Source organism: Bacillus sp. WMMC1349, from assembly GCF_013155385.1.
Classification (GTDB): domain Bacteria; phylum Bacillota; class Bacilli; order Bacillales; family Bacillaceae; genus Bacillus.
Genome location: NZ_JABJUQ010000007.1, coordinates 2,937,844 through 3,053,186 on the forward strand (window position 1 = coordinate 2,937,844; position 115,343 = coordinate 3,053,186).

Here is a 115,343-nt window from a genome sequence, read left to right on the forward strand (position 1 = left end):
CTTTTCTTTCCATATTTTTTTGGCAGGTCATAATAATCCAGGCGGTGGTTTTATCGGAGGATTGATGACTGCATCATCATTCGTCCTCTTGCTGCTTGCTTATGACTTGAAAACAGTTCAGAATATTCTGCCGGTCAATTTTATTTATGTCGCAGGAACGGGACTTCTTATTTCGATTTGTACGTCGGCCGGCTCATTTTTGTTCGGAGCTCAGTTTCTTACCCATACGTTTGGTTATTTTGATCTTCCTTTGCTTGGGAAAACAGAGCTTGCCACAGCCGTATTATTTGATATCGGTGTTTATCTAGTAGTGGTCGGTGTGACCATGACCATTATTCAAACGATTGGAGAGAGAGAATAATGGAAGTTTTAATGGCTTTTATTGTTGGTTTTTTATTCATGGCAGCCACTTACTTAATGCTGTCAAAAAGTCTTTTGCGCGTGATCATCGGAACAGCTGTTCTCAGTCATGGTGTCCACCTCCTGTTATTAACAATGGGTGGCTTAAAAAAAGGAGCCCCTCCCATTTTAAATGAGGAAGCGGCATCTTATGTTGATCCACTTCCACAGGCTCTGATTTTAACAGCGATCGTCATTGCCTTTGGTGTCACCTCTTTTTTACTGGTCATGGCTTTCCGTGCCTATCAAGAGCTGAAAGTGGATGATATGGATCAAATGAGGGGAAATGATCAACATGAATAACCTAATAATCTTACCAATATTGATTCCTTTATTAGCAGCAGTTTTGCTTATATTTATGAATAAATCAATCATGCTTATGCGTGTGTTCAGTGCCATATCTTCCTTTACAGCTGTAGTTGTGGCTGCCGTACTCGTTCAAACGGTGTTTACAGACGGTATCCAAACCTTGTATCTTGGCGGCTGGAAACCGCCGTTTGGCATTGTTTTAGTTGCCGATCAATTTGCAAGTCTTCTTGCATTAACGACGGCAATCATTGGATTTTTAACCGTCCTTTATTCATTTCGTTCAATCGGAAAACAACGGGAACGCTTCTTCTATTATTCTGCCATTCAGTTTCTGTTAGCAGGTGTAAGCGGGGCGTTTTTAACTGGAGATTTATTCAACTTGTTTGTGTTTTTCGAAGTTCTTTTAATGGCTTCATATGTATTGATCGTGATCGGCGGTACAAAGATGCAACTTCGGGAGTCTTTGAAATATATTGTCTTTAATATTATTTCTTCCGCTTTATTTGTGATCGGTGTAGCTTATTTATATGCTGTAACGGGCACATTAAATATGGCTGATTTGAGTGTACGCATTAGTGAGTCCGGACAGACTGGGCTGATCACCGTCATTGCCGTCTTATTTTTAATCGTCTTCGGACTAAAAGGCGGTATCTTCCCACTCTATTTTTGGATGCCGGGTTCATATTATGCACCCCCTGCACCAATTGCAACATTGTTTGGTGCTCTCTTAACAAAGGTCGGAATGTACGCAATCGCTCGTGTCTTTACATTAGTTTTTACGCAAGATGCTGCCTTTACCCATCAATTAATGATCTGGTTGGCGGCGCTTACTATCATATTTGGTGTTATCGGTTCTATCGCCTACTGGGATGTTCAGAAAATCATTATCTATAACATCGTAACTGCGGTCGGGGTTATTCTGTTCGGGATTGCTGCAAACACACCTGCTTCTATTGAAGGGTCTATCTATTATTTGATTCATGATATGATTATAAAAGGTGTTTTGTTTATGTTAGGCGGAGCGCTGTTTGCACTGACCGGAACAAGCAACATAAAGAAAATGGGTGGTCTCATTAAAAGCCATCCCGTGCTTGGCTGGATGTTTTTCCTATCTGCCATTTCTTTAGCTGGAGTTCCTCCTTTCAGCGGATTTATTGGTAAGCTAAAAATTGCTGAAGGTGGTTTTAGAAGCGGAGAATTCGTGATTACCATGCTCATGCTGTTATCAAGTCTGCTCGTATTATATTCCGTTGCGAAAATTTTTATTTACGGTTTTTGGGGAGATGTACAGAAAGATACTCAGGTAAAAGGATCAATAAAGAGTTACATCTTTCCTGCTGCAATATTGCTCGCTCTGTCACTTGCTATCGGAATTTTCACAGAGCTTGCCGCTCCATACTTTCATCAAGCAGCTGACACATTGGTCCACCCGAAAACATATATTGAAGCCGTTTTGAAGGAGTAGATCGCATGGCATTACAAATATTATTCAATTTTATTCTTGCACTATGCTGGATGTTTCTCATTAATGATTACAGTGCTGTCGGCTTTTTGTCAGGTTACGCGATCGGATTGTTCTCACTATTTTTATTAAGACGTTTCTTTAAACAGCGCTTTTATCTCATTAATATTTGGGCGATTATCGTCCTGCTGTTTATTTTTATTAAAGAGCTGTTATTAGCAAACCTTGCCGTTTTGAAGACGATCTTGTCTCCAACATTGAAAAATAAGCCGGGAATTTTCGCTTTCGAAACAGAGCTTACAGCTGACTGGGAAATTACGACTTTGGCGAACTTGATTACTTTAACACCGGGTACATTGGTTGTCGATATTTCTGAGGACCGTTCCACTCTTTATATTCATGCAGTCGATATCGATGATGCCGAACAAGCGATCAATGATATTCGCCATTCATTTGAAAAAGCAATTAAGGAGGTAAGCCGCTAATGTTTGAAATTATTCTTCACATATCACTTGGTATTTTAGCGGTCTCCACTTTTCTTTACGTCATTAGGGTCATTAAAGGTCCAAGTATTCCTGACAGAGTGGTGGCTCTTGATGCGATAGGTATCAATCTAATTGGAATTACGGCACTGGTCTCTATTTTGTTAAATACCTCCGCTTTTTTAGAGGTCATCTTACTGATCGGGATTCTAGCATTTATCGGGACTGTCGCATTTTCAAAATTCCTTGAGAAAGGAGAGATTATTGAAAATGATCGCAGCCGCTAAATTACTCATCGCCTTTTTTATTCTTTTGGGGGCGCTCATTTCTTTAGCCGCTTCATTTGGTACATTGCGGCTCCCAGATGTCTATTCAAGAATTCATGCCGCTTCAAAAGGAGCGACATTGGGGATTATTAGCGTTTTACTTGGTGTTTTCTTTTACTTCTGGTTCCTTCACGGGATCATTACAGCCAAGGTGCTACTCGGTATCGTCTTTGTGTTTCTAACCTCTCCTGTCGGTGCTCATTTAATCGCTCGGGCTGCCTACAATACAGGGGTAAAAATGGAAGAAAAAAGTGTTCAAGATGACTATGAAGGCTATAAAAAGTTTATGATTAAAAAAAGAAAAAACACTTCTTTATAAAGAAAGCTCGCCGATTTCGGCGAGCTTTTTGATTAAATCTTAAGATATCGATTGATTGACAATCGCCATTGTGCATCGCGAAATACAAATGAGACGGTCCTGTTGATCACGAATTTCAATCTGGAAAACCATCGTTGTCTGTCCGATGTGAAGAGGAGTTGCAACCGCTTGAACCGTTCCTTCTTTCACAGATTTGATATGATTGGCATTAATTTCAAGACCGAAACAAGCCTGCCTTTTCGGATCAATATGTTGGTATGCAGCAAGACTTGCTACCGTTTCCGCTAATGCTACAGATGCACCGCCATGAAGATAACCAAAAGGCTGGCGTGTCCTTTCATCAACAGGCATAACAGCAACACAACGCTGCTTGCTACATTCTGTTATTTCAATTCCCAATGCTTCAAGAAGCGTCTGATTGGTCTCTATCACCTGGCACCCCTCCTTCATCACATTGCATTTTCAGATTTCGCAATTAAGACGGCTTCTGTTCTTGATCCCACATTCAACTTGTTGAACACTGAAGTCAAACTGTATTCTATTGAACGCTTGCTTAAGTGCAATGTGTCGGCAATCTCCTGATTCGTAAAGCCTTTTTCAACTTCTTGAAGGATCAGGCGTTCTCTTTCAGTTAAGATATCCTTCTTGCTCTTCTTACCGTCAGCATCTTGCTTTGTGATGAGGTCTTTTAAGTAATCATAGTCAACAACGATTTTCCCATCCAATATTTGATAAATGTACTCGATAATCGTTTCTTTTGACTCTGTTTTGCTGATTGCTCCATGCATTCCTACACGAATCGCTTCCTCAAAATAATCTTCTACCTCATAACCTGTATAGACGATCATTTTGCATGTTGAGCATTTTTTAAGAATTTTCTCGGCAAGATCCATCCCATTAATTTCACCTAGATTCAAATCCATTAAGATCAGGTCATACGCAGAAAAATCGTACTTCATCAGAAAGTGTTCACTGGCTTCTGGACTGAGGCAATCTACGAGAAAATCTTGATTTGTTTCAAGAATTGCCTTGGTTCCCTCCATGACAGCCGGATGATCATCGATCACAAGTAATCTCCTCATATTTTCCTCCCTTGTATGTTCACCTAAGACCATTTTATAGAAAAAACCTACACTATGCCAAGCAAAATCCTTTTTTTCAGATTATAATTCCATTTCAATATCAGCTTTGAAACCTCTTCCGATTGCTGTTTTAATATCGAGATGACCATCCAGAGCACGGACACGCTCACGAATCCCTGACAATCCCATATTTGTGTTATTTTGATAAAGCTTGTCCTGATCAAAACCGATGCCATCATCCTCATAATGTAAGATGACTTTTTCTTTGATACAAACAAGCATAATTAACACTTCGCTTGCCTTCGCATGTTTGACAGTGTTGCTCAAAAATTCTTGTACAATTCTATACAAATTTAACTGTGTATCAAGATCAAGAACTGTGGAAAATCTTTCTGTATTTAAACGAATCCGCAAAGATGTAGACTCTCGATGCTGGGACGCAAGTTTAGAAAGCGCTTTAACAAGCCCAAGGTCGTACAGTACTTGCGGCCTAAGCTCCTGACACGTTTCCCTTGTTGTCTGAATGACATTTGACATTTGCTTATTAAAACTTGTCAGTTTTTGCTGAATTTGCTTGATACAAACTTGGTCTTTTTGAAGTTCAGCAAGAAATATTTCACTTTTGTGCTTCAATGAAATCATATCCTGAAGCACAGAATCATGTAAATCCCGTGCCAAGTCAGATCTCTGCTTCTCTTCAATTCCAAACATCAATTTATTCAGCCATGCTGGATTTGTCCCCTCTTCTTTCACATTTTCAAGATGTTCCAGCAACTCACCGATTTTCAAAACATTTTCCAAAGAGACACTCGTATAAAACGCCAGCGTCTCAAGCCAAGAAATTTCATCACGAGTCAGCTTAGGCGTATTTAATACCGACAGACAAAGCATTACATATGATGTCCCACCCCGTTCACCAATTTTAATCAAAAACCCGCGATCGACTTCAATGATTTTGCCGATGGAGGAAGTAACTTTTGTGACTTCTTTTTGATATGGGATCCATGGGTCTTCATGGGTGTCGCCTTCTACTAAAACAACGTTTCCGTCTATATCTACTTCTAAAACATATGCCTGGCTGACAATTAATACATCCAAAATTGTTTGCTTAAGTTCCATTAATACTTGATTTAAAGATGTACATGCACGGATCATTTGCGTAAATTTAAAAATACTGTCTTGATAGTTAAACTTCTCTGAAAATCTTTTAAGACGAAAGCGAAAATCAAGGATTTCTTTAAAGTAGAAAACACCAAGCATAATTAAATAAATATAAATTGCAAGTCTTAATGTATAGTAGTCTCCAGCCTGATACTTCATTAATGTGATGGTGGATATCACAATAATCGTTGGGATGATCGCTAATATTCCATAGTACTTTAATCTGCCTATTAAAAATTCTATATTATACATCTTATTTGACATAAACTGGTACACTAAAGAAAATGGTATCAGCAAAAGAGACGGTGTAACTAATGGAGCAGAATAAATATAATCCCCTATTATAAATAGTGGTATAACATAAAAAATGAGAAAAGGTAAAATTGCAAGATAATTAGTTAACAACAACATTTTTAAATAGTATGTTTGCTCAGAATGCTTGTACCTGATCAATCTAAAAATAACAAAAACGACAGTAATGACTATTCCAATCAAAAAAGAAAACAAATTAATTAATGCTGTTAGTGATATATCATATTCAAAAATATGCGTACTTCGATAAAATAACTCTAGCACGATATTTGCAACAGGTAAAATATATAGTACAAATACTTTATTACTAATTATTCTATTCCCGATTTCTTTAAAATACTGGCTTATAAAATGTAAATAACATATTGGAACTGATATAAATGTTAGTATATTTACGTACCTGCTTAATAAATCTCTTCTATATGCCCCGCCGCCACTTAAATATGCGATAGAAATATCTAATAAAAAAACGATTAATAAAAATGAAGATAAAGACCTTTTAGATTTGTTTGCTTTTAAAATAATAAAAATGCATACCAAACATAGAAGATAGAAGATCAATGGGATTAAGTAAACAAATAAGATATCGTAGGCAATAAAATAATCTTTTGTCAAGATATCTATATACTCATTACCTCTTAAAACTATTAATGAATAAGTGCGGTAAAGACCCTCTTTCTCATCAACTCTATTCTCTTTAGATATTTTATTGTCATTGATCCGATAAATAATATCTCCTTTTTTTAAACCCAAATAATCAGCAGGTGAATCTTTCATTACTTCGGTTACTACTAGTTGGTTACTTGAGTTATATTTCAACTCTGTACCAACAAACAAATTATTAAAAAAAAGAAAAGAAACATAAATTGTATAAATAAAGCTAATAAATATTAAAAAACCTGTAATTAACTTTAAGCTTAATTTCATTTATATAGACCTTTCTAATTAATCTTCAGGAAACCAATAAGTTGGACGACCTCCGAACTTTCCCAATTCTTTTATTCCTTCAATTAGACTTAAAATCTCATCCTCATCAACACCTAGAAGACTAGCTTTGCCATCAATAACTTGCTCTAATACTTCAGGGCGCTGAACCAAAAAACTCACAATCTCCTGCATTTTACTCTCCCTCGAGTCTACCTAAAATAAAGTCAGCCAATTCCTTCCGCTCCCCCAACTTCGCCATGTCCTTTTTAAATTTTTGAATGGCAAGCTGGTGCATGACATGCATATATTGGGTAACGCCGGCTGCTTGAAGTTCCGCTTTGTAACATTGTATTTCCTGATTTGATATTTTATCCTCTGTTTCGAATTTTTTTAACAGATTGATTGACGCTTGATTAAACTGCCGTGCTAAGTATAAGTATGCAAGGGTGCGCTTCTTCTTGCTAATATCACTATTTGAATCTGAAAAAAGTGCTTTATAATCATTTTCAATTTGTGATGCAATTCCTAGCTGGAACGCATAGGTTTCGACCGTTGGATTGAATTCACCAGTCGCCAGCATCGTTCCCAGAACACAAGGCAATGCTGTTAATGAACCTGATTTGCGTTTGATCATGTCAAGGCACTCGTCTTCTGTTGATGGCAGGTTCGTAATGTCATCATGTTGTCCTTGCATTGATTGCAATGTATACTCCATTAATTTTTGGAAGAACAAAGGCTCATTTGAGATAGTACTAATGATTTTGATGCTGAGCGTATAAAGAGCTGTCGCAGCATTGAGAGCAACAGAATGATTGGTTTTCATCCAAGGTGCTTCAAGGCTGTCTTCATCCTCTAAATCATCAAATATATCAAAAGAAAGAATCAGCAGTTCGATTCCGACAGCAAGAGTTTCAATAGCCTGAATATCTGTTCCCCCAAAACTTTTGTAATGATAAAAAGCAAGTTCACAAAAATAAAAATGATTCTTTCCCTCTACAAAACAGTGTAAAACTTGGTTTAAATCATGGTTGGCAATATGAATGTTTAAGAGATCATGCATGTTCTGTTTTACTCGATCCCGATCTGGGCAAATCAAATTAGAAATATTTTCTCCCCCCCTCTCTTCATATTTTACTAAATCGAATTCCCAATTAATAGAGCATTTTTTCAATTTAACAGTTATATAATAATCTATCCTTTATTTGGTTTGAACACACAAAAAAAGACTTGTCCTCAAACAAGTCTTCTAAGGTGTCTTTAAGATTGTGTATTTATTGTATTGATCAATGCTTTTGTTAATCTTTCGCAAGGAGTCCTTTGTTTCTCTGATTTCATTTTCAAGGCGCCAGAGCAATTCTTTTAGCTCTTCAATTTGTTCCCTTTCCATCGATATTCACACTCCTTTTGTAAGACCAATCAATTTGTGTATAGTGAACTTGTCGTAGGTATTTGATCTGTTAATACAAGTTTACTGGGAATTGAACTCTTTTTCACCGAAAACTTCCCAGCCCATTTATGCGCGAAACCGCAATTTAACAATAGGCTAAACAGCTCATTTTATATAATAACAAATTAAATTCTAAATACCTAGTAATTTTTCAAACTATATACTTTTATATGGGTAAAACCCTTTCATCACAACAAGTTAAGAAGAAAATTAGTTTATTATATGTTAATGAGTCTAAAGTATTGTTTATGTTCGCCAAAAACATCTAAGACTTTTTTAAAGTAATAACACCGCAAAAACCGCAAATCGCATTGCGTAGTTTTCCACAGACAAATTGTTAATGAAATATATGCGAAATGAGGTGTATAAGTTGTTTTATCATCCATATTTCATGACATGTCCATATCAGCATTTTCCTTATCGGCCCGACTATCCCGCAGTTGATCCGAAAGTATTTCTCGATTCTGCAAAAGAAGCGAACGGTCTTTTATCTGACGGTCAACTCATCCTAAATAAACTGTTAGCTACCCCTGAAATTGCAAGGAAAATCATGGCGGCTGCCCAGAGCGCTCAAAAGGAAACGGTCATTTCATTGTTAAAACAAACCGGTGTTCACAATCATCTTGATACTTCCTTTAATCCTGACGGCATCCGCATCATCCTCAGCAATTCCCAATGCAAGCTTTTTCTCATTTTACGCTGGACCTAAACAAAAAAATCCGGCATCTGCCGGATTTTTTATAAAAGAATTTGACACCAATTAATGGCTTCAAGGTAGCATTGATATGCTTCTTCTTTTGTTATATCTTCTGTCTGGACATTGTCTTCCCATTCATTTCGTTCAATCAGTTTTGCCAGTTTTAAGATTTTGCGATAATCGTTTTCTTCGCCAAGCAATGCTAGACCTACTTCGTCTGATAACGGCAGCTCACTGATCACTTCTTTTAATTCTTTGTGCAAAAGTGTATCAATAAAAGAAAACATTCCTGTCAACATATAGGAAGAAGGCTCACTCCGATTGGTCTTTTTGGCCAGTAATTCGCAAAGTTTCGCACGGATCAGTGATATTTTCACCAATTCATTTTTACTTGAATCTTGTTTTCTTGTTAAATCTTTAAAAGAAAGAATGAAGATCCATCTTTTAATCTCTTTAAATCCAAGTAATACGATCGCTTGACGAATACTCTTGATTTTTTGTATCGGTCGATTTGCAGGAGAATTTATCAGTTTTAACAACTGATAAGAAAGTGACAGATCCCGCTCAATGATATTTGTAATACTTGCGATATCAGGTTGTTCTTCGCTCAGTTCGTGAAGCAAGTCATAATAAGCATGAAAATGATATTTAATTTCATGCCCAGCAATTACAACTGGTTCACTGAAAAAATAACCTTGGAACAGATGAAACCCATCCGCAACAGCCTGCTCATATTCTTGCCTCGTCTCCACCTTTTCAGCAAGAAATTTCAGACCGTAAGCCTTGTAGGACTGGATAATGCTCTGTCTTTCTTGAGGTGATGTTTTAAAGAAATCGACCTTCAAAACATCAATTGACTCCAATAACTGATAAAACAATTCTTGATTTCCACGATGGTTGAGACAGAAATCATCCAATGCAATCGTATAACCTAGGCTTTTTAATTGTTTACACTGATCGATTAATTCTGGTGTGATTGGAACATCTTCAAGAATTTCTACAACGAGACGCTCCGGATCAAAATATGTCGGTAACCCAGCTTTTAAGAGACCTTCTGTAAAATTAACATAATACTTTTTACCTTCGGTTAATCGATCAATTCCTATATTAAAAAAGCTGTTAAACATGACTTCTGTTGTAGCTTTATCACCGTCTATTCCGGAAAAGAAATTTTTCTCACTTTCCCTGTACAACAGCTCATATGCAATAACTTGTTCTTTTTGATTAAATATTGGCTGTCTGGCAACAAAAACCCTCATTCTTCTTCCTCCTGAGGTTCATTTGCTCTTAAGTATATCAAAATAAATGAGCGAATCTTGCCGATTATTTAAAAATTTATCTAATTTTTTTTAAATACAGCTACACTTGATCAATGCCATTTTTTGCTTTACTTTTCACTTCATGAATCTTCTGCATTTTGTTATTCCAACAAGCTTCACTTAAATCGACTGGATATTCTTCCGGTTTGCTGATTCGTTTATATTCTTCCCAGAGCAAACTAAGGTTTTCTTGAACATACTGCTTAATTTCTTTGATAGTTGGATTATCATAAACAAGTTTGCCATTTTCAAAGATCAGTTGATGAAGATCTTTGGCATCAAAATTTGTGACGAACTTGCTAATGAATGTATGAACAGGATGGAACATTTTAAGCCGCTCCTGCTCATTCACATTTTCATGTGCTAAAGCGATATAATCACCTTCTGAATGATGATTCAGCTGATTGATAATTCGGTAAACCTTTTTTTGACCAGGAGTTGTTACTTTTTCCGGATTAGAAGAAATTTTGATCGTATCTGTCATCTGACCGTTTTCTTCAATCGAGACAAGCTTATAAACCGCTCCCAGTGCCGGCTGATCATAAGCCGTTATCAGTTTTGTTCCAATACCCCAAACATCGATCTTCGCTCCTTGGGCTTTCAAGTTCATGATCGTATACTCATCAAGATCACTTGAAGCAACTACTTTTGTTTCTGTAAAGCCTGCTTCATCAAGCATCTCTCTGGCTTTCTTTGATAGGTAAGCAAGATCACCGCTGTCCAGGCGCACTCCTGCGAAATCAATGCGATCACCAAACTCCTTGGCTACTTTTATCGCATTCGGAATACCAGAACGCACTGTATCATATGTATCGACCAAAAACACACAATTTTTATGGGTTTCAGCATATTTTTTAAATGCAGTGTATTCATCACGGTATGCTTGGACTAATGCATGGGCATGAGTACCTGATACAGGGATGTCAAACAGCTTACCGGCACGGACATTACTTGTCGCATCAAAACCGCCGATAATTGCGGCTCTTGCCCCCCACATCGCAGCATCCATTTCATGTGCACGTCTTGTCCCAAATTCGAGTGCTGCTTCATTTCCAATCACGCTTTTCATTCTGGCGGCTTTTGTTGCAATTAACGTTTGGTAATTAACAATGTTGAGCAAAGCCGTTTCAATCAACTGCGCTTCAGCCAACGGTGCTTCGATCCGCATCAGCGGCTCGTTGCCAAACACAATTTCACCCTCCCGCATTGAATACAGTGAGCCAGTGAACCTCATATCTTTTAAGAAAGCAAGAAAATCATCGTGGTAACCAACTTCTTCTTTTAAATATGCTAAATCACTGTCAGTAAATCGGAAATGACGCAAAAATTCAATCGCTTTTTCCAGTCCCGCAAAAACGGCAAAACCGCTGTCAAAAGGAAGTTTTCTAAAAAATAATTCAAAGACGGCTTTGCTTTGATGGATGCCATCTCGCCAATAGGTTTCTGCCATATTGATTTGATAAAGATCTGTGTGTAGTGATAAACTGTCATCTGTAAACCGGTATTCCAACCTTCATTTCTCCTTCCTCAATCTGACACTAAGGCCCCCAAGGTGTTTGTAAAATGGGAAAGAGCCCAGTTGTGTCCATCCAGGTTAAAACTGGCCACTGCATTTTGGTGAATGACAAGATCAAACCCTTTATTATATGCATCCACTGCTGTATGAAGCACGCAAATATCTGTGCATACTCCTATGAGATGCAATTCTTTAATATTTCGTTCACGAAGCTTTATTTCAAGATTTGTCCCTGCAAAAGCAGAATATCTCGTTTTTTCCATGTAATATACATGGCTGTCATTTTCGTGTTTTCTAAAAAGCATTTCAAGTTTTCCATATAAAGCTTTTCCTGAAGTGCCTTTCAGATTATGCGGCGGAAACAAACGTGTTTCCGGATGAAAAGAATCATTCATCTCGTGTGAATCGACTGCAAAAACAACATAATCATGATTCGCAATAAACTGTTCTGTCAGCTGAATCACCGCAGCTTCAATTTTTTGACCCGGCTCTCCACATGTTAGTTTGCCGTCTGAAGCAACAAAATCATTTGTATAATCTATGCAAATTAGAGCTTTTTCCATTGCCGCCCCCCACCTTTTGTATGATAGATCATATTATAACTTATCTTAGCAAACAAGTGAATGGTAGGAGCCACAGCCATGACCTTTACTCTGATTTTTTCAAAATTGATTGTTCAAATATGTCATCTTGAATATATATGGATTCTTTTTCAATCGCCTTGTTAGCTACTAGGACTAACCCTAACGGTGAGTCAGACTGCTGATCTGATACCATTGAAAACGGAATCCCCTGTTTATTCGCAGCTTTGATATAAGGCGAAAATCGCACATATTCGATTTCACCATTTAATAACAATGTCATATTTTTCTGTGAGTTCATTGCTGTCATAACTTCTTCGTAACTTTTAGGACGAAGAACTTGTCCTTTTGTTAGAGCAATCACTACTCTTTCTCTTAGAGAGCCCAAAAATAACCGGCGCTCGTCAGGTTTTGTTTCACGAGCACCATACATTCCCTGTTGTAAATATTGATCTATTGATTGATCGCTCAAATTAAGACCCTCCTATTTTTTTAGTCTTCCTTTACACAGTATGGCTTTCAGTAATCAAGGCTAAACTTGTGTACCATCTGTCACATTTCAGTTACCCATTGAATGATCTTTTTGGTAAGTGCTTCTGCAGCTTGTTTTTGCATCGTTTTTGCTAATGAATCATTTACCCTTTTATAAAGCAATGACTTTTCTTCTTCATAAGAAATCAATATGCTCCATTCTAATTCCGGCACCGCCACAAGTGTATGGAACTGCTGTCTATTTTCATGTAAATAAACATCTGTGATCAGCTTGTCTTCATTTGTTATATTCGCTTTTCTGATTTTCAATTTGAACACCTGCCTTCTCTATCTTTTGGTCCTCATTATACTACAAAAAACAAACAGCCTCTTGTTATAGAGGCTATCAAAGATTGAATGTTTTCATTTGATCGATAACACCAGTATCCATTAAGGTTGTTCTATTTTTCCCATTTTGAATGATACCGAAGTCACCTACATTAAAGGCGCCTGATCCTCGTGAAGAACTGTCAACTGATTTTGGAGAGATGGCAAATACGTCTCCAAAGGACGTGGCACTATCATCAACAACTGCCCGAATCAAAACTGGACCTACAATAGCAGGCATCTTCACACCTCCGCTAATTATTTGTTTTATGATACGTGATAGCGAAGAAAATGTTCTTATTCTTTTGTCAGTTCTTTTTTGGATCTTTGTCTTAGCCGAACAAGCTGGACAATATTCAGTGTGAAAGCCTTTAAAACAGCATAGACTGGAACGGCGAGAATCATCCCTAGAATTCCGCCGAAACTGCCGGCACCGATCAATAAAAGAATGATTGTCAATGGGTGCGTATTCAGACGTTTACCAATAATGAGCGGTGATAATACATTTCCATCTATTTGCTGAACAACGACGACAATGATCAGAGCAATAATCGCTTTAGTCGGTGAATCGAGAAAGGCAATCACAATCGCTGGAGATGCACCGAGAAACGGACCGACATATGGAATAATATTCGTTACCGAAATGATTAAGCCGAGAATTAAGGCATACTTCACACCAGCAATCCAAAAACCGATAAAACACGATGTCCCGACGAACAGGCAAATAATTAGCTGTCCTTGGATATAAGCCGCAAGTGTTTCATATAAATCTTTAAAAATTTTCAGTCCTTCTTTTTTGTATTGATGAGGAAGAATCTTCACAGCCAAATCTGGAAAACGCTGACCATCTTTTAACATATAAAACAGGATGAATGGAACAGTGACCACAGTCAGTGCAATATTGGTGACAAAACCAAATACAGATGAAAGGCTTGCCGTAATATTTTCAGGCAAAGCTGTTAAAAAGTCACCGATTGAACTTTCAATTCGAGAAACTGAAACAAATTCCTGATGCATCATCCAAGTGAACCATTGAGAGTTTGATAAATGTTTAATAAAAATCTGAATTTGCTCAACATAATCTGGAATATTGTTGAATAAATCGCTGACCTGTTTCATAAAAATCGGTCCAATTGCAGATAAGACAAGCCCAATCAACCCAATAAATGCCAAATAAATGACCAAAATTGCTAATGTTCTTGGCAGTTTTTTCTCAAGAAACTGGACGATCGGGTTAAAGATAAAGTACAGGACTCCAGCAATCAATATTGGTAAAAATAGTGTTGATACAAATAAAATAATCGGCTCAAAAAGAAAGGAAACTTTTGTTAAAACATATACAATTAAAAGCACTAATAAAATTTGTATCGTCCAAAAATAGTTTTTTGATTTAAACAAGCTTTTTTTCCTCCATGTTCATTCATTACTCTAAAAATTACTATTCACTCATTAGGATGTCAACTGTTTTCATCGAAGATGTAAAACAACATTTTAAAAATCCAACCTTAGTTTATGTAAAATATTCCTTTCAATTATGTAAATTTTCTAAAAACTTATTGCAATTTGGCATGGGTTTCATTTATAGTAACTTGTGTAAGCGCTTGCAAAAATTTTAAAAAGAGGTGAAAAGTGGATGAAAAAACTGACCCTATTGATTGTGGCTCTGTTGTTTTTGTTTCCGCAAGTATCAAATGCAGGAGGTTTTATAGACGATAGCGGAACACCAGGCTATTGGTTTACAGGCAAAGCTGTTGAACAAATCGATCCTAGAAAACCGCCAATTGTCTTTGTTCATGGCCTATACAACTCAAATAAAATATGGTTTAAAAAGAATGATATGCCAGAACAAGCATGGAAAAGCGGCTATGAAACGGCTTATATTGATCTTCATCATGACAAAGATATGTACACTAACGGGGCACTACTGGCTGAGAAATTGCGCGAGATGTATGAACATTTCGGTCGGAAAATGATTGTCGTCTCCTACAGTAAGGGCGGAATTGACACCCAGGCAGCCCTTACCTACCATGATGCACATCAATATGTCGAGCATGTCATTACACTTGGTACCCCTCATCACGGTTCACAGCTGGCTGATCTTGCATACAGCAATTGGGCCGGTTGGCTTGCTGGAATTTTAGGTCATAAAAATGATGGTGTCTATTCATTGCAAACCGGTTATATGGCTGCATTCCGCAACAAGACAGATGCTCACCCCGATTTGAAAAAAACCCATTATTTCACCTTAGCTGGACATAGAATCGGTCATTTTGGAAGCGTTTTATTTTTTGGCGGGGTTTATTTAAAACTGTTCGGAAACAATGATGGAGCGGTCACGGAAACAAATGCGATGCTTCCTTATGCCGACCATTTGATAACAGGAAACTGGAACCACTTTGGCATCCCAATTGGAAACAAGACTTTCTCAACTTTTCAAGCTCTGTTAACAAAAGAGCCAAAAAATATTAATGTCAACTCATATAAAAAATCATATCTGAAAGAAAAGCGTTCCTATCCTTTTGTTAGGGGCGGAGAAAATACAGGTCATAAAACAGAAGAATTTGCTGTAGAAAAAGGGGTGAAAGAGCTTACGGTTCATTGGCTCAGCGATCATCCCGAACGGCACATCAAATTGACAGATCCCGCTGGTCATGTGACGAAAGATTTTGCTCTGACAGAGACAGTTGATGTTTTTGCTGGTGGTTATGTTCATTCTGCAAAAATAAAAAATCCACTTCCGGGAAAATGGAAAATGTCTTCTGCGGTTAAACAAAAAGAAGCCTATTTGTTCGTTACAACATTTGACTCTCCGCTTGATCTGCAAATTGACAAAACCATGAAAACACAAACCTCCAGTTTGGCAAATGTAAAAGCGACTGTCCGTACAATCCGTTATCAAAATGGAAAACAAATCGAGAAAAAAGAGGTGAAATCCGCTTCAGTTAAAGCTTTACAAAATAAACTTTCATTCAAGAAACCAGGTATGTACTCTGTGACAATTGATCTCTCTGGAAAAACAGCTGACCAAACACCATTTAATCGAACAATGATTCGCTCTATATATGTAGATGACAAAGGGAAAACGTTTGAAAACCCTTTGCACAATTAAACTGTTTTTGTCATGGGTAAACGGACATCATCAACCATTTGATCAAGTTGCTTGATTTTTTGGATGGCAAGTCTTTCATCGATTTTACGGTAGTGATGGTTGCCGCCAGGCTCTTCATCAAGCTCATCCGCCTTTTTAACAATCCGCTGTAGTTTATTTTTCTCTAGATCGCCTTCTGGTAAATATGAATCGGTGTGCAGCAATATGGCCAAAGCGATTTCTTTTGCGGCTTTCGGTTCTTCACCGAGACGGATCAACAATTTATGGGCACGTTCCGCCCCTTTGATGGCATGGATGTCATATTGTTTATACTTGTCATAGTCCCACTCTCCGTCCGTATACCATTCATAATGACCAACATCATGCAATAATGCGGCTTTTGTCGCCATATCAGGGTCAATTCCCGCTTTTATTGCTAAGCGGTATGCATGATAAGCACAGGCTACGGCATGGGCAACACCGGAACGTGTTAAATATTTTTGAGCGACTGGATGGGTGAATACATCCATTAATGTCACTTTTCTCATGTAAACCCCTCCTTGAGATATTTTTAAGATCCTAACACATTTTGCTGTAAATCTCAATTATTCTGACACATTTTAAAAATAGTAAGATTTTCTAGTATATGATATCCAATCTCTTTTTGTTTGGATTCAAAAAGGCACAAAGATTTGACTTTGTGCCTGCCTATTTTTCATAAAAATTCTTTAATATCGTACACTTTACCATTTTCTATTTCAGTCTCAAGAAGATTGAGTAATACACTGGCAACAAAACAAGGATTTCTCAACTTTCCTTCTGTATGATAATGTCTAAATCGAGCAATCTCAGAAAAGTCGTTTTTAGATGACATACGGATCTGCTTTTGCATTTGTGTATCCATAATACCTGGTGAAAACGACATCATCTTTACTGGAAAATGCTCGTCTTCCTGTTCATAACCAAAAGTTCTCGTAAACATATCAAGCCCTGCTTTTGAACTGCAATAAGCACTCCAACCTTTATAAGGTGTTTTGGCTGCACCTGATGAAATGTTAACAACTGTCTTTTGACCTTGGTAAAATTTTAGCCATTTCGTAAACAGTTGACTGAGTAGAATGGGTGTGACTAAATTCAAGCTATAGTGCTGAAGTAGTTCATTCTGTGTGGCTTCACCTGCACGTTTGATCGGTGTAACCATGCCAGCATTGTTGATCAGCGTAATCGATTGAAAATCATCATGTTTGATAGAATGAACAAATGACTGAAACCACTTTTCTGTTATATCTGGTTGCGTTAAATCGAGCTGATGCTGAATCAGCTTGTCATCTTGGATGTCGGATTGGCCACGGGCTAAAGCATGAACGAAATGCCCTTTTTCTAAAAGACCTTTTATAATTGCCACCCCAAGGCCCCTTGAAGCCCCTGTAACAATTGATAAATGCATCCCAAATCCCTCCATTCATGACTTGCTTCTATTCATGACTTGCTTCCGGCTTTTTGTTGACCGGTAACTCTCGGAATTAAAAAGACGAGAACTGTGATGCCGAGAAGAATCAGTACTCCATAAAGGATCGGCAGAAAAATCGTTTGCTGCCCTTTCGTTGGGGTATCTTTTTCTTCCTTCGATGATAATGCCTTCTCTGTCCCTGCAAAACTAAGATTTTTTAGCTTTTCAACAGCTGGATTGCTTCCATTTGTGGACAAGGATATTTCTTTTAGCTTTTCTTTTGAATCGTCTGTTTGCTTAATATCGAATGAGAGATCTTTCAATTCGTCTGGTGCGGAAACATTTTTCTCATCGTCAGGATCTTCCTGAAAGTAGTTCGTGTTGACTTCAACATCCTGTTTTTGATATTCGTTTGGCTTTACATTGACATCATCTGTTTTCTCCGCCTTTGCGGGTGTAGTGATAAGAAAGAAGGAGAGCATGATAACCATGATCCCCTTCTTTCCCCATTTCGCATTATGCCTCATGGTCACTCTCACTTTCTTCAGTTTTTGATTTTGCAAAACTGACAACAAAAGGAACAGCCATAGCAACAATGGCGATCAATACTAATGCTCCGGTTCCAAGTGTAAACAAACCTCCGGTACTATACTGAATGGACATATAAACAGTTGATACTGGATTTTCAAAACTGAAATTAGGCATTGCTAAATCGAGCAGTGGTGCAACATAGAATAATATCATTGCAGCTGTTGTAATACCTCCGGCAATTGATCCTAGCATAAATGTCGAACGAATAACAGCCGAACTTGCGACAAGTAGCATAATCGTAAAGATCGACCACATGATGGCCTGATCATCTGCAAGTGAATAAATATTCAAGCCGAACAAACTGATCATTAATCCGACAATGATATTCAGAATTCCAAATAGTGCACCTCTGACTAGCAATGGCGCTTTTTGATAATAGTGACTGAAATAGCCGATTAACAAGCTTGATATCATAATAATGACTAGAATGACAACAGGCGGTACGTTTTGTGCTTTAGATTCTGGAACATCTCCGCTGATTTTCAGAGGATTTGCCAAATAATCATGTACATAATTGTCATTTCCATTAAATCCATTTTTGAGAATACCATAAACATCTTTGCGAACAAGTCTTGTCGTATTGACGTTTTTACCCCAATTTGAATTCAATGTATCTGCCTTATTCTGAACATCATTGACACTGTCGTGAATATTGTTTGTATACTTGATCACCCCGGATTGATCATCTGATAATGAATCAAGCATTTCTGATAATTGGAATACTTCCTTACCAACAGTGTCTTGTAAACTAAGAACCATTTTACCGTCTGTTGAATCTCCAGGCTCAATAGCGGTTCCAGCTTTTGCTGGCTTATTCGTCAACAGGTCAGAAACATTTTTAGCTTTGTCTGACACTTTTTTAACCTCATCATTGACAGCCTTATGTTTTTCCTGAACTTTCCCACTATACGTTTGAACGAATGTTTTCATCCCTTTTTTATATTTATCAACATCTTGTTCGGAAGTTAACATATTGTTGTGAAGTTCTGACCAATTGCCACTTTCTTCTTCACCGACTTCAAGAACTTTTTTAACTTCACTTTGATGATTAGAAATAAGACTATCTGAAGGATCCGGGTTTAAAGTATTGAATACCGTTGCTTCAAAAAGTGAAAGAAAGTAGTAGTATGATAGTAATTTTTCAGCATTATCCATCTTAATATCAGATTCAAAAACTTTTTCTAATTTTTCTTTTCTTTCTTCAGTGATATTGTCGCTCTTTAATAAGTTCTGTTCTTTCTTTTCAATATAATCTTTCATTTGACTTTTAAATTCTTGTGATTCTCGTGATCCTTTTTCCAGTTTTTCAATCTGGCTGTTTAAATCATCAATTTTTTTACTTAGTTTTTCCAGGCGAACTTTAACCTTTTCATTATGTTCATCCTGTTTCGTGCCAAGTGTTTCTTCCACTTTTTTAAGTTTAGCTGACACATCTTTCAATTGTTTTTTTAAATCAACACCCTCATCAGCTTGCTTTTGATCAGGGTTAGACTCTTGACTTTCAGCTGGATCGGCAGATTGGCTGCCCTCTTGCTGATCGCTTTGTTGAGAAGGTGACTGACTTTGATCTTTGCCATCGTTTTGATCAGTGTTTTCTGGAAGTCCATCTGACAGTGCTTTCAGTTCATTAGAAATCCGTGTTAATTCATCTTGTTGTTCTTTTAGATCAATTTTTGGCTGGTCTTCATCATCGTTTTCATCATGTTTTTGATCTTCATCATGTTTTTTGTCTTCATCATGTTTTTGATCTTCATCATGTTTTTTGTCTTCATCATGTTTTTGGTCTTCTTCATCCTCACGGTTGTCTTTATCATCCTGCTCAGGATCTGAGTCATCTTCAGGATCTTCAGATAGTTTTTCTCGCTCATCAATCAAAAAAGACTGAATGGTATTTAAGTTTTGTGTTCTAGCATCAGTTTGATAATCCTTAATCAGACTACTTTGCAAACCATTAATTGACTCAAGTTGCTGGCCTGGAAGGGTTGTACGAGCCTTCATCAAATTTTCAAAAGCAGTAGATGAATTACCAACTCCTTGTCGCAACTGGTCAAGGGAATTCGTCAATCCCTGTGTTTCAGTATTAAATAGGTTAATACCGGTCTCCTGATTTTGATTAATCGATTTTAGACCTATAACAAGTTGTTTTTCATTTTGTGTCTGGGCTTCTTGAAGCAATTGGGTCTGCTTCTGTTGGTATGTTTTAAACTGATCGACGTTTTTAACAAACTCGCCCAGCTCTTCTTTTGAACTTTTAACACTTGAATTTCGATCTTTTGATGTTTCTTTTGTTTGATTGATTGACTTTTCAAGATTGTTAATCATGTCTTTTTGTGATTTAACCTCACCAGCTAAATCGTTAGAACTTGGTTTATAAAAATTGTACATAGCATTTTGGAATTCTGACTCTTTATTCACAATGCCATTAAATTTTTTTCTGATTCCTTTGATTTCATCTTGAACAACATTCCAATACATGGAAGACATTTTCTTACTCATCGTTTTTTGTGCATCTTGCAGTTCACGTTGTACTTTTTCTTTGTTGACAGCATCAAGCCGATCTTGAACCCTAAACTTCAACTCTGCTTTCTGCGGTCGATCATCATCATAACTTAAAATATTACTGGAAAAATCCGAAGGAATATAGATGATAGCATCATATTTTCTGTCGGCAAGTCCATTCTCGGCAACACTTCGGTCGACGACAGTCCATTCATAATCAGGTCGTTCAGCTAATATTGCTGAGACATCCCGACCTAAAAAGTATTCTTTATCGCTTTTTTTATTCCCTGTATCTTCATTTACGATGGCAATTTGTCCGGTAGCGTTTGAGACTTTTTTCGTCGGATTTTCGCCGATAAAATGAAAAAATAAGACGGGCAGCAATATAATAATGACCATCGCGCTGAGCAGTTTCAGCGCGCTTTTTTGTTGTTCCGTCATTTCACTTTCTTCCTTTCCACAGAACATAAAGGAATTTGGATCTTCCTTTCTTTTCCGTTTTCAACAATGTAGCCAAATCCAGGTAAGATATCCGGCTCGTTCCGTTCATATGAAAGTTGGATTAAGTTTTGATCCGACTTTTTCATCAACAGAATGGCATGTCTCACTAGCTTAAGTTCACTTGTTAAAGAATCATAGCCTTTTGTAAACTCGTTGTGGTTTCCGGCAGGGATAAAACAGAAACCGAGATGTGCGTATGATTTCATAAACATGGCCAACTGATCTTGAATATTTGTGTCAATAGTTTGCTGGAAGCGAGAAATCCCATCAACAACAATGACCAGTGGTGTGAAATGAAGTTCTTCCAGTTCGCCTTGTTTTACAGCCTGTAGATACATGGCTTCTCTTGTCTGGAACGTTTCTTCAGCCTCAGACAGCCACTGCAAAATGTCGTCTTTTGTTTCAAGATAGTCGATCAGCTCTTCTGTCGCATACTGAGATAAGCCTCGATCGATCGAATCAAAGACAGCAATATCGATTTCATGATCAAGCAGATGATTGATCATCATTTTGACGATATTTGTTTTTCCGCGTTGTGTCTGGCCCATAACGAGACAGTGTTTCATTTTCTCAAGGTTAAAGTAAACAGGTTCGACAGACTCTTCATCAAGTCCGAGCGGAATTAGACCTCTTTCAGACTGAAGCGGATAATTTCTCATAAACTGTGTCACTGAAAGCTCTAGCGGCAGCATTGGTACCGGAGCTGGTTTTCTTATACCTTGATAGCGATCGGCAATGGCCTGGATTTCCGCTTTTATCTTTTCAAATAGTTCAATATCATTTTCTGCCTCTACAGGCATAAACATTTGCGCAAAATATTGTTCCTCTTTATTAATAATGACTCGTCCAGGAATCGGTTCAAGACTGAACTTCGGTCTTCCCATGATGGAATAGGCTTCTGATTGATCCAGCAAATAATGTACGACCCTTGTTTTCAAGTTATTTAACAGCGACTGTCTGAGTGCATTCACCCTTGTCGCCGATAGAATCAAGTAAATACCCAATGATTGCCCATCGCGAGAAAGCTGAATGAATTCTGTTTCAAGTTCATACATTTCATCTTTAATAATGTCAAAGTTGTCCACTGTTATGAAAATAAACGGCAGTTTGTCTTCACTAAGCGCATTGTACATTTTAATATGACTAATCTCTTTGGCACGGAATAGATTTTTTCGATGTTCGATTTCTTCTTTAATTCGAATCATAAATTTTTCAATTTTTCTTGTCTGATCCATGAGGAAGTAATCAGCCGTATGCGGAAGCCTTGCCAGCGGCAACAGTGTTCCATTTCCAAAATCAAAGATATAGTTATGAAGTTCTTCTGGTGTGTATTCAGCCGCAAAGCTAAGAAGGAAAGTCGCGATTGTGATCGATTTTCCATAACCGCTAGAGCCAACAATACAGATGCTTCCATCATCCATCATATGATAGCTGATCGGCTCCTGATTTTGTTTTTCAGGTTCATCAATAAAGGCGAAGTTAAAGGTATCTGCTTCATTTGCTGGATAAAGCGATTTAGGTATTTTTTCTTCAAGCGGTGGCAACCATGGGCTTGGTAGTTGATCAATTCCCATTTCCGCTTGAATTTGCTCAATTCGCTCTACAACTGCTGCAATTTCAGGTTCAGCCTCTTTTTTGGCCGCTTGATCAGTATCAACTTCTGATAAAGGAACTAGTCCTGTATCTGTGACAATCGCGATTTCATCCTCTGTTCCGTACGCATCCTCCATATAAGGTGCTCCGCTCCATGCGGATTGGAATAGCTCATAAACCTCATTATTACCGACCTGCAAATAGCCACGGCCAGTTACCGTAATCGTTGCTGCATCACCATTTTTAAGAACTTCTTTACTGTCACTTGCGTCCTGTACCTTTAAGGCAACTTTAAATCTGGAGTTACTCCAAATTTGATCATCGATAATACCGCCCGGTTTTTGGGTTGCTAAAATTAAATGAACCCCTAGGCTTCGACCGATCCTCGCGGCACTGACAAGTTCACGGATAAATTCTGGTTCTTCACTTTTCAATTCGGCAAATTCATCCGATATTAAAAAGAGGTGTGGCATTGCAATTTGTGTTTTGTTCTGTTTATACAGCTTTGTATAATCATTAATGTGATTAACACTATACTGGTCAAACAGGCGCTGCCGTTTTTTCAGTTCACTTTTGATAGATGCTAGTGCACGAGCACTGAAGTTTTTACTACCTTCAATATTCGTAATCGTCCCGAGAAGATGCGGAATATTTCTGAATGGCTGTGCCATTCCGCCGCCCTTATAGTCAATTAATAGGAAAGCGACTTCATGAGGATGGAAGTGCACAGCTAATGACAAAATGAACGTCTGCAAAAATTCACTTTTCCCAGATCCTGTTGTACCTGCCAACAATCCATGGGGACCGTGTGCTTTTTCATGAAGGTTTAAATAAACAAGATCGTCTTTACCTTTGTAACCGATCGGAACCGCCAAAGATTTTGCAGATTCACTTGTCAACCATTTTTGTTCGATTCCAATGTCATCGACTTCTTTTGCATTGAACAGTTCAAGAAATGACACTGTTTCAGGAATCGAATTGGTCATCCCAATTTGGTGATCAAGCGTCCGTAATGTGCGAGAGAATACTTCATTATCTTCTCTTTTATGATCATCCAATTGAAAAGGGATCTGAACGGCTTTCTTCCGTTGGATAAGAATGTCGCCTTCTTGTTCAGTAATATAACGAACAAGCGTATGGATGTTTTCCGACAAGCTTTCTTTCGTTTCTGCAGCAACAATTGTTGATACACCAAGATGTTTTTGCTTGCCTTCCAAATACTCTAAAATGACGTGTTCTGCAATTAACTGCTGATTTGTGATAATAAACACAAAATGCGGTTTGAATAGCATTTTCTCTTTGTTTTCATCTAGATCACGTTCTCTTAAAATCTCATATATGCTTGAGAGAAGCTGGTCTCTCGTCTGTTCATTGTATATAAAGCCTTTTGCATATGTATGAGGCAGTTGAAAGTGCGGCAGCCACTTCATCCATTCCCAATCCTTATATTCCGCTTCATCAAAAATAAAAACAAAGCGCAAATCGTGATAACTATGGAAAAAAGCAAGCTGACCGATAAGTTGATGAATTTCGTTTTTGACAACGAGCTCTTTTCCGACAACCCCCATAGGACCATCGGCAAGGTTGACAGTGATTGGTGCGTTCTTCAGTTCTCTGTAGACTTCCTCCATCTTCTGTGTTTGCTCCAACAAATGGTCTGTATCGCGGTTTGCTAAATCTCCGCCACTCATACTGATATCGTAGGAGGAATGAACCGTACCTGTTCCAAGGCGAATTTTTAAAAAGTCTTCACTTTCAATTGATCGTTCCCAAATACGACCACTAATTTCTTTCGTTAAATATTTCATTCTTTCAAAAGGTGGGAAGTGAAAGGTTAGCACAAATTTTTGTTTTTCTGCTAATTCATGCAGTTCTTTCTTTTTATTTTCCAAGTAAAGGGTATAAACTCGCTCTCTTTTTTCCTCACGTTGTTTACGTTGTTTTTTGTCTCGGAAATACTGGACGGTTGATGTGATCATTGTCATCATAAACATAGCCAGTGAAATAATGATAAAGATTCCCCGCGGTTGAACCAGTGAGACAATTCCCATCACAATCAGCATAACTAGTGGAGGGAGAATCATCAGCCATAACCCTCTGTTATCCTGATCGTTTTCTTGTGACGGAAAGCTGAAAGAAATTTTCTCATCAGGTAAATCATAGATCATCCGCGGTGGTCTCCGATATTGCGGATATTTGTTTTTCGTTTCAGAACTTGGTCTGGTTGTTTTCACTAAAGATGTTTCAAAATCACTCCGACTGCTAATCTCCAAAAGATCATTTTCAATGATATGGAAAGTATAAAGCCCGAACAATATTTCATCTCCAATTTGTAATGCTGATGGAGCTGAGATTTTTTTCCCATTCAAATAGATATCGGCATCATTCGGTATGATGTTCCACTGGTTTTCAAGCTGAATCATTGAACATGTGCCTTGATCATTAAAGAATGAATCGATCTCCGTTAAATAAATATCTGCTTTTTGATCAAAGGCAGAAATGCTAATTTCTTTTCTTTCCCCAAGATAATAGATTGGGGCTTCCTCAGGTTCTTCTGTTAAAAAGAGAGTGAGTTGTTCCATTTGGTTCTGAACAATAACTTTCTCATCTTTTGTTAAAAGAGAGGCCTGTTCCTCTCCTTGAACAACACTGTAAGCATCCGTATCCTTTTGTTGTTCCAAAATCACAGACCCTTTTTCAAACGGAAAATGGCGGATCGTGACCGAATCTTTCAAATGAGGACCGATTGTCAGTTTCCGGCTTGCGCGATGACTCAAATTTATTTTTTGATAGTTTTCACGATAAAAAATCCATAACAGACTCATTTTTCCACCTCCTGTTATTAACAGGTTTTTTCACTTTATTTATCATCTTTTTTCTTTTTGTCTTCCTTCGCTTTTTTATCTTTTTCCTCTTTCTTTTCTTCCTTTTGTTTTTTCTCTCTATCTAGCTTTACCTGCTCGTCCTGTTTTCTCGCCTCTACTTGCTTCGCTTTCTCTGCCGCCGCTTCTTTTGATCTTTGCTTCTTTAGTTCGGCTTCCATTTGTTCCTTTTCTTTTAGCAGCGGTTCAACCTGTTTTTTTCTTTCATCACTTGACAGACTTTCATCAGCTTTTATTTCTTCGGAATATTTATAGTCGGCAAATGCTATATAACCAGGGTTCTCTAACAAGTGTGCTGTATCAAGAGCTTCTTTGTTTTCACCCCGACCGATTTGAATCCAATAAGCAAAATACTTTGGATCGGCCTGAAGCGTCAGCGTATTTAATACTTGCTTCTGTCCCTCTCCGTAATTGGTAATCTTGACTGAGTTATCAACAATGACAAATGAATAGGCAAGTTGATATTGAACAGATTCCGGTATCTCGTCGATATCATATTTTTCAAGTGTATCGATTACTTTGCTGTATTGTTTATTTAAAAAATAACGGTTACTTTCGACAAATGCTGTTTGTTTAGGCTGGATGAAGAACAATGAATAAATGGAAAATAAAACGGCTGGTATTAAACATATAATAAGTGCTAATCCTATGTATCTTTGAAGCTTCCATTTTTTCTTTGGAAGATGGATAAGCGTTTTTTCTTCTGCATCAAGTTCATCCAATGTTTGTTGAATCACATCTTTTAAATCTTCATATGTCTTACTCGAAATAATCGACTTTGCTTTGTCTGAAAGCTTTGTTGTTTCATTGTATTTTAAATAGTCTTCAAACGTAAATTCCCAATCAACAGCAAGCGCAGCTGCCGCTTTTACTTCTGCAAAAAGTCTTTCTTCATCATGTTCGTATGGCGGAATGCTTTCTTTTACTCCATAATGTAAAAATGCAGGCATTAAGCCCTTATCAAAGACAATGTTTTCTGGTGCTATCATTAAATGCAATCTTTTAACTGAATGCTCCTTAACTGCTTTAACAAGCTGATAAGCAAAGAGCCATTTACTTTTTTTATCTTTAAATTTCAGCTGACGAAATGGTTTGAATTCGGAAGGAGGCTGAATTGAAATTCGAACTTCATCATCGGTCATGACGGTTTCTTTTTTAAAGGAAGGATTGACTTCTTTAATGGCATTAGCTTCCAAGCCATTGACAAGATGAATCTTTTCTCTTTGAAAACAGAATGTATAAGTGCCCTCTTCTTTTGTCATGACAGCTTCTAATTGGTTTTCTAGGTACGTTTTCTTTGTATCTGCCATTCATCCAGATCCTTTCATAGTATTTCTAGGCGATCTCCTGTTGTAATACCGCATTCCGCCAAACTGTATTCGCCGGAAAAAACGGAATTTTTATTGATCACCCTTACCCAATAACCTTCTCGCGGAGGATAAGAGATGTTTTGGGCCTGCCATGCGATACCAATTACTTTTTTAACAGAATGATAGTCTGACAGTCTTAAATCAAAAACGTCGCCATCATAGTTTTTTAAATCGATGGTAATGTCAACATACATCAATTCATCACCTCTCAATAGAAAAAGCGCCATCATCCTCTTTTGAATCAGGCGCTTCTCTTTTTCTAGCTAGTCTGTCTATTAACCACGAATTTGGTTAGCGATGTCTTTATCAGTGTTTTCAAGAGTAGTAGCAGTTTGTGAAAGCTGTTTAGAAACGTCGCTAAGAAGGTCAGCCATCTTAATAAAAGAAGGTCTTAATTCTTGATATTGGGTTGCGAACGCACGGCTTGATTCACCTTCCCACATATCTTCAAGCTGTTTAATCATTTGATCAAGTCGTTGCTCAACCTGGCTATGAACAGCTTCACTTTCCTTAGAGTATCTGCCAGCCATTGAACGTAGTTCAGCTGGTGTTACGCGAATAATTCCTGACATATTCCTTATACCTCCTGCGCTATTTGCCCAGAAATATGGGCTAAAATAACTTATTTTATTGGAACGATCTTATTATAAAAACAAGATTGATTCACAGTCAAATAAATATGTTGTTATTTAATAAAATGAGTCTAAAGGTTTATTTTCTAGCTATTCTCGACCTGCTGAAATACGAAAAAACTAGTAAATATATATCATTTTTTAGCGTTTGAATAGATTGAGTCTAAAGAACTGCTTCTATATAGATACACAAAAAACAGCCTGACTTTATGCTGTGAAGTCAGGCTGTTTTTTTTAACTCGCTTTCAGTTTAGCAGATTTTTGTCGGTTATAATGATGTAAGAAGAAATCATCTGTTTCTGCACGAATGACTTTCCATAATAAAATAAGTGCTACTAAGTTCGGGATCATCATCAAAGCGTTCGCCATGTCGGCAAATGCCCAGACGGTGTTAAGGCTTGCGATCGCTCCATAATAAGTAGCAACAACATACACAATGCGGTAAACCGGTACCCATTTCAAACCGACCATGTATTCGAGACATTTTTCTCCATATACATACCAACCAACAATTGTTGAATAACCAAAAAAGATAACGGAAAACGTCACAATGTATTTGCCGGTTATTCCTAATGCAGACGCAAACGCAGCATTTGTCAATGCACCAGCGTCAAGTGATGCATCATGTGTAACACCAGATAATATACCGCCTGACGGATCCCAAAAACCTGTCATAATAAGGACAAGACCTGTCATTGTACAAACGATCAATGTAACGATAAATGTTCCTGTCATTGCAACTAATGCCGACTTAACAGGATGATCAGACTTCGCATTTCCCGCAATCAAAGCTGCCGTACCAAGACCTGCTTCATTTGAAAAAATCCCTTTAGACATACCATTTCTAATCGCCTCTGAAACCATAACGCCTGCAAAACCTCCAGCAGCTGACACTGGATGAAGAGCATGATAAAAAATCAGCTGGAAAGCCGGAATGATTTGATCATAATGAATAAAAATAATCGCAAGAGAACCACCGATATAAAAAATCGCCATGACTGGAACAAAAATGCTTGCAACCGCACTGACACGCTGAAAGCCTCCAAAAATAATCGCAGTCGTCAAGATAGCAAGAACAAGACCTATGATCCATCCTGGAATTGAGAAGGTGTGTGTAACCACTTCAGAAATTGTATTGGATTGAACAGAGTTTCCGATTCCTAAAGCTGCAAATGCCCCAGAAAACGCGAATAAAAGAGCCAGCGGTTTCCACTTTTTTCCCAAACCCTTTTCAACATAATACATTGGTCCACCAGAATATTCACCACGCTCATTTTTGACCCTGTATTTCATTGCCAGTAACGCTTCACTATATTTTGTTGCCATCCCCAATAAACCGACAAGCCACATCCAAAAGATAGCTCCAGGTCCTCCTACTGTAATAGCCGTTGCCACTCCAGCGATATTTCCGTTTCCGATTGTTCCGGCCAAGGTTGTCATTAACGCTTGAAAGTTACTGACATCTCCATCAGCTCCCGCTGTTTCTTTTTCTTTTCCGAAAGCAAGCTTAAACGCATAAATTAACCTTTTAAATTGAAGTCCCCGCAATATCACTGTTAAAAAAACTCCAGTACCGACAAGCAAAATAATCGCCGGAACTCCCCACAAAATGCTATTGATTTTTTGAATGATTTCCAATGGTTCTTTCTCCCTCTTATGTCAGAATAATAAAATTGTTGAATTGGAAGATTATTATTTATGAAAAATAATAAAAAGCCACTAACTTTTTTGTTGATTTTAACAAACAACTATAACCATAATAAAAGTAAGATGGGTATATGTCAAAATATTTTTTCATGCAAACTTAAAGTAGGGGTTTTTTATATGAAGAAACAAAACAATCCATTTAAATATAGCTATGATCGTTTGGAAGATATCGCTGACCATATCAGTGAGGTCCTGAACTGTCCGATTACAATTGAAGATGTTCATCACCGGCTGCTTGCTTACAGCACGCACATTGACTACACAGATCCAGCGAGAACCTCAACAATCATTGGACGGCGCGTCCCGGAAAAAGTAATTAACAAACTCTGGAAAGACGGAACAATCCCGGCTCTTCTCAAAAACGATCAACCTGTCAGAGTTGAGCAAATTGATGAAGTCGGACTGAGCAATCGCGTAGCCATTTCAATCTGGAAAAACAGTGAAGTGATTGGATTTATTTGGGCACTTGAAAGCCAAAAAACATTGGCGGAAGAAGATTTATTACGATTAAAACTAGCAGCTGATGCTGTCAAAAACATGCTTTTGCCATACCAAGTCCGTAAAAGAAAAAATGAGCAGCGCAGTCAGGAGTTTTTTTGGAAGCTACTCACAGGTCATATTTCAGAAGAGCAAGAAATTGCAGATGGCTTTCACCAGCTTGGAATCGGTGTCCCATCATCATATTCTGTCTTTATGATCCGGCTCTTAGATGAAATTGAAGAGAAAACAGAGAAACAGCTCAATTATTTGTTAGAAACAACTCAGCAAGTCCAAATTTTGTTAACAACAATTGATTATAATGAGATGATCATTCTTGCTTCACCAAAAGCAGAACAAAGTGGACAGCCTTTTCATGATTTAAAGCAGTTTGTAGGAAACATACAAAAACAGCTTGCGGAAAGATATAAATTAACGGACTGTATACTCGCAATCGGCGGGATGTATAACTCGATTACTCATGTGCATCAATCCTATCAAGAAGCGCTCTCAGCCCTAAAGGTAAAAGAGCGGTTTGCAGCGGAAACGAAACAGCTTGTTAGCTTTTCAGAACTTGGTATTTATCAATATCTTGATGTGTTAGCGGAGAAAAGAAAAAACACAAACTACTCAAACTATGCCTTAGTAAGGCTTGAATCATATGATCAAGAACATCATTCCAACCTCGTAGAGACGCTTGAACAATTCATTGAATGTGATAGTAATGTCAATATTGCTGCCAAAAAACTGAATGTTCATGTCAATACGCTTAATTATAGACTAAAGCGGATTCACAAAATTGCAGAGATTGATTTAAAGAATATTAATGAAAAGTTTACCATTTACCTCGAAATCAAACTACGTAACATGCGGCTATCCTGAAAGTCGTGTGGATGAATAAAAATTGGGGAATTTGCTCGCTTTCCGCGGGCGATCCGCGAGCCTCCTCGGAGCTCGTTCCTTGCTCCTCTTGGGTCTCGCCTGGCTCGCTGTTTCCGCAGGAGTCTCGCAATTCCCCCTGATTTATCTTGAAAAAGGACTTTTTAGACAGCTCCATGTTTTCTTTTTTTCTATTGCAAACAAAAAAATTTTAAATAAAAGCTCAGCTCCTGTAATACGTTCAATATTTGTTAACCAATATTAAAATGAAGTTGACAAAAGTATTTTCATCTCTTACGATAATGATGTGATGATAAGGAGGAACTGAAATGAAGAAAAACAAGCTTCGCGCAAGTGATATGGCGCTTGTTGGAATGTTTGCTGCTTTGATGAGTGTTGGTGCTAATATCACTTCATTTGCCCCTTTTCTACAAATCGGAGGAATTCCGCTTTCAATGCAGCCATTTTTTTGTCTGCTAGCAGGGCTGTTACTCGGACGTAGACTGGGAGCTTTAGCAATGATCATCTATGCTTTAATCGGCTTTATTGGAGCCCCTGTTTTCGCCAATTTTTCTGGAGGGATTTCAGCGCTTCTGAAAGGTAGCGGCGGTTTTATTATCGCTTTCATTCCCGCAGCATATGTTGCCGGATGGATGACTGACCGAAAGTCAGAACCAAATATGAGTGACTTTTTTACAGCTTCATTGATTGGGACAATCATCATATATTTGATCGGTGTCAACTATATGTACCTTGCCTTCACAAATTGGTTAGATACACCGCTGACTTATCAGGCTACATGGGGAATGATGACTGGCTTTTTCATCAAAGACGTGTTCTTTTCCATTCTCTTGGCCGCCCTTAGTTCAAAGATTTATCAAGCTGTTCGAAAAGGAGCTAACGTTAACAAAAATTCTGCTTATTAGAAGTCGGGCTTGGGTGAAAAAAAAGCGTCCAGTTAGTCGATTTTTGACTATTGAACGCCTTTTTACATTTGACAGCATCTTGAATCATTATAAAATAATCGCTGCTACCCAACCAAACAAAATGAGTGGAATGTTATAAAAGATAAATGTTGGGACACAAGTATCCCATATGTGATGGTGCTGTCCGTCAGCATTAAGACCAGCTGTTGGACCAAGTGTACTATCACTTGCAGGTGAACCAGCATCCCCCAACGCAGCTGCTGTCCCGATCACAGCGATAGTAGCCATTGGACTAAAGCCAAGCTGTAAGGAGAGCGGTACAAAGATCGTTGCAATAATTGGGATGGTCGCAAATGATGAGCCAATCCCCATTGTAATAAACAAACCGATGACCAGCATCAGTAAGGCACCGACAACTTGACTGTTGTTAATCAGGCCTGTTGATGCTTCAACAAGTGATTGAACATCGCCTGTTTTCTTAACCACATTGGCAAAGCCTGCTGCCGTTAGCATCACAAACCCAATAAACGCCATCATATTCATCCCGGCTGTAATCAATTCATCAGCCTCACCTTTTTTCATTGCACCACTGACAAATAAAACGATTAATCCACTAAGAGCACCAAAAATCATCCCATCGACATCTAAAAGCTGTGATAAATAGATCTGTACGCTTAATGAAACAGCTATCGCAAGCATTGCAATCGCAAGGCTTTTTTTCGTATAAGGAGCTGATTTTTGCCCGGCGATTTCTTTCATTTCATATACCCGAGGCTTACGGTATATGAAAACCGCTACTACAAGTCCAGCAATCATTCCCAAAATAGGGATCATCATTGCAAGCGGAATATCTGATAAGGTAACAGAAAGTCCTGCTTCTTTCATGTTATCTTTTAATATTCCTTGGAAAATCTGCCCGAATCCTACCGGAAGTAAAATATATGGTGCTGTTAACCCGAAGGTCATCACACAGGCAATTAAGCGTCGGTCAACTTGAAGCTCATTTAAAATTTTTAATAATGGCGGGATTAAAACAGGAATAAAAGCAATATGAACCGGAATAACATTTTGTGACATACAAGAAATGATTAAAATGATAAGGATGATGAGCACTTTAGAAAGTGTTTTTCTTCGTGTATCCTCTTCTTTTCCAATTAGCTTTACAGCGGCTTCGACCATTGCATCTGGAAGACCCGTTTTTGTCAAAGCAACCGCAAATGCACCGAGGAGGGCGTAACTGACCGCTACTGTTGCATTCCCCCCAAGTCCTTCTGTAAAGACCTTGACAGTTTGAGCAAGTCCGAGTCCTCCTGAAAGTCCACCGGCAAGAGCACCGACAATCAATGCGATGACAACATTGATTCGCAATAAACTTAATATCAGCATAACGATAACCGCAATCACAACAGCATTCATCATAAACCTCCGAATATATACTTTAGTTTGCTAATGTAGTAGATAATTAAAGTGATGAACGTATATTATCACAGTTATTGTGATGGCGTCAATAGACAAAAAACCCCTTTATCGAAATAAAGAGGTCCTGAATATGTCATGATTTTGTAAATCGTTCTACAAATGTTACGAGTGTTCTTACCATTACACCTGTTCCGCCTTTTGGACCAAAACAGGTCGTTTTATCTGTCACGGCTGTACCAGCTATATCAAGATGAACCCAAGGCGTTTGTTCAGCAAATTCGCCGAGAAGTGTGCCTGCCATAATTGCATGTCCATCTCTTGACGGTGAATTATTTAAATCAGCCATTTGACTGTTTCTCACTTTCTGTTTATCTTTTTCAGTAATCGGAAGTTGCCAAATCGGTTCTCCCGTTTCTAGCGCAGCTTCCTGTAATTGTTGATAAAGCGCCTCATCGTTTGTCATCGCTCCTGTTGTCTCAGTCCCTAGGGCAACCACAACCCCGCCTGTCAGTGTAGCGATATCGATCAGAACCGAAGCCCCGTGTTGTTTGGCATATGTTAATCCATCAGCAAGCACTAGCCTGCCTTCAGCATCTGTGTTCAAAATTTCAATCGTTTTACCGCTAAGTGAGACAATGACATCATCAGGCTTCATCGCACTGCCAGAGATCATATTATCTGTAGACGGGATAATCGCCAGCACATTTTGTTCAGGACGGAGCTCACCGATGGCTTCCATTGCCCCTAACACACTAGCGGCTCCCCCCATATCTGATTTCATGCCAACAATGCCTGTTTTCGATTTTATCGAATAACCACCTGTATCAAAAGTGACTCCCTTCCCAACCAAACCAATCACATCATCCCACATATCTTTTCCTTGATATTTTAGAACGATCATTTTCGGTGGCTCTTCAGATCCTTGATTAACTGCCAACAACCCACCCATACCAAGTTCCTCTATTTCATCTTTTTCAAGGATTTCACATTCAAATTCATATTTGGCGGCAAGTTCGGTTGCATATGAAGCAAGATCTGTCGGGGTAAGCATATTGCCAGGCATATTGACAAGTGTTCTGGCTGAATTCGTCGCAGTTCCATAGACTTGCCCAACATGTAAACTCGCTTGAATTTCCTGAAGATCTTCATCTGTCAAAACATAAATGTTTTGTAAAGGTTTTTCTGGTTCATTTGATTTATGTTTATAATCCTGCACTTCATAACAAGACAGCATACACGATTCTGCCAAAGCATGGGCAGCGTCGTGATGATGAACTTGATCAGAGACAAAACTGTCAAGATAAACTGTAAGATCTTGTTTATGATCTTGATGAATCATTTGAAAAACAACAGAAAAACAATGATTAGCATCCTCAAACGAATATTCTGCTTCCCGTCCCAATCCAACGACATAAAGCCGTTTAACACCTTGTAGTGAAGGGGTAAATATTTTAGACACTTTTGCTTTTTTGGATGAAAGATCTCCGTCTTTTAACAGTTGTGAAAGCTGACCGTTCAAAAGCCAGTCAAGTTCTTTCGCTTTTCCATATAACCGGCTTTTTTGAAATAGACCAATGATCAGAGTTTCTTTCATTTCCAGTTCTTTAAAGGCATAAAACATCAATTTGACAGCTCCTAACAAGTAAAATGAGTAAAAGTAAATCAACAATGTTATAATATGAAAAACATTTTCTTACTTAGGTTCCATACAATTATTTTAACAAAGATCAGCGTTATTTTCTGGATTGATTATATTATAGAAAGGATGTTCTACAAAATGGAAATCCTTACAAACTTTCCTCTATTGGCAAGCTTTGCTGCTATCTTTTTTGCTCAATTCGTTAAGGTTCCCATTTATTTTATCGTTTCAAGAAAGTGGGATTGGGGGCTTATCACAAGTACGGGCGGCATGCCAAGTTCACATTCGGCAGCTGTAACAGCACTTTCAACTGGAGTAGCCCTTGATCAAGGGTTCGGCTCTCCTATATTTGCTGTCTCCACTATATTTGCTGTTATTACAATGTTTGATGCATCTGGAATCAGAAGACATGCCGGGGAGCAAGCAACAGTCATCAACCGGCTCGTTAGAGATTTTAACTACTTTGTAAATAACGCAAAGGATTTCCCAAAAATTGAGCAGGAAGAAAAACAAAAAAAATTAAAAGAGTTGTTAGGCCATCAACCGATTGAAGTCTTTTTTGGAGGATTAACAGGAATTGTTCTCACCCTTTTTTTATATCATTTCTTCAGCTAATCTAAAAAACGTTTAAGCCTTTTAGCTTAAACGTTATTTTTTGACTGTTTTATATTTTTGTCTGAAAACCTGCATAGATTCTTCTTCATTTAATTTTAAAAGCTCACTTTCTGTCACAGAGCCATCACCCTTTTTAATAACATAGACATCAAGGGTTTTCTTTCCCCATTCATTATAGACATCTTCAACTGTTTCATAATATAAATCAAGGCGGTTTCCTTTAATAGCTGATCCTGTATCTGCTACAACACCATAACCGTAATTTGGAATGAACAAAATTGTCCCAATTGGAAAAACAGATAAATCAGCTGCAACAGTAGAATATAAATCTCGCTTTACTTTGACTCCTGAATATGTAAGCCCGTACCCAGGGTGATGAGGCTGTTTTCCTGTCGATTCAGCACCGGCGGTATAACCTGTGGCCGTTACTTTTTTTCTTGGATATCTGTTCCAATCAAAAGCTTCTTCTAGTTTTTTCGGTTTGTTCTTAATTTCTTTAGTAGCAGACAATGCTGTCTTTTCCGCTTTTTCTTTCGGTAATGATTTAAATGTAATCCCTAACTGTTCTAAAGACAATCTCTGTTTTTTCATCCAATCTGATAGATCTTTTGCTTCAACCCCGGAAACAGTAAAAAAGGTTGTCATAAACGCCAAAACGAATAAAACCGTCATAAATAACCGTCTGAACAACATCATCTTTTGTTTCATTCTTCCCACTCCTCTCACAATCCTAGTTGTTTCCAACAAGAAGAAGAAATATACAATTGGAAAGCGAGTTTTAAGAAAAGTGAAAAAATTCTGCACAAAAAAAAGCCTTCTTCATTTCAGAAGATGGCTTAGAACATCTGATATCCTCTTTTTCGTAAAGCTTTGATCGTAACTCCAGAAAGCAAAGCGCCTGCCATTCCACTTGCTAAAATGATCATATCAGCTGCCGCTAAAGATGCCACTCGTTCAAATAGATGAGAAAGTGTCGCCACTGGTGCCTCCACATAGCGAATAAGTTTTTCTTTATTTACGATAAAAAGGCAGACAAGAGGATAAATGATCACCATAATCCAAGACATTCTGAGCAACATATTCAACAAAAAACCGATCCCAAAAAACAGGACAAAAAACAAAACAACTGAAATGATGACAAATGGTAAGCTAATCAAACTCCCACCCCCATGTAACCTCTTTTAGTGTACATTGGAGTGTAAACTTGAGTCAATCATTGGAAGTAGAATCTAATGAACTTTCCCAGTTCCCTTACAGTTTTTGCACGTTTCTGTGCCTCCTAGTAAAAGCTGAAAATACCCTTTGCCTAAACAAAATGAACAAGCTGTATCAGAACGATAGTTTAATGCATGATCCATTTGCGACACAACCTTTTCTTAATTTTCTGATAATATTAGCATAAGTGTTGTCAATAATAAAGTAAGATCATATAACAAATTATTTTATGTAAGCGCTTAAAGTCTATCTTTTCTTGTTTTTTCTATTGCTTTCTGCAAGTTTAAAAAAAGGGTGTCATGAAAGTAGTATCTATGAATAAAAAATCGGGGAATTTGCTTGCTTTCCGCAGAAGTCTGGCAATTCCCCCTTGATAAAGGACTTTTTAGACAGTGCCTAAAAATCTAGAAAAACTTAAACTTCCCTTTTTTAAGAACAAGACGTGGTCCCCCGATCAAAAAAAGCGAGCGATTGTCAATCATTTTTTTCATAATGGAAGCAATAGTACCAGTGACTTTTTTGCCATAGGTCAAACCGATGGCATTATACTCGCCAAGTGAAGCAACAGACCCTTTATTTTCAAATGTGAATGACTCTGTCTCTTTGCCACGAATCAATGCAGCAAGATTTTTTGCACAAGTTTCTCCCTGTTGCATAGATATTTGTGCAGTCGGTGGATATGGACGTTCAGTTTTTTTATTGATCATAAGTGAACAGTCCCCAATAACGAAAACATTCTGATATCCTTCCACGCGTAAATCAGGCTCGACCTTAACACGGCCGCGCATGTTTTCAAATCCTGATTGTTCAATGACAGGATTTCCTCTTACCCCAGCAGCCCACACAACTGTGCCCGCTTTAATTTCTTCCATGGCATCATCTTTGCCACAAACAATCCCCTCTTTTGTGCATTCTTTGATAGCGGTACCAATTTTAAATTCAACACCTTTTGCCTCAAGATCATGCACTGCATAATCAACAAGTTCTTGATCAAAACCGGGGAGAATAGATGGTGCTGCTTCTACACAAATTAAACGAACCTTTTGACGGTCTATATCATACTCCTTGCAAAGTTCAGGAACTCGATTTCCCAGTTCTCCTAAAAATTCAATTCCTGTAAAACCTGCACCCCCAACGACAATTGTCAAACGTTCAGGACGTTTTTCGGCTTCTGTTTGATACGTTGCAAATTGATATTCAATATGCTCACGAAGTTGGCGTGCGGAATTAATATTTGTGATTGAAAACGCATACTCTTTTAACCCGGGGATTCCAAAGGTTTCGGGAACTGCACCTAATGCAACAACAAGATAGTCATATGTAAGTTCACCATTTTCCATGATCACTTTCTTTTCTTTTTGCTCAATTAACTTTACTGTATCCTTCACAAAATGAACACGTTGCGGGTGAATCACATCTTTTATCTGGTAGCGGCATCTGTCATGATGTAAAGTCCCTGCACTTGCCTCATGCATCCAAGTTGTTTCATAGTGATAATGATGTTGATTGACAAGAGTAATATCCACTTCATGTATTCCGGTTTTTTTGACAAGTCTTGTGACAGTCATTAATCCACCATAACCTGCACCTAATACGACCACTTTAGGCTTCATCAACGGAATCACATCCACCTTTTCTATATTTTTACTGTTTGAACCGCATAATCAGCTCATTATGAAAAAAGTCTGTGAAGTCGTTATTCTTCCCCAAAAGTCATGAAAGTTTCATAAAAAATTAACATTTTATCTACACTAACATCATAACGATTCAATTTGCCTTTTTCAAGGAATAGGAAAAATCCTGCATACTCGTATTTAATTTATGTGATATGATATAATTAAGAACACTTTTCACTTAGGGGGCATTATGTTGATGCAGGAAGACTCAAAAGTATATGATATAACCATTATCGGAGGTGGCCCAGTCGGCTTGTTTACCGCGTTTTATGGAGGAATGCGGAAAGCGAGCGTCAAAATCATTGAAAGCCTACCACAACTCGGGGGCCAATTGTCCGCTTTATACCCGGAAAAATACATATATGATGTGGCTGGTTTCCCTAAAATCCGCGCTCAGGAACTTGTAGACAACTTAAAGAAACAAATGGAGAAGTTTGATCAGACCATCTGTCTTGAACAAGCTGTTGAAAGCGTTGAAAAACAAGCTGATGGAATTTTTAAATTGACGACAGATCGAGAAATCCATTACTCAAAAACGGTGATTATTACAGCAGGAAACGGAGCATTCCAACCAAGAAGACTTGAGCTTGAATCAGCAGCTCAATTTGAAAATGCCAACCTCCATTACTTTATTGACGATATGAATAAATTCGCTGGTAAACGTGTCGCTGTATTGGGTGGCGGAGACTCTGCCGTAGATTGGGCGTTAATGCTTGAACCGATCGCCAAAGAAGTATCCATTATCCACCGACGCGATAAATTCCGTGCGCATGAACACAGTGTTGAAAATCTTCGCAATTCTAAAGTTAATGTGTTAACACCGTTTGTCCCAGTAGAGTTAGTCGGGGAAGAAAAAATTGACCAACTTGTCATTGAAGAAGTCAAAGGCGAAAGAAAAGAAATTGTTGAAGTCGATGATGTGATTGTCAATTTTGGATTTGTTTCATCCCTCGGTCCTATCAAAAATTGGGGTCTTGAAATTGAGAAAAATTCAATCGTTGTTAAATCTACAATGGAAACAAATATTGAAGGGTTCTATGCAGCAGGTGACATTTGCACATATGAAGGGAAAGTTAAACTCATTGCAAGCGGGTTTGGTGAAGCACCGACCGCTGTTAATAACGCCAAAGCTTATATGGACCCGAAAGCACGTGTTCAACCATTGCATTCCACAAGTATGTTTGAAAATAAATAAAATGAAGGAGCCATTTAAGACGGCTCCTTTTTATTGAAATATATGAAAGTAAGAGAAAGCTGTTCCGAAAAACAACACAATTGTTAATATAGCGACCATACCTGCAACAGTCAAGATGATGCCGTCTTTTATCTGGTCAGCTTTCGACAGCGGTTTTTCACATCCGCATGCCTCACACACCTTAGAACGGTACGAAATCACTGTTTTACAATTTCTGCAGGTTGTTTTTTCTCCCATATCGCACCTCTTTTCTACACCGGGCATTCATTCCCAAAGTGAACTTGTCCAGTATAGAATAACAAATATGCGAATAGAATGTCTTAAGATTCACAAAATATTCTTAAATGCATCACAAAAATCCTTGTTAGGAAGTGACGGTTATGTCTTACTACAACAATCGAAATCAAGAACCTCTGCCAAAAGAAGATACTGAAACATGGGAATGTACAGCAGAGGAATGTAACGGATGGATGAGAAAAAACTTTACAAGCAGTGAATGTCCTTTATGCCCTCTCTGCAATCAAGAAATGAAAAGCGGCAACCGCTTTTTAACATCAATCGCCAACAACACCAGTAATTTGCAGCGGATTTTTAATCGAAAATAAGAGCTTTCCTACCGGCAAAAGCCTTGCTCGATTACGAGTAGGGTGGCTGCTTTTCTTCATAACAAAGATGGAACTCAACTTGATCATTTAACATTGTTTATCTATTTTCCTCTAACTATTCAAGGTAAGCATTTGTAAAAATTTCAAATGTGAAGTATGGAATAGTTATTGAAAATAATCCGATCTCTCCCTTCATTTTTAGCCAATGTGTTTAAAGTTAGGAATGAGTTGACTCATTTAAGTTACAACCTTTTATTTGAGTTCAGTTCATGATTTACTTTACGGATACTTTTGATCATTTGAATAGATGTAAGTGAATTCGACCCATCATTAATTTTGAAAAACCCATAAGCTACTTGCTTATATTCATCTAACATAGCCTTACTCACTTCTAAAAAAGTCTTCAGCATAAAACTCATCACCTAAACAAAATGTCAGATAAATAGGAGATAGAAAATAGACATTTTTAAATATCCAGATGAATTACAAGAAGATTTAAGAGAAAAACCTCTTGAAGAAATTGAAGAGAAATATTTTAAATTTGTTCTAAGCTAGCTGGAACCGTAAGAGCAAATGAAATCAAGAGAGTAAATTTAAATAGCTATAACTTGAAAAATCATTAAAGATTGCAGAAGTCCAAACAGCTAAAGCGATTTACTTTGAATATGATTTAGACATTACTGGGACAGTGCATTTTTTATCTGTGATGTTTATAGAATGCTGATGACTGGGCTTGTGATTGGAACGGGAATTTAGAAGGACCCAGTCTGGAACAGTTCGCAGACATATATGAATTAGATGGTTTTGCTAGCAATGAAGTCGACGATATTTTTAGTGACTAGAGCAGCTATATCATACACTAGAGCGTATGAAAAACGTTCTGACAATGATCATTCAATCGCTTTGTGCATTGCTTTTCATGACCAAGATCTATCATTAGAATAAACTGTCCAAACTTGACTACATAAGTAGGAACATAACGATTTAAATTATAAAACTGGCTCTTATTCTAAAAATAAGTCGTGATATACGAGTTGTTTTGTCTAAAGTTTAATGAGATGAAGTTGAGAAAAGGAAGAAATTATCAGAATTTTTTTAGAATAAATTAGCAATAACCAACTTTATTAAACTTAAGAATGACATAGTTGAGCATACAAGAGAACAATTTTACAGTTGAAGAATGATGAGCTATCTTGCCAATCTAACAAAATCACCATTGTTAAATAGGGAACCCATAAAACGGGTTCCCTAGAACTTCTTGCTGATTCGTAAAGAGATTTTCTGTTCGTTAATTAGTCATGATTATTTTCCACTGCTGATTTAGATTGCCATTATAAGGATTTTGCTGAAGCAATGCTCCATCCTTTTTTGAAGAACCCGCAATTTCAACCGCTTTATTGCTATTTAGGTTCATGATACTCCAATAACCGTTACTTAATTTGATTAACCGGAACTGCTGCGCAGTAGTATTCAGATCCTGCATCAGTTGAATTGCTTCACCATTGTTTTTTGTCCCGTTCCGCACATCCATTACTTTACCGTCCGACGAGCTTACACTTCGTAATTTGTAAATATTCGTGGAATTTCCTACATCAGTAATGACCCATTTCTGCGCAGATGCGTTATTACTAGCCCACTGCTGTAGTTGCAGTCTATTCGTGTTCTTGCCGCCCGGTACATCTATTGTTTTACCAGATGCCCTGTTCACTAGTTTGTACGTTGATCCTGATTTAATCCCGTTCCATACACCGTTCCACGGTTGCAGTTGTGCTCTCTCGTAATACCAATCGAAGATGAATCGTGCCATACCATCACGCGAAGCATCACCGTCATACTTGAGGCCGGCAGTCGGGTCAGCAAAAGAGCTTCTCATACCACTTTCTAACAAGAAACCATTCATATGTACAGCTATGCTGACATTACCTGACGATGAAAAAATTGATTTTGTGTTTTTACCAAAACCTTCACTCGTACCATTAAATAAATCCCAGTACGAAGGATCTCCAGACTTCTTCTTAAACCACGTGGTTTCCGTAATGTTAATCGGGTACTTATCCGCACAAGGTTTGATATTCATATTCCATTGCTGTAGCAGTTTTGAGTAATTGTCATGTGCACCATACCCAGGGTACCAATGGACCGCATATCCAAGATTGTTTAATGGATCTTTAAGTGGATGTGATGCGGAAAGCTGATAATATTGATCCCATCCAAGTCCTGCTGCCCAGATCACATTATCTGCACCCTTGCTGCGAATTGTTGAAATAATTGAGTTTTGGAAATTTCTCAAAGAGTTCCAAAAGTAAACAAAATTGGCATCTGAAGGATTACCTCCCCAGCGACCGTTTGCATGAGATAAAACCGGTTCATTAATCAACTCAAACATAACATTATCTGCACTTTTAATTTCTGGCTGGGAAGCGAGATAACCCCAAATTTGCTTGAATTTATCTAGATTCGCCTGTGTTGTCGCCTGATTATCCTTTAATGTAAAGTCGAGGCCAATCGTTACATAAAGACCTTTCGTTCTGGCATATTTGATATAGGGAATAAGGACATTTTTCGTATAGGCCTTCAGTCCAGCAAAATTGTAAGTACCAGCTGCTACATCTCCCATATCTTCCCGGTCGATGAATAGTCGAACCTGATTCATATACCAACCATGGTTATTTCCATAACGAGGTGAGGTATTAGTAAAGGTATCAGAGATATCTTTTAAATACTCCAATACAGCTTTATGTCGGTTCCCACCATTTTTATTTAAATAGTATTTGCTATTCTGGTAGGTCCAATAGGATCCAGAAGGTTGATGCCACCCGCTTAATTGAACTGGTTGACCGTTAGTGTTGACAAGCTGATTGCCGCTGACATGAAGCTTTGACATTTGCATACCTGACCAAGCTTTTGCCGGTGTATAGGATGGTATCAATAACGCCAATAACGTAATGAAAACAACTCGTTTGATGATTACTCCGATTTTATACATTATTTAACATCTCCTATAATAATGATTAATACAATACCCTTCTCAACCGGTTTTTGTATTTTGATGGTCCACCTCCTCAGAGAATTGAATAGACTGCGCATAACAAAACGATTACGTAGTAACTGTTGTACTTTAGCTACTATAAGTCATTAACATTCAATATTTTTCTAGCATTATCCTCTTATACATAGAAAATTAAGCTCATAAACAAGAGAATAGTCCCAGATTCAAAAATTGTGTAAGTATTTATTACGGTCAAACAATCAAGAACTCCAATCTACTTCCACACTTAATGCCCATTCGTACAGGTAGTCTAATTTGAGTATATTGATGATACAGTCGATTAGGTTGGCGTCTTTTATGTTGTCATTTTTTATGGAATACTGAAATTTTTTTCATTTTTTTGTCTATTTCCCCAAAAACTGTAGTAATATATTTACAAATAGGAAATAAAAAGGGAGAGGTGGAAATGGAGCAATTAATACCCTCATCGAAAGTCGGAGTCAAAATTCACGAATGGTATAAAATGGTGAGACAGTTTAGTGTTCCAGATGCGGAAGTCTTAAAAAGTGAAGTCGAAAAAGAAATTCATGAAATGGAAAAAGATCAGGATCTACTCCTTTATTATCAACTAATGTGTTTTCGTCACCAATTAATGTTAGACTATTTAGAACCTACAGAAGAACGGAAAAACAGGCCTTCTATTGAAGAGTTGTTACACCAAATTGAAGAGCCGCGAGAAAATCTAAATGGGCTTCTTCAATATTACTCGTTCTTTTTTAGAGGAATGTATGAGTTTGAGCAAAAACAATATATCTCCGCGATACAGTTTTATCGCAATGCTGAAAAACAATTATCATATGTTCCTGATGTGATAGAAAAGGCGGAATTTCACTTTAAAATTGCAGAGGTATACTATAATATGAAGCAGAATCATGTCTCGATGTATCACATATTAAGAGCCTTAAAAATTTATAAAAATCATGAACTATATACGGTTCGGAGAATTCAATGCCTGTTCATTATTGCGGGAAATTATGACGACTTTAAGTGTCACGATAAAGCTTTGCCACACCTCAATTCTGCCCTCGAGTTAGCAAAACAGCAAAAAAATCAGCGTCTGATCAGTTCTGCTTATTTCAATTTAGCCGACTGCTATGACTGTATGGCAGATGTAGACACTGCTGTTAAGTATGCAGAAAAAGCTGTTAAAATCAATATTGAGGAAAAATATGATAATTTACCACATTCTTTATACTTTTATACCCACTTACTATTTAAACAAAAAAATGATAGATATGCGGTTGAAATGCTTCAAACAAGTCTAGAAATAGCCAAAAAATATGATGATCCTCTACATACTTCTCTTTTAGAATACTTAAAAGCATTATATCTTTATTCATTAAATAAAAATTTGATTTTAAAGATTTTTAACTACTTAGAAGACAATAACATACTTTCATATCTGGAAGAATTTTCACTTGAAGTTTCTAACCATTACCTAAAGCGAGAGGATCACAAAAACTCTAATGAGTTTCTGTATAAAATGATCTATGCACAAACACAAATAAAAAAAGGTGACTGTTTATATGAGTATTAAAAACTGGAACTTAGCTTTAAACAAACTTACCAAGTCTCTTTCAGAAAACATTCGTAAGGAAACGTCCTGTATTTGGGGCGCTTCCGCTTTCTTCGAATGATTCGTTCTTCTGACAAAATCAAAACGCCTCCTAACGTACGGTTAAATACGTAAAGAAGCGTTTTATAAACGAGTAGATATGCGATTTCCAAATGGTTATATACGCAATCCTATTCGGGATAAATACGTAACCCCTTTGTCTAACTTATCGATTCACTGAACACTAGCACTCCTCAGGTGTACCAGTATTCTTCGCCGTCCGAAATGAAGAGCCACAGCCACATGATGCGATGGCATTCGGGTTGTCGATGGTAAATCATTCGATCAGTTTACGGTAGATGAAAACCGCGCCATATCAACGTTTGTGAATAATTTGCGCGATTGTTATTATTCGAAATGGTTGTTAATGCCGCTCTTCCATAGCGACGAATCTCGTTAACACCATGATACCCAAACTTCCCCGGTCTGGCAAGCGTTGCTATGCGTAAATTAACAAAAAAAAAAACACCCCATCCAACGAAGGACAGGGAACGTACTCATACCTCATTCACCTCGCATGTAATTTCGAATTGTAATTTTCTTGCCTTGTTCCGCACTAACTGCGCTCTCTGTCACGCGTCCAAGTTCTTCGCTATCAATTACGAGAACATTTTCGATAACGATCGGCTGTTGTTGTTGCGTCCGATCTACTCCGTTAATTGTTCCGGACTCTTCAATACCAAGTGATCCGGCACTCATCGCTACGCTTGGATTAAACGTATTAGATTTCGGATTGATGACGGCTGCGTTTGCCATTTCGGTTGCTGCTGACTTAACTGCACCGATATTCCTTTCGATACCAACCGCAAGACCCAACGGTAAGAATTTACCGATTTCATCACGGAACAGGCGAGATGGCGAGTGAATACCGAAGAAAGATTTAATATCGTCCGTCATATCGCTTACGAATCCACCGATTTTTTCACCGATCCAGCCCGCCATCGAATTAATTCCATCCCATAATCCGCGTATTAAATCGGCTCCGGCGTTGAATAATTCGGTTACGTTATCTTTTACGGCTCCGGCGAGTTGGACGACGATGTCGATCCCCGTTTGCAGTAATTGCGGAATGATCTGAATGATTCCGCGTATTAGCGCTTCGAGGATTTGAATGCCTGCCGATAGGATTCTCGGTAAATTACTAATTAAAGCTTGAACTATAGTAACAATTAGCCGGAGCGCCGCACTTATCAACCGCGGTAGATTGCTAATGATTCCAGTAACTAAAGACACAAGCAACTGAACACCGGCGGCTATAATTTTCGGTAGATTTGTGATTAAAGACTGTGCAATTGTAACGACCAAATAAATCGCCATTTGAATTAACTTAGGCAACACGCTAACAATTCCGCTTACTAACGTATTTAAAATTTGAATACCCGCGTTAATAATGGTCGGCAAATTCGCGATCAAAGCGTTAACTAGCGCAGTAATCAACTGTAAAGCCGCCGTTATCAACATCGGCAACACTTGAATAATTCCGGATATCAAAGAGTTTAGTATTTGGATTCCGGCCTGTATGATCATCGGCAAAAGCGTTATGATCGTATTAAGTAACGTTGTCAATAGCGTTGTCGCCGTTTGGATGATCGAAGGTAGTGCCGTAACTAATCCCTGAATTAACGACGTAATAATTAAAATTCCCGCACCAATAATCGTAGGAAGTAACGTTGTAATCGCTTGGATTAACGTATTGATTATTTGCGTCACACTCGCCAAAATATTAGGCAACGCTTGAGTAAATCCGGCAAGTAACCCCGTTATAAGTTGAACGCCCGCTTGAAGAATTATCGGCAGGTTTTTAACTAGTCCATTTACTAAATCGTTTACAATTTCGACTGTCTTTTCGAGAATAACCGGCATATTCTGCTCCATACCTTTCGCAAGAGCCGGCAAGTATTTAGATCCTGCGATGATTATTCCTGGAACCCCTCCGACCATCATACCGATAATATTCGGAATAAATTGTGCCAATCCCGAAAAGTCTCCGTTAAATGCGTCAGTAACTACCTTCTTTAAATCGTCAAATGCCCCACGAATGATCGCTACTCCTTTTACGACCACATTCGCAACCGATGGCGGTAGTAGCTTGTGTAAAGCGATTGATCCTTTCGTGAAATCACCGGTCAAGGTTTCCGCAAGTCCTTTAAACAGCGCTTTCAATTTCTCGACTACTGGCGATACTTTTCCGCTAATTGCGTTACCTAAAGCCGTTATTTTCTCTCGAATGACGTCGCTATGTTTATAAGCGTAAGCAAATGCGACACCAAGCGCGATGACCGCCGCTGCGATTAGAGCGAATTGCCCCATCGTTAGAAGTAGCGCTCCGCTAGTTACTCCGAAGGCTGCGGCTAGAGCGCTTAGACCGGATACAATGGACCCGACTGCTACAACCGCCATTGCAGATAACGCAATAAAGCCCGTTAATCCGGTTACAACTGCGGCCGTTACAGCGACAAACTTCTTTGTTCTATCGCTTAGATTATTGAACCAGTTCGTTAATTCCGCAACTTTATCCGCTGCGGCTGCAACATAAGGAGCGAGTTGATCTCCTATTTTCGTCGCGAAAACATCGAGCGCACTAGCTAATCGTTTAAGGGAGCCGCCGATCCCCTCCTGCATTTGCTTCGCAGTTTTAGCTGCTGAACCTCCGGAATTCTCAAGCTCTTTTGTAAACTTACCGAGAGCGTCAGGCCCCTTCGAAACAACCGCCATCATTCCGGTTACTGATTCCGTCCCAAAGATTGTCGACAACGCTGCCGCCTTTTGCGAGTTAGACATGCCGACCATGCCTTTCTGTAGCTGGCCGATGATGTCCTGTAATGATCGAAAATTACCGTGTTGATCAGTCGTCGTTACGCCGAGTTCCTTTAACGTATTGGCGGCTTGTTTTGGTGGCTTAACTAACCGCAGTAAAGACGCTCTCAAGGTGGTACCGGCCTGACTTCCGTCCAAACCTGCGTCAACCATAATACCCGTTGCGGCAGAAAGTTCCTCTAAAGATATGCCGAGTTGTGCCGCCGGCCCCGCTGCGTATTTTAAAGCGTACTGCATCGATTCCATACCCGCGGCTGACTTATTTGCTGTCATTGCTAAAACATCGGCTACTCTTCCGGCTTCACTCGCTTTCATGTTAAAGGCGTTCAATGCTGACGTAATTGTGTCGCTTGTTAAAGCGAGATCTTCTCCGGAGGCTTCTGCCGCTGCAATTATTCCGGGCATAGCTCCTATTACTTGGTTTGCGTCAAAGCCTTTCGCAGCAAGTTCCGTCATAGCTTCCGCCACCTGAGACGATGTCATCGTAGTTGTAGATCCTAGATCAAGCGCTGCATCTCGCATCTTTTGGAAGTCACTACCGGTAGCACCCGCAATCGCGCCGGCTTTTCTCATAGCCGTATCAAATTCCGCTGATCTAGCAACGGTAGCAGAAAGACCGGCAGCCATTCCGGCAGATGCTGCGCCGAATCCTAACGCGATCGATCGACTCATGCCTACTACTCCCCGTCCAAAAGACGACAGCCGTGATTGTGCCTCCGACAAAGAGCGCGTTAGATCAGTAATCGTGGCGCCTATTCGAACGTTAATACTATGATCCGCCATTATTCACTGAACCTTCTCTCGAACTCGCTGTATAAACGTGCGGCTTCCATTTCTAATCGTTGAGCTTCGGCGTTTTCTCTTCGGTACAGATGATCGAAAGCTTTACCGAATTTTTCGAGAGAAGCAATTAATAAATCGACTTGTTTCTGGTCGCTTTCTGTAAAAGTCATTCGTTTGAGCTTGCGAGCATTACGGTTTGCTAGATTCCTAGCGCGTTTCATTTCGTTTAGGAATGCTTGTCCATAATTTAACTTTTCTAATTTTGGTTTGATTTCGTTGTCAAATTTCTCCGTTACCTTTAACGCGATTAAATTTGCTTGACGTAAGTTGTTCATTTATCCGATTCCCCCCTTTAAAATAAAAAGGCGCCCCAATAATAAGGACGCCCCACCTCATGTTTATTCAATTTCCCCTCTGTCCCAAGCACTGTATATTTCATGATCAATAAACCCATATTTATTAGGGCCCGAATCTCTATTAGTGTAGATTGGGCGGTGAATGGAATACCTCGGATCAAATTCTTTTGCAACTCGGTCACTTGCGCCAACCTCACGCACAAGATCTCTATACTTTTTATTTCCATCAATCTTCAGAAAATCATGATAAGCCTTTGCGGCTTCTAGATATTCTTTTTTCGCTGCCGCAATACGTTCAAGTACCGAATCTTCTTTCGCATCTTTATTAGCATCAATCTCTTTTCGTGCCATCTGTAAAACTTCTAATATTAATGTATTTGCCTTTTCCGACTCGGTATAAAAAATACTGTTTGATCGTTCACTCGCACCGCTTACCTCTAGTCGAAGTTCAGCGACTTTTTTTCGTGCTTCTTTTTCCACCGCCGCGTTTTTGGCGTTTGGCTCGTTGGCGAGAACCTCGACCGCGGTTTTCAGAGTTTCCTCTGCTACTTCTAGCTCTCGGACGACTTTCTCGTTGTACGCTTTAATATTCGCTTCTCTTTTTGCCTGTAATTCCTTTTGCGTATGGATTTCTTTAACCTTATCTTTTAATTCCTTTGAGAATTCAAAAGCCATTTATAAATCTCCCCTTATCTTATTGTTTTTTTCCAATCAAAAAAGCGACTGCAAAACGTCTGCCATCGCCCTTGAATCGTCTTATTCTTTTCCAACTCGTCTAATGCATTATCTAATGTTGATACTTCTTGCCATGACGCGTCATCTCCGCTAAAATTACTCGCAGCCAGTTCATATGATGCAAATCGTTTTAATAGCCGTTTGGTGGTCTGACAAAGCGCTGGATTTAATGGCGAACTAACATCGATTATTTCAAAAATAACCGGCTCCATAAACAGCTGATCAGCAACGATTTTTAATGATACGATTCCCTCAGTCTCCATGGCTGCCGATCTCAAAGCTCTTTGTAGAGCAATATAACCGCAATAAGTATCATCATTACGCCGTTTTCCTATTGCGACAAATGTTCCCGCAGAAAGCTGACCTTTGTAGTTATGAAGTGTATACGAGTAAATAGTCGATCTATCATCGCCAGCCTTCGTAATATATAAGGTGTAGTTCATTCGGACATCTCATTTTCTAACGCTTGGATTCGCGTGTCTATTTTCGTTAGTTCCGCCGCCTCACGGCCTGATCCAGCGTATCCTTTATAGTTCGTTTTCTTTTCTTCATATAAATTCCGAAGTTCCTGCACGGTCATCCCCTCGTAAGGATCAGAAGGACGACCGGCCTCATAATCTCCGTTTGCTATTTCCGTATACAAACTTACAACCGCTCGCTTTGCTTCCTTGTACTCGCTTTCTGTAATCGTACGGAAAGGCTTTAGTGTTCCTTCGTATTTGATCACCGTTTGTTTTGCATCAATTAGCTGCCGTTCTAGCTACGCCCTTTTTTCTTTCCATTCACTCATTCAAATTCCCCCTCAATTCTATTCGTTCTCTCCGCTTTCAATAGTTCGGATTCATACTCATCAACTGGCGTTTTTACTGTTCCCTCGATTACAAAGGCGTCTTTTGCCCCATAATGATAAGCCGAATCTGCTGCCGAGTTAAAAAGTGATCGACGAAACTCAAGATCGGTAAACTCATCGCCACGGCTAACGGTTGACAACACAATCACACAGCCGTCACGATCCATCACCTTATATGTGCCGTTTTCAGTATCCAGTTCGATAAACGCAACACCATCCGTCAATAATTCCGTATAACCGCCGTCTTTTGGTTCGCGAATATATGTCGTTTCTGCGGTGCCGTAATCCCCGTAATGATCGACCATTTTTAAGACGCAGTACATTCCGACTCCCCCTTTTCGTAAACGATCTTCGCTTCTTCTTCGTTATCCCAAGATTCTAGTACCGCTTGTGATAAAGCTAGATCCCTGCTGCGACCGGAAAATCTGCGAGTAATTTCACCTGTTTCGCTGTCTATCGTAAGGACTTCGGTCAGCTTAACGACTATCAAAACATCATACAAAAATAACTCTCCTTTCGGTGCAAAAATCGCATTCTAATAGTAATACAGCCGGATGCCGTTTTTTGCATTTATAAACCTTGTCATATCAACGTTTACAGGCGTCTAAATCGTCATTCTCTTCCTTTGTCTATTACGATACTTGCGATTCCTGCGTCGGCTATTTTCCTTTTCATTCTCAAGCGCACACCCAGTACAGAATAATTGTCGGTTATTCTTGCGACTATATCGATGGCCGCAACGTTTGCATTTCCCCGTCCTGTTGGACTTGTTCCTTAACGGATGATCGCCGGGTAAACATTCGAGATATTCCCGCATTAAAACTGGATCAGCCGGCAGAATGTTTCTCATGAAGTACGGGCAGACATTGCCCTGCGGTGAATCCGTTTTGATTTCAACGGTACACAATCCGCAGCGTTGAAGATCGCAGGCGCCGCCGCTTTTGTAGTTGGCGCAATGAGTGCGGGCAAGGCGGCCGAGCTTACTTCGTGTCGAGCTAATCTTACGTTGATTCACTTTACAACCTCCGTTTGCGCGTAGAATTCAAGAAGGCTAATCTGTAGCACCATAAAGCCTCCAAATAAAAAAAAACACCCTCCGCCCGTTAGCGAGCATCATCGGATGTTATATAAATATATTTATCTGAAAAGTACCTTTATCGCATCTAGCTCTCTAGCTGGACCGCCAAAAACTACGTTAGGATTAACAATCACAATCTTTTTTCTTTTGTCATTAGGATCGGACGGCAACCAAAAAACCGGCTTACCATTCAATTTTACACTCTCCAAGGTCTGTCTTAGTTTATTTGTATCTTTATAATCAAGTAAGGTGGCTAGTTTATCTAAGTGCATTTTATTAAGTCGTTCCGTGTCTGACTCATCTGGATTGAAACAAACAATATTTGTTTTCAAATTCATAAACGGAAGAATCATATAAACAATTGACAACTTTTTTGCAGCCCGACCACTATAATTCTCATATAGCTCCCGAATTGTCTTTCGATACACTTTTATTCGAGGGGACTCTGTAGCTTTCCCCCGGATTTTCCCGCGATGGAATAGAAAAGGAGTCAACTCGATAACACCTTCGTTATTCTCTTTAAGGATATCGACCGCCGTCATCCTCTTAAAAAAATCTCGAAAGTTATTAGCGCTCAATCCAAGAATCTTTTGAAGGTCAGGCTTATCGATCTTTCGCCCGTTGTCATGAGAAAGCTTCTGACTCCCAAAACCAAAAAATGTAGCGATAAACATTAGGCGCGCCAGATCGGATTCTTTGACAGTTGTATAATCGTCCAAGAATAATTTGCACGTTTTATAAAATGCCCACGTAAAACCGCCATTCTCTGCGTCATGCCCTCCTGAGTTCCTTGTTACTCTATAGCCTTCATTCGAGCGTCCTGACGTTTTGGGAATTACTTCAAAGTAATTCGATACGTCGTTCCCTTCCCCGTCGTAAATCCTCCCATCTTCGAGCTTTCCGTTCTCTTTTAAGTCAAAAAATCGCTTTTTTGCTCTTGGTGTTAGTCCTTTCCAAGCTCTCTGTTCATCCAGCAGACTTCCCATCTTCGAACATCCCCCTTAATAATTGAATAGTTTCCATCTTCTGCTCATCTAGTGAAAATGCTTCATTAATTTTTTTAATAGTCCTACCCGTAATACTTCTTTCTCCCCTCTCAATCATAGTAATTAATTGGCGCGAACATCCCAAACAGTCAGCAAATTCGGTTTGCGTCATCCCGTAGGCAAGACGAATCATCCGTAAAGTATTTGGAGTCATTTTCATCTCCCTTTCATTTGTTTTCACTTGGACACATATACAGAAAAAAAATACACCACTTCCAAATTAAGTGGTGCAGAATACTCCCTCATAATACATAGATAACTACGGACAAAAAATATGCGTAATTATCGATAAGATATCGTAATTATTTCCGTTAATTTACGTAGCTTTACGTCCTTCTATAACGTAAGACAGCATACGGAGGTAAAAGTTGATATACTATCGTTATTTTAACGTGATACTTTCGTATGTTTTAAAACCTAGCGCCCACTCCGTCGCTATCGCTCCTCCGTGTCCGCGGATATTATTAAGACCTTTATCGCGATACAATTATTTATACAATATTCATGGTTGCGTTTCTGCGGGACGGAGTGAAACGTAGTTCCCGCTAGTCTTCGATTTCAGAAGACTAAGAAGTGATTGCGGACTCAAAATCGCTGTATTCCTTGCGGCTGTAAGCGCCAACCCCATTTTTTATTGTACGAATAAAGTCGTGTTTTTTGCCGATTTGTACGAATAAGATCGTGTTCATTATCAATTACGTTTTTGTAATTGAGAATTAAGCGATAATAACCCGTCTAATCTTCGTTTCATCCTTCTATTACGTAAGACAGCATTCGAAGGTGAAAACGGAAGTCCCAACACCCTCCCATCAAGAAAGACAGTATATCGATATGAAAGTCACTATATTCGTTAAATCCTTCTACTACGTATAGACAACTGCGCAGGCAAAAGCGGAAGACCCCTATGTTACACGTCCTCACAATACATAGATAACTGTGAACAAGAAACCGGAAGTTGTTCTCATAATGTATAGCCAACTAAGAGGGCATAAGTTGACAACAAAAGGTTTAATTATGATGGCGAGTTTAAAATACCCTGCTTTTTCGGTGCTTTTTTGGCCGTTTACCCTGCTTTTTCAGTGCTTATCAAATCGCCCATAACCCTTAGAATACCAACGGATACAGCCATTTTTGTTTGATCTAGGATATCTATATCAGTTATATTGCTTACCGAAAACCATAACGCAACAAGAGGAAACGAATAGGGAATCAAGCCCTAGCGCCCTCATTCGCTTACGCTCATTCGAGCGCACCACTATTTCTTAAAAGATGAATCGCGATAAAGGTATTAAAGGTAATAATTAATATCTGCGAACAACGAAGCCACGGTTTTGTGGCGAAGTTGGGCGCTATGTTTTAATACACATGAATATATACACAAGCTAAAATACGCAGCGTTATATCATTTATAATAAAATAGACGGACCTGTCAGCCCGTCAATATTCAAATAATGTCCGATAATCTTAGAGACGAATTGAGTTGTTGCCGCAACCGTTCGTCTTGTTTTATTTTCCTCTGCAAACGTTCGCCCACCCGATCGAGTCCTAACGAATCTTTAAGCGAGCCAAGCCGACACAGCTCTCCTTTAATCGTTCTGCGGCGCTGTAATATGTCCTGAAGCCCCTTCGCCAAGTAATAACCGCGAACCACATCGAACTTTCCTTTCTCTATCTCGTGATACTGATCCGACAGTTCTCGATCGACTTCCGACTGTGCCGCTCTCAATCTATCAAAATCGCGTTCTATCTCGGCAGCGAGTGCCTTTAAATGATCGAAATGGATTTCGGCTAGTGATCGGTTATCTTTCTCTTTGCGAAACAAGTTCATTCCGTTTACCTCCTTTGTCATATTAGGTTTCCATTTTCGTCTATTAATTCGTAGCCTAAGGCAGACAACGCTAGCTTAAATCCGTATCGATAAATGATAACTTGGCAGCTCGTCATCCAATCCATACCGTCCATATCTTGATAGATCGATATGATTTCATCGATCTCATCTGCGGAAAGTTCTACTTCACGGCCAAAACGACGTCTTATTTTCATGCCGGTTTCACCTCCTGGCTTCCGAATAGTTTTCGTGCTGTTTTTTCGCTGATCTCCGCACAACCATAAAAGGCTTTTCGTGATACTTCCGGTAATAGCTTCTGAAATTCCTCCGGATTTAGATTGACGAATTGGTCGTCTGAACCTGCGCGATAGACGTTAAACCATCCGACGACTGTTTTTCTGTAATAAACGTTCATTTTGTTACCTCCTTTAATTTTCCGCCAAGGTGCGCCAAAAGCTCGATTGTGTTCATATTCGCGACTGTCTCGATATCCATTACCGAATTAGAAACGTATGGTAAATCGTAAATTAATTCTGCACGTTCACCGATTTCCAGACCGTTAGAGCCGTGATATAGTCGATAAAGAGTAAGCCATTCTTCGTCTATATAGAATACATAATCGTGGCCTACGTTAAGCACCTGTACCTTTTCGCGGACTTCTTCGCCAGTATCCGAATAAACAAAAACGTAATCTACCGTCATACTTTGCGGTTGTTCCTTTGCGTCAATCCAATTTAAATCGGTCATTTAGACACCTCTTTTACTTCTGTAGTAAAACTTCATGAGTTAATAATATTACTCCAGAAGTTAAACGTCAATAGTTTTTTTGATGTTTTATAAAAAAATGTTTTACTACTGGCGTTTAACTTGTATAATACGAGTAAAATCAATTGTATGGAGGACCAGTTAAAAATGAGTTTTAAATTTAATTTGAACGATATACTGGATGAGCTAGGTATTACAAAAAATAAATTAGCGGTTGAAGCTAAAGTGAGGCCTGCTACTATAGGAGATCTTTGCGAAGGAAAAACGAAAAGATTAGAACTTGACACCATTGAAAAAATTCTAGATGTATTAAACCATCTTTCAAAAGCTCGACCGTATACAATAGACAACATTATTCTTTACCAGCCAGACAGCGATAAACAGATGGCTTAACCTAGGTTAATATACCTAATCCAAAAGATTCATTTGCTTCTCTTATAAAAGTGATAAACTTTTCATTGGATGTCATTTTTATGTATTAAAAAGGAGAATGCAATGAAAACACTTGATGTTAAAGCGTTGCGTGAAGGAATCGATAAAACGCTTGACGAATTAAAAGATCAATCTAAAAAAATCGCCAAAATCAAAAAGAGCGTTGACGGTATCGTAGCCTTAGATGACGCTTTAAAGGGAAAGGGCGGTGAGGCGATTCGGAATTTTTATGAGGAATGTCACACCCCTTTTTTGCGGTTCTATGATTTGTTTATCGAAGAGTACACATCAGCACTCAAGAAAATCAAAAAATCGCTAAAATCACTAGAATCTCATGATGATGGATTGATCTCACAACATTTTCTCGAGAAAGACCTTGAAGACGGTTTAACTAAAGCCGACAAAGAAACGAAAAGCATGGTTTCCTCAACGAATGACGTTATCAAAAGAGTCAAACATATTGTCGATTTACCCGAGTTGGACGATAGTGATTTTGATAAGCATCAGAAACAAGCGCTGAAAGAGATCAACGACACACTTGAAAAGCTAAACACATTCGACAGAGAGCAATCAAACGAGTTGAAGACAGCTTCAAACGATCTCGAGACGATGAAAACTTACATGAAAAAACTTGGGAAGATGTATACGTCAGGCCCAAGAATTGAGATTAATACTTATAAAAAAGGATCAATTTTGGAATCTGAGGAAAACATTTCAAACCACACACTTATGGACCAGCTTGATCCAGAAAAAAAGGTGGATAGGGATGCTACTTCGGCTATTGTAACAATGCTGAAAAAATTGGAGGAGACAGATCATTTTACTTTTGATACAGTAATGAGGGACAAGGATGAGATAAGGATTCATCACAAGATTCATGAAAATGATAATCCTTTAATGGGCCCTCTACAGAAAGGACCCGTTGTATATCCCAAAAAATTAGATGACATCCGGGTTATTGATGGTAAGCTATATAATGTTAAAGGGTGGAAAGTAGCCACAGATATTGATGTCCCAGACGAGTTAGTTACAGATCATTCAGACCCAAACTTTATTGGTGGCAGATACTATATATATGAAAATGGCCAGATTGTACGTAAGTATAAATCAAACGGTAAAGAAGTAGTGGAGGTAGTCGATAGTATTCCAAATTCTAGAGGTGCTGCATCAGCCAAAATAAATGACTCATTCTTCGAAGGAACACCATTGGAAATTTTAGAATATCTTAACTTGGGCAATGCAGCTAGAACTCTTACGACGAAAGCAATAAAAAGGACTGGAAAAGCATTAGAAAAAAACGCTGAAAAGATAATAAAAAAAGAAATGAAATCAAGCATTAGTAAAAGTGCTGGTAAAATTGATGATTTTGGACAAAAAGGTTGGAATCTAAGCATAAGTGGAACAAAAATTGCTGGAAGAAAATATTCCCGACACGCTTTAGAAAGAATGGCACCAAAAACTCCTGAGGTTAAAGCGAATTTGACAAGTAGAGCAATAAAAATAGCCATAGAGAAAGGATATAAACCAAAATCAAAAGAATACCTAAATTTCATTAAGGAATATGTCGATCCAAGGAATGTTCCTCCATCTGTTATTGAAAATGCTATAAAGAACGGAAAAAAACTGTCTGGAAAATATAAGGGAACATTTACCCGCGAAACAAAAGATGTCAAAGTAGTTTTAAATGAAAATGGAGATGTTATTACAGTAATGCCAAAAACAATAAAATAGTTTTAAAGGAGTCAATATAATGTTTATAAAGTATGATGAGTATGATTTACTAGAACTTTTTGAGAGCGAGCCAGTCAGTATAGCTGATGATCCACGGGCCGGTGAATTTATTTATACTTATAAAGATAATCAAAACTTCAAATTAATTTTAACGCTGGATGTTTATCAGCTAACTTGTAGCATAGATATAACCTACAATGATTTCACAGTATTTTCAGGAGATTTTCAAAACGTAACTAACATTAAGAAAGTTGAAAATTTTATGATTATAAATATTGGAGAAGAAGAGAGAATAAAAGTAAAATTCACTAAGCAAGTTGGAGTCGAATTACTCTAAGCTTTTGATGTGTTAAAAAATACACATTCTAACAATAACCTAAAAATGAAGCCAATTTTCTTTTGCATTTTTTTAAGGCCCTCTCTGGGGCTTTTTTTCATTATTTCAATAACACCTCAAGCTTCGTCTTCGTCTTCGGCCCATAAATACCGTCCGCAGCTAGTCTATGCATAAGCTGGAACCGTCTAACCGCATCTTTTGTTTTAGGACCATAATAACCATCAATCCAGTTATTCTTCACTCCTTTGTGCTGCACAAGTACTTCTTGAATCTACCGGACAGCTTCCCAAAGTGATTTTTTAAAACACGCATTTAAAAACCGCCTGGCGAACCGGCTCAGCTATTGACATCCCCCCGGCATAAAAAAAAAAGACACTGCCTTTATAGCTGCGCCTTCCGTTCGCGGTTACGTCTTACTAACGTTGCTTTACTAATGCCTGTCATCCGTTCTACCTCGGTATATGAGTACGTAGCAAGTAAGTCGAGAGCATGGTCGATCTGTCGCTTGCTAAACTTACGCGGTCTGCCTTCGCGAAAGTCATCACGTTGCTTTGCGATGACCTTTCCTTCTTGCGTGCGCTCTACGATCATATCCCGTTCAAACTCAGCGAACGCAAAGAATATATTTCGAATTAGTTTCGATGCTGGACGATTATCCATAACACCCATATTTAGAATATGTACACGTACACCTTGATCAATAAGTTCTCGAACTAACTCGCTTCCTTGCGTGGCACTGCGAGCAATACGATCCAGTTTCGTTACAACTAACGTGTCACCCTCTTTTAGCTTAGCGAGTAGTCCCGTAAATACTGGTCGGTCTGTTATTGTACCCGTAAAATGTTCGCTCAATAACTCGTCGCAACCTTCCGCCTCTAGTGCTGTTACTTGCGCTTCTAAATCTTGCCCCGCCGTTGATACCCGCGCATACCCATAAACGGTCATTTTTATCCCCTCATTTTTGATTATATGTTTTGATTACGTTCAATAGCTTGATACTATCACACCGTCAAAACATAGTCAATTCTTATAAGTTTTGATTACGTTTAGAACTTTACACGCATAACATATTGAACCGTAATAAATCGTAAATATTCCGCTTTACTTCTATAATATTGTACACACACTTTATCGATGTTATAACGCATTCAAACGTCAAGAATCGTAAAATGATCGAGGGGTCGCGCGTGGGAAGGCCGAGGCTTGTAACGAATCTCGCAATCTATTCCGGCCTTGTAAGCGAATTGTATTTTCGATTCAAATTCCGCCCACTGCTCCGGATCAATCGATGGATTCTGATCATGAGCCCGATTCATTTCCGACTTAATCCGTCTTAGCCGCGCGACGTGCTCCGGTAAAAATATCGACGTCCATTTCTTCGTTCCTCTATCGCGTAATGTCATTCGCTTTATACTCCTTTAGACCTATAAAATAAATCGAGACTAAAGTATATTACGAACAAACGTTCCCATCAATTAATTGTATAGCGAAATTTACAACGTTCAATCTATTCAGCTTCGAGGAACGTTTCGAACTCCGCCAATATTCCACGATTTTCACGGGCTTTTAGCGTCCATGCGGCTTGTCGGAAGCTAGCGTATAGGTAGTCGTCAAAGCGTCTAATTTTTCGCTGTTTTCGTTTGAGAATCGCTGCATAGCCGCCCGTTTTTCTGATTGTTTGGCTTCCGGTTTGCGACTTCTTAAAATCAGAGAATAAAGTCCCGGCTCGTTAACCACTGTAAGTTCTTGCGTTCCACCAAGGGTGTCGGTTAAAGCTACCCCCTTTTCGTCATCATCCAGTCTGGAAAGGGCGTCACGATTGTTTTTAATTTCTAATACATCGCAGACATCTTTTGCAACAAACCAAGGTTCACCGTCCTTAACGACTGTTCTGACCTGTTAATACAACGATATGAGCTAATCGCAAATTGCGAAGACTAAAAACTGCTCGAAGACCTTCCCGTCTCACTAACGTACGAAATCGCTCGCCCGTCCGCAGAGTCAACCGAGCCGAAACGTCCTGTCCTTCTGATTACCGGCTAGGAACACGTCAGCTCATCAAAACGCGTTTCATATAGACGATCTAACATTCGATCTAATACACCGTTATAATATCCGGCCAGATTTCGGATACTCTTTCGTTTTGTTGCGATAAACGTCTGACGAACGGCCTCCCGTCCTATTTCTTTAAGTGTTTCAGATTCATAGACGCCTTTTAAATACGACGTTTGTGCAAGGTAAATACCGTATAGCTTGTTCGTCAGCTTCCGATCGTTTACAAACGTTTCGACCGTAGCTTTGAATGTACTATACGTATTACGTAGTAATATATTTACGCTTTTAGAAATAACAGTTTCACTTGCGCTTTTCGACGCTACAACCGTTGTCTCCGTAGGCTTGTCCGATATTGAACGGGGTTGCATTTGCGGAGTAGCATCGTTATTTTCAGCCGGTAAGATCACGTATACATTAGCCCCGTTTCCGCCTGATACCGGACGATGCCTCGTTTCCTTTCGAATGATGCCGCAGTCTACTAAGCGTTTAATTGTCCGAATGATTGTAGTCCGGTGCCTGCCAATTATGTTCGCGATTGATTGTAGCTTCAAATACGCCACGCCTGGCGTTTTGCAGGCATAACGCGACAACACCTTCAAAACCTCGATTGCGGTCGGCGTTAGGGCAGATTTATTGCGGTAGATATGCGTGTGAACGGCGCTGTTTAGCTCGTCCACTGAACGAAATGACGCCATTTTAGCGGATTCCTTCGTATACATTCGTATTTCTCCCCTTGGAGACGTACCGACCCACATCGGAAAATTAGGCGCAGTTAAATAAACGTTGACTTGAACGCTTTTTTTCGATAGGATAGACGTAGGGTATGGCGTGCTATCTATCGGAATTTATTTCCGACGGGTGGTCGTCTTTTTTTGTTTTTATGTTCTTTTCTTTTTAATTGTTGTTAGCGGTGAAAAATCATCGTGACTTCTTCGCATTTCCTTCGTATCCATCTGTATATAACGTCGCATTGTTCTTATGTCAGCCCATCCCCCAATTTTTTGTAAGGTGAATGGATCACAGCCATTTAAAATCATCGTTTTAGCCCACGTATGTCGATAAACGTGCGCGGTTACCTTCTTATCTTTCACACCTGCTTTTTCTGCATAATACTTTAAACGCTTATTGAAGTGGTTTGCGCCTAACGGTTCTCCGTAACTCGATAGAAAAATGCGATCCGTAGAAAAATGCGATTTATTTTCAGTAATGAGTTGCAATAACAATTTTACGCAGTGTGCAGAAATAGGAACCAGACGATGCTTTCTGTTCTTGCTTACGTCGGCATTGATTGTAATAAATCGGCTTGAGAAGTCGATATCCCTTTCACGAAGACTCAATAATTCCTCAATCCGAAGTCCAGAGTCTAATAGGCAGCTCATAGCGCAATAATCCCTGAAACCTACATAATCCCTTAAATTGGGTTGCCGCAATATCGTCTTGATCTCATCGTCCGTAAAGCAGTTCGTAAGGTCGATATCCTGCCGAATTAATTTAATCCGATCAGTCGGATTCACCTTGATTAACTCTTCGCGATCCAGATAATTAAACAACGCTTTTATAGTCCGCAAATTAATATTAATCGTTGTATCGGATAACCCTAAGCGATTATCGTCTGACTTTATATACTTGTGTCCGTGATAACGTGGCTTATCGTACTTCATGTAATTGATGTAATTCCGCAAAATATCCGTTGTAATCTCGTCAATGTATGTAATTTCGTAGTTGTCATTCAGCCAGTCAGTAAAATAACGCCACACCTTCTTGTAATCGATGAGAGTCCTATCGCGCAGGCCCTCCGTTCTTTTACCGGCCATTGCGATTTCAAGCGCTTCGGCAAGCAAAAGCCTGGGATAGCATTTTTGTCCTCCGGAAACTGTTGTCGCCCTTTTGCGCTTCTTTTTTAACGCCATAATAAAAACGCCTCCCTTAACGATGGTTTTAGCCTCATCGCTAAGAAAGACGTTATTAACAACCGTAACGACCGTAAATTAGGGTCGTTTTTATTCCGAATAATGACTGTTAATTGCGGATTTTCTGGCGCAATTAACAATCCTGCGTCTCAGTTTCCGATTAGATGATCGAAACATATCATCGTTAAATCCGACGTCTTGAAAACGTTGATATACCAGGCTCTACCGCCTAGCACTCCTCAGGCGTACCGGTATTCTTCGCCGTCCGAAATGAAGAGCCACAGCCACATGATGCGATGGCATTCGGGTTGTCGATGGTAAAGCCGCCGCCCATCATTGATTGTTTGAAATCGACGACTGTTCCGTTCATGATATCAAGGCTTTCCTGATCAACTAGTACTGTAATTCCATGTTGAACAAATTCCTTGTCAAGTTCACTTTTTTCGTGTTCAAAACCCATTCCATAAGAAAGACCGCTGCATCCGCCGCCTTTTACATTGAGTCTCAAGAAAGCATTTTCCTCTTCATGTTCCTTCATCATATCTTTAATATGAAGTGCTGCTGATTCTGTAATTGTTACCGTTTGATCACTCAAAATGTCACACCCCTTTTTGTTGTATGTGTAAACTCATTATATATATGAAATCGTCTTTTCTCAAACAGGCTGTTTTCAAACAAAAAATATGCCTTCACATACTGTTTCAGCCGGACCGGTCATCATCACACGACCATCGTTTTTCCAGTTGATGAGCAAATCGCCTCCGGCAAGATGGACAGTAATGTCGGTTTCTTTCTTAGAAAAGCCATTAAGAACTGAAGCAACTGCAGCGGCACAAGCACCTGTACCGCATGCCTGAGTGATTCCTGAGCCCCTTTCCCACACGCGAAAATGGAGTTCTTGTTCATTTTCCACTTCAACAAATTCGACATTAACTCCTTCTGGAAATCTTTCATCTTTTTCAATGACCGGTCCTAATGTTGTAAGTGGGGCATCTTCAATCTTATTTAAATAAAAGACAATATGAGGATTGCCCATTGAAACAGCGGTACCTCTCATTTTATAACTCCCAAAACTCATTTGTTCATTAATCGTTTGCGAGCTTTGTTCGCCAAGCATTGGCAGATCTGATTTGAATAAGCGCGGCTGGCCCATATCAACCGTAGCCGATATTACTTTCCCATCTACCACTTCAACCTCTGTTTTGACAAGTCCAGATATTGTTTCAATTAAAAATGACTTCTCCTTTACCAGTCCGTGTTCATAAGCATATTTTGCCACACAGCGTAAGCCATTTCCACAGTTTTTCGCTTCAGAACCATCATTATTAAAAATTCTCATTTTGACAGGAGCCTGATCAGATGGACAGATCAGAATCAGCCCATCGGAACCGATTCCTGTATAAACGGAAGAAACCTTGATAGCAAGCTCTGATAACAATGCTTCAGAAAGATTTTCTTCAAATTGATTGACATATATATAACTGTTTCCTAGACCATGCATTTTTGTAAAATGAAAAGATTTCATGAAAGCCTCCAACTTTTTTTATTCATTATAGTATAAAAATTGAAAGATTCGTACACAATATAACCATCCCCCGTTTTTCATACATAAAAGCTCCCTGCCAATGACGGCAGGGAGCTTTTATCATTTTATCCGATAAACATTCCGGCAATTGCGCCACTTAAAAGATTGGCCAGTGTACCGGCAGCAACAGCTTTCAGTCCAAGTCGGGCAATATCAGAACGGCGAGAAGGCGCCATTCCTCCTAATCCGCCAAGTAAGATTGCAACAGAAGAAAGGTTTGCAAAACCGCATAGTGCAAAGCTTATAATCGTTACAGTTTTATCCGAAAGCTCTTTCATCATTGGTGCAAAATTTGAAAAAGCAACAAATTCATTTAATACTAGCTTTTGACCGATAAAACTTCCCGCCTTAATCGCCTCATCCCAAGGAACACCAATAACAAAAGCTAGCGGAGCAAATAAATATCCAAGAAGAAATTCCAATGTTAGACCTTTAAAACCAAACCAACCACCAATTCCACCGAGAATTCCGTTTAAAACTGCAATTAACGCAACGAATGCTAACAACATGGCACCGACATTTAACGCCAAATGCAAACCTGTTGATGCTCCTTTTGCCGCTGCATCAAGAACATTTGCAGCTTCCTCGTCATCAGTCATTTTTATTTGTTCAGATGAAGTTTTTGGTTTTTCTGTTTCTGGAATTAACATTTTTGCCATAATCAAACCAGCAGGTGCAGCCATAAAGCTTGCTGCAAGTAAGTATTTTAGAGGAATTCCGAGAAGTGCATAACCGAACAAAACTGAACCGGCAACAGATGCCAAACCACCTGTCATAACAGCAAACAGCTCAGATTTTGTCAATTTGGCAATAAATGGTTTAATGACAAGAGGTGCCTCGGTTTGCCCAACAAAAATATTTGCTGCAGCAGATAGAGATTCCGTTTTACTTGTTCCGAGTAGTTTAGACAATCCTCCACCGATAACGCGGATAATCAGCTGCATAATTCTTAAATGATATAGAACAGCAATTAATGAAGAGAAGAAGATAATAACGGGTAACACACTGAATGCAAAAGCAGGGCTCTTTCCTACATCTAAAAGAGGACCAAATAGGAAATTCTTCCCTTCATTTGCATAATTGACGAGATTTTGAACCATTTCCGTAAACCAAAGAAACGCGTTTTTTCCCGCCTCCCACTTAAGTACGATAAACCCAAACAAGATTTGGATCGCTAAACCGATTAAAATCGTTCTTAGCTTGATTTTACTTTTATGTTCTGAAAGTAAAAATGCAATTGCAAAAACAACAATAATGCCAAGAAGTCCCCATAAAATATTCATGACCACACCTCTTATTATTTTTTAACTTTAATTAAGATAACAATTTCTCGTATGCCTGTCTACAAAATTTTTGCGAATCTTTTCATTTTTTATCAAAACTTTCTTAAAAAAAATAGGATCCTGTCAAGATCCCATTTACACTCATTCATTTTCATCAATGAATTTATATATATTTTCAACCAATTCAGCTGGATTATTCCCCGAAACCATTTCTCCATTGACAAGTGCAAACAGGTTTTGCATACACTGTCCGCAATAACTTAAACAACCATATTCAATGACATCTAAATTAGGATCCTTTTCCAAAACAGCTCTTGCCTCTTGTGAACCTTGAGCAAGATTGCTAACGCAAAATTCAACAATTGGAAACACGTTATTTCACCTCACATTGCTTATTATCGTACCTCAAGAAACTTCTCTTAGTCAAAACAGAGGTTTCATAAAGCTTTTGTAACATATTAAATCGCAAAAAGGTTTTACTAATCGTTCTTTCATAATAAATTTGTAGGTTGTTTTTTCGAGAAATATTGTGATTTTACATCAGATTAGATATAATTTTATGGGGTAAATACATAGTTTTTTATTTTTGCAGTGTAAAAAGATCAATGACAACTTCTAGGGGAAAAGGGGTATTCACAATGCAAAATTTAGTTTTATTAGGTGGCGGTTATGGAAACATGCGTATGATCCATCGACTGTTGCCAAATCAGTTGCCTGATGATGTGATGATTACTTTAATAGATCAAAACCCTTATCATTGTTTGAAAACAGAATATTACGCACTTGCTGCCGGAACAATCTCTGATCAACATATTAGAGTGTCCTTTCCAGCTCACCCTAAATTAAAAGTAGAATATGGTCATGTTTCATCTGTTAACTTACATCAAAAAATGATTTTTTTTAATGCCAGAGAACCAATTTCCTATGACGATGTTGTAATTGGACTCGGTTGCGAAGACAAATATCACAATGTATCTGGCGCACCTGAACACACTTGTAGCATTCAAACAATCGATCAATCTCGGATGACCTATCAGACACTCAACAACTTAAATGCCAAATCAACTGTAGCGATCGTTGGGGCAGGACTAAGCGGTGTTGAGCTTGCAAGCGAACTAAGAGAAAGCAGACAAGACTTGAACATTATCCTCTTTGACCGCGGCGAATTAATATTATCAAGCTTTCCTAAGCGACTGAGTCGTTATGTTCAAAACTGGTTTGAAGAACATGGTGTTAACATCATTAACCGTGCTAACATTACGAAAGTGGAGAAAAATATCGTCTACAATCACGATGATCCGATTCGAGCGGATGCCATTGTCTGGACCGCTGGGATTCAGCCAAATCAAGTTGTCCGTGATTTAAATGTTGAAAAAGATCCTCAAGGACGTGTCATCTTAACACCTCATCACCATTTGCCAGAAGATGAACATGTCTATGTTGTCGGAGATTGTGCAAGCCTTCCTCATGCTCCAAGCGCCCAACTCGCCGAAGCACAAGCAGAGCAAATCGTTCAGATTCTCGAATTGCGTTGGAAAGGGGAAGCGCTTCCAGAAACAATGCCAAAATTCAAACTAAAAGGTGTGCTCGGCTCACTCGGTAAAAAAGCTGGCTTCGGTTTAGTCGCCGAACGTCCTTTAATCGGCAGAGTCCCGCGCTTACTAAAGTCAGGGCTTCTGTGGATGTATAAACACCATAATGGATAGGCTTTTTGGTTGTTCATGAACCTTGGATGTATCAGGTTTTCTTATTTCTATGGGGCTATCCTGAAAGTCGTGTGGATGAATAAAAATTTGGGAATTTGCTCGCTTTCCGCGGGCGATCCGCGAGCCTCCTCGGAGCTCGTTCCTTGCTCCTGTGGGGTCTCGCCTAGCTCGCTGTTTCCGCAGGAGTCTCGCAATTCCCCCTGATTTATCTTGAAAAAGGACTTTTTAGACAGCTCCTTTTCTCGCCTTAATTTTTGTTATTATAAAATAACAATCCCAAAACATAAATGTTATTGGCATGAAAGAATACTTTTTTAAAAAACCCTTCTTATTAGAGTTAGGCTTCAATTAATTTCATCCAGGAAAAAGACAAATTCCAATAGGAAACTGTAATTTCCTAGTTTCTTTGGTTAAGCATGATTTCATCAACACTTGCTTTAGGGTAATTAAAAACACTCTCAGCAATGTGGAGTGATGTGGTAAAATATTCAATGTACAAAGTCTTGGCTCACTCAAGGGAAGCTGGCTCATCCCCTACCCTACGGAAAGGGGGTGAGGCTAATGACAACTTTTCAAGCGATCTATTTAATGATTGCTTTTGGCATGTTTATTCTTGCCTTGTTGTCGTATACAAATAAAAAATAGACCTTCCCTTGAGCCTGGAAAGTTCCTAGGGAAAGTCTATTTCCTAAATTCTTATGAGCCAGCCCTTCGATGGGCCGCTTTGTACAATGGACTCGACTGCTGGAACAGTCGGGTCTTCTTTTTTTATTTTATGCATTTTCTTTAGAAGATAAACCTCATTCTGTCTTTATGTTAAAACAAAAAACGACTTTTTGCAATGTGAGCGTTTAAAACGTTTTTTTAAAGTAGACGATTCCATAAAACTAAGACATTCTCAATTTATAATGCATTTCAATTCTAAAGGTCTTTTTGAAAACGACCACCTTTTCTATTTTTTCCTCCACACTAAGCCTTTATGTATAGTAAAAGAGTCTTTTGCTCTTCTCCAAGCCTATTATATGATAAAAGTAGAGAGCTTCTTTCCTGATTGGGATGAAAATTTCTCTTCTATGTTAAGTAATAGTTCTAAACAAACTTCATGATTTTTCATATGACAAACCCTGTCTGACCAATATGGTGAACAATATGCAGCAGTTATCGTAGACGTTGTTCATATCGCTCCTTGGAGTTTAATTCTTTTAACTTTCCTTTTTATGATTGTTAGATATTTTTTCCATTTACTGTTTTTCTTCATTATAAACAAAAGTACTTTATAGGGTACATTTTAACTTGTGAGAACCTTTTTTGTCTGTTCAATTGTTAATGATTTAGCATAATCGACCTTGAATCTGAAAAAAATAATCAAAAAGGGGTGCGATATGATTTTCAATATTTTTTTTGGTTTTCTTGTCCCTTGGTCGATTTTTTTGTACCATAAAAAAAAACCCGCTTTAATCATTTTGTTACTATCAGCATTAATTTCCTTTTTAGTTAATGATATTGGCTTTAGTTTAAAACTATGGACTGTAAAACCATTTGAATATGGAGTTTTATCAATGATTCCATACAATTTAGGATTATTTACTGTTGTCGGCATTTATATGATTCAATTTATTACCTCACACCAAAAACCTTTATTCTACATTATATTTACATCACTACTATTGACCGTTTTTGAGTTTGGTTTGCACATGATAGGTTGGCTTAATTATGGTAATGGATGGAACATTTTGTTTACCTTTTTCAGTTATCTACTGTCCACTACACTATTGTATTTATTAGCAAGGCTAACAGATCAACTAAGTGTTAAGCATTAAATAAACTAAAAAGGCGCCAATGTTGACGCCCTTTTAGCTTGTCCCTTTAAATGTCTATACAAGTGAATGTTCAGAATAGCTATCAAGAAAAATCGCTCTTCCGGCTAGCATCTGATCCGGGGACCCATCTAGAAAAATCGCTCTTCCGGCTAACGTATGATCCGGGGATCCATCTAGAAAAATCGCTCTTCCGGCTAACGTATGATCCGGTGACCCGTCTAGAAAAATCGCTCTTCCAGCTAGCATCTGATCCGGCGACCCATCTAGAAAAATCGCTCTTCCGGCAAATTCAGTATGCTCTTTTGGTTGAAGTAAAAAGCTTAAACCGATCAGACTGGTGACGATGACAGTTGCAAAGATGGTAAGGTATTTTTTCACTTTAACACCTCCATTCTTTTTAAAATTTGGTCTCTTGCATGATGAGACTTTTCAAAGTATCCTACAGCACTGTCTGCATCACCATTTTTCTTATAGTAAAGGGCAATATCTAATGTTAATTCCGCTATATCTGTCCAAAGATTAACCGTTTTAAGATATTCTAAAGCCTGTTCAATTTGGGAAGTATCGTACTCATCATACAGAGCATGGATAAGTGTAAATTTCGACAAATATTCCCTTTCTCCTGCATTTTTCGATCGAAAAAAACCTTTTTTATACCATTTATGTCCTTCTTCTAAAAAACCTAATCTGTATAAAACATGTGTCAGTTCAAAAATTGAATGAATACCATAAACAGAGTCTTCATGTTCTTTAAAATTTAGTGCTTTTTTAAAATGTTGTTGAGCATGATTGAGGAGATTCTGGTTAATATAACATAATCCCAAATTGTGATGAGCCATACCAATAAGAAGATTATTTTTGATGATGATGGCATTCTTTAATGCTTGTTTGTGATGTTTTTCTGCTTCCTCAAAACGGAGTAAATCAAGTTTGTTCGCTCCTATAATCATTTCACTGCTAATTGCTTTTTGGACATATTCATCATGGATTTTGAAGGTTTTTAAAGCTGTATTTGCATGGTTTAATGAGAAGAAATTTTGTTTGATTTGATAGTAGGCGATGGCGAGTTTGTAATGAAATTCTGCATTTTCGATTTGATCGGGGATTTTTCTAAGCTTGTCCTCAGCCAATTTGTAATAGTTAATTGCATTTGTATAGTCTTTTTTATGAAATTCATACATGCCGGAAAAAAAGAAAAAATAATAGTCAATCATGTCATCAGTACTTTGCATGTCGGCTTTTTGATATTGAATGTCTTCAAACAATTTGTTAGAGGCAGCAAACTCTTTTGTCAGCAGTTTGTGTCGATAATCTAAAAGATTGTAGTAAAGCAGCAAATCTTGATTTTCTTCCATGTTTGGCAATTGATGTTCAATCGTATACTTGATCGAAATCGCCTGAGATATCTCATGACGTTTAATTAAGATATACCATTGATTTAACATTTTGGCGACTTCTTCATAAGCAATTTTTGTCTTCAATCGCTTTCCTTCCTTTCCTTGCTAAAGTTTCCCTTCATTTTATTGTATTCATTTTACATAATTAAGCATTTTTTGACAATGTATTTATCTAAATATTAGAACAAATCCCCATTTGAAAACAGTATCTCTTTTTCTAATGGTACAAGGATTGAACTTTTGTTAAATCATTTAAAAAGTCTTTAATATCTTTTTGGGACAAAGGAACAAGCATTTGATCATAAAGGCTAATAATCTGTCCTTCTTCATCATCGACATGCTGTTTTAAATATTGTTGTAAAGCTTGGAGCTGATTTTCCTTTAGACTTGTTCTTGTTTCAAATTGTTTTATTTTTTTTACTGAAAACACATTGTTTTCAGTATCAAAGTGACCGGACAATATTTGCCCTTCAATAATGGACATAATCAACACTCCCGTATTTTTTAGTGTTAGTTTATCCGTAATGATTGAAGGGCAGTCACTTATTTTATTCAGTTGGTTGATATCCCCGTTTCTCCATTTCCTCATAGATATTTTTCAACTTTGGATTCCCCTCACCAATGATTTTGTCTTCAATAAGAACAAGCGGATAGAAGTATTCGTCATTTTGTATTCTTTGGGAAATCTCTTGTTTTTTAACGTCATCTTGAGGAGGATGGTGTATGTCAATGTACATAATTGAGAAAGGCTGATTAGGGTATTTTCTTTTAAGTGCTGCTTCAAGCCATTCGTATGTATCTTTTGATGAAGGAAGGTTAACACAGCTTGGGCATTGTACATCACTACCGTAAACAAACAGTTCGACCGGTTTTTTCATCATCATTACTCCCTTTTTTGTTTTTTACTTTATTTTAGTTTATTTTCACTCCATACTCCATTACAGCGATAAAAATTATTTTTTGTCTTTAATGAAATATGCTATAATGTTGTGGGAAAAGGTTGAAACTAATCAATAGCTTTTTATTGTTTGACTTCATATAATAGTTGTAATGATTTGAAAGGAGCGATATGAATGACGACAGAAGTCGAAATGAAAGAACAGGTTCAAGAAGTGCTTGACAAACTTCGACCATTTTTGCTTCGTGATGGCGGAGACTGTGAACTTGTTGATGTTGAAGATGGTATTGTAAAATTACGTTTACTCGGTGCATGTGGAAGTTGTCCAAGTTCAACAATCACCCTTAAAGCGGGTATTGAACGTGCCCTATTGGAAGAAGTTCCGGGCGTTTTAGAAGTAGAGCAAGTATTTTAACGAAAAGTCTGTCTCCAATAAATGGTGACAGACTTTTGTTGATTTATAAATAAGTTTTAAACCAATCACTAATATACTGAAGCCGCTTGATTCGCTGTTTTGGATGTCCATTTCTTGATAAGTTGTGAGATGCATTTGGAAACCTGATCAATTTTACCTGTTTACCTCGTTTTTTTAAAGCTGTAAAAAGCTGTTCTCCTTGTTCTATAGGGCATCTATCATCCCGTTCACCATGGAGAATTAACAACGGTGTTTCTACTTGGTCCACATACTTTAAGGGGGAACGATCCCAAAGATATTCAAAATCCTCAAACAGGTCTGCACCAACTTGCCACTTCGTGAAAAAATAGCCTATATCACTTACACCATAAAAACTGATCCAGTTAGAAATCGACCGCTGTGTTACCGCAGCTTTAAACATATTCGAATGGCTTACAATCCAATTCGTCATAAAACCTCCATAACTGCCTCCTGTCACCCCAATTCGACTTTGATCAATGAAATCATAGTGCTGTAGGACATAATCAACTGCTCCCATTATATCCTCATAGTCAGTCCCTCCGTAGTCACCCCTTACACTGTTCACAAAGTCTTGTCCATACCCATGGCTTCCTCTTGGATTCACATAAACGACTGCATATCCTTGTGCTGTAAGTACTTGAAATTCGTGAAAATACGTGTGTCCGTACATCACATGTGGACCACCATGAATTTGTAAAATGAGTGGATATGTTTTTTCTTTTTCATATTGAGTCGGTTTGATTAGCCAACCATGGATTGTTAAACCATCTTTTGTTTCAAATTGAATTTCTTCAGGTTCTGAGATCATATGTCCTTCTACAAATTCTTGATTAGCATTTGTCAGCCGTTTGATGATCCCGTCAAATGAGATATGATACAGTTCGCTTGGCCAAGCGGGTAGTGTGATAGCTGCAGCAAATCCCGTTTCATCAGGATGTAAACTAAATCCGTTCAGGTGCTCTTTTTCGATGCGAATTGGATAAACTAGCCCTTCTGTTGAAATATAATAAATGCCTGTTGCTCCGTCATCAGTTCCTAGTGTATAAAAACCTTTGCTATCCTTAGTCCAAATCGGATGTGGAAATTCACCTCCAATCAAACTATCAGAAATGAGTACATCACCGAGATGAACGTCAAACATCTCTGTTAAACATAGCAAGTTGTTTTCATTTACATTGTAGAGCCAAGCTTTTTGAATTGTTGCATTTTTAAATTCTTGTTGGTGTCCTAAAAAAGCAATGCACTGTCCATCAGGAGAATAGGCTAATGAAGAAAAAACACCGCTTTGTGTGGTGACTCGTGTCATTTCCCCAGTTGCTAACGTCATGATATAAACATCGGACACACGGGCTCCAGACAAGTTCATCACATTTGCACAAAAGGCAATTCTTTTCCCACAAGGTGAGAAAGTGTAACTATGGTGGTCTCTTTCGTAATTGGTCAACTGCCTAACGTCTCCTGTTTCTTGGTTTATGAGGACAAGCTGTGTATATGTTCCTCTTTTCAAACCTTGTCCATCTGCTTTATATGAAATCGTATCAATTTCAACAGGTTCATCATCTTTAAGCCGCTGTTTTTGTTTATCTGTTACATTTTCATCTTTCGTTAATCTGACTGAACAAAGCAACTCTGTACCATCAGGCGACCATATTGGATGTGACACACCATAAGGGATATTGGTTAGTTTTTTTGCTTCACCTCCGTTGATATTCAGAAGATAAACCTGTTCTGTCTCATCTCGGTTTGATGTAAATACGAGATTGCATCCGTCGGGCGACCAACGGGGATGCTGATTCCTTCCTTTTTCAAATGTCCATTGAACCGATTTTTGTTTTTCAAAATCATAAACCATAATCTGAGCATCGTAGGCATCATGTTCTTTGTTTACCTTTGTTTGGACATAAGCTAACCTTTTACCGTCAGGCGAATATTGGGGATCTGTAACAGATACTAATTGTGTAAGATCCGCTTCTGTTATATACTTCTTCAATAATGGCTCTCCTCCTCATCTGTTCTATTCTTAATATTTTGACTATCTAAATAAAAAACCTTTTCCTAAAAAGTCCTTTTTCAACATAAATCAGGGGGAATTGCGAGACTCCTGCGGAAACAGCGAGCCAGGCGAGACCCAAGAGGAGCAAGGAACGAGCTCCGAGGAGGCTCGCGGATCGCCCGCGGAAAGCAAGCAAATTCCCCAATTTTTATTCATCCACACGACTTTCAAGACAGCCTCCAAAATCTCGACAGCCTGTATTATTTTCCTTAAAATATCATCTATTACATTGAGGAAAACCTAAAAGGGCGGTGTTCATGATGTTCAATACAAGGGGTTTTTCTCAAAACGAAGCGGAATTCGTACTGCTTGACCAACTAGTTGAAGAGGATCATCTACTTCGTAAAACCTTATTACAGTAAAAACAATGGTCGCCCCTCACTTGATCCACTGATTTTATTCAAAATGATGTTTGGTATCCGTTCAGAAAGACAGCTACATCTGTCCAAATGGAATCGAAAAGGCTACAGATTTTATAATTCAAATTCTGAACAGTGCGCCCCATGCCCTCTGCTTGAGAACTGTACACGATCGAAAAAACATCAAAAAGTCATCTCTAGGCACGTATGGGAAGTCATAAAGAAAAGGTCAGACAAAATCGCTTGTCTGCCTCAGGAAAAATACTTTATCAAAAAATAGAGCGAAGCTTTGCAGATTCAAAACAACTGCATGGGCTTCGCTACTGTCGGTTGAGAGGAAAACAAAATGTGAGGAACAAGTTCTCCTCACAACCGCCTGCCAGAATATGAAGAAGATTACCACACACTTAGCCAAGATAGGCTAGGTGTGTGGCAGCCCTTTTCTGTTCTTTCATTAAAATAAAAAGGTTTGTAGAAAAACATAGATTTTTCTACAAGCTGAGGAGCTGTCTAAATAGTCCTTTTTCAACATAAATCAGGGGGGTATTGCGAGCCCCCTGCGGAAACAGCGAGCCAGGCGAGACCCAAGAGGAGCAAGGAACGAGCTCCGAGGAGGCTCGCGGAAAGCGAGCAAAATCCCCAATTTTTATTCATCCACACGACTTTCAGGACAGCCCCTTTTCTTATGTTTGTTGATCCTATAAAGTCACATGGCTCGTTTAAAGCTCCCTTTCTTTCTTTAAATATCTCCTTAACAATAAGCTCCCAAACCATTTCAAGCTCTTTTGATCACGCTCCCTGTATTTGGTACATGAAGACAGTCAACCACACAATGTGGGAACTTTGTGGACAAATGCGTTTTCAATTCTTCTCCTTTTCCTTTTTCAATCAAACTGAGAATCGTTGGTCCGGCACCACTTAAGGCCGTTCCGTATGCACCTTTTAAACGAGCTTCATCCTCTACTTTGACGAGTTCAGGGACAAGTGTTCTTCGATATGACTGATGGAAAAGATCTTTTTTCATCATCTGTCCGACAAGCTGCCAATTCTTTGACATCAGTCCTGCGACAAGTAAATTGCTAATCGCACTGGCTTTCACCGCAAGATGATATGTGAGTTCTTCTGGAAGAACATGTCGTGCATCTTTTGTCAGTACTTCATATGAGGGGATCACAACGACAACATCCACATCAATATCTTTAATAGGCACGATCTTTGTTTCTTCAGGTTCGTGAAGTCCGATAATCAGTCCGCCTAAAAGTGAAGCACCTGCATTGTCAGGATGACCTTCTTCAAGACTGGCAAAATGCAATTTATCACTTTCTGTCAGCTGTAAATCAGCAAGCTCATTTGCCATCTCAATTCCAGCAACTATTGCAGCGGCACTGCTACCAAGCCCTCGAGCTAACGGGATGTCGCTCCATACTTTAACAAAACTTGGAGGAAGCTGCTTTCCAAAATGATCCGCAGTTCGTTTTGCGACTTGATAAATCAAATGATCAGTTCCTTCTGGAGTTCCTGCAACAACATCTGTTTCAGCTTGAAAATGCCAATATTGATGAGGAAATACCGATAATTTCAAATAGCGAGAAAGCGCCATACCAATGGAATCAAAGCCAGGGCCTAAATTAGCCGTACTTGCCGGTACTTCAATCGAAAACAGCATGTCAGCCTCTGTCATACTTGAGCGGCTCCTTGTAAGTACTTCAGAATCTGTTGTTCATCAGTTGGAAGTGTCACAGGTTTGAATTTCGATACGTCGATCGCAATATTTGGATCTTTCAATCCGTTTCCTGTTAAAACAGCAACAACCTTTGTCCCTGGCTGAATTTCGTTTGTTTTTAGCTGTTTTATGATACCGGCAATTGAAGCACAGGAACCTGGCTCAGCAAAAACCCCTTCTTCCTTGGCTAAAAGTTGATAAGCCGAAAGAATCTCCTCGTCTGATACAGCGGCGATTTTTCCGTTTGATTCATTTGCTGCATTGACCGCTTGCTTCCAGCTGGCCGGATTTCCGATTCTAATTGCGGTTGCAACTGTTTCAGGATGTTCGATTATTCTGTTGTTGACGATCGGTGCAGCACCTTCAGCCTGAAAACCGCGCAGCACCGGTAAACCTGTTTGATGTTTTTCGTGAAATTCTTTAAAACCTTTCCAATAAGCTGTAATATTCCCAGCATTTCCTACAGGGATTGCAAGAATATCAGGTGATTCACCAAGCTGTTCGCAAATTTCAAATGAAGCCGTTTTTTGCCCTTCAATTCGATAAGGGTTTACAGAGTTAACTAATGCAATCGGCTCTTTCTCACAAATATTTCTAACCATTTTTAGTGCATCATCAAAATTTCCATTAATAGCAATAATCTCGGCTCCATACATAACAGCTTGAGCCAATTTTCCGAAGGCGATTTTACCATTCGGAATAATTACAATACACCTCATATTCGCACGAGCCGCATAGGCTGCTGCAGCAGCTGATGTATTGCCTGTTGAAGCACACATAATCGTATCGTTTCCCGCTTCTTTCGCTTTTGCCACCGCCATCACCATACCGCGGTCTTTAAAAGAACCTGTCGGGTTTACACCTTCTGTTTTCACATAAAGCTCAATTCCAAATCGCTTTGAAAGTTTCGGTAAATAAACAAGTGGTGTATTTCCTTCATATAATGTTAGTTCAGGTGTATTCTCAGTTACTGGAAGATCATTTTTATATTGATGAATAATTCCTTTCCACATTAGCTCCAACCGTTCCCTTCTACTCGATAAGTACTTTTAATCTCATGAACAACCTCTAGATCGTTTAATTGTTGCAAGATCTCAGTAAAGTCTGCTTCTGATGCGTGATGTGTCACAATAATGATTTCTGCTAAATCTTCATTGTCTTTAATCGGGAGCTGAAGAATTTTTTCAAAACTGACGCCTCTTTCTGAGAAAGTTGAGGTGATTTTTGAAAATGATCCAACTTGATCTTTTACATGAATTCTTAAAAACTGTTGGGCAAAGATTTCTGCAGGCGACTTCATTTTTTTCTCAAACTGAGGATCAACAAAACTGCTGCCAGTTACTCCAAGCCGCATGTTTTTCATCACAGAGACTAAGTCTGATACAACAGCAGTCGCAGTTGGCATACTCCCTGCACCAGGTCCGTAAAACATCGTTTCACCGACAGCTTCACCGTAAACATAAACGGCGTTGTACTCATTATGAACAGATGCCAGTGGATGGTGCTCTGGAAGCAATGTTGGTTGAACACTCACTTCCACTTTTTGTCCGTCTCGCTGAGCAATACCAATCAGCTTCATCGTATAACCAAGCCGTCTGCTGAAACTGATGTCTTCATCAGATACTTGAGAAATCCCCTTTACTTTAACATCATCAAGTGCAACATTCATCGAGAAACCGAGCCTTGCTAATATGGCCATTTTTCTTGCCGCATCAAGCCCTTCTACATCAGCAGTCGGATCCGCTTCTGCAAAGCCTAGCCTTTGTGCTTCTTTAAGAACCTCTCCATATGGTGCCTTATCTTTGTTCATTTTTGTTAAAATAAAATTCGTTGTTCCATTTACGATTCCCATCATTTTTGTAATTCTGTCTGAAGCAAGTCCCTCTTCCAACGTCCGCAAAATCGGAATTCCTCCGGCAACACTTGCTTCAAAGTAGAGGTCACAGCCATTTTCTTTCGCACAAGCTAATAGCTCTGACCCATAAAGAGCGATCAAATCTTTATTGGCCGTTACAACGTGTTTTTTGGCGCGAAGTGTATCAAGTAAGTACTGCTTTGTTTCCTCAATACCCCCAATCACTTCAATAATGACATCGACTTCAGGATCTTCAATGACTTCATAAGCATTTGTTGTCAATATATCTCTCGAAAGCTCCACATCTCGCATTTTGTCAATATTTTTGACAAGTACTTTTTGAATGACAACTGGACACCCAACCTGATGTGTCAGTTTATCCTGGTGATCCTGAATAATTTTTACGACTCCACTGCCTACCGTTCCTAAACCTAGAAGTCCTACTCGTATCGCCTTCATTAAAATTCCGCCTTTCTATCTATATTATGTCTCTTGTATAAAGACATTTGTAAACACTATAAATACATTCGAGTTAAAGAACATTATAATCGTGGAGTTGTTTTTTGACAAGGTGTTATTTTACGAATAATCACAATTGTAACCGCTTTAAAAGTTAATATATCAAGATTCTATATATTCAGAAATATTTTATTTTCGTTTTTTAGCTACCCTGCCTTAAAACGCATTTTGGCTGTATCATCGCTTTTCTTATTCCTACACTAGAACTGTTATGATAGCAACAGGCTGTCCGATAGCTGAATACTGTTTTAGGATGTGCATTTTAACCAGATCAAAACGCTATTTCAGTTTTTAGTTACTGGCATCGACGATTACCCGATGCCAGTCATCAGCCAGCAAAGTTTAGTAGTTTCTTTTTAGCCATTTTACAGACGGAATATTAACATATCCCTTAGCTTTTGTGCAGTACATGTCTTGGAACGTTGCTAAAAACTTTTCATATCTTTGTGCTTGACTCACAATATCTTCAAGACGTTTTTCATAAAAGGGATGCTCTGATTCCGGGGATAGATAATAATTTTCAACAGTTTCAAAAAAGTGAAGTGGACATAACAATCTGCTAAACAGCAATCGTTTAGAGAATGATGACAGCGGAATGACTTGTTCATACTGCTGTAAAAACAAAGCGATTTCCTGAAAATCTTGGTTTTTTTGAAACAAACTTCTCGTATATTCTGCAAGGTCCCGAGCTGCATGGTCAAATACCCATTCCACTGGAACCTTTATAAGGGGACTTTCCCAAGTCAGACGCTGGCAACAAATTGTCCCTGAATCTGCTGTCTGCGGCTGATCATCTAATTCAGTATCTGCTAAATACTGAATCGCGTTTTCTGTTAAACCTAAATAATAAGGAAATGATTCAATAAAGACTTTTTCAAAAGGTTGCAACGGTTCTGATTGTGTTTTTTTAATCCAAAACTGTTCAAGTTGGTCAAGGCGTTTTCCCCATAAATTTTTCCACTGCCCGATTCTTGTCAGTTCTTTCACTTCATATGGATAACCTCTCCCTTTTTGATGAAATTGGGCAAGTTCAGTTCCGAGTGAAACAGATCTTTTCGGATGACGCTGATCAGCCTGCAGCAATACATATGATGTTCCATTGCTTTCAAAGGTCAGTGAACCATCTTTTGTTAATATAAAAGAGCAAACGTATGGTTCTTGTTGTTCTTGTAAATAATGACTGATGTAATATAGTTCCATAAGTTCAGCTTGGCTGAATTGAGAGACAGGGACAATTAAAACAATTGAATTTGGTGTTTGAAAGGATTGATAAGAGAGGTGATGAGAAAGATCACGAACATGGATTCCAAACTTTTCTTTTATTATTTCCTTCACCATATATCACCTTCATTCCTGAAAAATAAGCCTTCTTCACATCGTAATCAGATCAACATACAAATATGATGAATCAACTAAAAATGATGGCTTTGATTGTTACATTTTTAAGGACGTTTGTATACACTAAGAAAAAAGATTGGGTGAACATCATGTCGGGAAACAAGAATAAGCACCACTTCGAAACTTTGGCTAAGGAATGGCTAGAAAAACGAGGAGTCTCAATTTCAGAAATTGCGGATCTTGTCTATGTTTTACAAAGAAAATATCATCCAAACTTGAAAAAAGAAGAATGTGAAGCTAATGTCCATCGTGTGATTAGAAAACGTGAAGTCCAAAATGCCGTTATGACCGGTATTCAGTTGGACCTATTAGCAGAGCAAAACAAACTTTTAGAACCGCTCCAAGATTTAATTGAGACCGATGAAAGCCTATACGGTGTTGATGAAATTTTATCTTTTTCAATCATTAACTTATACGGTTCGATTGGTTATACGAACTATGGCTACATTGATAAAATAAAACCGGGTGTGCTTGCTCGATTAAATGATAAGTCGACAGGTGAATGCCATACATTTTTAGACGATATCGTCGGTGCCATTGCGGCGGCTGCTTCAAGCAGGCTGGCACATCGGGCGAGAGATGCTGAGTAATCAAAAAGATGGCCTCAAACTTCACGGCCATCTTTTCTCGTTTAAATGTGTTTCATCCATTCTGTCAGTGAATCAATGACATAAGTTGGTTTTTCTGAATAGGCTTCAAGATGTTCTTTTTGAGTTACACCTGTATGGACAAGGAGCGTATCCATTCCAGCATTCATTCCAGCCATTATATCTGTATCATAGTTGTCACCGACCATCAGTGTCTCGCTAACCTGTGTTCCGAGCACTTTCATCGCCTGTTCCATAATGATCGGTTCCGGTTTGCCAATAAAGATCGGCTTTGTCTGTGTTGATACAGTTAATACAGATGTTAATGATCCGTTCCCAGGTAACAGTCCTCTTTCTGTAGGAATCGCAATATCACCATTTGTCGAAATAAATGTTGCGCCATTTCGAATAGCAAGACAGCCGACAGCAAGTTTTTCATATGTAATCCCGCGGTCAATACCGACAACGACATAATCAGCATTCTCTTCGGCAAAAGCCAACCCTTTTTCTTCAATTGCCTGACGAATTCCTTCTTCCCCGATTACATAGACCGAAGCTTTTTGTGTTTGTTCAGCAATAAAGTTTGCTGTAGCCATACTTGTTGTAAATACCTGTTCTTCTGTTGCCGGAATATCAAAAGAAACAAGTTTTTCAGCAACTTGTTTGGGAGTGCGTGAAGAATTGTTGGTCACGAATAAGTAGGGAATATCTCGCTCTTTCAGGATTCTAACAAATTCGCATGCCTCTTCAATTTTTTCTGTTCCTTTATACATTGTTCCATCTAAATCGATTAAGTATCCTTTATATGTTTTCATGTTTTACACTCCAATTTTTTTTAGTGCGGTTTAAATGCCGTTACTGGACCGAGTTCATTGTTTAAATAAGTCCGAACCCGATTCGGAAAATTTTTTAATGTTTCTCCATAGATCTCCAACACTTTTTTCAACTCTTCATGGTTGACGTTCAAATAGTCTTGAACCAATGTTTTACGATAGGTGATGAGCTGTTTTAAATTTTCCCCCTCTGTTTGGTCAAGAACGTTTTCATCTATTAGTATATCCATGATATCGTGATAACTTCCCGGATCTCTCATAATAAAGCCGTCAATGATGTCATTCCCAATATCTAAAACACACTCAATCAACATTTGACAGATTCGTTCAAGCGCTTTTTTTTCTAGTGCTGAATTCCATGCTGATTGCGAACGAAATAAACGAAATTCTGCTTCAAAATAACGTAGCGTGTTTTCAATTTTATTTTGATCGACAAAATACATTTGAGCATCCCCTTTTATCATCGTTTATTTTCGCAAACGTTTTAACACAAAATAGGCACAGCCAAAATTACAGTATTCGTAAATATATTCATCAAGAGTACTAATTTTTGTATCAAAGGTTGCTTTTTGACTTTGGTCATCAAAAAACCCTTTCAGCCTTAGTTGATTATACCCCCAATCTCCGACAATATAGTCATACTTGTTTAAAATATCGGAATATCTGGCTTTAAAGGCATCCTCATTAAAACCGCTTTTTACATCTTTGACAACTTCAAATGAAGCATTTTGAACGACAATCATGCTTTTTCACCTCTTTTATATGATAATTCAAACCCAAGCCGCCATCAATTGCTAAGAATAAATCTTCTTGATTGGAAAAGCTATAGATATAAGGAGGACATGCAGAATGAATATACGATTGATATTACTCGTTTTAGTGCTCATGCCGTTAACTGGATGTCAAACAGCTTTAAACGATTCAGAACAAAACATGAATGAAGAAAACGGAAATACAATCCACATTGCAGATCGAAACCGTCAATACCATCAAACTTTTAGAAATGATGAACGAAAAGGTAGGTTCGGCTATGCCAGACATCAGGCTTCACCTGTTGAAAATAAAAATGAAATACGATCACCCCAGATTAATCGGGATGAAATCGCTAATGTTATATCTAGTTTAACGGTTCAGCTCCCCCATATTCAAGATGCCTCAGCACTTGTTACAGATGACGAAGCATTAATTGTCTACAAAACAAACTCGAAACAGCGAGAAAAAACCGCTGATCAAGTGAAAAAGACGGCTTCATCTGTCATTCCAAGATTTTATGATGTTTATATTTCTGATAACGAAAATTTAATCCAGTCGGTTGCCAACTTCAGTCAACTCGGGTCTAATTCAAGAAATGTCGACCAGTTGATGGCAGACACAATTAAAGACATGCAAAAATCACCGCAAGGCCATCTAGGTGATTAACGAAAAACAACCGCACCCTCTTTTTCACAATCAAAGGTGCGGTTTCTGATTAAAAATAAAAAGGCATGAACCCGGTACATTTCCGGGTCATGCTTGTTATGCCTTAGCTTGCCGTTTTTTTGATGCTTCATTTACTTGCTCATCTGCATGATATGAAGAGCGGACAAGCGGACCGGCTTCACAATGACTAAAGCCTTTTTGCATGGCAATTTCTTTTAATTCTGCAAATTCATCTGGATGGTAGTATTTTTCTACTTTAATGTGTTTTCTTGATGGCTGTAAATATTGACCGATCGCCATAATATCAACATTGTTTGCGAGAAGATCATCCATTGTTTCAATGATCTCAGCTTTTGTTTCACCAAGACCGATCATCATGCTTGATTTTGTCGGAATATCAGGTTGCATTTCTTTCGAACGGCGCAACAGCTCTAAAGACCGATCATATGTAGCTCTGGCACGAACTCTCGGTGTTAGGCGACGAACTGTTTCAATGTTGTGGTTCAAAATATCGGGGCGAGCTTCCATTAATGTTTTTAAGTTTTCTTCATCTCCCCCCATATCAGAAGGAAGTACTTCAATTGTTGTAAAAGGACTTTTTCTCCGGACGGCGCGGATCGTTTCAGCGAAAATACCAGCTCCTCCGTCTTTTAAGTCATCTCGTGCAACTGCTGTAATAACGGCATGCTTTAAATTCATCATGCTGACTGAGTCTGCGACACGTTCTGGTTCATTTAAGTCAAGTTCTGTTGGCAGTCCCGTTTTCACCGCACAGAAACGGCAGGCTCTCGTACAGACAGATCCGAGAATCATAAAAGTTGCTGTTCGTCTGACAGCCCAGCATTCGTGAATATTCGGACACTTTGCTTCTTCACATACCGTATGCAGGTTTTGATCTCTCATCATTTTTTTTAAGCCCGTATAATTCTCATTTGTATTAAGTTTAATTTTAAGCCATTCGGGTTTTCTAAGATACTCGTCTTTCTTTGCCAATTCCAATCATCTCCACTCGTTGTAGTCAAGTTTTACTGTGTTCAGGGTATGTCTTTGTGCCGTCTGGAACCGCTTAAATAAATGAGATCCTCGTCTAAAAAAACTTTAACACAGTACAAATCGTGGGACAAGAGATTGGTTTTGGACCATCACAAATTGCAAATATTTTCTTATTATTGTTTTTCTCGTCAGACGTAAACTATACATATTCAATTGGAAAGGAGTTAAGGACACCGTGAAAGTTGTATTATCCGTTCTCATCCTCCTTTTAGTCATCGGTCAACCTTGTGCTTTTGGGAAGGAAAAGAAGAAAGAAGCGGATTATGAAAAAAGGATGGCACTTTATCAAAAAACAGAGGCTGCAACCCAAATCCCTTGGTATGTCTTCGCAGCTGTCGATCAATATGAAATCAATATTCGTAAAAACCGCAAAGATTTGCCAAAGCAATCAGGGTATACTGGCATCTACATTCCGCAGAGTGTATGGAGCGGACCTGAAAATCCCAACCCGGATGACACCGCCCCTCTCAGTATTAAAGTATTTGATGGAATTGGAATGGATGGCAACGGAGACGGACGGGCGGATTCAAATGATGATGAAGATGTCCTTTATACATTTGGACAATACTTGTTGACATATGGAAAAGATATTGAAAACATCCGCATTGGGCTATGGGAATTTTATGAGCGGGATCAGACGGTCGGTATCATCTCTGGATTCATCAAACTTTTTGGAACATACGGCCGGATTGATTTAGGAAAACACGCCTTTCCGCTTCCGGTCAAAACGATTTACAGTTACAGAAGCACATGGGGTGACGCTCGCGGCTTTGGAGGAAGACGGATTCATGAGGGAACTGATTTATTCGCTCATTTTGGTCTCCCTGTACGCTCCACATGCTATGGGATCATTGAAATGAAAGGTTGGAATCGGTTTGGCGGCTGGAGGGTAGGTATAAGGGATATCCATAACACATATCACTATTTCGCCCATCTGAATGGTTTTAGTAAAGGACTAGAAACCGGTCAAATCGTTGAACCTGGACAGGTGATCGGCTCAGTTGGAAACACTGGATATGGTCCACCTGGGACAGCCGGAAAATTCCCGCCTCATCTTCATTATGGTATGTACAAAGACAATGGACGGACTGAATGGTCTTTTGATCCATATCCACATTTAAAAGCATGGGAACGAAAAGAGATCCGAAAAAGAAAAAAGCGTTAAAAAATGAAAATCCCTATTCTTGCCAAAAGCATGAATAGGGATGTGTCATTAAACCTTGCTTTTTTTATGTTTTATAACTGCATTTGTGATACTTAAAGCCAAACCTCCCCAAATGATCAAGATGCCTACTGTCATCATTACAATTGAAGCATCACTCATGAGGAAACCTCCTTATCTTGATAAAGTGAATACGCAGATGTATTCTTCCATTTGGAGAAAGAAAGCAGAAACCCGACAACAATCACGCCAAGTGCTACAGACCAGCCCCACTTTAAGAGAAATTCAACCGGCATATCTCCATATGCAGATGTCAAGTTGGTTTTAATATTGTCAAACATCATATATCCTAACACGAGCGGTGTGACAGTACTTAAACTGAACCTCCACCATCCACCAAGCTGAATATCTGAAACTGAATTAGCATAGTTTTGCAGTGATTTCAACTCTCTTGCAAACCAGGCAATGACAATCACTTCAATTAAACCTGCAAGCGCTACTCCAAAATTATTAATAAAATAATCTGCTGCATCTAAGAAGAACAGTCCACCTTTTGTAGCAAACACGAGTGAACAAAGTGCTGCTAATCCTCCGCCGAACATGACAGCTTTTTTTCGTGAAATATTAAATTTATCCTGTATAGCGGCAACATATGTTTCAGAAATGGAAATGAGAGATGTTAAACCTGCTAATACGAGCGAACCAAAGAACAAAAATCCGAAAAGTGCATTAAATGCCGGAAATTCATTGATGATTTGTGGAAATACGACAAATGCCAAACCTACACCTGATGAAACAACTTCTTTTACAGGTACGCCTTGCTGTGCTGCCATAAAACCTAGCGCACTGAAAATACCAATTCCTGCTAACAGTTCAAAAGATGAATTACCAAATCCAGTAATAAATGCATTGTTTGTAATATCTGATTTTTTTGGCAAATAGCTGGAATACGTAATCATAATGGCAAATGCAATGGATAGACTAAAGAAGATTTGGCCGTAAGCCGCAACCCACACCTTTCCATTTGTAATTTGACTCCAGTCAGGTGTAAAAAATGCTTCAAGCCCTTTTCCTGCTCCATCCAATGTGATCGAATAAATGACAATGATTAAAAATAACACACCTAATAATGGTATAAAAATTTTGTTTGCGGTTTCGATCCCTTTTTTAACACCTGCAAATAAAATACCTAATGATATGATCCAAACAATTGCAAGAGGAATCAGGACACCAGGAACAAAACCACCAAATTGACCAATAACGCCTCCACTTAAATCAATTCTATCTAAATATTCTTTCATTAGGAAATTTTCAGTATTTTTACCCCACCCTAAATTCACAGAAAAGATGGCATAAGATACTGCCCAAGCAACAATAACTGCATAATACGTGGAAATGACAAATGATATAGCAACCTGCCACCAACCAAGCCACTCTTTTCCTTTCCCCATTTTTGCAAACGATAGCGGAGCTGATCCCCTATATTTATGACCAATTGAAAATTCCATAATCAAAAGCGGAATTCCAGCTGTTAGGAGGGCAAACAAATATGGAATAAAAAATGCGCCTCCTCCGTTTTCATAAGCTACAGCAGGGAATCTCCAAATATTCCCCAACCCGATAGCAGAACCGACTGCCGCCATGATAAAACCTGCTCTTGTTCCCCACTGTGGACGATGATCCATAAGCTTCCTCCTTTACCTTTTTGAAACATCAGAAAAAAATGAATTTTCTAATTATTATTATTGATTAGTATATACAGTCTTTCTACCTATGTCAAAATATTTTTTTTGGAAATTAAAAGTACAAAACTAAAAAAGCATTCTGCCATTTATATTCAGCAGAATGCTTTAGACATTTTATTATTTCATCTTTAAAAGTGCCTCTTTTCCACTTGTTCCGGGGTAAATGCCCAGTTCTTTAGCTGCATCTGTCACAGATTCAAGCGGAGCTTCAAGAAGCTGGTCAATCGTTCTGACACCCACTGCTCTAGCGGCGATAATCTTGCGATCCTTTAATCTATCATTTAACAAGGCAACATCAAGAGCTCCACACATAATATATCCAGCATCATTTGTAATGGCCATAAAATTTGTTTTTGGCAACTTGACCGTTATAGCAGTAAATGATTGACCTTCAATCATGATTGGAGTTAAATTTACCATTGTTATCCCTCCTTTACCATTAATCTATGATAAAACAAGGGACTTGTTCCGATAGCCTCACTTTGATTGATGTAAAGCCTTTAGCTTCCATGCCAAAAGATCGCGCAAAAATTCAGGCATAAAATATTCAATATGTTTGGCTGTACGAATCAGCGGAAAGAATTTTCCGAGTGTAAACATATCAATTGTTGCAAGTGTATAGGTGAGGTCAGTTTCCACGTTTTCTCCATTGATTGTTAGCTTTTCAAGATTTAGCCCAGAATAGATCATTTTCCCCATTACCTTTCCGCGAAAGCCAAGTCCTTTGATCTGAAGCTGCTCCATTTCATTTGTTGATGCCTGATGAATGATTTCCTTTATCTCCATCCCTGTTAACTTTAATTTAATAGGGTTGATCGGATGTGGGCATATCCTATGTAAATCAGCTTTCATTACTGGACCTTTTGGAAGAGATTGAAGAAGAATGCCGGCATTGACCATGCCGATGTCAGCCTCACACCATTCCCGTAAGGCATCTGCTAATAGTTGCGGCAAACTAGACGTCTGAAACCAATTCGTGACGAGGGGATCATCCAGTACGGCTACTTCTTCCTCGAGGATCTTTTGAGCGTCTTCTTTTTTTTCATAGAGAAAACCTTTTGTTTCTTCTGATTCACCTTTCCAATCTGTTGTCTTCAAAACACTTGCCTTCATGTCTGTCATTATCTTTGTCGTACTGTCAAACGTCAATTGGACATGACCGGTGTAGTGGCCATATTTTTCGGCACAAGCTAGCAAAACCCCATTTTTCAACATCCCGTTTTCTAATAAATGATGGGTGTGGGATCCTAAAATCACATCGATTTCTGGAAATCGTTCTGCAACAAGCTGATCATCTAATATTCCTAAATGAGAAAGCAGAATCGTTACATCAGCTTTTCCTTGTACTTCTCTCAACATACTGGCGATGCTTTCAAATGCATCTGTCACTTCCCAATCAAGCTGTTTATAAATCGGGTAATATGGTACAGTCACCCCAAGAACGGCAATGGACAATCCACTTTTGAGCATTTTTATCGAATACGGTTGTGCCCATTGCGGTCTATTCCCAAAACGATCAAACAAATTAGAAACAATAACCCGAAATTCAGCATCGTCATAAAGTTTATTCAGTTCATGGTGAGGCAGTGTGATTCCTTCATTATTCCCAATTGTTACAGCATCATAATGAAGACGGTTTAACAACTCGACATTGACTTTTCCGAAAGACGCTTCAGAAATTGGATGACACCTGTCCATATGATCACCGATATCAAACAGCAGCACATCTTCATCATTAGCGATATGTTTCTGTCTTTGTTTTTCAAGGTAATCAACGATCTTCGGCCAGTTTTCAAAATGACTGTGCAGATCATTTGTGTGATAAATATGGAGCTTTTCCCTCATGCAATATCTCTCCCTAGCGTTTTAACTGAATATGCCTTGATAGACTAATCTGAGTCCGATTAAAATAAGAACCAACCTTAAAATCACCACGATCGTTTTCGTATTCATTTTTTTATTAATGATAGCGCCAAGCTTTCCACCGTACCAAGCTCCAGGGATCAGTGCCAAAGCATAGAGCCAATTAACATGACCTGATATGACATGGCCGAGGGAACCTGTGACAGATGAAAGAAAAATAATGAACATAGATGTGGCTACAGCAACCCGTGTTGGAAATAAGAAGATAAGTAACATCGCCGGAACCATTAAAGATCCTCCGCCAATCCCAAATAAGCCACCAAGGAAACCGACAACAAAAGCAATCGCGATTCCAAAGATTGGCTGATAAGAATATGTATAATCATTTCCCTCATCGTTTTTAAATGTTCTGATCACACCAATGTGTTTCTTTTCTGCCGTTCTCTCTTTTTTCTTAATCATTAATGACAAAGATAATAAAATCATAAAAATCCCAAATGATAGGGAAAATGAGGAAGAGCTGAAGTACTTCGAGACATGTGCCCCAATGATACTGCCCGGTCCTGATCCGATAAAAAAAATAAGCCCGCTCTTATAATCAACGGTATTATACTTCATATAAGTGATGGTCGAGGAAAGACCTGTAAAAATGATCACAAACAGAGATGTTCCCACTGCTATTTGTGGCGTAATATGATCAAACATAGCTATGCCTGACAAAAAAAGCAGTGAGGGAACGATGACAATTCCTCCCCCAAGACCAACTAGTCCGCCGATGGTTCCCGCAATAAACCCGAGAATAATCAGTATGATGTATTCCATAAAAAATCCTCTTTTCTTTAACTAAATAAATCGAGCTGTCTTGGTGCAAGTCCTTTATATTCTAGGTTTAACAGCTCCATCATTTGTTTTCCATTTTGTGCTGCATCTCCACCAGAATTGTTATTAAACAGGAGATAGAGTTGTTCAGATTGCTTCTGAAGCAGCTGTAAATTTTGCTTCCAGTCCTGTAACTCTTGTTTATGATATAAATATAAATATCTAACCTCTCGCCAATTTTGCCCTGACGATGGTCTTGCCCACCCTTCTTTATTGCGACCATGAAAGCGGATCAGCGTTTTATCGCTATCTGTCGCGTGAAGTACAGTCGGAATGCTTCCTTCACCAACTTGAGGTTCATCACAAATACTATGAATCCAATTTTGTTCTTCCATAAAAGCCAATGTTTTATCATAAACTTGAGGCATAAACCATGAACGATGCCTAAATTCCAGCGCACACGGAATATCTCCCATTTTTTCTTTACACCATCTTAAGTAATTGACATTTTCTTTTCTGCAATCAAACCAAGGTGGGAACTGGAACAACACCATCGCTAACTTTTTTGCTTTTTTATATGGTGTCAATGAAAGTTTAAAAGCATCAAACATCTCATCTTTTGACGGAAAAGGAATCTCTCCACGCTGATGACCGGTCATCCCCTGATAAGCCTTAATGATAAAATGAAAAGATTCAGGTGTTTCTTTTATCCATTTCTCATTGTTCCTTTCCGGTTGAATCGCATAAAAACTTGCATCAAGCTCAACGATTGGAAAATGAGATGAGTAAAGTGTCAGCTTCTTTTGATTGCTCGTCTTAGGTGGGTACAAGCTATCATGATCCCCCCACCCTGTTAATCCGATATAAATCAACGACATTCACCTCTCTTCCTAGTTTATCATAGGTTTTTTTTAGAATCTTATAATTAGACCTAGCTTTCCCTAAAAAAAGAAGCCGGAATCCCGGCCACTTAATCTTTTTTTCTTGGAAAAAGCGTAAAGCTAAAACTATAAAGAAAATCGCCTGCAAGGATGACCGTCCACATGAAAGCGGTCTGAATTAAAGGTTGAGTTCTTGCAAAATCTCCGATAAATAAATGCATTCCGCCTAAAATTGGTGTACCAATCAACCAAGCAAGGAAGTGACGGTACCAGCCCGCTCGCTCTTTTTGGGCATGTTCTTTGCCAAATCGCGGTCCTTTCTCAGGTTTTGGCCCTTTTGCAAAACGATATGCGAATCGAACATCCGCCCACCCCACCATGCGACTGCCAAAAGCGATACTAACACCAATATAAATAGCAGCTAAGCCATGTACAACATTGGCTTTAGCACCATGATACAAATCGATACCTGTTGCAATTAATAAAATTAAATCTAAGACAGGTGTTAAAGCAAGTAATAACAAACTCATTTTTTTCATCTTGAGAATGTATCGAAAACATAATCCCAACAAAATCAAGACCCAAAAACCAATTTCACAAGCAATGATAAGAAAACCAATCATGTTATACGTCCCCCGCTCTTTTTATAATACAACTGTGCTAAAAAATAATAACATAAATGTACGTAACAGTACAACTGTGTTATAATAAATTTATGCCAAAAATTGTTGATCACGAAAACCAAAAAGAAAGAATTGCTGAGGTCGTCTGGAATATTATTCATAAAGAAGGTCTTGAACAGTGCACCGTTCGAAAAATTGCAAAAGAAGCAGGCATTTCAGCAGGGTCTATGCGCCACTACTTTCCAAACCAAGCAAAACTGTTTATTTATTCAATGCAGCTCGTCATCAATCGAGCAAAAACACGAATCGATCAGCTGACATTTACAGAAACACCTGAAGAAAATGCAAAACAGCTTCTCCTTCAGCTTTTACCTATAGATGCTGAAAGGAAGTTAGAAATGGAAGCATGGTTTTCATTTACAGCCAAATCAATCAGTGACCCTGAGCTAAAACAGCTAAGGAAGGAGATGAATGAAGGAATTTTTTCCGCTTGTCAAATGACTGTTGAAGCACTGTGCCCGTCGCAAAGTGAAATGGAAAGGAAAAGGGAAACAGAACGTCTCTATGCATTGCTTGACGGATTGGCACTTCATGCAATTTTGGAGCCTGACCGTGTCTCACATGAGTTGATCGATTCTGTATTGACAAACCATTTACAAAACCTTGTCTGATAAGAAACGAGGAGCTGTCTAAAAAGTCCTTTTTCAACATCAATCAGGGGGAATTGCGAGACTCCTGCGGAAACACAGCGAGCCAGGCGAGACCCAAGAGGAGCAAGGAATGAGCTCCGAGGAGGCTCGCGGATCGCCCGCGGAAAGCGAGCAAATTCCCCAATTTTTATTCAGCCACACGACTTTCAGGACAGCCCCTTCTCATGTTTATTTCATTAATGGAATAGATGATGATCAAACGACTTGAACAAGGTTTGGGTTTTAGAAAATCAAACATTATCATCTGATTTATTCTGACACAAAGATCCCTGAGTCCTCCGATAAGTATGGATATCAAATCACCAAACTAATCTATGCAAGTTTTGAAAATCAATTTGAATGAGGAAATGAGGCTATTCATTCAGGGGAAAAGACCATTCGGTGGAAAAATCGGAAACATGCCATACGAGTTTGAGAAATGTTGAGCTGAGGAGGCAGAAGATGTTGAAAAGATATTTGGTACAATCCGTTTCGAGCTCACCCAAAACCTTGAGGAATAATCAGTTGAAAAATGGATTATTTTAAAATACCTTTGGAATTCGGGTTTTCAAAATATTGTACTTCATGACACCAAATTTCGATATAGTACTGACAATAACAGCAATTTTGCAACAAAATAAATTGATCAAGATTAATGATTTTCAAATCATTTGATTTAAATAATGCAACACCGAAAAGTTGCTCTGTGAAAATACATGTTTAAACAGAGAAAACGTTGTTTTTTTAAAAATAACATGATCTATTTAACTGTTTGGATGGGTGCTAACTAAAGGCGGACATTCGGGTCGTTTCAATAGCCGCTTTCCTTGTCATTTTGTCGATTAGAGAGACATGATGTCCCTTGTCCAAAACAAGTATTTTGCCCCGTCCATACTAGCTGAACAGGGCTTTTTATTGTTTGACTAATGATGCCTTAACATAGTAAGAATATCGAGTAATGTATGGTGAATGACAAATTTGCGATAATCGATATCATCTAAAATAGGTTGTGGTAAATGTTGAAGTGCTTGGTGAACCCTTTCTTCATCAGACAGTTCTCGGTTATTTAAAGCTCTTTCAATCATTTTAGAACGGAATGGAAAAGGACAAATTCCACTAAATGCGACTCGAACCTCACCATCAACTTCAAGCGCTGAAACGGTCACCAATGGATAACCCTTATCCCATTGTTCACGAACTTTAATACTTGCAAAAGGTTGATTCAAATAGCGCTTTTCAGTTAACAAAAGCATGAGCATCTCACCATTTTTCAAGTGTAGTTTTTGATTAAACACCTCATGAATCGAATAATAGTTTGTTCCTTCCGCACTTAATGTCATCACTTTACTATCGGTTAATAAAAATGGCAAAACAACCTCTCTATAATAAACCTGACCACAAATATTACCTCCTAATGTAATTTTGTCACGTGACATTTGATCGGCAACTTCTATTGCGGCTTTACTTAATAAAGGAAAATCGTTATTTTTTGTGAGTTCTGTTAATGTTAACGCTGAACCAAGTACAAGATGATTGTGTTCAGATCGTAAAGTACGGCATTCAGGGATATCTTTTAGATCAATGATCACCTTTTTGTCCTTCATATTTGAACGGCCAAAGGAAGCGTGTTCTGTTCCGCCAGAAAGATATGAAGGCTGTTTCCCCTCTCGCTCCAACCGATTAAATAGCTGGATAGCTTCTAACGCAGACACCGGCCGATAATATTCTAAATCAAACAAAATCATTTTGCACTCTCCTCCAATCCCAAACAGCGACAGCTGATTTTAATGAACTACAGCAAATGCCTTCCTCATTGTATTGTATCTAGAGTGATTTTAAAACCATTATTTTGAAATATAAGTCAAATGAGATAGGAATTGGTATTATGGTTCAGTATAAAATACAACTGTCATTTTACACATTCACTTGTTGAATTAAGACTGGTTTTTAAAGCCTTTTCGGGCTAATTGAATAAACGTTTTTAAAGGAGAGGACATCCATTTATCTTTATGCCAAGCCATTTGAGTAAATACAGGGCATTGATTTTTCCAATTTAGTTTTTTCATGAGACCTGCTTCAATTTCTGCCTTTACCACCATTTCGGGCAGCAGAGCAATTCCAAGCCCAGCCATTACACATTGTTTAATAGCTTCTATACTGACAAATTCTAATTGATTAGGTGATATACATGTTTGATTCAAAGTTGCTTCAAAAAGCATACGGTAAGAGCAGCCGCTTTCAGTCAATAAAAGGGTTTCATCTTGCAAATCTTGCGGTGTGATAAATGATTCTTCAGAAAAAGGATGATCGATCGCTGCCACCATTTTGATTTCATCCAACATAAGCGGCTCAATATGTAGTGACTCATCAGGGCGATTAATATCCATCATAAAAGTGAGATCAAGAAGCCCTTCTAATAATTGTTGTTTAGCCTGTTTACTAGAAATATACGGTTTGAATACAAGTTTAACATCTGGAAATATTCGCTTAAATTCTTTAATAATTGCTGGGAGACGGTATGTACACTGGCTTTCTGTCGCCCCAATTTTCAAAGTTCCTGTTGCTTCCATTGCTGCATTGGTTGCCATTTTTGCTTCTTCGGTTAATGCGATAATTTGATCTGTATAGCGCTTAAAAGTCTTACCAGCTTCTGTTAACACAAGCCGTTTTCCAAGTCGCTCAAATAAAGGAGTCCCAATTTCAGCTTCAAGTGATTTGATTTGGGATGTCACACTTGATTGTGCGTAATTTAACAATTTTGCGGTCACAGTAAAATTCACATGTTCAGCTGCAGTTCTAAAAGTGATCAGTTGCTTAATTTCCACTCCTTATCTCCCTTTCTTATCATTTATTCCGATAGATTCAATCGAAATAATCGTCTGTATTGATTTTTGCATTCATTATATGATGAAAGAAATCAATCGTAAATAAAGGAGTCGATTCGATCATGAGTATAGCCGTCATCAACGGTGGAACGCGCACTAATGGAAATACGGAGCTATTAACGAAAAAAGTCATTCAGGAACAAGATGCCGAAACCATTCATCTAAAAGAATATCACATTCAACCTATTGAAGACTTGCGTCATTCAGAGACTGGTTTTCCAAGCATCGCAGATGATTATGATTCGATCATTGAGCGTATCCTCCCCCACGATACACTCATTTTTGCTACACCGATATATTGGTACGGGATGTCAGGTACATTAAAAATCTTTATAGATCGTTGGTCACAGACGATGAGAGATCAGCATTACCCTGACTTTAAAGCAAGACTAGCTACTAAACAGGCGTATGTGGTCGCTGTCGGTGGAGATCAACCGAGAATAAAAGGACTGCCACTGATACAACAGTTTGCCTATATTTTTAGTTTTGTTGGTATTTCTTTTGGAGGTTATGTTTTAGGAGAAGGTAACAGGCCTGGTGATATTTTAGAAGATCAGCAGGCACTGCATATAGCAAGTGGATTATTGAATGGAAGTGCTGTGAGATGAAATGGATCTTAGCTTTCATTGTCATGATATTGGATTTAGGATTGGTTTTTGTTTTCATTTGTCAGCCATCTCAATCATGGCATTATATTAAAACAGAAGCATCTACAACCCATAAGGACAAGCAATATGTAAGAATGACAGGGTCTGTCCTACAAACGAAACATAAAGTAACAACTGATACAGGTGAAGAAACCATTTTCATTACTAATGACATGTCAGGCCCAAAATAGGTTGGAGAACCCAACTTTGCTCATTCTGAAATTTCCTACAAAAGCTCTTGTCGATGAAGCCGTTTCGTTTAACGATTTTGTCGGCAAGTGAGTTAGTAGAACTTGTTCAGTATAGGATTCAGCGGTTTCAAATGATCTTAATTATGTTAGTTGCTATGCTCACCAATTTAAGCCTATTCATTACATATACTTCTCCATTTAAGGACAAGGTTTATGATCGTCAAAACCAACCAAATAAGAGCCAATACCATAGTTATAATATCTATAGTTCCTAGATGATGATAGTCTATTCCAATCAATATCATCATGAAAAGAATAAAAAATAGAATTGTTGATCCATCAAATAATTTTTTTCTCATTGTTTTGAGCATAGATGTAACACTGGATGATGCACAAAATTTCTTCTGTTAAGAACATGTCCTAAATAGTTGCTCGGGCAGAAAACTAGCCGATTCTCAGTCATTCCCATGCTCATTTCCTCCCTTCTTTCTCTATATTTATTATATTCTTTGATCGCTACAGAAGATAGAGCATTTAAATCATATTAGTAATGAAACATGCCAGCTTATGAGTTAAAAAAAAATCCTTGAACTGATACAAAAAATACAAATAAGAACAGAACTAAACAAGTCAAACCATAATCTTTTCGTCCATTTTGAAATTCATCTAATCCCATGACTAACATCAGTAAACTTAAAACTAATAGCATATAAGACTGAAATTCAAAATGAGACTGAAATTCAAAATAATTAGTTATGAATACATATCCTCCGCTTAAAACAACTGCTATTGTTAACATAACCCTTAAAATTTTCAGCAATTAAAAATCCCCTTTTTATTTGATCTCAAACCTTACAAAAAAATACTAACAATTACCCTATGTTTTTACAAGTCTGTAAATACCAATTATGCTATTTTATATATACATCATTTTCAACTTTTCATATGTCCATGTTTTATGTTGAATGATTTGAAAAATATTGTTAATCTAAAATAGTCAATTGATCAATGAGGAGAGAAAAAATTGAGAAAAATTACATTTTTTATGATTATGGTTTTCATTATTATCGCAGGTTGTAGTAATAAGCCAGATACTTCTACAGGAAAGACAGGATCTGAAACAAAAGAAAAACAGGAAAAATCTTTATCAAATGAACAGGCTTCAAAACAACCCGTTATGAAATACCTAAAAGAAGGTAGTTCAAATGCTGACATTAAGGCACCCGGCTTAAAAGCTGATAGTGCAAAGAAGATAAAAGCCATTACAAAGAAGATGCAGAAGAGCCTTGCTGACAAAAAAGAGTGGTTTAAAACTTATATTTCTAAGGCAAAAAAGGGTGAAGAATTACCTTATCATCCTAATTTCGGGATAACGAAAGAAGAATACCGTATTTTTCTTGATTCGCAAAATCATATGAAATTAATTAAGACAGGGGAAACACCTATAACAATAACAAAGAAAGAAGATCAACTGATTTTAAAAGCAGATAAGACTAAAGCACTCAAAGAAATTACTTTTGACTTAAAAAACAACACGGTAAAAACTGAATTTGGAACACTCAAATATAAAGGTAAGGTTAAGCCGTCCAATGGTCAAACTGTAACTGGTGAATGGTCTGGAGAAGCTTGGACATTAAATGAAGGCAAGTTTACAAAAGACGCAAATACAAAAGGGAAGTTAGTAAAATTCTATGTCGGAAAACTAAAAGAGACAGGAGAAACACTTGTATATTTAAATTACCGTGAATTTAATAGCCAAAAAACTTCAGAAACAGAAGAAATTTTATTATTTAAATAAACTTTAACCATTTCACTTTCAAAACAATCAATGTAGCTATTGCTGTGATGTTCAATCTGAAGTTAACACAAGAGGCTGTCCAATAAGTTGACTTTTGACTATAGGAAGCCTTTTTCTCATTTGATAAACAGTGATATATCAACAAGAGTATATCTTTTAACAATTTTGCTCTTTTCAACAGCTCCTATCTTTATAAGAAAATAAAAGCCAGGCATTTGCCTGCTCACGTCTTGTTCGCAAAACTAGCGTGAAATCGAAGAGTCACTAAAACACCAAAAGAGGCTGTCCTGAAAGTCGTGTGGATGAATAAAAATTGGGGAATTTGCTCGCTTTCCGCGGGAGTCTCACAATTCCCGCTGATTGATGTTGAAAAAGGACTTTTTAGACAGCTCCTTTTCAACGGCATAAGGGCTGTCCAGTAAGTCGATTTTTGACTACTTTTATGTTTATGAAAGTGGAGAATTTGCTCGCTTTCCGCGGGAGTCTCACAATTCCCGCTGATTCATGTTATCTTTTATAATCTTGGATCAACGGGATTTGACTCCATTGAAAGCGTTCCAAGAACACATTCATGAACTCTTTCGATGGATTCTCCATTTACGAACCTTTGAATTCCCTCGACTCCTAAAGCAAATTCTCGTAAGGCAAGTTTTTGTTTCTTTCCGGTATTCCTTTTCTTTAATCTCTTCAAGTTTTCCGGCTGCAAATAATCCATACCATATATGATATTGAGATATTTTCTACCTCTTACTTTTACAGCAGGTTGTACAAGCTTGCCGTTTGATTTTGAAATAAATGTCTCTGGTTTAATGACAATTCCCTCGTGTCCATCACTTGTTATTGCATCCCACCATTTGATGACCGCTTCTTCACTCGCCGCATCATGAATGACCATATATTCGGTTTCAACAAAGAGGTTCTCCATCATAGAAAATTCCTTGTTCATCTCCATATGCCAAGTGTGCGGTTTATCGAAGAAAGTTTCATTGCTATGTGCGAGCAGGTGGAAAGGAGCGATTTGGATTTGATCAATATCATTCGTTTCCCAGCAATATTTTTGGAATACTTCTTTGAAAACACGCGCATGGGCAAGTTTATCTTGATATTCGTTGTACCATGTCTCAATATCTTCGTTTTTGCCCACTACACTTTCAAGCTTATGTTTAAGTAAGCTCCGATCTAAAATAGCATTTTCAGCTACATGGGCATATTGGTTGCTAATCAGTTCTTTAGCCTTTAAATTCCATGGCATAATCTCAGCATCTACAAGAATAAACTCCGTTTCATTCTTCGTAAAATAATCTGCTTTAGTTAAGCCATGATTAATTCTTGAAAGGATTTTGTACTCTGTTTCTTCATTGAAAAACCTTCTACCTGTACGTGTATAAATCACACCAAGCGTTTCTCGACCAACGTATTTTAGACCCGTTTCTTTATCTTTAAACACGAACAATATCCCTCTACTACCCATATGCTTCTTTTCTGCTACCATACGCTCAATCCCCATGCTTCGGTAGTAGTCTATCACTTCTCTTGGATGCTCTAGATAATTCTCTAAAGAAGAAGGAGTTGGGGCAGGACTCATTGTCGGCGGGATATAGATCAACTCTTCAATCGGAACTGTAAAGTGAGACACCATATCGATAGATGGCATCACATACTGTTTAGGTATTTGAATTTCGCCGAGTACATCTGTTAAGACCGAAAATCCATTAATAAATTTAGCCATGTTCGGAGGATTTAACCTTTTCTTCTTTAATTCGATTAACGGGTTATTTTTCCTGCCTGAGTAATCTTTTTTGGCTTGAACCGAAACAAATTCTTTCTCTGGGTAACGGAATGCTGTTAACTCTCCCCCAAACACAACACCTTGGTCAATATTAATCGTATTGTTTATAATGAGTGGTTTCGGTTTCGGATCATGCCCCCAAACAATTAATGTGCTTGTTTTATGATGAATTGTCCAATCTTTCCTAATTGGACTTCCAGTTTTCCCTATCCCTTCATGATCTCCGTAACGGCAGAAATCACTTATATCAGAAGATTGTTTTCCAATAAAATCATCTTTTATCCCAGCATGGGTACACACCAATGTAGGAATTCCGTTTTTGGTCAGTACATAATGAGCAGGTGCTTTAAGAAGAAAATTCTTTAACTCTTGTTTTAATTGTTTGATATTTGCACTGCCCATCTTTTCTTCATATTGCCTGATCTCTTCTTCAACGCATTCATCACCATGACTTAAGGTCACATTTCTCCCATCTAACCAACGAGCGATTTTCCAACCATGATTACTGTCTATCATGTAAGCAAGTCCTTTTTTCACATGACGTAAAAAAAACTCCATCGTTTTTAAAGACTCTGGGCCGCGACTCATAATATCCCCAAGCGATAGAAACCTCCTTCCCTTTGGATGGACGTAATCCTGCTCAGCATTTTGTTCGTAACCTAGCTTTTCGAGAATATGAATCATTTCATCATAACAGCCATGTATATCGCCGATAATATCTATTCCATTCCCAACATCAAGATGAACTGGGTTGTGATCTCTTCTGATGACTTCAACTTCATCTGGATCGGAAATAAAATAGGTCGCTAAGTAGCCTTCTTTTTTAATAAAACGTTTCTCTCTTTTAAATACATGATACTGTTTCTTTATTCTGCTCGTTCCTCTTGGATTTTCACGGCTCTTGTCTCTTTCAAGTAAAACACTCTGATCTAAATTCAATACAAGGGAAACAATCGGGAGATGATTTTTTTTAGCAATTGAGATATACCTTTTTCGATCTTCTGAATATAAATGCGTGGCATCTACAAAAGTAAGTTTATTAAGTCTACATCTCGTTTCGATTATTGTATCCATTAAGAAAAATGCTTCTGAAGAGATGGCTTGATATTGATCGTACAATGCTTCTGACTCATCATTCGATCGTTGTTGCCAATTAATAAATTCAACATCACTTACCAACACTCTACACTCATCAGAGCTTACAACCTGAGAAGGAAGGATTTGACCATTATCTATTAATTGTTTTAAAAAGTGAGTTTTCCCGCTATTTGACGGACCCACAAGTAAAACAATTCCAGCATCAGGTATAACAATATTCATTTTTACAACTCCTTTCTCATAAACAAACACATCTGGGTAGGATAACCGTAAAGGTCGTGTTCTTCGCCTATACCTGCAAACGTTATATCGTATTCACATTCCTCATTTTGCATTTCACACCATTTATAAAACTCTTCTCTAGTCCACTCAAATCGATGATCAGGATGTCTGTATCCTTCACCCATTCCATATACTTTGTTATACTCTTGGTTTGGAGTCGTAATGAGTAATACCTTTGGCCGATAGTCCTGCAGAATTGTTTTCATTATTTTAGGTAAACGATACTCATCAATATGTTCGATCACTTCACAGAGTATCATAATATCCTTATTTATTAATCTTTCATCATAGTAAAAGAGAGAGCCTACAATTTGTTCAGGCATAATAAAATTCTCTTTCTGTTCTACTTTCTCAAAGCGTTTAAGAGCTTTAATTGATGCAGACTCTGACGGTTCAACAGCCAAAATTTCTTTAACACCATTCACGAAGCCTAATTTCACAGCTAACTTTCCTTCACCTGAACCGAAGTCAACGATGCTCTCTTTGAATTGTAATTGATTAATGATTTGAATCATTTTCTCATATCTAAGATCGTTCAATCTAACTTTTTGGTCTCTTTTATGATCCTTTTCACTACTGATCGCATTGTTGCTCTGCTTTTCCACCAAACTATAAATATCTTTAAATCGAAGTGCTTGCTGTAATATAAACTCTCTTTTTGGATGCGTATCAAGCCAGCCTGCACCATATCGTTCAATTTTTTCTACTTCTTTTTCATCTATGAAATAATGCTTATAATTATCTAAAACAGGAATCAAAACAAAGAGCTGCCGAAGCCCCATTTGCAGTGTCGTTGAACCCTTTATCGTGATATATCTCGCTGTACTTTTTGTTTTAAAATTCATACTATAATCGACATCACCATAAGTGATATCAACCTTAAATCCTAATGGTTCAAATAACTCCACAATATCTTTGTCTGATAGATGAGAAGCCAGTGGTCCAAAACTGAATTCCAAAGGAAAACAATGATTCACCCAAGAATCATATTCTGCTTTTGGCTTTCCATTTAGTGCTGTACTAAGAGCAGACCTTAAAAAGCTACAGAAGATACTACTCACCACAAATTCTCGGTCATTAATATATGAAGTAATATCGTAGATTTCAGAATTATTCCTTGAAAGTTCAATTGGATCTGGTGTAACAAAAAATGTAACACCAACTTCTTCTTCAGTAAACTTATGATAAAACATTCTTACTAAGTGACCGTTTACACTTCTTTCGTAAAGATTACTTGGGTTTTTCGCCAATAAAAAAGAAATGACCTTAACATTTGGTCCTGTCGCTCGTATTGTTAATTGCATAGTGATTCACACCTACTCTCTAATTAAAACCGTTTCAGTTAAAACAACATATCATAAGTCATAAAAAATACTACTTTCCTAAGCTATGGCTTAATTATAGAGAATCATCTTAATGGATGCAAAGTATGTCATGAAATCCTTATTCTACATTTCTGTTCTATGATCCACTAGTAAAATTTAAATTCTTTGTCTCTGCAGGAAGTATTTATTTATAAGAGCACATAAAAATCGTCCTTTCGCAAATGTTGTCTGGTAACTCCATTTGAATTGGACGATTTTTTTAAAAGGCTATTAGAAAGTCTTTTTTTTACTGCCTTTCTGAGCAACTCCTTGACCATCAAAATCACATGTCCTGGATCCGTTTTATGATTTTAGCAGGATTTCCACCGACCAACACATGATCTGGCACATCTTTTGTTACGACCGCACCAGAAGCAACCACAACTTGATCACCTATTGTAACACCGGGATTAATGATGGCTCCCCCACCGATCCAGACATGATCACCTATAGTTACTGGTGCTCCATATTCTATTCCCGATATTCTCTCGTTTGCATGCAATGGATGAGTCGCTGTATAAATTTGTACTCCTGGAGCAATAAAACAGTTATCACCTATTCTAATCTCGCATACATCTAAAAATATACAATCAAAATTCGCAAAGAAATTTTCGCCAACATGGATGTTGTAGCCATAGTCACAGCGAAACGTCTGCTCTATGTATATATTTTCACCAGTGGAACCAAGTAGATCTTTTAATAATTCAGTTCTTATGTTGTCATCAATTTCGAGTGATTCATTAAATAACCTGGTGAGTCTTCTAGCTTTCATTCTATCGCTACGCAATTCTGGATCGGTTGGATGATACCGTTCACCACTCAACATTTTTTGTTTTTCAGTTTTCATGATTTTTTCACACAGTCAATTCTAAAAGATTGCCTTCCGGATCTTCTATCACACTTTCATAATAACCGTCCCCTGTGACACGAGGTCCATTAACTAAGCGGTAACCATCATTTTGTAAAAGAACAGTTTTATGATCGACTGCCTCCCTGCTTCCCAGAGAAATTGCAATATGAGCCCAACCAATCCGATCGTCCCGATCAGGCTTATCTATGCCCGACTTACACATTATTTCTAACCGTGCACCTTCAGCAAATGTCAGAAAATAAGATTCGAATTGTTTATCTTTATTATGATACTTTGCGTTTGCTTTTCCATTAAAATATGTGACATAAAACGTCTTCATGGCTTCGATATCGTTAACCCACATTGCCGCATGCTCTATCTTCATCACACATATGCCCCTCCTTGTATATTGAATGGATCATGGTTTGCTAAAAGTTTTCCACATAACACAATTGACAGTTTATGATGTGTTACCAGTTATTTTACATTTTTTTATGAATACCAAAGAACGATTTCAGTTGTTTGTATTAATCCCCATTGTTGTTTCAAAAGTCTCTCAACATGATATTTCATTTCGTGATTAAGAAAAGTTCCATCGATATCAATTGCTTTCCCCCTTACAGATTATATTCAAAATCTGACAAATGGTTTTTTCTTAACTGCTTATTTCGGTTGCCATGAGATCAAAACCAAGGGTTTGTAATCCAAATAGATAGTCTTGTTTCCAATCACTTATTTTAAATTCTGGAAGATGTTCTGTTGGAATATACTTTGAACTTTGCTTTACAATTTGCTCAATGGTCAATGGGGTAACTTCATCATCACAAAAAATCATGATATGAGGATTAAGGATCGCTGCAAATGAAGCGACTAACCTGCTAATAGCATTAACCTCCCCGCTTTCATTTTCCAAAACCTGCCCGAAATTTCGGTCGCCATCCTGTGGAACAAATGAGATCTCACCTGAAAAATTAGTGCTTCCCCGCACAACAACACCATTTACCATCATTCCAGCACCAGGACCATTTTGACCTGAATATAAATAGACCAGAGATGTATTCTTCATTCCCTTCCGAGCGTGATATCCAAGCACTGCCGCATTCATATCGTTTTCTACGACAACAGGTATCGAAAAACGCTCTTCCAAATATCCCTTCAAATCAAAGTTTTGAAGATGCTCATAACCTGGTATATAAAAAATCCGTCCATTATCAACAGAACCAGGTACACCAATAGCAATGGAACTGATTTTCGAATATTTCTGTAAGATATTTTCAACATATTGGCTTAATGATCTTACATCATCTTCTACTAATACACTTGATGTTTTTCCAGTATCCTTGACTTCTCCCAAACAGTTAAACACAATATAATGGGTCTCTGTTCTTTCTAAAAAAATAGCCAATCCCAACATATACTCTGGATTGTATGTATATCTTTGCGCCCTTCTTCCACCACTTGAATCATCAAGACCTGCCAAAAAAAGCTCGCCGCTCTTTTCCATCTGCGTTAGAAACTTACTTATTGTCGGAAAACTAATCCCTAACTTCTCACTAAGTTCAACTTTTGTCGCACTTTCAAGTTCTAAGAGAGATTTGCGAATATCACGAAGAATGAATTTCCTCATTGATGGCTCACCACCTTTCAATAGACTTATTAAAAATATTTAAAAAGTATCCAACAAAAAACTTATTAAACTTCTTTAATAAGTGATGGTGACAATATAACATAGAAAATGACATAAAGCAAAAGCTGGCACCAAGAATCTATCGATGGACAAATGACTTTTCTATCTGCTAATCAATACTTGCCAGTAATTTATGAATCAACTCTTGGGAATGAACAAAAAAGTCTCGAATCGAAAGTACAGCAAAGTATGAAGAGACTTCGGTATTAGCCAATAAACATTCATCATAAATTACACTAATATATAGTTCCTTTTTCGGGACTTTTCCTTTTTGAACTAACGAGTTTGTTAATTCTACATATAATCCTTCACTCACATCACCGATCGATCTTTCGATTGAAAAACGCCCTGGAAAGCTGTTCCACCACACTTCAAAGGTTTTATACATTTCATTAAAAGCGCTATCATCATTCACAAACAGTCGCTGATAAAATAAATCCTTTTCTTTGAGAAATACTGCATCGTTTTGATTATTTTCGGATATTCTTTCTGAAACTTCATTCCACAGTTCTTTATACTTTAATTCAAAGTTTTCTTTAAATACGATTCTTGTTGATAAATAAGGAAACCTTAACTCTTGCCGATTTTGATTAAGAAATATATTTTGGATGTAAATCAGAAAGTTCAAAGAAACGGGTGCATCTGTCACCATCACGAATGAATTTTCCAAATTTCCGCCTCCTTAAAATGAAAGCCGCCTGACCATTGATTTTGACAATTTTACATTTCTGGTTCTGGATAATACATCACTAGAAAAAAGCTCGCTAATTCTTCAGTGGTATTGATATAACGATGTGTTGTTGTCCCGGTAAATTGCAAGGCATCCCCAGATTCTAATACATAATGCTCTCCTTGAAGATGAACTGTTAAAATTCCCTCTTTTATAAGTATATACTCTTCCCCTAGATGTGATTTTGCATCATGTGTACACCCTGGTTTAAGTTCAACAATGTAAATTTCAAACTTTGTTTCAGGATGATACGGAAAAAAAGGGTAGACAAGATATTGACCCTCATGATCTGAAATTGGATTTAGTTCATTTATATTTATTTTTTTTACTTTAGGACTTTCCTCTTTCATAAAATGTGTAAATGATACTTGAAGACCGTTCGCAATTTTCCAAAGAGTAGTGACAGTGGGATTGGATTTCCCTTTTTCAATTTGCGCAAGCATGGCTTTACTAACCCCTGTTCGCTCTGACACTTGATCAAGTGTCAAATGTCTACTTTTTCTGAGATTAAACAAATTCTTCGCAATAACTGATTGAATATATTCCATAACTGCTCTCCTTTATTTTATTATGTTTATTTTACCACACTATTGTTTATTATAACGGAAATTTGTATAATATGATAAACATTAACATGAGGGGGAGCGGAATGAGTACAGAAACTTCATTAATAAAAAAAGAAGAGGTGGCTTCATCTTTCGTACAAGGAATCAAAGATTGTGTCCCAACATTGTTAGGTTATACAAGTATAGGTTTTGCATTTGGAGTAGTCGGTGTTTCATCAAATCTAAGTGTAGTAGAAATTGCACTATTATCAGCCTTAGTGTATGCTGGTGCAGCTCAATTCATCCTCTGTTCTATGTTAGTAACAGATAGTCCAATTTCAGCTATGATCTTGACTACTTTTATAGTAAATTTAAGACATTTCTTATTAAGCGCATCACTTGCACCATATTTCTCAAAATACTCTCTGCTTAAGGGTCTAGGTATAGGATTATTCATCACGGATGAGTCATTTGGGGTTGCATCTAACAAAATAATCAAAAATGTACATCTTCATGATCATTGGATGTATGGTTTAAATTTAACTGCCTATATTTGCTGGACTATCTCTTGTGTCACCGGTGCACTATGCGGAAATTGGATCTCTCATCCAGAACAGTATGGGTTAGATTATGCTTTAATTGCAATGTTTGCAGCTTTACTAGTTTTACAACTAGACTCGGTTGCACCTTCAAAATTGAAGCATTATTTAAGGTTAGTATTGTATATGGTGATAGCCATGTTGGTTTTATCTTTATTTATTTCGACACATCTAGCCGTTATCCTTGCAACGGTAATCGTAGCCACTATTGGGGTGGTGACAGATAAATGAGTATTGATTTAACGATTTTATTTGTCATCATCAGTTGTGCTATCGTAACAATGATTCCAAGAATTATCCCTTTTTTAGTTGTACGTAATATAACACTCCCTGAACCGGTTTTAAAGTGGTTATCATATGTACCCATTTGTATCCTTACAGCACTTATAGTAGAGAATTTCATCATCCAAACCGATCATACGTTCAAACTTGACTGGACTGTCATAGCAGTTTTAGTACCTACACTTTTGATTGCTATGAAAACAAAAAGTTTGTCAATCACAGTGATTAGCGGTGTTGTGTTGATGGCTGGCTTGCGATTATTTTTTTAGAAAAACCGCAGAGACATTTCTCAATGTCATCTGCGGTACACAGTCATACCAGTTTGTTTTGCAAAAACTTATCCATTTCACGAAAAAAGATTTCAGTGTTTGTGCTGTTTATGCTAGAAGTTTTCAATATTCCTAAATTCCTTTGTTAACAGGAGAAGGTTATCCGCAACTTCAGGAACCTTGGAGTTCATTTTTTTAGCTTCAATGCCTATCCACTCAATTTTTGCGCTCTGTTTGTTCAAGTGCATAAACAAAATACAGAGCGTTAAGTTATAATTGAAATTATTCACAATCACAAAAATTCCTCTATAAAATTAATTTACCTTACTGATGACATATAGCTGTTATAAAGGTTAGAACATTCCTTCATACAGTCCTTCCTCATTTGAAGATAGTTTCAGGTAACTTTCACATTTCAATATCGAAATAAGAGGTTTCATTTCGTAATAGTATTTATAACCCTTTTATATCTTAAAATAATTGTTGTCCACCGAACGATATTTACATTTCGCTAACTCTATATCATAAAAACGGTTTATTTCCTCTGACATAGATCTAACAATATACATTTCGTTATCTCCTAAATAGATATGACTGGCTTGTGAATAGAAACGAAGCTCATCATTATACATTTTTTGAAAATACTAAATTTATGCCATTTCATTACTTCCTCGTAACGACATTCTAATGCGCAATATAAACTGGAAACCATAACAGGTTTGCATTTCAATATGTAATCAATAAAAGTAACAATCCGTTCAAAATCACCAGGAGTTGTAATCGAAGCCCAACAAATATAATTGTTGTCTAAACTGCCTATGATACACACTTCTTTATCAGGGCTAACATAAATATCAAAATATATTTCTTTATCATCTATTTCAACATTAGGTTTTTTGCAATCATTTCGATTAACTAAATTATATTTTTCTATATCCAATAACAAAACCTCTCTTCTTTATAATGAAATATTACTTTTTTATTGCTATTTCATTATAGAGGTGAACCTTTTCTTTTTAAAATAAATCTTCTTTTTAGGAATCAAATCATTGCTCACAATCTTTTAAGGCATCAGGAAACAAAAAGAGGAGGCCTTGACATTGACACTTACAGCCAACAAACCGCTGGTTTACCCAACTAATTTGACACCATCCTCTTTGACTTTAATACATATGCAATTAAAAAAATAATTTTCCTGAACGGATGTCATGAGTCATGCCCTCATAAGGGGCTTGAGAAATGACTTTTTCATTATTGACTCCTTCATTTTTGAAAAAAGTGATATTAGCAAACTCAGGGACAACATACTTAGGATAAGTGTCATATTTTAAACGGGATTGTTCCATTACATGAATAAAGTCATTTTGGTAACAAACTGTAATTTCTGGATGTTCATGTACCCATTTGGGGAAGAAGATGACTCCATGCATTCTTTTGTCATTGGGCATGAAATTTAGAGAAACGTCGGTACCAGTAGGTTCAGTCCATGAAACTTTATAGACTCCATCAGCAATTTTTACAATATCAACTTTTTGGTCACGAACCCAGCGACCTGCGACCATCCCACTATGAATACGATAATCTATCGTATCCTCATTTTTTATATAAATCTCATATTCCCAGCCATTTTCATACGTATAAATAAGATGGCTCCCTAAAAATTCGTTAAGTTCTTTCATAAAAAAGTCACTCCTTCAAAATATTCAATATTAAACATGTAATTAGTTACATGTTTAATATTACATATATTATTGTATACTTGTGTTATAATGATGTCAATATACTCTAAAATGGAGGTTATTTGGTGAGCCGAAGGATATTAAAATATGCAATTTTAGGGTTATTAAGTAAAGAAGATATGAGTGGATATGATATTACGACCGAATTTAAGAAAGCGATTGGACAGTTCTGGAGTGCAAAGCATAGCCAAATCTATGTTGAGTTAAAAAAATTATTAGAAGAAAAATCGATTTCTCAATACGTAAAAATGGCTGGAGTCAAACTTGAGAAAAAAATGTACAGCCTTACAACGAGAGGAAAAGAAGAACTTCAGAATTGGTTGCTGGAACTCGATAAGAATGTGGAAACCGAAAAGGATGTTTTCGCATTACGGTTATATTTTTTAAAAGATATCCCTACTGAAGAAATCCCAGTATTATTTAATAACCAATTAAAACTCAGAACAGAAAAATTGTCCCTTCTAAAAGAACAGTTTTCTTTTCATTATGGAGGAGAGAAGAATCCTCTACATTTAGATGCTGAAGCATTAGGTCACTACTTTGTTCTGACAAAAGCCATTTCTCGCGAAGAAAATTACATTTATTGGTTGAATAAAAGTTTAGACATTATAAACAAAAAAGAAAGCCGATAAGTCTTTTACATAGGACTTATCGGCTAAATAAAGCAATTTATACTTTCTTATCTTTTTAATGCTGCAGGAACCACAAACAAATAATTATAACCTTATACCTCTCAATAAATATTCAATAACCATTTAGTTCATGTAAAACTGCTGCTGTAAAAAAGCTGTTTTCGGTTGATTTTTGTGTAAAGTCATAGTCTTTTAAAGCCCGCTTATCTTAGAGTTTTGTTCAAACTTGGCTCCAATCAATTTGGTGTAACCTAAAATTTGTTTTAGCATAAAACTAATCAGAACAAGCTCGTATTAGAATACAAAAATTAATCTAATATTGTATTTTTCAACATAAAGCCTTGGCTCCGGACAAACGTTATCAGAGACTATTTCAAAGAAATATGTAAAAGGGCAAGTTTACCGATCTTTCCCCGCACTCACTTAGGCATAGCAAGCGGTTCATCTTCTTGAAGCCGGAGTTAATATAAAATATGTATCCAAGTATAAAAATGACCGCAGATACATGCCTCCAAGTTACTAAAAAGATTGAAGACCAAGCAATGGAGTTATGTCTGCGGTACACAGGTATATAAATTTTGCGGGTGCAATCATGTATTAGTCTGATCACACCCTTTAGTATCAACAGTTAACCAATACTACCTTCCATCTCGAACTTGATTAAGTTTGCTCGAAATGGGACGTAATGATTAACAATAAAACCGCTCAAACCTTTGAGATAAAGCCATTCTTCAAATGGTTTAAAATGGTTTATAATTTCAACTTGGCACGGACTTGGCATGAACTTGGCTCGAAATCGGCATTAAAACCTCCGGTAAAAAATCACATAGGAAGGGTTAAAAACTTGAGAAATCATAGTTTACACAAAATAGATGCGATTTTTTCTACCTTACATTAATCAACCTGAACCATATATCATAAGTAAATGAGGTTGTAGCAGCACCTTTCCATAAAATGTGGGAGGGTGCTGTCTAGTTATATAAACATTTGTTGCATTAATGCTTGCTTTAGACCTTGTAATTTTTCTAATCTTTCTTCATTTAAATTGATTTTCTTATTTATACGATTAAAAAAATGAGCGACTGCTATTTGTTCTTCTTTACAGGGTAATTCATGTTCAGTATCAAAGAAATCTGATACACTGACGTTTAATAAGCCATGATTTCTTGCTCCTTCTACACAAATTAATGCCACTGCTTTATGCCATTGAGTAGAATCGAAATAGTGAACTAAAAAATCACTATTCATGTTATCTTTCGGAGCAAAACAAATATAAAGTGTAGATAATGCTCCATCTTCATAATTATCGAGGCGTTTTATGGTACCTAATGGAAAACCATTAGAGTAACTTTTATTGTATGCAAATTCACCTTTTTGTAATAAGTAATACCCTTCTAAGTTACCTGAAGCAACGTTTTTATTAAAAAACTCAATTTGATCAATTAGACCATATTGTGCAGAAATCGTTAACGGTCTTTTAGTTTCTAAATTACTGTTTTTTCTAGTAATACGAGAAGAAAAATCACTTAGTTTATATACTTTCCAATTAGGAAAATCTCGACCATTTTTATCTTTAAACCGCAATTCCTTACGAAAAATCTTCTGCATATAACCTTTTTTCTGTTCTTTCAGCAAGTCAATTTTTTCTTGTTGAAGTTTAATTTTCTTTGTTAGTATTTCCATAAAATCTGATATTTTATTTGCTTCCTCATAATCAGGAAGTCTAACAGCTAATTCGATGAATTGTGAAAAATGGACTCGTTGTTTTTCAATTAAAGATCCTGTTGCAATACTTTTATATAGCCAAATCATCTTTGAGGATTTTAAGTAATCTTCCAAGAATTGGTTTTTATAGTTGGAAATATTTTTGAAGACATTATAGTATCCTGATACCGAAATATCTTCACTACCTTTATATTGAGCTAAGGCTCCAATAGTCATGTTCATAGGATTTGATACAAAATAATCAGGACGCACAATTTTATAATTATCGTCTTTTTTTACTAAGAATTCACGATTATAACGGTCTGTCTTTTTTGTTACACCATCTTGGACTGTTAAACTATATAAAGGGAAGCTTTTTGTATCACCCGTTTTTTCATTAACCTCTGAAAACAGAGATTTAAATTTTACAGTTTTCCAATCTTCTTTAAATCCATTAAATCTCAACTTAGGTGCAACCACTTTCTACACCCCCAATTCTTTAAAATATTTCTCTAACTCAAGATCAACTTCTACAACTTCTTTATCAATTTCTTTCAGACGTTGAGCTACTGCTTGTAAATCAATCGGTTCTTCTTCTTCAAATGTATCAACATAGCGAGGGATGTTTAAGTTGTAGTCATTCTCTTTAATTTTCTGCAATGTTGCTGCATAGGAATACTTGTCGATTGTTTCACGACTTTGGAATGTTGTAATAATCTTTTCAACGTGTTCATCTGATAAATGATTTTGATTTTTACCTTTTTCAAACTCTTGGGATGCATCAATAAATAGAACTTTATCATCATCTTTACGACATTTTTTGAATACTAAAATACAAGTAGGAATGCTCGTACCATAGAAAATATTTGCTGGTAATCCAATCACTGCGTCTAAGTAATTTTTTTCTTCAATTAGATATTTTCGAATCAATTCTTCAGCTGCACCACGGAATAGAACACCATGTGGTAACACCACCGCCATAGTACCGTTATCATCTAATTGGTGAATAAAGTGTTGTATGAAGGCAAAGTCTGCTTTTGATTTTGGTGCTAGTTTAGCATAGGCGCTAAAGCGTTCATCATCTTTGAACTTATCATCTGCGCTCCATTTTGCTGAGTATGGAGGGTTGGCAACGATTGCTTCAAAGCGCTGTTCTATATGTTGCGGCTCTTCTAATGTATCCGCATTTTGAATATTGAAACGTTGGTATGGAACATCATGTAGCAACATATTCATGCGAGCTAAGTTGTATGTTGTTGATACTTTTTCTTGTCCGTAATATTTGTGTACTTTCGCTTCTTTACCTACACGAAGAAGCAAGGAACCTGAACCACAAGCCCCGTCATATACATCTCGAATTTCCGTTTTACCAGCAGTTACAATTTTGGCTAAGATTTTAGATACTTGTTGTGGTGTATAAAACTCACCTGCTTTTTTTCCTGCGTTTGCTGCAAATTGAGAAATCATATATTCGTATGCATCACCTAAAATATCAATTTCTACATCGTCCTGCAAAAAAGGAATGCTTGCAATGTTGACAATGACTTTACTAATTAAACTAGTGCGATCCTTAACCGTACGTCCTAAACGTGAAGAAGTTAAATCCATATCATCGAAAAGGTTTTGAAAGTCGTCTTGGCTTGCAGCACCTAAAGTAGATGATTCAATTGCTTTTACACCGTTTTGTAGCAACTCTACATCAAAGTTACCATTTGCCCCTTTTTCGATTTCTTCAAGGAAACGTGAGAATAGGAATTGCGGCTCTACTACATAACCTAACTCATCAATAAGATACTCAGCTAAGTCCTCACGGTACTCTTCATTTTCCCATGCTTCTGCATAAGATATGTTATCGTCTTTTAGTAATTTTTTTGCACGTGCTTCTACTTTTTCAGATAAGTAACGATAGAAAATTAACCCTAAAATATAATCCTTAAATTCGTTGGCATCCATTTGACCTCGTAAATCATTTGCCATCGCCCACAATTTCTTATGTAATTCAGCTTGTTGTTGACGTTGCTTTTCACTTGTTGTCATAGTAATTCCTCCTTCGAAACTTTAATTGATACTTTGAATTAGCTTCTGGTGAATATATAGCTGTTGTAATTCACGTTTCTCAGCCATCAATAATTCTTTTCTCCTTTTAAGCTGTGCGACTTTTCCAATAATGATTTGCTTTTGGATAGGTGGTATGTCAATTTCTAAATCCTTTAAATGAGATAGTTTCAATAATGAAATGACTGTTCCTTCACTTAAAACAGACAGCTGCTTTTGAATAGATGGATGTTCATTAAAGTACCATTCAAAGAAGGCTGCATCTACATCACTTGTTAATTCAATTTTTATAAAGTTGTTAGTTAATAATAAACCGCTATATTTCTCTGGTAACAGAGCAACTTTTTTCGTATGCGTGTGCAGTATAAGACTGACTGTGTCAGTTAGCAGTTGTGATACCAATTTTTCTTTCGGTACAGTAATTGCCACATTCTTTTCATTTGAAATTCGATAAGCTAAACCTAGTGTTTCGTTAAATTCCTTTAATGATAATGGTTTGACTTTTGATGTTTCAATGTTGTCAGAATAGTTTTCTAACCTATTTGCAAAAGCACCTTGTGTAAATTGTGCAATTTGATAAAGTTTCACAACACTCCTCCTTTGATATTTTTTAATATATCACCACCAATAGATTTAATATATATGATATTTTTAAAAATATCAATGTTTTCCCATTTATTTTTTGATATTTTTTAAAATAACAAGAGAGAGCGCTAAATTAAATTAACGCTCTCTCATTTATTAAATGGGGTATGTGGTAACTACGCACCGTATTTTTCGGTAAAATCACGAATGAAAGAAGTAATCGCTTTAATTGCTTTATTCTTTTTCAAAAACGATCCTGATAAATTATCCATAATCTCATTTTTTTCAATTAGACTGGAATACTCATACGCTGATACTTGTTCACGTAATACACTGTCTTCAATATTTACTTGTTTCGCAAATGTTGAGAGTTCTTGCTCACTCATTTCTTCTTCGTAACGATTGTAAGCATCCATTACAGATTCATTAGGAGCCAAAGTTGGTGCGACCTTATCTAAGAACCCTTTTATCAATTCAATTTTCAGACGTAACTTTGGATCAGATGCATGGTCTAATTCTTGTTTAATAAAACGAATCTCTTTGTCACGTTCTTTTTCATTTTCTGTGTTAAGGTTGGCAACCAGATTTAAAATGTAACTGACATTAATCTTGTCTGTATGCATTAGCTCTAACTCAAAGTCAATATCATGTAAAATCGATTCCTTTGGCACTTCACTACGCTTAAAATCTTCGTACACTTTGAAGTACTTGCTCTTGAAATCTTCATATGATTGCTGTGAAATCGTTAGCTCTGTTTCATCAAACTCAAAATCAGAAAATGATTGTAAACGTTGAAGGAATTTCGTCACATTTTTGAATGCAATAATAAATTGCCGCTTATCTTCTTCTCTTTCTAGCTCGTCAACTTCTTCAGGAATGACTGCAACATCCCTTAAATTTTTCACTGCTTCCTTAAACGCTTTTAGATATTCATCGTAGCTACCCATTAGAACGGTATCAACGTTGTCTGTTCTTGAGAATAACTTAATTGCTTCATCTGTTTTTTCTTTTAAATTTCGATAGCAAACAATATTTCCATATGGCTTAGTCGATTTCTCTACACGATTTGTACGGCTGTATGCTTGCAATAAATCATGATATACCATGTTCTTATCTACATAGAGAGTATTGAGTGGCTTGCTATCAAATCCAGTTAAGAACATTTTTACGACAAGTAAAATATCTATTTGAGCATTTTTTACTTTTTTTGATACATCTGAAAAATAACGATCCCATGTTTCTGTAGAGAAGTCTGTGTCGTACATTTGGTTATAATCTGAAATCATGCGATCTAACGCTTCACGAGAATGTTCACCTTTACCATCGCTTTCCTCGTTTTGCCCATATGAAAAAATCCCAGCAATCTTTAAATCATGATTCTTAGATTTAAAAATATCGTAATACTTAATTAACGTAGGTATTGAATCAACTGCAAACATAGCACAATAGCCTTTGCTTTTAGAACGTCGTAGATGATTATCAATTATATGGTCAGCTACTAAGTTTAAACGTCGTTCATCATGCCACACTTCATCTGTATCAATCGCTTGTACTTTTGTAGCATCTGTTTCATCAATATTAGCGTTAAAAGTACGAACGTATTCTACTGAAAAACCTAGTACGTTCCCATCACGGATCGCATCTTTAATAAGGTAATAATGCAAGCATTTATCAAATAGGTCAGCAGTTGTACGTCCATCTTGACTTTTATTCTCGATAAAACGTGGTGTTCCGGTAAAACCAAAATATTGAGCATTCTGGAAGTGATGATCAATTTCTTTTCGCATATCACCAAATTGGCTACGATGACATTCATCAATAATGAAAACTACTTTCTCTTGTTTATATGGTTCCATTATCTTAACGTACTTTGGATTTTTGATAGCATTGTTCATTTTCTGAATCGTTGTCACAATGAACCGTTTCATTGGATTTTGTATTTGTTCAATAAGGATTTCGGTTTTGTCAGTGCGGTCAACCGCTCCCTTTTGGAACTTGTTGAACTCTGCGATCGTTTGGCTATCTAAATCTTGGCGGTCAACAAGGAAGAACACCTTTTTGATACTTTCTTCATCTGATAAAATTTGACCAGCTTTAAAGGAAGTCAATGTCTTACCAGAACCGGTTGTATGCCAAATGTAGCCGTTGTTGTTGGTTTCGGTTGCACGCTTTACAAGTGCTTCAACTGCATAAACTTGATAAGGACGCATAACCATTAATGCTTTATCGGTATCATTAATGACCATATAACGACTAATCATCTTCGCAAGATGGCATGGATTTAAGAATGTACTACTAAAACTTTGTAAGTTCGTAATCAGCTCATTTTTTTCATCTGACCAAAAGAATGTAAATCCAAATTGAATGTCATAATCAGAGTTTGAAAAGTATTTTGTATCGACACCATTACTTATAACAAAGATTTGTAGAAAACGATATAGACCAGGGAATGTATGACGACGATAGCGTTGGATTTGGTTAAACGCTTCTTTAAAATCTAGTCCTCGTCTTTTTAATTCTATTTGAACGAGTGGTAAGCCATTAATTAAGATAGTGACGTCATAACGATTTGTGTACTTACCAGTCACAGTAGTTTGTGTTGTAACCTGAAAAAGATTCTTACACCAATCTTTTGTGTTTAGCAACTCAACATATAATTGAGTGCCATCTTCACGTTCGATTAATAATTTATCACGTAGGATTTTGGCAGAATCGTAAATGCTTTTACCTTCAATTAAAGTAAGAATTCTCTTAAATTCTATATCTGATAATGGTTGTCCATTTAGTTTACGTTCATTGAATAAGTTAAGCTGCTGCTTAAAATTCGCTAATAGTGCATCATAATCAGCAATCTTGATTGCTTTATAGCCTTGATTTTCGAGTTGTTTTTGTAGGTTTTTTTCAAGTTCTGCCTCAGGTTGGTATGCCATACTGGAACCTCCTTAATACCATTACCTTTTTATTATACTAAAAATTAATGTTTAAATTTAAAATTTATTCTTAATTTTATTAGAAATTCAACATTAATAGCATAATTTAAAGCGCAGTGTCAGACCAAAGTGATCTTAGCGTTTCCTTATTCGACAAAAAAAGCAACTACCTTTTATAGCTGCTAATACGTCTAATTCCTGTTCCTGATCGTCAAACAGGATTTCATCAACAAACCCATGTCGTAAAACCTGTTCTGTTATCCCTGTTTTTTCTTCAAGCATTATAAGTAGCTCTGTTTGAATTGAAAAGGTTCAAAATGAATTGATATTAGGAAATCCAAGATTCCGTAAAAATGAAGATCATATTATCTTTCAAAATTTCAACGGGCATTATTTAACACCTTCTACTATACGGGAAATCATGCAAGATTAC

The 115,343-nt window shown here is 37.7% G+C and carries 119 protein-coding genes and 5 pseudogenes (2 of these 124 only partly in view); 33 read left to right on the top strand and 91 right to left on the bottom strand.

What is annotated here, in order from left to right; all coding sequences use genetic code 11:
• The 6 genes in view from HOO54_RS17505 to mnhG are tightly spaced (at most 5 nt apart) and all read left to right on the top strand, a layout consistent with a single transcriptional unit that may run on beyond the window.
• A protein-coding gene (locus HOO54_RS17505) for a Na(+)/H(+) antiporter subunit B (RefSeq protein ID WP_172297485.1) crosses the window boundary here: on the top strand, nucleotides 1-361 show its 3' portion. It extends 71 nt beyond the left edge of the window; the window shows 361 of its 432 coding nt (coding positions 72-432); its start codon lies beyond the left edge, outside the window; it ends in the stop codon at nucleotides 359-361.
• On the top strand, nucleotides 361-702 hold the full coding sequence (locus HOO54_RS17510) for a Na(+)/H(+) antiporter subunit C (RefSeq protein ID WP_172297487.1): 342 nt from the start codon (nucleotides 361-363) through the stop codon (nucleotides 700-702). Before HOO54_RS17505 ends, HOO54_RS17510 begins: the two co-directional genes overlap by 1 nt.
• A complete protein-coding gene (locus HOO54_RS17515) occupies nucleotides 695-2,173 on the top strand; it encodes a Na+/H+ antiporter subunit D (protein WP_172297489.1) in 1,479 nt (492 codons plus the stop codon). The genes HOO54_RS17510 and HOO54_RS17515 overlap by 8 nt, the downstream gene beginning before the upstream one ends.
• Nucleotides 2,174-2,178: 5 nt before the next feature.
• Complete coding sequence (locus HOO54_RS17520) at nucleotides 2,179-2,655, top strand: Na+/H+ antiporter subunit E (RefSeq protein WP_172297491.1); 477 nt, start codon at nucleotides 2,179-2,181, stop codon at nucleotides 2,653-2,655.
• The gene (locus HOO54_RS17525) at nucleotides 2,655-2,939 is read left to right on the top strand and encodes a Na(+)/H(+) antiporter subunit F1 (protein ID WP_172297493.1); all 285 of its coding nucleotides are present in this window, start codon (nucleotides 2,655-2,657) and stop codon (nucleotides 2,937-2,939) included. Before HOO54_RS17520 ends, HOO54_RS17525 begins: the two co-directional genes overlap by 1 nt.
• A complete protein-coding gene (gene mnhG / locus HOO54_RS17530) occupies nucleotides 2,923-3,297 on the top strand; it encodes a monovalent cation/H(+) antiporter subunit G (RefSeq protein ID WP_172299667.1) in 375 nt (124 codons plus the stop codon). The genes HOO54_RS17525 and mnhG overlap by 17 nt, the downstream gene beginning before the upstream one ends.
• Nucleotides 3,298-3,336: 39 nt before the next feature.
• Here the strand turns inward: mnhG and HOO54_RS17535 are convergent, their stop codons facing one another.
• The 6 genes from HOO54_RS17535 to degQ form a co-directional block, all read right to left on the bottom strand.
• Nucleotides 3,337-3,726, bottom strand: a complete 390-nt coding sequence (locus HOO54_RS17535; RefSeq protein WP_172299669.1) for a hotdog fold thioesterase — start codon at nucleotides 3,724-3,726, stop codon at nucleotides 3,337-3,339.
• A gap of 20 nt (nucleotides 3,727-3,746) precedes the next feature.
• The gene (gene comA / locus HOO54_RS17540) at nucleotides 3,747-4,379 is read right to left on the bottom strand and encodes a two-component system response regulator ComA (RefSeq protein WP_172297495.1); all 633 of its coding nucleotides are present in this window, start codon (nucleotides 4,377-4,379) and stop codon (nucleotides 3,747-3,749) included.
• 81 nt (nucleotides 4,380-4,460) lie between these two features.
• Nucleotides 4,461-6,779, bottom strand: a complete 2,319-nt coding sequence (locus HOO54_RS17545; protein ID WP_172297497.1) for a histidine kinase — start codon at nucleotides 6,777-6,779, stop codon at nucleotides 4,461-4,463.
• An 18-nt stretch (nucleotides 6,780-6,797) separates the two neighbouring features.
• Nucleotides 6,798-6,971 (bottom strand): competence pheromone ComX, encoded by a 174-nt coding sequence (gene comX, locus HOO54_RS17550; protein ID WP_172297499.1) that lies wholly within the window; start codon nucleotides 6,969-6,971, stop codon nucleotides 6,798-6,800.
• A 1-nt stretch (nucleotide 6,972) separates the two neighbouring features.
• Entirely contained in the window at nucleotides 6,973-7,839 is an 867-nt protein-coding gene (locus HOO54_RS17555; protein ID WP_172299671.1) for a polyprenyl synthetase family protein, read from the bottom strand.
• Nucleotides 7,840-8,025: 186 nt separating this feature from the next.
• Nucleotides 8,026-8,166: a degradation enzyme regulation protein DegQ gene (gene degQ / locus HOO54_RS17560; protein ID WP_172297501.1), complete on the bottom strand. Its 141-nt coding sequence runs from the start codon at nucleotides 8,164-8,166 to the stop codon at nucleotides 8,026-8,028.
• 430 nt (nucleotides 8,167-8,596) lie between these two features.
• On the opposite strand from degQ, the gene HOO54_RS17565 reads away from it, so the two are divergent.
• On the top strand, nucleotides 8,597-8,935 hold the full coding sequence (locus tag HOO54_RS17565; protein WP_172297503.1) for a YuzC family spore coat inner layer protein: 339 nt from the start codon (nucleotides 8,597-8,599) through the stop codon (nucleotides 8,933-8,935).
• A gap of 29 nt (nucleotides 8,936-8,964) precedes the next feature.
• Here the strand turns inward: HOO54_RS17565 and HOO54_RS17570 are convergent, their stop codons facing one another.
• The 7 genes from HOO54_RS17570 to HOO54_RS17600 all read right to left on the bottom strand — a co-directional run bounded on the left by HOO54_RS17570 (nucleotide 8,965) and on the right by HOO54_RS17600 (nucleotide 14,595).
• The gene (locus HOO54_RS17570; RefSeq protein ID WP_172297505.1) at nucleotides 8,965-10,182 is read right to left on the bottom strand and encodes an EAL and HDOD domain-containing protein; all 1,218 of its coding nucleotides are present in this window, start codon (nucleotides 10,180-10,182) and stop codon (nucleotides 8,965-8,967) included.
• A 100-nt stretch (nucleotides 10,183-10,282) separates the two neighbouring features.
• Nucleotides 10,283-11,752 (bottom strand): nicotinate phosphoribosyltransferase, encoded by a 1,470-nt coding sequence (locus tag HOO54_RS17575; RefSeq protein WP_172297507.1) that lies wholly within the window; start codon nucleotides 11,750-11,752, stop codon nucleotides 10,283-10,285.
• 17 nt (nucleotides 11,753-11,769) lie between these two features.
• Nucleotides 11,770-12,321, bottom strand: coding sequence for a cysteine hydrolase family protein (locus HOO54_RS17580; RefSeq protein ID WP_172297509.1), 552 nt, complete (start codon nucleotides 12,319-12,321; stop codon nucleotides 11,770-11,772).
• An 85-nt stretch (nucleotides 12,322-12,406) separates the two neighbouring features.
• Entirely contained in the window at nucleotides 12,407-12,811 is a 405-nt protein-coding gene (locus HOO54_RS17585) for a YueI family protein (protein ID WP_172297511.1), read from the bottom strand.
• A gap of 80 nt (nucleotides 12,812-12,891) precedes the next feature.
• Nucleotides 12,892-13,140 carry a YueH family protein gene (locus tag HOO54_RS17590; protein ID WP_172297513.1) on the bottom strand — a complete coding sequence of 83 codons (249 nt, stop codon included), beginning with the start codon at nucleotides 13,138-13,140 and terminating at the stop codon, nucleotides 12,892-12,894.
• A gap of 76 nt (nucleotides 13,141-13,216) precedes the next feature.
• Nucleotides 13,217-13,438: a spore germination protein gene (locus HOO54_RS17595; protein WP_172297515.1), complete on the bottom strand. Its 222-nt coding sequence runs from the start codon at nucleotides 13,436-13,438 to the stop codon at nucleotides 13,217-13,219.
• Nucleotides 13,439-13,494: 56 nt separating this feature from the next.
• The gene (locus HOO54_RS17600; RefSeq protein WP_172297517.1) at nucleotides 13,495-14,595 is read right to left on the bottom strand and encodes an AI-2E family transporter; all 1,101 of its coding nucleotides are present in this window, start codon (nucleotides 14,593-14,595) and stop codon (nucleotides 13,495-13,497) included.
• Between the two features lie 235 nt (nucleotides 14,596-14,830).
• On the opposite strand from HOO54_RS17600, the gene HOO54_RS17605 reads away from it, so the two are divergent.
• Entirely contained in the window at nucleotides 14,831-16,306 is a 1,476-nt protein-coding gene (locus tag HOO54_RS17605) for an esterase/lipase family protein (protein WP_172297519.1), read from the top strand.
• On the opposite strand, the gene HOO54_RS17610 is transcribed toward HOO54_RS17605, so the two are convergent.
• The 9 genes from HOO54_RS17610 to HOO54_RS17650 form a co-directional block, all read right to left on the bottom strand.
• A complete protein-coding gene (locus HOO54_RS17610) occupies nucleotides 16,303-16,833 on the bottom strand; it encodes an HD domain-containing protein (protein ID WP_172297521.1) in 531 nt (176 codons plus the stop codon). The genes HOO54_RS17605 and HOO54_RS17610 overlap by 4 nt on opposite strands.
• Nucleotides 16,834-17,000: 167 nt before the next feature.
• Nucleotides 17,001-17,732 carry a (S)-benzoin forming benzil reductase gene (locus HOO54_RS17615; protein WP_172297523.1) on the bottom strand — a complete coding sequence of 244 codons (732 nt, stop codon included), beginning with the start codon at nucleotides 17,730-17,732 and terminating at the stop codon, nucleotides 17,001-17,003.
• Between the two features lie 32 nt (nucleotides 17,733-17,764).
• Nucleotides 17,765-18,262, bottom strand: a complete 498-nt coding sequence (gene essA / locus HOO54_RS17620; protein WP_172297525.1) for a type VII secretion protein EssA — start codon at nucleotides 18,260-18,262, stop codon at nucleotides 17,765-17,767.
• Complete coding sequence (esaA, locus tag HOO54_RS17625) at nucleotides 18,252-21,266, bottom strand: type VII secretion protein EsaA (protein ID WP_172297527.1); 3,015 nt, start codon at nucleotides 21,264-21,266, stop codon at nucleotides 18,252-18,254. The genes essA and esaA overlap by 11 nt, the downstream gene beginning before the upstream one ends.
• Entirely contained in the window at nucleotides 21,263-25,744 is a 4,482-nt protein-coding gene (gene essC / locus HOO54_RS17630; RefSeq protein WP_172297529.1) for a type VII secretion protein EssC, read from the bottom strand. The genes esaA and essC overlap by 4 nt, the downstream gene beginning before the upstream one ends.
• Nucleotides 25,745-25,779: 35 nt before the next feature.
• Nucleotides 25,780-27,111 (bottom strand): type VII secretion protein EssB, encoded by a 1,332-nt coding sequence (gene essB / locus HOO54_RS17635; RefSeq protein ID WP_172297531.1) that lies wholly within the window; start codon nucleotides 27,109-27,111, stop codon nucleotides 25,780-25,782.
• Between the two features lie 14 nt (nucleotides 27,112-27,125).
• Nucleotides 27,126-27,365 carry an ESX secretion system protein YukD gene (yukD, locus tag HOO54_RS17640; protein ID WP_172297533.1) on the bottom strand — a complete coding sequence of 80 codons (240 nt, stop codon included), beginning with the start codon at nucleotides 27,363-27,365 and terminating at the stop codon, nucleotides 27,126-27,128.
• Nucleotides 27,366-27,446: 81 nt separating this feature from the next.
• Nucleotides 27,447-27,743 carry a WXG100 family type VII secretion target gene (locus HOO54_RS17645; RefSeq protein WP_172297535.1) on the bottom strand — a complete coding sequence of 99 codons (297 nt, stop codon included), beginning with the start codon at nucleotides 27,741-27,743 and terminating at the stop codon, nucleotides 27,447-27,449.
• A 294-nt stretch (nucleotides 27,744-28,037) separates the two neighbouring features.
• Complete coding sequence (locus HOO54_RS17650; RefSeq protein WP_172297537.1) at nucleotides 28,038-29,441, bottom strand: alanine/glycine:cation symporter family protein; 1,404 nt, start codon at nucleotides 29,439-29,441, stop codon at nucleotides 28,038-28,040.
• A 186-nt stretch (nucleotides 29,442-29,627) separates the two neighbouring features.
• On the opposite strand from HOO54_RS17650, the gene HOO54_RS17655 reads away from it, so the two are divergent.
• Nucleotides 29,628-30,869: a sporulation transcriptional activator AdeR gene (locus tag HOO54_RS17655; RefSeq protein ID WP_172297539.1), complete on the top strand. Its 1,242-nt coding sequence runs from the start codon at nucleotides 29,628-29,630 to the stop codon at nucleotides 30,867-30,869.
• Between the two features lie 326 nt (nucleotides 30,870-31,195).
• The gene (locus HOO54_RS17660; RefSeq protein WP_172297541.1) at nucleotides 31,196-31,792 is read left to right on the top strand and encodes a biotin transporter BioY; all 597 of its coding nucleotides are present in this window, start codon (nucleotides 31,196-31,198) and stop codon (nucleotides 31,790-31,792) included.
• A gap of 87 nt (nucleotides 31,793-31,879) precedes the next feature.
• On the opposite strand, the gene HOO54_RS17665 is transcribed toward HOO54_RS17660, so the two are convergent.
• Nucleotides 31,880-33,208, bottom strand: a complete 1,329-nt coding sequence (locus HOO54_RS17665) for a Na+/H+ antiporter family protein (protein ID WP_172297543.1) — start codon at nucleotides 33,206-33,208, stop codon at nucleotides 31,880-31,882.
• 136 nt (nucleotides 33,209-33,344) lie between these two features.
• Entirely contained in the window at nucleotides 33,345-34,832 is a 1,488-nt protein-coding gene (locus HOO54_RS17670; protein ID WP_172299673.1) for a leucyl aminopeptidase, read from the bottom strand.
• Nucleotides 34,833-34,988: 156 nt separating this feature from the next.
• Between HOO54_RS17670 and HOO54_RS17675 the strand changes: the two genes are divergently transcribed.
• Nucleotides 34,989-35,465: a divergent PAP2 family protein gene (locus HOO54_RS17675; RefSeq protein WP_172297545.1), complete on the top strand. Its 477-nt coding sequence runs from the start codon at nucleotides 34,989-34,991 to the stop codon at nucleotides 35,463-35,465.
• A gap of 33 nt (nucleotides 35,466-35,498) precedes the next feature.
• Here the strand turns inward: HOO54_RS17675 and HOO54_RS17680 are convergent, their stop codons facing one another.
• The 4 genes from HOO54_RS17680 to HOO54_RS17695 all read right to left on the bottom strand — a co-directional run bounded on the left by HOO54_RS17680 (nucleotide 35,499) and on the right by HOO54_RS17695 (nucleotide 38,293).
• Nucleotides 35,499-36,173 (bottom strand): 3D domain-containing protein, encoded by a 675-nt coding sequence (locus HOO54_RS17680; protein ID WP_301539292.1) that lies wholly within the window; start codon nucleotides 36,171-36,173, stop codon nucleotides 35,499-35,501.
• 128 nt (nucleotides 36,174-36,301) lie between these two features.
• The gene (locus tag HOO54_RS17685; RefSeq protein ID WP_172297547.1) at nucleotides 36,302-36,622 is read right to left on the bottom strand and encodes a YuiB family protein; all 321 of its coding nucleotides are present in this window, start codon (nucleotides 36,620-36,622) and stop codon (nucleotides 36,302-36,304) included.
• 72 nt (nucleotides 36,623-36,694) lie between these two features.
• Entirely contained in the window at nucleotides 36,695-36,823 is a 129-nt protein-coding gene (locus HOO54_RS17690; protein WP_172297549.1) for a YuiA family protein, read from the bottom strand.
• Nucleotides 36,824-37,084: 261 nt separating this feature from the next.
• Nucleotides 37,085-38,293: an NAD(P)/FAD-dependent oxidoreductase gene (locus HOO54_RS17695; RefSeq protein WP_253907812.1), complete on the bottom strand. Its 1,209-nt coding sequence runs from the start codon at nucleotides 38,291-38,293 to the stop codon at nucleotides 37,085-37,087.
• Between the two features lie 259 nt (nucleotides 38,294-38,552).
• Between HOO54_RS17695 and yumC the strand changes: the two genes are divergently transcribed.
• Entirely contained in the window at nucleotides 38,553-39,551 is a 999-nt protein-coding gene (gene yumC, locus HOO54_RS17700; RefSeq protein WP_172299677.1) for a ferredoxin--NADP reductase 2, read from the top strand.
• Nucleotides 39,552-39,581: 30 nt separating this feature from the next.
• On the opposite strand, the gene HOO54_RS17705 is transcribed toward yumC, so the two are convergent.
• Nucleotides 39,582-39,788 (bottom strand): hypothetical protein, encoded by a 207-nt coding sequence (locus HOO54_RS17705; RefSeq protein ID WP_172297553.1) that lies wholly within the window; start codon nucleotides 39,786-39,788, stop codon nucleotides 39,582-39,584.
• 143 nt (nucleotides 39,789-39,931) lie between these two features.
• On the opposite strand from HOO54_RS17705, the gene HOO54_RS17710 reads away from it, so the two are divergent.
• Nucleotides 39,932-40,156 (top strand): cold-shock protein, encoded by a 225-nt coding sequence (locus tag HOO54_RS17710; protein WP_172297555.1) that lies wholly within the window; start codon nucleotides 39,932-39,934, stop codon nucleotides 40,154-40,156.
• 242 nt (nucleotides 40,157-40,398) lie between these two features.
• On the opposite strand, the gene HOO54_RS17715 is transcribed toward HOO54_RS17710, so the two are convergent.
• Together HOO54_RS17715 and HOO54_RS17720 are read right to left on the bottom strand one after the other, a co-directional pair.
• Nucleotides 40,399-40,566 (bottom strand): hypothetical protein, encoded by a 168-nt coding sequence (locus tag HOO54_RS17715; RefSeq protein WP_172297557.1) that lies wholly within the window; start codon nucleotides 40,564-40,566, stop codon nucleotides 40,399-40,401.
• Between the two features lie 878 nt (nucleotides 40,567-41,444).
• A complete protein-coding gene (locus tag HOO54_RS17720; protein ID WP_172297559.1) occupies nucleotides 41,445-43,142 on the bottom strand; it encodes an RICIN domain-containing protein in 1,698 nt (565 codons plus the stop codon).
• A 469-nt stretch (nucleotides 43,143-43,611) separates the two neighbouring features.
• Between HOO54_RS17720 and HOO54_RS17725 the strand changes: the two genes are divergently transcribed.
• Nucleotides 43,612-44,742 carry a Rap family tetratricopeptide repeat protein gene (locus HOO54_RS17725; RefSeq protein WP_172297561.1) on the top strand — a complete coding sequence of 377 codons (1,131 nt, stop codon included), beginning with the start codon at nucleotides 43,612-43,614 and terminating at the stop codon, nucleotides 44,740-44,742.
• A gap of 262 nt (nucleotides 44,743-45,004) precedes the next feature.
• Here the strand turns inward: HOO54_RS17725 and HOO54_RS17730 are convergent.
• From HOO54_RS17730 to HOO54_RS17795, 14 genes and pseudogenes are all read right to left on the bottom strand, one after another.
• A pseudogene (locus HOO54_RS17730) lies at nucleotides 45,005-45,097 on the bottom strand (iron-sulfur cluster assembly accessory protein); the annotation flags it as partial.
• Between the two features lie 227 nt (nucleotides 45,098-45,324).
• Nucleotides 45,325-48,309, bottom strand: coding sequence for a phage tail tape measure protein (locus HOO54_RS17735; protein ID WP_253907706.1), 2,985 nt, complete (start codon nucleotides 48,307-48,309; stop codon nucleotides 45,325-45,327).
• Nucleotides 48,310-48,419: 110 nt separating this feature from the next.
• Complete coding sequence (locus HOO54_RS17740) at nucleotides 48,420-48,755, bottom strand: hypothetical protein (RefSeq protein WP_172297565.1); 336 nt, start codon at nucleotides 48,753-48,755, stop codon at nucleotides 48,420-48,422.
• 63 nt (nucleotides 48,756-48,818) lie between these two features.
• Nucleotides 48,819-49,451, bottom strand: a complete 633-nt coding sequence (locus HOO54_RS17745) for a hypothetical protein (protein ID WP_172297567.1) — start codon at nucleotides 49,449-49,451, stop codon at nucleotides 48,819-48,821.
• A 14-nt stretch (nucleotides 49,452-49,465) separates the two neighbouring features.
• Nucleotides 49,466-49,954: a hypothetical protein gene (locus tag HOO54_RS17750; RefSeq protein WP_172297569.1), complete on the bottom strand. Its 489-nt coding sequence runs from the start codon at nucleotides 49,952-49,954 to the stop codon at nucleotides 49,466-49,468.
• On the bottom strand, nucleotides 49,951-50,238 hold the full coding sequence (locus tag HOO54_RS17755) for a hypothetical protein (RefSeq protein WP_253907707.1): 288 nt from the start codon (nucleotides 50,236-50,238) through the stop codon (nucleotides 49,951-49,953). The genes HOO54_RS17750 and HOO54_RS17755 overlap by 4 nt, the downstream gene beginning before the upstream one ends.
• Nucleotides 50,239-50,297: 59 nt before the next feature.
• Nucleotides 50,298-50,684 (bottom strand): hypothetical protein, encoded by a 387-nt coding sequence (locus HOO54_RS17760; protein WP_172297571.1) that lies wholly within the window; start codon nucleotides 50,682-50,684, stop codon nucleotides 50,298-50,300.
• Complete coding sequence (locus HOO54_RS17765) at nucleotides 50,669-50,863, bottom strand: hypothetical protein (protein ID WP_172297573.1); 195 nt, start codon at nucleotides 50,861-50,863, stop codon at nucleotides 50,669-50,671. Before HOO54_RS17765 ends, HOO54_RS17760 begins: the two co-directional genes overlap by 16 nt.
• A gap of 635 nt (nucleotides 50,864-51,498) precedes the next feature.
• Complete coding sequence (locus tag HOO54_RS17770; RefSeq protein WP_172297575.1) at nucleotides 51,499-52,425, bottom strand: hypothetical protein; 927 nt, start codon at nucleotides 52,423-52,425, stop codon at nucleotides 51,499-51,501.
• The gene (locus HOO54_RS17775) at nucleotides 52,406-52,639 is read right to left on the bottom strand and encodes a helix-turn-helix transcriptional regulator (protein ID WP_172297577.1); all 234 of its coding nucleotides are present in this window, start codon (nucleotides 52,637-52,639) and stop codon (nucleotides 52,406-52,408) included. Before HOO54_RS17775 ends, HOO54_RS17770 begins: the two co-directional genes overlap by 20 nt.
• A 1,290-nt stretch (nucleotides 52,640-53,929) precedes the next feature.
• Nucleotides 53,930-54,313 (bottom strand): hypothetical protein, encoded by a 384-nt coding sequence (locus HOO54_RS17780; protein ID WP_172297579.1) that lies wholly within the window; start codon nucleotides 54,311-54,313, stop codon nucleotides 53,930-53,932.
• Between the two features lie 17 nt (nucleotides 54,314-54,330).
• Nucleotides 54,331-54,528, bottom strand: coding sequence for a hypothetical protein (locus HOO54_RS17785; protein WP_172297581.1), 198 nt, complete (start codon nucleotides 54,526-54,528; stop codon nucleotides 54,331-54,333).
• On the bottom strand, nucleotides 54,525-54,728 hold the full coding sequence (locus HOO54_RS17790; RefSeq protein ID WP_172297583.1) for a hypothetical protein: 204 nt from the start codon (nucleotides 54,726-54,728) through the stop codon (nucleotides 54,525-54,527). Before HOO54_RS17790 ends, HOO54_RS17785 begins: the two co-directional genes overlap by 4 nt.
• Nucleotides 54,725-55,060 carry a hypothetical protein gene (locus tag HOO54_RS17795; protein WP_172297585.1) on the bottom strand — a complete coding sequence of 112 codons (336 nt, stop codon included), beginning with the start codon at nucleotides 55,058-55,060 and terminating at the stop codon, nucleotides 54,725-54,727. Before HOO54_RS17795 ends, HOO54_RS17790 begins: the two co-directional genes overlap by 4 nt.
• Before the next feature lie 165 nt (nucleotides 55,061-55,225).
• On the opposite strand from HOO54_RS17795, the gene HOO54_RS17800 reads away from it, so the two are divergent.
• The 3 genes from HOO54_RS17800 (at nucleotide 55,226) to HOO54_RS17810 (ending at nucleotide 57,578) form a co-directional block, all read left to right on the top strand.
• Nucleotides 55,226-55,471, top strand: coding sequence for a helix-turn-helix domain-containing protein (locus HOO54_RS17800; protein WP_172297587.1), 246 nt, complete (start codon nucleotides 55,226-55,228; stop codon nucleotides 55,469-55,471).
• A gap of 102 nt (nucleotides 55,472-55,573) precedes the next feature.
• A complete protein-coding gene (locus HOO54_RS17805) occupies nucleotides 55,574-57,241 on the top strand; it encodes an LXG domain-containing protein (RefSeq protein ID WP_172297589.1) in 1,668 nt (555 codons plus the stop codon).
• A gap of 19 nt (nucleotides 57,242-57,260) precedes the next feature.
• Nucleotides 57,261-57,578: a hypothetical protein gene (locus HOO54_RS17810; RefSeq protein ID WP_172297591.1), complete on the top strand. Its 318-nt coding sequence runs from the start codon at nucleotides 57,261-57,263 to the stop codon at nucleotides 57,576-57,578.
• A gap of 100 nt (nucleotides 57,579-57,678) precedes the next feature.
• Here HOO54_RS17810 and HOO54_RS17815 read toward each other — a convergent pair.
• The 10 genes and pseudogenes from HOO54_RS17815 to HOO54_RS17860 form a co-directional block, all read right to left on the bottom strand.
• Nucleotides 57,679-57,825: pseudogene (locus tag HOO54_RS17815) on the bottom strand (peptidoglycan-binding domain-containing protein); the annotation flags it as partial.
• A 134-nt stretch (nucleotides 57,826-57,959) separates the two neighbouring features.
• Nucleotides 57,960-58,523 carry a recombinase family protein gene (locus HOO54_RS17820; RefSeq protein WP_172297593.1) on the bottom strand — a complete coding sequence of 188 codons (564 nt, stop codon included), beginning with the start codon at nucleotides 58,521-58,523 and terminating at the stop codon, nucleotides 57,960-57,962.
• Between the two features lie 203 nt (nucleotides 58,524-58,726).
• Nucleotides 58,727-58,981, bottom strand: coding sequence for a YolD-like family protein (locus HOO54_RS17825; RefSeq protein ID WP_172297595.1), 255 nt, complete (start codon nucleotides 58,979-58,981; stop codon nucleotides 58,727-58,729).
• 262 nt (nucleotides 58,982-59,243) lie between these two features.
• A pseudogene (locus tag HOO54_RS17830) lies at nucleotides 59,244-59,477 on the bottom strand (BRO-N domain-containing protein); the annotation flags it as partial.
• Nucleotides 59,478-59,617: 140 nt separating this feature from the next.
• Nucleotides 59,618-60,388, bottom strand: a complete 771-nt coding sequence (locus HOO54_RS17835) for a helix-turn-helix domain-containing protein (RefSeq protein ID WP_309244884.1) — start codon at nucleotides 60,386-60,388, stop codon at nucleotides 59,618-59,620.
• A 123-nt stretch (nucleotides 60,389-60,511) separates the two neighbouring features.
• Nucleotides 60,512-61,543, bottom strand: a complete 1,032-nt coding sequence (locus tag HOO54_RS17840) for a tyrosine-type recombinase/integrase (protein WP_172297599.1) — start codon at nucleotides 61,541-61,543, stop codon at nucleotides 60,512-60,514.
• Between the two features lie 229 nt (nucleotides 61,544-61,772).
• Complete coding sequence (locus HOO54_RS17845; RefSeq protein ID WP_172297601.1) at nucleotides 61,773-62,138, bottom strand: HesB/IscA family protein; 366 nt, start codon at nucleotides 62,136-62,138, stop codon at nucleotides 61,773-61,775.
• 75 nt (nucleotides 62,139-62,213) lie between these two features.
• On the bottom strand, nucleotides 62,214-63,068 hold the full coding sequence (gene dapF / locus HOO54_RS17850) for a diaminopimelate epimerase (RefSeq protein ID WP_172297603.1): 855 nt from the start codon (nucleotides 63,066-63,068) through the stop codon (nucleotides 62,214-62,216).
• A gap of 125 nt (nucleotides 63,069-63,193) precedes the next feature.
• Complete coding sequence (locus HOO54_RS17855; protein WP_172297605.1) at nucleotides 63,194-64,411, bottom strand: NupC/NupG family nucleoside CNT transporter; 1,218 nt, start codon at nucleotides 64,409-64,411, stop codon at nucleotides 63,194-63,196.
• A gap of 141 nt (nucleotides 64,412-64,552) precedes the next feature.
• The gene (locus tag HOO54_RS17860) at nucleotides 64,553-64,783 is read right to left on the bottom strand and encodes a YuzB family protein (protein WP_172297607.1); all 231 of its coding nucleotides are present in this window, start codon (nucleotides 64,781-64,783) and stop codon (nucleotides 64,553-64,555) included.
• Between the two features lie 266 nt (nucleotides 64,784-65,049).
• On the opposite strand from HOO54_RS17860, the gene HOO54_RS17865 reads away from it, so the two are divergent.
• The 3 genes from HOO54_RS17865 (at nucleotide 65,050) to HOO54_RS17870 (ending at nucleotide 67,937) form a co-directional block, all read left to right on the top strand.
• On the top strand, nucleotides 65,050-66,117 hold the full coding sequence (locus HOO54_RS17865) for an NAD(P)/FAD-dependent oxidoreductase (RefSeq protein WP_172297609.1): 1,068 nt from the start codon (nucleotides 65,050-65,052) through the stop codon (nucleotides 66,115-66,117).
• Between the two features lie 561 nt (nucleotides 66,118-66,678).
• A complete protein-coding gene (locus tag HOO54_RS25235) occupies nucleotides 66,679-66,762 on the top strand; it encodes a putative holin-like toxin (protein ID WP_375335844.1) in 84 nt (27 codons plus the stop codon).
• A 737-nt stretch (nucleotides 66,763-67,499) separates the two neighbouring features.
• On the top strand, nucleotides 67,500-67,937 hold the full coding sequence (locus HOO54_RS17870; RefSeq protein ID WP_172297611.1) for a CBO0543 family protein: 438 nt from the start codon (nucleotides 67,500-67,502) through the stop codon (nucleotides 67,935-67,937).
• A gap of 54 nt (nucleotides 67,938-67,991) precedes the next feature.
• Here the strand turns inward: HOO54_RS17870 and HOO54_RS17875 are convergent, their stop codons facing one another.
• The 4 genes from HOO54_RS17875 to HOO54_RS17890 form a co-directional block, all read right to left on the bottom strand.
• Nucleotides 67,992-68,315 carry a hypothetical protein gene (locus tag HOO54_RS17875; protein WP_172292309.1) on the bottom strand — a complete coding sequence of 108 codons (324 nt, stop codon included), beginning with the start codon at nucleotides 68,313-68,315 and terminating at the stop codon, nucleotides 67,992-67,994.
• Nucleotides 68,312-69,418: a tetratricopeptide repeat protein gene (locus tag HOO54_RS17880; RefSeq protein ID WP_172297613.1), complete on the bottom strand. Its 1,107-nt coding sequence runs from the start codon at nucleotides 69,416-69,418 to the stop codon at nucleotides 68,312-68,314. Before HOO54_RS17880 ends, HOO54_RS17875 begins: the two co-directional genes overlap by 4 nt.
• 133 nt (nucleotides 69,419-69,551) lie before the next feature.
• Nucleotides 69,552-69,818, bottom strand: coding sequence for a hypothetical protein (locus HOO54_RS17885; protein WP_172297615.1), 267 nt, complete (start codon nucleotides 69,816-69,818; stop codon nucleotides 69,552-69,554).
• 64 nt (nucleotides 69,819-69,882) lie between these two features.
• Entirely contained in the window at nucleotides 69,883-70,212 is a 330-nt protein-coding gene (locus HOO54_RS17890) for a YuzD family protein (RefSeq protein ID WP_172297617.1), read from the bottom strand.
• A 135-nt stretch (nucleotides 70,213-70,347) separates the two neighbouring features.
• On the opposite strand from HOO54_RS17890, the pseudogene HOO54_RS17895 reads away from it, so the two are divergent.
• Nucleotides 70,348-70,647: pseudogene (locus tag HOO54_RS17895) on the top strand (NifU family protein).
• Nucleotides 70,648-70,690: 43 nt separating this feature from the next.
• Here the strand turns inward: HOO54_RS17895 and HOO54_RS17900 are convergent.
• Nucleotides 70,691-72,658: an alpha/beta hydrolase family protein gene (locus HOO54_RS17900; RefSeq protein ID WP_172297619.1), complete on the bottom strand. Its 1,968-nt coding sequence runs from the start codon at nucleotides 72,656-72,658 to the stop codon at nucleotides 70,691-70,693.
• 490 nt (nucleotides 72,659-73,148) lie between these two features.
• Between HOO54_RS17900 and HOO54_RS24450 the strand changes: the two are divergent.
• Nucleotides 73,149-73,505: pseudogene (locus HOO54_RS24450) on the top strand (transposase); the annotation flags it as partial.
• 350 nt (nucleotides 73,506-73,855) lie between these two features.
• On the opposite strand, the gene thrB reads toward HOO54_RS24450, so the two are convergent.
• The 4 genes from thrB to yutH all read right to left on the bottom strand — a co-directional run bounded on the left by thrB (nucleotide 73,856) and on the right by yutH (nucleotide 78,515).
• Nucleotides 73,856-74,761 (bottom strand): homoserine kinase, encoded by a 906-nt coding sequence (thrB, locus tag HOO54_RS17910; protein WP_172297623.1) that lies wholly within the window; start codon nucleotides 74,759-74,761, stop codon nucleotides 73,856-73,858.
• Entirely contained in the window at nucleotides 74,758-75,816 is a 1,059-nt protein-coding gene (thrC, locus tag HOO54_RS17915) for a threonine synthase (RefSeq protein WP_172299681.1), read from the bottom strand. The genes thrB and thrC overlap by 4 nt, the downstream gene beginning before the upstream one ends.
• Nucleotides 75,816-77,117, bottom strand: coding sequence for a homoserine dehydrogenase (locus tag HOO54_RS17920; RefSeq protein ID WP_172297625.1), 1,302 nt, complete (start codon nucleotides 77,115-77,117; stop codon nucleotides 75,816-75,818). The genes thrC and HOO54_RS17920 overlap by 1 nt, the downstream gene beginning before the upstream one ends.
• A 402-nt stretch (nucleotides 77,118-77,519) precedes the next feature.
• Nucleotides 77,520-78,515 (bottom strand): spore coat putative kinase YutH, encoded by a 996-nt coding sequence (yutH, locus tag HOO54_RS17925; protein ID WP_172297627.1) that lies wholly within the window; start codon nucleotides 78,513-78,515, stop codon nucleotides 77,520-77,522.
• A 149-nt stretch (nucleotides 78,516-78,664) separates the two neighbouring features.
• Here yutH and HOO54_RS17930 point away from each other — a divergent pair, with 149 nt between their 5' ends.
• Complete coding sequence (locus HOO54_RS17930; protein WP_172297629.1) at nucleotides 78,665-79,165, top strand: phosphatidylglycerophosphatase A family protein; 501 nt, start codon at nucleotides 78,665-78,667, stop codon at nucleotides 79,163-79,165.
• Nucleotides 79,166-79,206: 41 nt separating this feature from the next.
• Here HOO54_RS17930 and HOO54_RS17935 read toward each other — a convergent pair whose 3' ends face one another.
• Genes HOO54_RS17935 through HOO54_RS17945 form a run of 3 tightly spaced genes read right to left on the bottom strand, consistent with a single transcriptional unit; the run spans nucleotide 79,207 to nucleotide 80,738 of the window.
• Entirely contained in the window at nucleotides 79,207-79,977 is a 771-nt protein-coding gene (locus HOO54_RS17935) for a TIGR01457 family HAD-type hydrolase (protein ID WP_172297631.1), read from the bottom strand.
• Nucleotides 79,978-79,997: 20 nt separating this feature from the next.
• Nucleotides 79,998-80,438 (bottom strand): DUF86 domain-containing protein, encoded by a 441-nt coding sequence (locus HOO54_RS17940; protein WP_172297633.1) that lies wholly within the window; start codon nucleotides 80,436-80,438, stop codon nucleotides 79,998-80,000.
• A gap of 24 nt (nucleotides 80,439-80,462) precedes the next feature.
• Nucleotides 80,463-80,738, bottom strand: a complete 276-nt coding sequence (locus HOO54_RS17945; protein WP_172297635.1) for a YutD family protein — start codon at nucleotides 80,736-80,738, stop codon at nucleotides 80,463-80,465.
• A 106-nt stretch (nucleotides 80,739-80,844) separates the two neighbouring features.
• Between HOO54_RS17945 and HOO54_RS17950 the strand changes: the two genes are divergently transcribed.
• Entirely contained in the window at nucleotides 80,845-81,414 is a 570-nt protein-coding gene (locus HOO54_RS17950; protein WP_172297637.1) for a YhcN/YlaJ family sporulation lipoprotein, read from the top strand.
• Between the two features lie 96 nt (nucleotides 81,415-81,510).
• On the opposite strand, the gene lipA is transcribed toward HOO54_RS17950, so the two are convergent.
• Nucleotides 81,511-82,407 (bottom strand): lipoyl synthase, encoded by an 897-nt coding sequence (lipA, locus tag HOO54_RS17955; protein WP_172297639.1) that lies wholly within the window; start codon nucleotides 82,405-82,407, stop codon nucleotides 81,511-81,513.
• Between the two features lie 235 nt (nucleotides 82,408-82,642).
• On the opposite strand from lipA, the gene HOO54_RS17960 reads away from it, so the two are divergent.
• Entirely contained in the window at nucleotides 82,643-83,632 is a 990-nt protein-coding gene (locus HOO54_RS17960) for a M23 family metallopeptidase (protein ID WP_172297641.1), read from the top strand.
• Between the two features lie 48 nt (nucleotides 83,633-83,680).
• Here HOO54_RS17960 and HOO54_RS17965 read toward each other — a convergent pair whose 3' ends face one another.
• From HOO54_RS17965 to HOO54_RS17995, 7 genes are all read right to left on the bottom strand, one after another.
• Complete coding sequence (locus HOO54_RS17965) at nucleotides 83,681-83,791, bottom strand: methionine/alanine import family NSS transporter small subunit (RefSeq protein ID WP_172297643.1); 111 nt, start codon at nucleotides 83,789-83,791, stop codon at nucleotides 83,681-83,683.
• Complete coding sequence (locus HOO54_RS17970; protein ID WP_172297645.1) at nucleotides 83,788-85,314, bottom strand: sodium-dependent transporter; 1,527 nt, start codon at nucleotides 85,312-85,314, stop codon at nucleotides 83,788-83,790. The genes HOO54_RS17965 and HOO54_RS17970 overlap by 4 nt, the downstream gene beginning before the upstream one ends.
• A gap of 177 nt (nucleotides 85,315-85,491) precedes the next feature.
• On the bottom strand, nucleotides 85,492-85,794 hold the full coding sequence (locus HOO54_RS17975; RefSeq protein ID WP_172297647.1) for a YunC family protein: 303 nt from the start codon (nucleotides 85,792-85,794) through the stop codon (nucleotides 85,492-85,494).
• A 57-nt stretch (nucleotides 85,795-85,851) separates the two neighbouring features.
• On the bottom strand, nucleotides 85,852-87,219 hold the full coding sequence (locus tag HOO54_RS17980) for a bifunctional metallophosphatase/5'-nucleotidase (RefSeq protein WP_172297649.1): 1,368 nt from the start codon (nucleotides 87,217-87,219) through the stop codon (nucleotides 85,852-85,854).
• A 21-nt stretch (nucleotides 87,220-87,240) separates the two neighbouring features.
• Complete coding sequence (locus HOO54_RS17985; protein ID WP_172297652.1) at nucleotides 87,241-88,059, bottom strand: sulfite exporter TauE/SafE family protein; 819 nt, start codon at nucleotides 88,057-88,059, stop codon at nucleotides 87,241-87,243.
• Between the two features lie 17 nt (nucleotides 88,060-88,076).
• Complete coding sequence (locus HOO54_RS17990; protein ID WP_172299683.1) at nucleotides 88,077-88,928, bottom strand: DUF72 domain-containing protein; 852 nt, start codon at nucleotides 88,926-88,928, stop codon at nucleotides 88,077-88,079.
• Between the two features lie 98 nt (nucleotides 88,929-89,026).
• Nucleotides 89,027-89,560, bottom strand: coding sequence for a hypothetical protein (locus HOO54_RS17995; RefSeq protein WP_172297654.1), 534 nt, complete (start codon nucleotides 89,558-89,560; stop codon nucleotides 89,027-89,029).
• A 92-nt stretch (nucleotides 89,561-89,652) separates the two neighbouring features.
• Here HOO54_RS17995 and HOO54_RS18000 point away from each other — a divergent pair, with 92 nt between their 5' ends.
• A complete protein-coding gene (locus HOO54_RS18000; protein ID WP_172297656.1) occupies nucleotides 89,653-90,231 on the top strand; it encodes a TetR/AcrR family transcriptional regulator in 579 nt (192 codons plus the stop codon).
• 941 nt (nucleotides 90,232-91,172) lie between these two features.
• On the opposite strand, the gene HOO54_RS18005 is transcribed toward HOO54_RS18000, so the two are convergent.
• Together HOO54_RS18005 and HOO54_RS18010 are read right to left on the bottom strand one after the other, a co-directional pair.
• Nucleotides 91,173-91,994 (bottom strand): FAD binding domain-containing protein, encoded by an 822-nt coding sequence (locus HOO54_RS18005; RefSeq protein WP_172297658.1) that lies wholly within the window; start codon nucleotides 91,992-91,994, stop codon nucleotides 91,173-91,175.
• A 189-nt stretch (nucleotides 91,995-92,183) separates the two neighbouring features.
• Nucleotides 92,184-93,074 carry a LysR family transcriptional regulator gene (locus HOO54_RS18010; RefSeq protein ID WP_172297660.1) on the bottom strand — a complete coding sequence of 297 codons (891 nt, stop codon included), beginning with the start codon at nucleotides 93,072-93,074 and terminating at the stop codon, nucleotides 92,184-92,186.
• A 122-nt stretch (nucleotides 93,075-93,196) separates the two neighbouring features.
• On the opposite strand from HOO54_RS18010, the gene HOO54_RS18015 reads away from it, so the two are divergent.
• Nucleotides 93,197-93,742 carry a flavodoxin family protein gene (locus tag HOO54_RS18015; protein ID WP_172297662.1) on the top strand — a complete coding sequence of 182 codons (546 nt, stop codon included), beginning with the start codon at nucleotides 93,197-93,199 and terminating at the stop codon, nucleotides 93,740-93,742.
• The gene (locus HOO54_RS18020) at nucleotides 93,739-93,972 is read left to right on the top strand and encodes a hypothetical protein (protein ID WP_172297665.1); all 234 of its coding nucleotides are present in this window, start codon (nucleotides 93,739-93,741) and stop codon (nucleotides 93,970-93,972) included. The genes HOO54_RS18015 and HOO54_RS18020 overlap by 4 nt, the downstream gene beginning before the upstream one ends.
• A 565-nt stretch (nucleotides 93,973-94,537) precedes the next feature.
• On the opposite strand, the gene HOO54_RS18025 is transcribed toward HOO54_RS18020, so the two are convergent.
• Nucleotides 94,538-94,792 carry a DUF3953 domain-containing protein gene (locus HOO54_RS18025; protein ID WP_253907708.1) on the bottom strand — a complete coding sequence of 85 codons (255 nt, stop codon included), beginning with the start codon at nucleotides 94,790-94,792 and terminating at the stop codon, nucleotides 94,538-94,540.
• A gap of 204 nt (nucleotides 94,793-94,996) precedes the next feature.
• Here HOO54_RS18025 and HOO54_RS18030 point away from each other — a divergent pair, with 204 nt between their 5' ends.
• Entirely contained in the window at nucleotides 94,997-95,770 is a 774-nt protein-coding gene (locus HOO54_RS18030; RefSeq protein WP_172297667.1) for a hypothetical protein, read from the top strand.
• A gap of 514 nt (nucleotides 95,771-96,284) precedes the next feature.
• Here the strand turns inward: HOO54_RS18030 and HOO54_RS18035 are convergent.
• The 7 genes from HOO54_RS18035 to HOO54_RS18065 all read right to left on the bottom strand — a co-directional run bounded on the left by HOO54_RS18035 (nucleotide 96,285) and on the right by HOO54_RS18065 (nucleotide 104,118).
• Entirely contained in the window at nucleotides 96,285-98,879 is a 2,595-nt protein-coding gene (locus tag HOO54_RS18035; protein WP_172297670.1) for a polynucleotide kinase-phosphatase, read from the bottom strand.
• A gap of 2 nt (nucleotides 98,880-98,881) precedes the next feature.
• A complete protein-coding gene (locus HOO54_RS18040) occupies nucleotides 98,882-100,243 on the bottom strand; it encodes a methyltransferase domain-containing protein (protein WP_172297672.1) in 1,362 nt (453 codons plus the stop codon).
• A 343-nt stretch (nucleotides 100,244-100,586) separates the two neighbouring features.
• Entirely contained in the window at nucleotides 100,587-101,150 is a 564-nt protein-coding gene (locus HOO54_RS18045; protein WP_172297674.1) for a maltose acetyltransferase domain-containing protein, read from the bottom strand.
• 7 nt (nucleotides 101,151-101,157) lie between these two features.
• Nucleotides 101,158-101,538 carry a VOC family protein gene (locus HOO54_RS18050; RefSeq protein WP_172299687.1) on the bottom strand — a complete coding sequence of 127 codons (381 nt, stop codon included), beginning with the start codon at nucleotides 101,536-101,538 and terminating at the stop codon, nucleotides 101,158-101,160.
• 270 nt (nucleotides 101,539-101,808) lie between these two features.
• Entirely contained in the window at nucleotides 101,809-102,780 is a 972-nt protein-coding gene (locus HOO54_RS18055; protein WP_172297677.1) for an ROK family transcriptional regulator, read from the bottom strand.
• 169 nt (nucleotides 102,781-102,949) lie between these two features.
• On the bottom strand, nucleotides 102,950-103,510 hold the full coding sequence (locus HOO54_RS18060) for a hypothetical protein (RefSeq protein ID WP_172297679.1): 561 nt from the start codon (nucleotides 103,508-103,510) through the stop codon (nucleotides 102,950-102,952).
• Between the two features lie 50 nt (nucleotides 103,511-103,560).
• Entirely contained in the window at nucleotides 103,561-104,118 is a 558-nt protein-coding gene (locus tag HOO54_RS18065; protein ID WP_172297681.1) for a helix-turn-helix domain-containing protein, read from the bottom strand.
• Nucleotides 104,119-104,219: 101 nt separating this feature from the next.
• Between HOO54_RS18065 and HOO54_RS18070 the strand changes: the two genes are divergently transcribed.
• Together HOO54_RS18070 and HOO54_RS18075 are read left to right on the top strand one after the other, a co-directional pair.
• A complete protein-coding gene (locus HOO54_RS18070) occupies nucleotides 104,220-104,945 on the top strand; it encodes an AzlC family ABC transporter permease (RefSeq protein ID WP_253907709.1) in 726 nt (241 codons plus the stop codon).
• Entirely contained in the window at nucleotides 104,942-105,265 is a 324-nt protein-coding gene (locus HOO54_RS18075) for an AzlD domain-containing protein (protein WP_172297686.1), read from the top strand. The genes HOO54_RS18070 and HOO54_RS18075 overlap by 4 nt, the downstream gene beginning before the upstream one ends.
• A gap of 580 nt (nucleotides 105,266-105,845) precedes the next feature.
• On the opposite strand, the gene HOO54_RS18080 is transcribed toward HOO54_RS18075, so the two are convergent.
• Both HOO54_RS18080 and HOO54_RS18085 read right to left on the bottom strand, forming a co-directional pair.
• A complete protein-coding gene (locus HOO54_RS18080) occupies nucleotides 105,846-106,205 on the bottom strand; it encodes a hypothetical protein (RefSeq protein WP_172297689.1) in 360 nt (119 codons plus the stop codon).
• Nucleotides 106,206-106,443: 238 nt separating this feature from the next.
• Nucleotides 106,444-106,944 (bottom strand): phenolic acid decarboxylase, encoded by a 501-nt coding sequence (locus HOO54_RS18085; protein WP_172297691.1) that lies wholly within the window; start codon nucleotides 106,942-106,944, stop codon nucleotides 106,444-106,446.
• A 125-nt stretch (nucleotides 106,945-107,069) separates the two neighbouring features.
• Between HOO54_RS18085 and HOO54_RS18090 the strand changes: the two genes are divergently transcribed.
• Entirely contained in the window at nucleotides 107,070-107,636 is a 567-nt protein-coding gene (locus tag HOO54_RS18090) for a PadR family transcriptional regulator (protein ID WP_172297693.1), read from the top strand.
• Nucleotides 107,637-108,611: 975 nt separating this feature from the next.
• Here the strand turns inward: HOO54_RS18090 and HOO54_RS18095 are convergent.
• The 4 genes from HOO54_RS18095 to HOO54_RS18110 all read right to left on the bottom strand — a co-directional run bounded on the left by HOO54_RS18095 (nucleotide 108,612) and on the right by HOO54_RS18110 (nucleotide 114,910).
• Nucleotides 108,612-109,820 (bottom strand): restriction endonuclease subunit S, encoded by a 1,209-nt coding sequence (locus HOO54_RS18095; RefSeq protein WP_172297695.1) that lies wholly within the window; start codon nucleotides 109,818-109,820, stop codon nucleotides 108,612-108,614.
• Between the two features lie 3 nt (nucleotides 109,821-109,823).
• Complete coding sequence (locus tag HOO54_RS18100) at nucleotides 109,824-111,377, bottom strand: type I restriction-modification system subunit M (protein ID WP_172297697.1); 1,554 nt, start codon at nucleotides 111,375-111,377, stop codon at nucleotides 109,824-109,826.
• Nucleotides 111,378-111,398: 21 nt separating this feature from the next.
• On the bottom strand, nucleotides 111,399-111,983 hold the full coding sequence (locus HOO54_RS18105; RefSeq protein WP_172297699.1) for a restriction endonuclease subunit S: 585 nt from the start codon (nucleotides 111,981-111,983) through the stop codon (nucleotides 111,399-111,401).
• Nucleotides 111,984-112,156: 173 nt separating this feature from the next.
• Nucleotides 112,157-114,910, bottom strand: a complete 2,754-nt coding sequence (locus HOO54_RS18110; protein ID WP_172297701.1) for a type I restriction endonuclease subunit R — start codon at nucleotides 114,908-114,910, stop codon at nucleotides 112,157-112,159.
• 322 nt (nucleotides 114,911-115,232) lie between these two features.
• Between HOO54_RS18110 and HOO54_RS18115 the strand changes: the two genes are divergently transcribed.
• Nucleotides 115,233-115,343, top strand: partial view of a tyrosine-type recombinase/integrase gene (locus tag HOO54_RS18115; RefSeq protein ID WP_253907710.1) — the 5' end (the start) only. 210 nt of this gene lie beyond the right edge of the window; the window shows 111 of its 321 coding nt (coding positions 1-111); its start codon is at nucleotides 115,233-115,235; its stop codon lies off the right edge, out of view.

Excerpts from the sequence above, each read along its gene's own strand:
- HOO54_RS17570 (WP_172297505.1), bottom strand. The coding sequence starts at position 10,182 with ATGAGGGTTTTTGTTGCCAGACAGCCAATATTTAATCAAAAAGAACAA.
- HOO54_RS18045 (WP_172297674.1), bottom strand. The coding sequence starts at position 101,150 with ATGAAAACTGAAAAACAAAAAATGTTGAGTGGTGAACGGTATCATCCA.
- HOO54_RS17660 (WP_172297541.1), top strand. The coding sequence starts at position 31,196 with ATGAAGAAAAACAAGCTTCGCGCAAGTGATATGGCGCTTGTTGGAATG.
- HOO54_RS17950 (WP_172297637.1), top strand. The coding sequence starts at position 80,845 with ATGAATATACGATTGATATTACTCGTTTTAGTGCTCATGCCGTTAACT.
- yumC (WP_172299677.1), top strand. The coding sequence starts at position 38,553 with ATGCAGGAAGACTCAAAAGTATATGATATAACCATTATCGGAGGTGGC.
- HOO54_RS17760 (WP_172297571.1), bottom strand. The coding sequence starts at position 50,684 with ATGTACTGCGTCTTAAAAATGGTCGATCATTACGGGGATTACGGCACC.
- essC (WP_172297529.1), bottom strand. The coding sequence starts at position 25,744 with ATGAGTCTGTTATGGATTTTTTATCGTGAAAACTATCAAAAAATAAAT.
- HOO54_RS17510 (WP_172297487.1), top strand. The coding sequence starts at position 361 with ATGGAAGTTTTAATGGCTTTTATTGTTGGTTTTTTATTCATGGCAGCC.
- HOO54_RS17870 (WP_172297611.1), top strand. The coding sequence starts at position 67,500 with ATGATTTTCAATATTTTTTTTGGTTTTCTTGTCCCTTGGTCGATTTTT.
- HOO54_RS17705 (WP_172297553.1), bottom strand. The coding sequence starts at position 39,788 with ATGGGAGAAAAAACAACCTGCAGAAATTGTAAAACAGTGATTTCGTAC.
- HOO54_RS17795 (WP_172297585.1), bottom strand. The coding sequence starts at position 55,060 with ATGACCGATTTAAATTGGATTGACGCAAAGGAACAACCGCAAAGTATG.
- HOO54_RS18000 (WP_172297656.1), top strand. The coding sequence starts at position 89,653 with ATGCCAAAAATTGTTGATCACGAAAACCAAAAAGAAAGAATTGCTGAG.
- HOO54_RS17750 (WP_172297569.1), bottom strand. The coding sequence starts at position 49,954 with ATGAACTACACCTTATATATTACGAAGGCTGGCGATGATAGATCGACT.
- HOO54_RS17720 (WP_172297559.1), bottom strand. The coding sequence starts at position 43,142 with ATGTATAAAATCGGAGTAATCATCAAACGAGTTGTTTTCATTACGTTA.
- HOO54_RS17555 (WP_172299671.1), bottom strand. The coding sequence starts at position 7,839 with ATGCATGATCTCTTAAACATTCATATTGCCAACCATGATTTAAACCAA.
- essB (WP_172297531.1), bottom strand. The coding sequence starts at position 27,111 with ATGGCAGATACAAAGAAAACGTACCTAGAAAACCAATTAGAAGCTGTC.
- yutH (WP_172297627.1), bottom strand. The coding sequence starts at position 78,515 with ATGGTGAAGGAAATAATAAAAGAAAAGTTTGGAATCCATGTTCGTGAT.
- HOO54_RS17805 (WP_172297589.1), top strand. The coding sequence starts at position 55,574 with ATGAAAACACTTGATGTTAAAGCGTTGCGTGAAGGAATCGATAAAACG.
- HOO54_RS18015 (WP_172297662.1), top strand. The coding sequence starts at position 93,197 with ATGAGTATAGCCGTCATCAACGGTGGAACGCGCACTAATGGAAATACG.
- HOO54_RS17775 (WP_172297577.1), bottom strand. The coding sequence starts at position 52,639 with ATGACTCCAAATACTTTACGGATGATTCGTCTTGCCTACGGGATGACG.
- HOO54_RS17840 (WP_172297599.1), bottom strand. The coding sequence starts at position 61,543 with ATGGCGTTAAAAAAGAAGCGCAAAAGGGCGACAACAGTTTCCGGAGGA.
- HOO54_RS17680 (WP_301539292.1), bottom strand. The coding sequence starts at position 36,173 with ATGAAACAAAAGATGATGTTGTTCAGACGGTTATTTATGACGGTTTTA.
- mnhG (WP_172299667.1), top strand. The coding sequence starts at position 2,923 with ATGATCGCAGCCGCTAAATTACTCATCGCCTTTTTTATTCTTTTGGGG.
- HOO54_RS17610 (WP_172297521.1), bottom strand. The coding sequence starts at position 16,833 with ATGAGAAAAGTGACATTAATGGATGTATTCACCCATCCAGTCGCTCAA.
- yukD (WP_172297533.1), bottom strand. The coding sequence starts at position 27,365 with ATGTATGTTGACATTACCATCGATTTAAAAAACTATGATGGCGACGTT.
- HOO54_RS17770 (WP_172297575.1), bottom strand. The coding sequence starts at position 52,425 with ATGGGAAGTCTGCTGGATGAACAGAGAGCTTGGAAAGGACTAACACCA.
- HOO54_RS18085 (WP_172297691.1), bottom strand. The coding sequence starts at position 106,944 with ATGAAAGAACTTAACGAATTTTTAGGGAGCCATCTTATTTATACGTAT.
- HOO54_RS18075 (WP_172297686.1), top strand. The coding sequence starts at position 104,942 with ATGAGTATTGATTTAACGATTTTATTTGTCATCATCAGTTGTGCTATC.
- HOO54_RS17675 (WP_172297545.1), top strand. The coding sequence starts at position 34,989 with ATGGAAATCCTTACAAACTTTCCTCTATTGGCAAGCTTTGCTGCTATC.
- HOO54_RS18050 (WP_172299687.1), bottom strand. The coding sequence starts at position 101,538 with ATGAAGATAGAGCATGCGGCAATGTGGGTTAACGATATCGAAGCCATG.
- HOO54_RS17515 (WP_172297489.1), top strand. The coding sequence starts at position 695 with ATGAATAACCTAATAATCTTACCAATATTGATTCCTTTATTAGCAGCA.
- HOO54_RS17690 (WP_172297549.1), bottom strand. The coding sequence starts at position 36,823 with ATGGATCATGCATTAAACTATCGTTCTGATACAGCTTGTTCATTTTGT.
- HOO54_RS18005 (WP_172297658.1), bottom strand. The coding sequence starts at position 91,994 with ATGATTTTGTTTGATTTAGAATATTATCGGCCGGTGTCTGCGTTAGAA.
- HOO54_RS17655 (WP_172297539.1), top strand. The coding sequence starts at position 29,628 with ATGAAGAAACAAAACAATCCATTTAAATATAGCTATGATCGTTTGGAA.
- HOO54_RS17520 (WP_172297491.1), top strand. The coding sequence starts at position 2,179 with ATGGCATTACAAATATTATTCAATTTTATTCTTGCACTATGCTGGATG.
- HOO54_RS18055 (WP_172297677.1), bottom strand. The coding sequence starts at position 102,780 with ATGAGGAAATTCATTCTTCGTGATATTCGCAAATCTCTCTTAGAACTT.
- thrC (WP_172299681.1), bottom strand. The coding sequence starts at position 75,816 with ATGTGGAAAGGAATTATTCATCAATATAAAAATGATCTTCCAGTAACT.
- HOO54_RS17525 (WP_172297493.1), top strand. The coding sequence starts at position 2,655 with ATGTTTGAAATTATTCTTCACATATCACTTGGTATTTTAGCGGTCTCC.
- HOO54_RS18070 (WP_253907709.1), top strand. The coding sequence starts at position 104,220 with ATGAGTACAGAAACTTCATTAATAAAAAAAGAAGAGGTGGCTTCATCT.
- HOO54_RS17885 (WP_172297615.1), bottom strand. The coding sequence starts at position 69,818 with ATGTCCATTATTGAAGGGCAAATATTGTCCGGTCACTTTGATACTGAA.
- HOO54_RS17835 (WP_309244884.1), bottom strand. The coding sequence starts at position 60,388 with ATGTGGGTCGGTACGTCTCCAAGGGGAGAAATACGAATGTATACGAAG.
- HOO54_RS18100 (WP_172297697.1), bottom strand. The coding sequence starts at position 111,377 with ATGACAACAAGTGAAAAGCAACGTCAACAACAAGCTGAATTACATAAG.
- HOO54_RS17825 (WP_172297595.1), bottom strand. The coding sequence starts at position 58,981 with ATGACATTACGCGATAGAGGAACGAAGAAATGGACGTCGATATTTTTA.
- HOO54_RS17740 (WP_172297565.1), bottom strand. The coding sequence starts at position 48,755 with ATGAACAACTTACGTCAAGCAAATTTAATCGCGTTAAAGGTAACGGAG.
- HOO54_RS17710 (WP_172297555.1), top strand. The coding sequence starts at position 39,932 with ATGTCTTACTACAACAATCGAAATCAAGAACCTCTGCCAAAAGAAGAT.
- HOO54_RS17975 (WP_172297647.1), bottom strand. The coding sequence starts at position 85,794 with ATGGTAAATTTAACTCCAATCATGATTGAAGGTCAATCATTTACTGCT.
- HOO54_RS17695 (WP_253907812.1), bottom strand. The coding sequence starts at position 38,293 with ATGAAGCCTAAAGTGGTCGTATTAGGTGCAGGTTATGGTGGATTAATG.
- HOO54_RS17725 (WP_172297561.1), top strand. The coding sequence starts at position 43,612 with ATGGAGCAATTAATACCCTCATCGAAAGTCGGAGTCAAAATTCACGAA.
- dapF (WP_172297603.1), bottom strand. The coding sequence starts at position 63,068 with ATGAAATCTTTTCATTTTACAAAAATGCATGGTCTAGGAAACAGTTAT.
- HOO54_RS17645 (WP_172297535.1), bottom strand. The coding sequence starts at position 27,743 with ATGTCAGGAATTATTCGCGTAACACCAGCTGAACTACGTTCAATGGCT.
- comX (WP_172297499.1), bottom strand. The coding sequence starts at position 6,971 with ATGCAGGAGATTGTGAGTTTTTTGGTTCAGCGCCCTGAAGTATTAGAG.
- degQ (WP_172297501.1), bottom strand. The coding sequence starts at position 8,166 with ATGGAAAGGGAACAAATTGAAGAGCTAAAAGAATTGCTCTGGCGCCTT.
- HOO54_RS17890 (WP_172297617.1), bottom strand. The coding sequence starts at position 70,212 with ATGAAAAAACCGGTCGAACTGTTTGTTTACGGTAGTGATGTACAATGC.
- HOO54_RS17995 (WP_172297654.1), bottom strand. The coding sequence starts at position 89,560 with ATGATTGGTTTTCTTATCATTGCTTGTGAAATTGGTTTTTGGGTCTTG.
- HOO54_RS17615 (WP_172297523.1), bottom strand. The coding sequence starts at position 17,732 with ATGCATTTATCAATTGTTACAGGGGCTTCAAGGGGCCTTGGGGTGGCA.
- HOO54_RS17605 (WP_172297519.1), top strand. The coding sequence starts at position 14,831 with ATGAAAAAACTGACCCTATTGATTGTGGCTCTGTTGTTTTTGTTTCCG.
- HOO54_RS17985 (WP_172297652.1), bottom strand. The coding sequence starts at position 88,059 with ATGGAATACATCATACTGATTATTCTCGGGTTTATTGCGGGAACCATC.
- essA (WP_172297525.1), bottom strand. The coding sequence starts at position 18,262 with ATGAGGCATAATGCGAAATGGGGAAAGAAGGGGATCATGGTTATCATG.
- HOO54_RS17980 (WP_172297649.1), bottom strand. The coding sequence starts at position 87,219 with ATGAGGGAAAAGCTCCATATTTATCACACAAATGATCTGCACAGTCAT.
- comA (WP_172297495.1), bottom strand. The coding sequence starts at position 4,379 with ATGAGGAGATTACTTGTGATCGATGATCATCCGGCTGTCATGGAGGGA.
- HOO54_RS17745 (WP_172297567.1), bottom strand. The coding sequence starts at position 49,451 with ATGGCTTTTGAATTCTCAAAGGAATTAAAAGATAAGGTTAAAGAAATC.
- HOO54_RS17965 (WP_172297643.1), bottom strand. The coding sequence starts at position 83,791 with ATGAGTGATGCTTCAATTGTAATGATGACAGTAGGCATCTTGATCATT.
- HOO54_RS17545 (WP_172297497.1), bottom strand. The coding sequence starts at position 6,779 with ATGAAATTAAGCTTAAAGTTAATTACAGGTTTTTTAATATTTATTAGC.
- esaA (WP_172297527.1), bottom strand. The coding sequence starts at position 21,266 with ATGACGGAACAACAAAAAAGCGCGCTGAAACTGCTCAGCGCGATGGTC.
- HOO54_RS17790 (WP_172297583.1), bottom strand. The coding sequence starts at position 54,728 with ATGAACGTTTATTACAGAAAAACAGTCGTCGGATGGTTTAACGTCTAT.
- HOO54_RS17595 (WP_172297515.1), bottom strand. The coding sequence starts at position 13,438 with ATGCCTGCTATTGTAGGTCCAGTTTTGATTCGGGCAGTTGTTGATGAT.
- HOO54_RS17930 (WP_172297629.1), top strand. The coding sequence starts at position 78,665 with ATGTCGGGAAACAAGAATAAGCACCACTTCGAAACTTTGGCTAAGGAA.
- HOO54_RS17665 (WP_172297543.1), bottom strand. The coding sequence starts at position 33,208 with ATGAATGCTGTTGTGATTGCGGTTATCGTTATGCTGATATTAAGTTTA.
- HOO54_RS17670 (WP_172299673.1), bottom strand. The coding sequence starts at position 34,832 with ATGTTTTATGCCTTTAAAGAACTGGAAATGAAAGAAACTCTGATCATT.
- HOO54_RS17970 (WP_172297645.1), bottom strand. The coding sequence starts at position 85,314 with ATGGATCATCGTCCACAGTGGGGAACAAGAGCAGGTTTTATCATGGCG.
- HOO54_RS18065 (WP_172297681.1), bottom strand. The coding sequence starts at position 104,118 with ATGGAATATATTCAATCAGTTATTGCGAAGAATTTGTTTAATCTCAGA.
- HOO54_RS17810 (WP_172297591.1), top strand. The coding sequence starts at position 57,261 with ATGTTTATAAAGTATGATGAGTATGATTTACTAGAACTTTTTGAGAGC.
- HOO54_RS17820 (WP_172297593.1), bottom strand. The coding sequence starts at position 58,523 with ATGACCGTTTATGGGTATGCGCGGGTATCAACGGCGGGGCAAGATTTA.
- HOO54_RS17800 (WP_172297587.1), top strand. The coding sequence starts at position 55,226 with ATGAGTTTTAAATTTAATTTGAACGATATACTGGATGAGCTAGGTATT.
- HOO54_RS17945 (WP_172297635.1), bottom strand. The coding sequence starts at position 80,738 with ATGATTGTCGTTCAAAATGCTTCATTTGAAGTTGTCAAAGATGTAAAA.
- HOO54_RS18035 (WP_172297670.1), bottom strand. The coding sequence starts at position 98,879 with ATGAATATTGTTATACCTGATGCTGGAATTGTTTTACTTGTGGGTCCG.
- HOO54_RS17920 (WP_172297625.1), bottom strand. The coding sequence starts at position 77,117 with ATGAAGGCGATACGAGTAGGACTTCTAGGTTTAGGAACGGTAGGCAGT.
- HOO54_RS18020 (WP_172297665.1), top strand. The coding sequence starts at position 93,739 with ATGAAATGGATCTTAGCTTTCATTGTCATGATATTGGATTTAGGATTG.
- HOO54_RS17865 (WP_172297609.1), top strand. The coding sequence starts at position 65,050 with ATGCAAAATTTAGTTTTATTAGGTGGCGGTTATGGAAACATGCGTATG.
- HOO54_RS18110 (WP_172297701.1), bottom strand. The coding sequence starts at position 114,910 with ATGGCATACCAACCTGAGGCAGAACTTGAAAAAAACCTACAAAAACAA.
- HOO54_RS17580 (WP_172297509.1), bottom strand. The coding sequence starts at position 12,321 with ATGGAAAAAGCTCTAATTTGCATAGATTATACAAATGATTTTGTTGCT.
- HOO54_RS17735 (WP_253907706.1), bottom strand. The coding sequence starts at position 48,309 with ATGAGTCGATCGATCGCGTTAGGATTCGGCGCAGCATCTGCCGGAATG.
- HOO54_RS25235 (WP_375335844.1), top strand. The coding sequence starts at position 66,679 with ATGACAACTTTTCAAGCGATCTATTTAATGATTGCTTTTGGCATGTTT.
- HOO54_RS17935 (WP_172297631.1), bottom strand. The coding sequence starts at position 79,977 with ATGAAAACATATAAAGGATACTTAATCGATTTAGATGGAACAATGTAT.
- HOO54_RS17715 (WP_172297557.1), bottom strand. The coding sequence starts at position 40,566 with ATGCTGAAGACTTTTTTAGAAGTGAGTAAGGCTATGTTAGATGAATAT.
- HOO54_RS17940 (WP_172297633.1), bottom strand. The coding sequence starts at position 80,438 with ATGTATTTTGTCGATCAAAATAAAATTGAAAACACGCTACGTTATTTT.
- HOO54_RS18040 (WP_172297672.1), bottom strand. The coding sequence starts at position 100,243 with ATGCAATTAACAATACGAGCGACAGGACCAAATGTTAAGGTCATTTCT.
- HOO54_RS17780 (WP_172297579.1), bottom strand. The coding sequence starts at position 54,313 with ATGAACTTGTTTCGCAAAGAGAAAGATAACCGATCACTAGCCGAAATC.
- HOO54_RS17785 (WP_172297581.1), bottom strand. The coding sequence starts at position 54,528 with ATGAAAATAAGACGTCGTTTTGGCCGTGAAGTAGAACTTTCCGCAGAT.
- thrB (WP_172297623.1), bottom strand. The coding sequence starts at position 74,761 with ATGACAGAGGCTGACATGCTGTTTTCGATTGAAGTACCGGCAAGTACG.
- HOO54_RS17855 (WP_172297605.1), bottom strand. The coding sequence starts at position 64,411 with ATGAATATTTTATGGGGACTTCTTGGCATTATTGTTGTTTTTGCAATT.